Genomic DNA, 108,627 nt, shown 5'->3' on the forward strand with positions numbered 1-108,627 from the left:
TTGAACTGTACACTGCTCGATACTGGTATCATCACCCCTGCGGTAATGTAGTAGTGAAAATCATGGTAAGCCAATGCGATGTCTTCTCTTTCTAAGGCTCCTTTGCCGATCATGTTGTAAGCACTCGCTCCTGCATAGAATCTATCTGTATGGAAAAACAAGCCCATGTTCATATTTGGCGTGAACATATTCACTCTGCCTTCTGGAATATTCGGATCATTCGGGTCATTGGCTCTCAGCATGTCTCCGTCTATCGCATACTCACTCGCTCCTACACTCGCTCCCAAGCCTAGAAAGCTGTTTCTTCCTGTCTGAATCCTGTATGCATAGGAAAGCATCGCTCCATTCGTATTGGTAGGACCCATCTTATCTGACAAGATCGATACACCAAATCCCATCAAGCCTTCATTGGCACTCAAGTCAGCCGTCACCGTAAAGGTCGTCGGCGCTCCCTCAAAACCAACCCACTGACTCCTGTAAGTACTCTGTATATAGGGCTCCCCTTTATACCCAGCATACGCTGGATTGATATGGAGACCGTTGAAGATGTACTGGCTGAACTGTGGCAGCTGCTGCGATTCGACGCTGCCGATGGCTACCATAGCCATCAGCATTGTCATCATTGTTATTTTAAAAATCCCTTTCATCATGTTAGGATTTAGATGTATCGACCGATTGGATACTTCCATCGATAGGTACTGAAACTTGAAAATTACTGATTTGAAAACCAGAGGAATTGTCAGAATAAGCGTTTAGACCAAAAAATCTCTGAATACTGGTTTTGATACTTTTATTAAAAATCCGAATTGATCTGCAATTCGAGATTACCATTAAGAATCCCAAAAGACTCCTAAACCATGCCAAATAGCTTGTTTGAGTAAAACATTGTCCCATACCTGTATTATTTAAGTCCCTAATTTTGATAGACTCAAGCACTTTATCACGCTAAAATCTTATCAAATAATTTTATTTGCTGTAAAAATACATTTTTTTGTATTTCATAACCTAATATTTTTTAAATTATTTTTTGTGAAATACATTTTTTTTAATTTGAAAAGCAGGTTTTCTACTATACCAACTGCAAAATGAAATAAAAAAAAGAGGCCTTAGCCTCTTTGTGTCTGATTTTGTTTTTCTGATTTTAACCTTTTTAGGTATTCTTTGATCAATCGCATTCTTTGATTATCTCCCAAAAACCTCTGGGGAATAATCCTCTCCAAACTCCACTGCATAGTATTAAATTATAGGTGATAGTTATAAAACGGAAGTCTTTTCCTTTTTGTTTTGAATTTAGATATCGCTGATAAATTTCCTATATTTTGAAAAACATCCATAAAAGATGATGAATAGCGAAAATAAAATAGATCAAGTCTTCAAGCTCCAAAAAGAAGAGGCTTTGAAACTTAGACATAGCAGCAAGGCTCAAAGAATCAAAAAATTAGAAGATCTACTACGATGGATCAATACCAATCAGGAAGATATCCGCAAAGCTATCCATGCTGATTTCAAAAAACCCTATACTGAAATTGATATTTCTGAAATCTTTGTGGTAACCTCAGAAATTAAGCATGCGATGAAACACTTGAAGGGATGGATGACACCCAAAAAAGTATCTACTCCACTCACCATGCTTGGCAGTAGCTCTTTTATTCATTATGAACCAAAAGGCGTTTCACTAATCATTGCTCCATGGAATTACCCTTTCAATTTGGCTCTGGGGCCATTAGTTTCTGCCCTATCCGCTGGATGTACAGCCATCATCAAGCCCTCAGAAATGACTCCTCATACAGCTGCATTGATTCGAAGATTGGTGGAAGAAACCTTCGAACCAAAGCATGTTGCTGTTTTTGAAGGGGAAATCGAAACAGCACAATACCTACTCAGCAAGCCATTTGACCACATCTTTTTTACGGGCAGTCCAGCTGTAGGCAAAATCATCATGAAAGCTGCGGCTGAGCATTTAAGTTCTGTCACTTTAGAGTTGGGAGGCAAATCACCTGCCATTATTGATAGTCGTGCTGACCTCAAGGATGCTGCTGAAAAGATCGTGTGGGGCAAGTTTGTCAACTGTGGTCAAACCTGCATAGCACCTGATTATGTATTGGTCCAGAGTGATATCAAGTCCGACTTCTTAGAAGCATTGGTTCAGACCTTGAAAAGTATGTATGATACACATGGGAAAGGCATAGAAGCATCAAAGGACTATGCTCGCTTGGTCAATGACAAGCATTTGAAACGCCTACAGCATTTACTCTCTGACGCCAGTATGAAAGGAGCCAACACCTACTTTGGTGGTCAGATCCATGCTGCTGAAAAATATTTTGAACCAACGATTTTAACGAACCTGACTCCCGACATGGAAGTGATGCAAGAGGAAATCTTCGGACCAATTCTCCCAGTGATGGAATATCAAACTTTAAATGAAGCCATTACTTACATCAATCAGAACCCTAAACCTCTTGCACTTTATGTGTTTACGAAGTCCTCAGATGTCATAGATCAAGTCAACTCCTCCACTTCATCTGGCGCTACAGTCGCTAATGACTGTGTCTTGCATTTTTTACAAAATGAACTTCCATTTGGTGGAGTAAATAATTCTGGAATGGGTAAAGCACATGGGCAATTTGGATTCCTTGCATTTAGCAATGAAAAAGCGGTGCTCAAACAAAGAATTGGACTGACTGCCACCAAACCCCTTTACCCTCCTTATGGTATCACAAGTAAAAAAATCACACAGCTATTGTTGAAATGGTTTTAATTTCATGCTTTGAAACAAAAAATACTAATGAATAAAAGCTACCTACTCCTCCTTGTATTTTACTTTCATTATTCCAATATCCTTGGTCAATCTCGGCCTAGAGACTATGGAATCAACGTAGGTGTCATGACACCTGGAGCACTAAACTCCATCACTGATGTAGCTGGAGTAAGCGTAGGACACTTGACCAAAATAGAAGGGAATGATATCAGAACTGGGGTGACTGCTATCATCCCACACAGCGGCAACTTATTCCAGCAAAAGGTCCCTGCTGCTATCTTTGTAGGCAATGGCTTTGGAAAACTGGCAGGAACCACCCAAATAGAGGAATTAGGGAATATAGAATCTCCCATTATCCTCACCAACACCCTCAGTGTAGCTGCAGGAATCGAAGGGGTAATCAAATACACCTTGACCCAAGAGGGAAACGAAAGCGTACAATCTGTCAATGCTGTCGTGGGAGAAACCAATGATGGCTTGCTGAACGATATTAGGGGAATGCACATTGGCCCTGATGATGTTTTGAAAGCCATAGAAAATGCTTCAGAAAACGAGACTTCGGAAGGTAATGTGGGGGCAGGCACAGGCACAGTTTGTTTTGGATTCAAGGGCGGTATCGGTACAGCTTCTCGAAAACTCCCCGAGTCACTAGGCGGCTACACAGTAGGTGTATTGGTGCAAAGCAACTTTGGAGGAGTCTTACAAATTAACGGCGCCCATATTGGTCAAGCACTAGAACAATATACCTTTAAAAATCAACTGGAATCAGCAGATGGATCTTGTATGATTGTAGTAGCTACTGACGCACCTGTAGGAGAAAGAAATCTAAAAAGAATGGCCCAGAGAGCAATGATGGGACTGGCCAAGACAGGAGGGATTGCCTCAAATGGCTCGGGTGATTACGTGATTGCCTTTTCCAACTACCAGAAAAATCTAATCTCCCATCAACAAAAATCACTTAGTCTTTCAGTAAAAGCCGAACTGAGAAACGATGATATGACAGCACTCTTCCTTGCCACCATAGAAGCCACCGAAGAAGCCATCATCAACTCCCTGTTTGCAGCCGAAGACATGACAGGAAAAGGAGGCAGAACAGTAAAAGCTTTGCCGAAAGAGAAAGTGCTAGAAATGTTGAAAAATTGACCAATTGCCTCTGGCGATTTAGGCAAAGGGATTTCGAGGGAGTTGGTAAGTCAAGAAGTGAAAGCGTATGTAGCGGAGGAGATTGAGGGGTTGATGGCGGCGGAGGAACAGTTAAGTTATAAAGTGAAAACAAAAACATAAACCTACAGGTTGATAATATGAAAATTATCAGTATATTTGAGCTTTCTAAAGGAAGCCTCTTCGCCGTCAAGTATGAAGAAGAGGACTTGGATGCGCTCGAAGTACTACAAGAACAGTGGTCAGATGTAGAGTTCCTTAGGGAATTCTTCAATAAGTATAAAAAAGATTATTAGAGCTACTATCCTAAGGCCAAACTCAGCAAAATTGTACTGCAAACAATTGAAGATGCAGATGCCTTATTTGAGTTGCTTTATGATTTGGCAGAGGATAAGACAGGAAAATCCCTAGGGGATTACTTTAAACCTCTGGACAACAGAGAAAAAGAAAAAGCATATCCACTGCAAGCATTAAAAGCCTATGGCCCCCAAAGCAATTCATTTTTACGGATTTATGCCATCCGGTACGGATCCTCTTTCGTTATTACAGGTGGAGCCATGAAATTAACCCACCAAATGGCTGATAGGCCACACACCAAATTGGAGTTACATAAATTGGAATGGGTTAAAAAACTTCTCCAAGAGGAAGGTGAAACTCCTGAATTTGTTTACCTAGACCTTGACAACGATGAATAAGACTGAAGAAAAAATCAAAGCACTAGCTGCCGAAAACCCTGTTTCCAATTGGAAGGAAAAGGTAGCGTTTAGGAAAGCCAACAAAGCAACGCTTAGACAAGCTGCTAAAGTTGCCCTAAGGCTTTTGGATGCATTGGAAGAAAAGGGCTGGAGTCAAGCCCAACTTGCCAGAGAACTGGAAGTCACACCTCAGCAGGTCAGCAAATGGGTCAAAGGGGAGGGAGATTTTAAGTTTTCGACCATAGACAAGCTTGAAAAGGTTCTGGGAATTACAATTCATGTTGTTCTGGCAGAAGATGAGTTTGTGACTACTGAAGAAGCTTTTGAAGCAAGGATAAACGAAGAAGTGATGGCTTATCATCAGCGCTGGACAATGACTCAAGAGTACCTCAAATTAAAAAATCAAGTCACCAATCCTCAAACAGTAATGGCAGTAAGTCATGCTGACAAGGATGTAATAGCTATGGCAGGATGAAAGCTAAATTTTCCCCTTTACAGTTATTGGATTTCAAGTTATTGGAATCTCACTTCGAATTTCTTGTTACCGAAGAAAGTGAAATAGATATCAAGGAATTGTTTCAATCCTATTCAGTAGATATTGATTTTGGTATCAGAAACAATGAAGAAGCGCAAGAAATTCAGTTGTTCACAATGATTCAAGTCAATTCAGGAGAAGAGGATTCTCTTCCTGGGTATAAAATCATGGTAGAAGGGGGAGGAACTTTCCGTATTCAAAATCCGGAAGCACTCGAAGAAAATCTCAAAAACAACCTGACCCAATTTTCCACCTTAAATATGATGATCAACAACCTCCGAAACATCATCTATCAGATCACCAATTTGGGCCCTATGGGTGGGTATTTATTACCACCGATTGATATCACACAGTTGTTGAGGGATAAGGCGGAGAGAAAAAAATAACTATATTGTTCTAGTTCATTTTGTTCTTGCCCAACCATAAGCATATTCCAAAATACAGTTGGAAATTTCAATCATTACAAAAACTGCTTCAATTCGATTGAGGTCAGTAACTGAGTCAGAGTCGTATTTTGTAAGATAGGTTCCAATGGTTGAGTTTTCTGTATCTACTTCAGTGATTGGGTTGAAAAAATGTTTGCCTCCAATTTATTATACCTTACCAAACGATAGATCTTTGGATGTATGATTTCAAGTTCGGTTGACTGTGGGCTGAGGACGAACTTCCACAATTAAAAATATAACCAATTGAATCGCTCAATCAATTACGGATACTCTCAGTATTATTTTCATACTATGGGCTAAGAAGCTATCTTTGCCTTCCAAAAAAAAGAATAAACCATGCTTGACAAATTACAAGCGCTTAAAGATAGATTTATAGAAGTCGGACAGCTGATCATTCAGCCAGACGCCATGTCTGACATGAGCAAATACACCAAACTCACCAAAGAGTACAAAGATTTGGAAAAGGTGGTAGACTTGCTCGACGAATACACTTTGGTCTTAGACAATATCAAAAGCTCTAAGGAAATCCTCGAAAAGGAAAAAGACCAAGACTTCAGAGACATGGCCAAGGCAGAGTTAGATGAACTCAAAGATCGTCAAATCCAACTCGAAGAGGATCTCAAGCAGCAGCTGATCCCCAAAGACCCCAACGATTCCAAGGATTGTATTCTCGAAATCAGAGGAGGTACTGGTGGAGATGAGGCAGCTATTTTTGCTGGAGACTTATTCCGTATGTATCAGCGATTTTGTGACAAGCAAGGCTGGAAGCTAACTGTACTCGATTTGACTTTTGGCTCCTCAGGTGGCTACAAGGAAATCATCAGCACCATCACTGGGGCAGATGTGTATGGCATGATGAAGTATGAATCTGGTGTACACCGAGTACAGCGAGTACCTTCTACGGAGACCCAAGGGCGAGTGCATACTTCTGCCGCATCGGTAGCGGTACTGCCTGAAATGGACGAAGTAGAGGTTAATATCAATATGAATGAGATTAGAAAAGACACGTATTGCTCCTCAGGCCCAGGAGGTCAGTCGGTCAATACCACCTACTCTGCCGTCCGATTGACTCACCTTCCTTCAGGGTTGGTAGTCACTTGTCAAGATGAAAAATCTCAAATCAAAAACTTCGAAAAGGCCCTCAAGGTACTTCGCTCTAGACTTTATGAAATCGAACTTGCCAAGCACAATGATGCCGTAGGCGCTCAACGTAAATCTATGGTAGGCAGTGGAGACCGTTCAGACAAAATCAGAACCTACAATTACCCTCAAAGCCGCGTGACTGACCATAGAATCAACAAGACAGTCTACAACCTCCCAGATGTGATGGAAGGCAATATTGAAGAGTTTATTTCTGCGCTAAGGTTTGCCGAAAATGTAGAGAAAATGAAGGCCTCTGGGATGGAAGAGTAATTGAAATCATTTGCCTTCTTCATAAAAGGAACTTATCTTTTACAAATAATCCCAACAAACCATGAAGATCTGCGGCAAAAACAACATTTCCTTAGTACGCTGGCATGAAGGACACTTTCATCAGCTTTACCCCATCGCCAATAATCCTAAGATCGCCGCAAATCTACGGGATGCTTTTCCGCAGCCTTATACCATCCACGATGCAAGGCATTGGATAGAGCACAACATCAAGTTTACGCCTCCACAAAATTTCGCAATCGAATATGAGGATCACCTTGTCGGATCGATTGGAGGAGAAATCGGCAAAGAAGAGCTTCGAACCAATATGGAAATTGGTTTTTGGATAGCTGAACCCTACTGGGGCAAAGGTATTGCCACCGAGGCATTGATGCTATACACTGAGCATTTACTAGAAAGATTTCCCGAAATCAAGCGGATCTATTCTCAAGTCTTTGATTTCAATACCGCTAGTATGAAAGTCCTAGAAAATGCAGGGTATGTGCCAGAAGCCATCCTCAAAGATGCTTATATCAAAAATGGTAAAGTTGGAGACTTATTTCAATATGTGATCATCAGGTCGGAGGTCGAGAAGAATCAATAGCTTTGATTTCTTCATTTTAAGTTACCTGAACACAATAACCTAAAATAAAACCCCACATCGTCAGGATACGATATGGGGTAATTATTTTCAAAGATATTGGAATACTAAAGCCTACTCCACAGCCTTTACATTCACTTCAATATTACCTCTAGTGGCTTTAGAATAAGGGCATACTTGGTGAGCAGCATCTACTAGTTTTTGAGCTTCCTCAAGAGAGCCTGCTCCAGGGATTTTGCAGTGAATATCTACCGCTAGACCAAAACCACCATTATCTGTTTTGCCCAGATGAGCCTTTACTGTAATCTCTGCATCATCCAACTTCACGCCTTTGGCTACTGCTCCTAGAGCTCCGCCAAAACATGCTGCATAGCCAGCAGCAAACAATTGCTCAGGGTTGGTCTTTCCTCCTGGACCACCGATTTCTTTTGGCATGGCTACATCAAAATCTAGCTGCCCATCATCTGTTTTTACATGTCCTTTTCTACCACCAGTATTGACTGCTGTGGCTGTGTAATCGATTGTGATCTTTTCCATTTCGTTTAGGTTTGGTTTAAAGTTGCTACTAATTTTTCTAATTCGAATTTCAAGCTATTTAACTCTTGAGACTCCCAGCTGTTCAAAGTTTCCAAAATCATTGCTGGAATCCCAGCTGCTTTGCTCTTGAGTGATTTTCCTTGAAAAGTCAATTCAATTTCTACCCTTCTTTCATCGGCTTCACTTCTAATCCTTTTGATCAGGCTACTCGCTTCCAACCTTTTGAGCAAAGGGGTCAAAGTTCCTGAATCTAAAAATAGCTTTTTGCCGATTTCATTGACCGCCTGACCATCTTTTTCCCATAATGTCATCATCACCAAATACTGCGGGTAAGTCAGTCCCAAGGCCTCCAGTGGCTCTCGATATGCCTGAATAATCATCCTAGAAGCTGCATACAGCGGAAAACACAATTGATCTTCCAAATGAAGGGTGGCTTGAACTTGAGACATAAGCGTCATTTTAAATTGATTACAATTGAATTTAAAACAATTTTTTGAAGGAATCAAGTTTTGATCTTTTCCCCTTAAAATAATTCAAGCTGAAACCTTAACTAATGAATCAAAAAGCTTCCTCTATGTCATATTTCCAAAGGTAAAAAAATGTCCTCTCTACCTCATCGAATATTCTACCCGGGTTGGTTCTAATTGTAACTCGGAAGCCCTCATCATCAGAAATTTTTACCAATTGGTGACTCCCAAAATAAGAGACTTTGACAATCTTGCCACTGAGCTGCTGACCTTCTCGCTGCACCACTTCTCCATGCTCAGGTCGAAATAATAATTTGACTTGTCTCTTGTATTTCTTGGCTTCTAAATCTGTGATAAACCCAAAAGAAGTATAAAACCCATCCTCACTAGGTGTAGCAAGCAATTCATTTCTCTTACCGAAAAAATTTGCTACATATGGATTCACAGGGGTTTCATATAAGTTCTTCGGAATATCTATTTGTTGCAGATAGCCCTTATGCAGAATGGCAATCCGGTCTGCGGTAGAGAGGGCATCTTTGGTATCATGGGTGACAAAAATTGCAGTAATCCCAGTCTTCTTGATGATTTGACGAATCTCTTCCCTGACCTGATCCTTGAGCATAGCATCTAGGTTACTGAAGGGTTCGTCCATCAGCAAAATACGGGGGTTTGGAGCTATTGCCCTAGCCAAAGCTACCCGCTGCTGCTGCCCTCCAGAGAGTTGGTGCGGGTATTTTTTGAAATCTTCTGTCAGACCTACGAGTTTGAGTGTATCCTTGGCCAATTGTTCGGGATTGCCTTTTGACTTAGCTATTCCAAATGTTACATTTTCCAAAATGGTCAAATGGGGAAACAATGCATAATCTTGAAAAACCATACCCACTTTTCGGTCATGTGGAGGTACAGATTCTTTGCCTTGCACAATCACTTGACCTGCTAGGGAGATCGTTCCATCATCGGGATGCTCTAATCCTGCTATCAATCTCAACAAGGTCGTCTTACCTGAGCCACTTTCTCCAACCAAAGCCAATATCTCTCCTTCTTCTACATCAAAAGAAACTTCATTAACAGCAAATACTTTTGCCTGTCCATACTTTTTATTGATTCGACGGAGTGATAATATGCTCATCTTAATTTTTAATAATGTATAACCAATTCATAGTCGGTCTTGAAACAAGCTAATTCAGCTTCTAATTTCATTATGGGTAAAAATCCATAAATCCATCCTATTTACAATTCTCTTTTCTTGATCATCTGATTGAGGAAAATTATAGGAATAATCCCCGTCAGGATGATGATGACAGCAGCATTTGCAGACTCAGCAATCATTTCATTGGTCGCCATATCAAATGCCTTAGTAGCTAAAGTCTGATAGTTGAAAGGTCTCAGAATCAAAGTCAATGGAAGTTCCTTGAGCACATCTACAAATACCAACAGAATCCCTGAAAACAAGGTTGTTTTGATCAGTGGAAGGTCAATTTTCCATAAAGTTTTCGTACTTCGCACTCCCAACAACCTACTCGCTTCATTGACATGAATACCAATCTTCTGAAACCCTGCTTCGACAGGGTTATACCCTACCGCCATAAATCTGACTATATAAGCAAAGATAAGGGCAAATAAAGTTCCCGAAAGAAATAAACCAGCAGTTCTAGCTGACAATAAAGCATCATAAACCCACTTATCAAATGCCAATAATGGGATCATCACCCCTACTGCTATCACTGCGCCCGGTATGGCATAACCCAAGGTAGCTACTTTCGTAATACTCTTGACCCATTTGAATGGACTCAAGCGAAGTGCGTAGAGCAAGATTACAGAGAAAATCACAATCAATACCCCTGCAATTGCTGCCAACCCAAAACTGCGGTAAATCAAAGTCAGAAACTCTTGATTGACCACTTTCTCGTGCGTCAACCATACCCACTTCAATAGCTGCAAAAATGGAATTAGAAAACTAATCAAGAATATAATAGTGCAAATCGCACTATAGAGCAATTTTTTCTGCATTGATACTTCTATTCTAGCAGTTGGTTTATTCAGTCCATTGACTGATGAATATTGCCTATTGCCACGCTGCAAAGACTCCAAATAAAGAATCAAAAAAACAAAAATCATCAAGATAGCAGCAAGATAAATGGCTGTAGTAGCATCTCCCATAGAAAACCAAGCCCTGAAAATCCCTGTAGTAAAGGTATTGACACCAAAATACTTGACCGTCCCATAATCATTGAGAACTTCCATACTCGCCAAAGCAATGCCTGCAACTATGGCTGGCCTTGCCATCGGTAAGGCGATTTTAAAGAATGTCTTCGTCCTATTCGCTCCTAGAAGAAATGATGCCTCCTGCATAGTTTTGGATTGCTGCAGGAATGAAGACCTTGAGATTAAAAAGACATAAGGAAAAAGGGTAATCGAAAGGATGAAAATTGCCCCAGGCAAATTCATGATATCAATCAGGCTACCCTTGAAGCTAATGTCAAAAGTATTTCTGAAAAATGTCTGTATAGGCCCTGTATAATCCAATATACCAACGTAGGTATAAGCCATGATGTAGCCTGGGAAACCCAAAGGCAAAATCAAGAGCCATTCAAAATACCTCCTTCCCGGAAACTCGTAATTAGACACTAGCCAGGCGGTACTCACACCCAGCAAAAACGTCAAAGCTGCTACCCCTAAGAGGAGTAGCAGCGTATTTTGAAAGTAGCCGTACAGGAGATTATTGGCTATATGTGACCAACTACCTCCTGGGCTTGCAAATAACTTAAATAAGATAGTGACGAGTGGGGTTGCGACAAATAATAGGATGATTAGCGCATAGCCTGTCCACTTATTCCACCAATAGTACTTCTTCCTTATAATATCCAAAACCTTGGCTTATTTCCATCCAACACGGTCAAAGATGATCACAGCATCTTTGTTTCTTTTTCCCAATTCAGACAAATTGATTTCATCTGCTTTGAATGATCCCCATTCTTTCAATAAATCAGAATATTCAGCTTTAGGGTTCACCGGATATTCAAAATTGATACTGGCAAGGAAATTCTGAGCTTCTACCTCTGACAAGAACTCGATCAACTTCACAGCATTGTCTTTGTTTGGTGCATACTTCGTGACAGCTGCTCCTGATATGTTGATATGTGTTCCTCTATCGTCTTGATTTGGGAAGAAAATAGCGATTTTTTCAGCAGCCTTTCTTTCTTCTTCATTGGCATCATTGAGCATGATTCCAATGTAATAAGTATTCACAATGGCCACATCCCCTTCTCCTGAGGCTACAGCTTTCACCTGATCTCTATCACTTCCCTTAGGTGTCCTAGCCATATTGGCCAATAAGTTACCAGCCCATTCTTCAGCTGCTGCTTCACCATTGTTTGCTATGATAGAAGCTAAAAGTGATTGGTTATAAATGTTCTCTGATGAACGAGTCAGCACTCTTCCTTTCCAATTTTCTTCAGTCAAAGCCTCATAGGTAGACAATTCACTTGGATCTACTCTCTCTTTACTATAAGCCAAGATTCTAGCTCTGAAAGTCAGGCCAAACCATTTATTTCCAGGCTCTCTAAATTTTGAAGGGATATTAGTATTCAATATTTCAGACTCTACTGCTTGTACAAGATCCTTTTCTACGGCTCTATGTAGTCTACCAGCATCTACTGTGATCAACACATCTGCAGGAGAGTTGGCACCCTCAAGTTCTAATTTTTGGATCAATTCGTCAGCACTCGCACTGACTACGTTTACTTTAATCCCTGTTTTTTCTGTAAATTGATCAAATAGTTGCTGATCTGCTTCATAGTGTCTATGGGTGTACACATTCACTACTTCCTCTTGGTCTGAAGCACCTCCACAAGCATATAATGAAACTGCTACAAGACCTAAAATTGTCGATTTTAGAATATTCTTTAACATAGATTTCTCGTTTTATGGATGCGAAATTAATCATTATTTAAATCAAATCTAAATAAAGAGAAAAAGATTTTTATATTTGTGCCTCTCTCGTGATGGGAGGTTTAGAGTAGATTTATCAGGTAATAGACAAGGGAAGATCATGACTATCCAACAACTGGAGTACATATTAGCAGTTGACAAGTTTCGACATTTCGGCCAGGCTGCAGAGTCTTGTTTCGTTACGCAACCTACGCTTAGTGCGCAGATCAGCAAACTAGAAAAGGAGCTCAATGTTATCATTTTTGACCGTTCCAAAATGCCTGTCATTCCAACAGAGACAGGTTCGCAGATTATTGAACAAGCCAAAAAAGTCGTTTCTCACAGTAAGGGTATATACGAACTTGTTTCCCAACTCAAGGGAGATATCAGCGGTATAATCAAGTTGGGAATTATACCGACACTTGCCCCTTATTTACTGCATAGATTTATCAAAAATTTCATAGATAAATTCCCAAAAGTCCAGCTTCAAGTAGAAGAGATGGTTACCGAAGATGTAATCAAAAAGCTCAAAAATGATGAAATAGATCTAGGGATAGTGGTCACCCCGCTCAATGAAAGTGGTCTCTTAGAAAAGCCCATGTTTTACGAGAAATTTTTCGCCTATCTATCCGAAGGTCACCCTTTATTAAGAAAGGATAAAATCTCTGTAGAGGATTTGGACACCACGGATTTATGGATGCTACAGCAAGGCCATTGCTTCAGAGATCAAGTACTTAACCTTTGTAATCAAGCCAAGTTTCAGAAAATGAACTTCCACTACGAAAGTGGATCTCTCGAAGGATTGAAAAACATGGTCAATGAATACCAAGGAGTTACTCTACTTCCTGAACTTGCCACTTTTTCAATGAGTGAAAAGGAAAGAACTAGGCTGAGAACTTTTGAAGGAGAGGAGCCAATACGAGAAGTAAGTATTGTACTGACAAGAAGTTTTCTTAAACAAAAATTAGTGGAATTACTCTACAATGAAATCACAGCCTCCATCCCTCAAGAAATGACTTCAAAGGCTCATGGAAAAATAATCAGATTTAAATAAAGAATTTACTATTTTTGATAGTTATAAGAGGGGGTTCAGGTCCCCTTGTCTTGTTTTTAGGTCTGATGAAAAATATTCTCTTCTCGATTTTCTTCTTGTGCACTTTCCTCCAAATCGGAGATATCAAAGCACAATCTCTAGTGAAGAAATATTTCAATAATGTGTTCAATGATACTTCCGAAATTAGCAAACCCCAATTTTTGGTTTACCCCACATTAGCTTACGCACCAGAAACGAGTTGGGAAATCGGCCTATCTTCTCTTTATGTCTATTATGCCAAACGAGATACAGCAAACAGGCTGAGTGAGATCAATGGCTTTACATTTTTCACCCTAGAAAATCAATATGGGCTGTGGTTTGACCATGCAATCTATACAGATCAGAATGACTGGTTTTTCTTGGGCAGAATACGACTTCAAAGCTTCCCACTCAAATACTATGGTGTAGGCATGAATACGCCTCCAGATTACTTGGCACTTGTTGATGCCAATCAGGTCATGATCAAGGAAAGGGTGCTGAGAAAAATCCAAAAGAACTTATTCTTTGGAATAGAGATGGACTTTCAAAGACTTGCATCCGTAGATTTCAAACCAGCACCAGAAGTTCCAGCTTTTGATCTACCCCTAGGGAGTGAAGGCTCCACCAATTTTGGAATTGGCGCTGGATTGGTATTTGACAACAGGCACAATGTCCTCAATGTCCGTGATGGGTTATTCTCCGAACTGGCTTACCTGAGGTATGCACCAGCATTAAGCACCTTTGGTTTTCACACGGTAATTTCTGACACGAGAATCTTCAGGCCAGTAGGGAAAAATAATGTATTCGCTGCTCAGCTCCTAGGACAATTCAACTCAGGAGATGTCCCTTTCAATCAGCTAGCGCTGATGGGTGGAGAGTCCATGATGCGAGGGTATTATACTGGTAGATTTCGAGACAAAAATCAAATAGCTTCTCAGGTAGAGATGCGCTTTCTTCCTTTACCTTTAGGCTTTACGGAGCGATTAGGTGCTGCGGTATTTGGAGGCGCTGCGACAGTATTTCCTGATTTTTCGAATCTCAACCTAAAGCAAATCGTCTGGTCTGCTGGTGGCGGCTTGAGGTTCCTTCTTTTCCCTAAGAAAGACATCTATACCAGACTTGACTACGCACTCACCGCCGAAGGATCAGGTTTTTACTTATTTATTGGGGAGGCGTTCTAGCATTACATATCTTCCAAAGATAAGGCAAGATATGTAGGCTTATAATTTGGAAGCTGATCTAATACAGTTTGCGATTTGGCCTCCAACAGCGGTATGCTGATATTATTTTTATTCAATTTGATCTCTGCAAACGTCACTGTTTTTTCTAGCTCGTTTATTCCAACTAAGTCAATTTCTCCCTGACTTTGCTTGGTCCAATATGTGCCAATATTCGAGTATGTACCAGAAGCCTTAAATTTGTCTTTGAAGTACTTCTCTAGCACAGGCCCTAAATAGGTTTGGTAATCCCTTTGAATGGCAGTTTTAATAAAATTATAATTTTCAATCTCTACGGCGCTACGATACCTGTAGATAAATCTAAACCAAAAAGAAAGAAAGTTATCTTCAATCATATACTTGATTTTCCGACTTGTTTCTTTGGAAAGGATTGGTTTGATCCTTCTAATAATCCCGTAATCATTTTCCAACTTATCTAGATAAGCCCCGACACTCATTTCTAGGACAGACTCTATCTCTGGTCTGGAAGTCTTTGATGAAGCAATCAAAGTGAGTATAGAAAAGTAAGTATGGTAATCTTTACCAAACTCTTCAATCAGAATATTCCTACCTTCATCTAAAAATAAAGATCTTGGTTGTAACACCTCATCTAGCATGTCGTCAGATGTAAATGCCTGAGCATTCACAAATGCTTCCACGTACTTTGCCACTCCTCCAGTAAGCGCATAGAAATCTAGCAAATCTCGCTTAGAATAACTGGGATAATTATCCCTTAATATTTCTTCAACAACATTTACCTCAAAAGGCTTGACAATCAACTTGGAAGTTGCACGGCCAAAAAGCGGCTCTTTTACATTTTCAAAAATCTTCACCATCAAAGAATTTACAGACCCACAAAGAATCAAGTTAATTTTACTTTGATCTTTATTACTATCCCAGATGTGCTGCATATCACTATACACAGCAGGGTTAATGCTATAGAATTCTTGAAACTCATCAATAATCAACATGAAGTTCCTTTGCTTGGATAGCTCCATCACCCAAGCAAAAAGGTCTTTGAATTGAGAAATCTCCCCAAAATAAGGAATAGCTAATGCCTCTTGGATGATTTCCAAAAATTCTTTACAAAGGAGCTGTTCTGTTTTCTTTGCGACAAACAAATACACGGATAGCTTATCTTGGCTCGATTTCCTAAGTAAACTTGTCTTACCTATTCTCCTTCTACCTACCACCACGGTCATTTGTGCTTGATCCTTTGACCTTAGGGCTATTTTATCAAGTGTAGCAAGTTCTGATTCTCTATTGTAAAATTTCATGATTTAATTATTGTAATACAAATTACAGTAATTTTCATTACAATAAAAAACAATCAGCTTTATTCACCTGACTTACAAAGAATTTAATAAAAAATCTATTCATCAAGCAAATAAACCCTGATACATTTCTTCTAGCTTGCTCACTTGGATGATTTTTATTTTGTACTTGTTTACATCCAGACCTTTTACAGCATACTTCGAGACCATGATCCGCTTGAATCCAAGCTTCTCAGCCTCGGCGATCCTATTCTCGATGCGATGAACAGCCCTCACTTCTCCGCCTAGCCCTACCTCTCCCGCAAAACACAAATCCGCAGGCACAGGCGTATCTTCATAGGAAGAAATCAAAGAGGCACAAACTGCTAGATCCAATGCTGGATCATCTACACGCAATCCACCTGCTACATTGAGGAAGACATCTTGTTGTCCCAGGCGCATGCCTCCACGTTTTTCCAAAACAGCCAACAGCATATTGAGTCGCTTGGCATCATGCCCTGTACTACTTCGCTGGGGCGTACCATAAGTCGCTGGACTGACCAAGGATTGGATCTCTATCAAAAGCGGACGATTCCCCTCCATCATGGCGCCTATTGCTACACCATTGAGCAACTCTTCCCGCTGTGTCAAAAGTATTTCTGAAGGATTTGCCACGGGTCTCAAGCCCTCTGTTCGCATCTCATAGATGCCTAGCTCGTGAGTAGAACCAAATCTATTCTTTGATGTCCTTAGAATCCTGTAAGATAAGTGTCGATCACCTTCAAACTGTAAAACTGTGTCTACCATGTGCTCAAGAACCTTTGGCCCTGCAATGGCCCCATCTTTGGTAATATGCCCTACTAGAAAAACTGGCGTACCCGTCTCCTTGGCAAACTTCATCAGCTCGGCAGTGCATTCCCTCACCTGACTTACTGATCCAGCCGCTGACTCTACGTGCTTGCTATGGAGCGTCTGAATAGAATCAATGACAAGAATATCAGGGTTAAGCTGCTCAATTTGTTGAAAAATAGTTTGTGTATTGGTCTCTGAGAGTACAAAACAATTGTCTGAGTCAAGCGGCATCCGTTCTGCCCGCATTTTGATCTGCGACTCACTCTCTTCACCAGACACATAGAGTACCTTGGTCTGATTGAGCATCAAGGCGATCTGAAGCATCAACGTGGACTTACCGATTCCAGGCTCTCCGCCTATCAGTACCAAAGATCCTGGCACTATCCCTCCACCCAAAACACGGTCTAACTCCATGTCATGTGTAACCAACCTAGGTTGTTCTTCGAAATTGATTTCCTTCAATCGCCTTGGGGCAGTGGCTCGCTTTTCTTTTGAAGTAGCCTGCTTCCAAGTTCCTCTTCCGGACTCTTCTTTCTGGACAATCTCTTCTACAAAAGTATTCCACTCCCCACAAGAGGAGCATTTCCCAAGCCATTTGGGGCTCTGTGCCCCGCAATTTTGACAGAAAAAGGTGGTTTTTGTTTTTGCCATTTGTTTTGATCGCAACGAATAAAGCCAAACATCATCTCATTCAGTCAGAAGTACACATTTTTCCCATCTGAAATTGACGATTCCCCTGATATTATGACAAGCCCTATATCGTCTCTTGCTTCTCGTTCTTTTGTCTTAAATCTTAAGTCTAAAATCTAAAATCTAAAATTAATGCGCTTCTAGCCAATCCTGACCTATCCCTACTTCTACTTCAAGTGGGACGGCGATTTTGACTGCGTTGATCATGATTTTTGGGATTTCCTTTTTGAGTAGCTCCACTTCATCCTTGTGCGCATCAAAGACCAATTCATCATGAACTTGCAAAATCATTTTGGATTTCAATTTTCCCTTTACCATCCAATCATACACTTGAATCATGGCTACTTTGATCATATCTGCTGCGGATCCTTGAATAGGGGCATTGATCGCATTACGCTCTGCAAATCCACGCATGGTCATGTTGCGGCTATTGATATCACGCAGGTACCTTCGCCTTCCCAAAATTGTCTCCACGTATTCTTGCTTCCTAGCCTTCTCGATGGCATCATCCATATATTGCTTTACCGCTGGAAACTCCTTAAAATAGGAATCAATGATCTCCTTGGCTTCAGACCTAGGGATGCTCAAACGCTGCGAAAGCCCAAAAACTGAAATACCATAGATGATCCCAAAGTTGGCTGTCTTTGCTTTTCTTCGCATATCAGAAGTCACCTCGTCCAGAGGAACTTGGAAGATCTTTGCAGCAGTAGTGGCATGGATATCTCTACCGTTTTTGAATGCATCCATCATAGATTCATCCTTGGCAAAGGCTGCCATGATCCGCAACTCTATCTGAGAATAATCCGCAGCCAAGATTACATGATCTGCATCTCTTGGTACGAAAGCTTTTCTAATCTCTCTTCCTCTTTCTGTTCTGATTGGGATATTTTGCAAGTTTGGATTGATAGATGAAAGTCTTCCCGTAGCAGCTACAAACTGATTGTAAGTCGTATGAACCCTTCCAGTCTTAGGATTGATCATGGTAGGTAGTGCATCTACATAGGTAGATTTGAGCTTGACCACTTGGCGGTATTCCAAGATCGCTGCTGCAATTTCATGTTCACCAGCCATCTTACTCAAAATCTCCTCTCCTGTTGCATATTGTCCAGTTTTGGTTTTCTTGGCCTTTGGGTCTAGGGCTAATTTCACAAATAGAATCTCTCCAAGCTGCTTTGGAGAAGCTAGATTGAATTCCTCTCCTGCAAGCTCATAAACCCTTTTTTCTATGCTTTTACTCTCTTCGTCTAAGACTTGAGACATTTCAGCAAGACTTTCAGTATCGATCTTGACTCCCTCAAACTCCATCGCTGTCAATACCCTGATCAATGGATTTTCCACTTCGTGCAGAAGCTTCTCTAAGCCATTTTCTTTAATGATCGGATCAAAAGTATGCTTGAGCTTGAGTGTGATATCGGAATCTTCTGCGGCATAAGCCGTCACTTCATCCTCATCGACATCACGCATATTGCCTTGATTTTTGCCTTTTTTACCGATTAGTGATTCTATAGAAACAGGCTTATAATTCAAATACTGCTGGGCTAGCCAATCCATAGAATGCTTCCCTTCTGGCTCTATCAGATAATGTGCGAGCATGGTATCATATAACTTCCCTTTTACCCGCATTCCATAGTTGCGCAGGACTAAGAGATCATACTTTACGTTTTGGCCAATTTTGGTGATTTCTTCATTTTCAAAGACTCCTCTAAAAAGCTCCAGCTTCTTCTTGGCTTCTTCCTGATCTGCTGGAAATGGGATGTAAAATGCCTCTCCTGCCACATAAGCAAAGGATAAACCTACCAGTTCCGCTTCATTGGGGTTCAATGCTGTCGTCTCAGTATCAAAACAAAATTCATCCTGCTTCTCTAAGTAGCCAATCAATTCAAGAATATCCTCCTCTCCATCGACTTTGTGATAATCATGTGCCGTAGTCAGGATATTATCATGCAATTGAATTGCAGGAAGTGGATTCTCTTCGGCTACTACTTCTATATCTTCCTCAGCCTCATCTGCTGGACCTGTAAAAAGACCCAATTGTTCGGAGACATTGATTTTTGGCTTCTTGATGGATTCACCAAATACTCGCTGCGTCAAGGCTCTAAACTCAAGTTCCGCAAAAAGCGCTTTCAACTGATCTTCTTTAGGACCATTGTATTTCAAAGCTGGCTCGTCAAAGTCAACTGGTACATCTAGACTGATCGTTGCCAATTCTTTGGAAAGCAAACCCTGTTGCCCAAAATTCTCAACATTCTCTTTTTGCTTTCCTTTGAGTTTGTCCGTGTTTTTGAGCAGCTCTTCGATGGAGCCATACTCCTTCAAAAGTTTGACAGCTGTCTTCTCACCAATCCCAGGTATACCGGGGATATTATCCACAGCATCCCCCATCAACCCAAGAATATCTCTCACCTGATCCACATGCTCAATGTCCCATTTGGCACAAACCTCCTTCGGACCCATTACATCTACACCATTTCCCATAAAAGCAGGCTTATATAGGAAAATATGATCTTCAACCAGCTGACCGTAATCCTTGTCAGGAGTCATCATAAATACTTGGAAACTGGTACGCTCGGCTTTCTTGGCAATCGTTCCAATGATATCATCTGCTTCAAATCCATCCAATTCCAAAATCGGAATATCAAATGCTTCCACAATTTTTTTCACCCAAGGAATCCCGATTTCGATGTCTTCAGGCTGCTCCTGTCTATTGGCCTTGTATGCTTCAAACTGCACATGCCTGAAAGTAGGCGCTTTGGTATCAAATGCAACGGCGATATGGGTAGGCTTTTCTTTTTCCAACACTTCAAGTAAGGTATTGGTAAATCCCAGCATGATGCCAGTATTCAAACCTTTGGAATTGATTCTTGGGTTTTTGCTAAAGGCAAAATGAGCTCTGTAGATCAAAGCCATAGCATCTAACAAAAAAAGTTTTTTATCTCCTTTGGAGGACATACGAAAGGGATTTTTGATTTTCGAAATTGGTTATTTTGTGCTGTAAAAACAGCACTTAGAAAAGCTAAATTACAAATAATAATGTAAAGGAAACGGGCAATATTCTACGATTTCCAGAATAAAAATCCTATTTTACATCTAAGACTGGTAAACTGGTCTAATTCTTGGTTTACTAGCATTGATTTGAAGGCAAGACTTCAATTTTAAATTTATTATTCACCAAAATTCAAACACATGAAAAAGATCGCGTATTTTTTATCGGTAATGTTTTTGTTTACAGCATTTGCGCCAGCAGCGATGGCCAAAGATGCAAAAAAAGAAAATCCTGAGTTAACAGCTGAGGAGCAATTGAGACTTGAGGAAATCAACAATCGAGTTGAGGAAATCAAGGCAATGGACTTTGCAGACATGAGCAAAGAAGAAAGAAAAGAAGTCAAAAGTGAACTTCGAGAAATGAAGAAAGAGGCGAAAGAACTTGGAGGTGGTGTTTACCTTTCTGTAGGTGCGATCATCATCATTCTTCTAATCTTGATTCTAGTCACCTAATCATATATAAAGCTAAAAGGGGCTCTGATTTGTGAATCAGAGCCCCTTTTTTAGTCCTATGCTTAAGTTGTCTTTCCATTGAGTGCATCGACCAACTCTCTTTTAAGCTTTCGCTCTCTTTCGAGGGTATTTTTTCTATGTTGCTCAAATTCCTCTACTGTCTCAGCGAGATTTTGCCTCGCTATAGATATCACCTTGTGACTTCTACTGAACTTATATAAGAAAAATAAGAAGGCTCCCAGAAGCCCCGCAACAATGGTCCACATCATGGCATTGTAAGAATTCTTATGGATCGGAATTCCTAAAAAGAAAAAACTATCCCTTGCCTGTTCTGCAATTCGTAACTCCTCTTGGATGCTTTCCATTTGAGCTTCTAATTCAGAGATTTTAGTTTGTTGATTTACTACAGTTTGCTGTATTGTTGCCAATTCCTTTTCAAATACACTCAGCGAGTCGAGCACATTGGATTTTATTTTATCCAAATTGGCTTTTTTTACCACCTTGTATTCTTGATAATTATTTGAAATTCTATTTAAATAATCAAATTGACTAGAGATCGTCCCACTATTAAGTGAGCCCGTCTCTTCTGAAAATTCCTGGGAGTAACTTGTTACAGCAAAAAATAGACTGGTAATCAGTGAGAGGATTGTGGTTTTGTTCATGAGGCAATACGTATTATTTGATTAATTTAATTAATTAATTTTTAAGAATGTGAACTTTTTTGACAAAATATCAATAACTGTGCCCTAAAGGGCTGATTTTTATAATAAAAACTCAAAAAAAGTGTTCAAAAAATGAAAATAACATAAAAAAAGGCAGGCTTATTTTTGGTAAAATCAGCCTGCCTAGAATTTGTAAATCTAATTAATTATTGGCCCACTATGAAGATGGCGTTTGACATAATCAATTTACCAGATTCCCAGAAACTTCTAAACATTGGGTTGTCTACCAAATAGACAATCTGACCTCTACCTTGATTTTCGACACCATATACCATGGATTCCTTCATTTGAGGTTTCAACTTATTTCCTATGAAGCCAAATCTGTAAGCATCCAATGAAGGAATAATCCCTGCGTTAACTCCTCTGTTGAGGTAAGCATATCGTCTACCGTTATTTTTTAAAGTATAATACTTATCCCCCATTCCAAAATTAAGTGGGTAAGTAGTATCTAACTTCACTTCGAAGATTGCTCCAGCTGCTGTAGTTGATATCCCCATTCTTGAGCGATCTTGATAGGGCTCCAATCGCTCTACCTTGGCTACCTCTGTATCGGTTTTCTGTTGTGCCTTTTTCTCCTCATCCGTATCGAATCTACTTAGGCTAAACCCTTCCTTATCTGCAAACATCCCCACTGCTGCTTCTATGGCAATGGCTTTACCCCCTGCTTTCACCCAATCCATGACTTTGTTGAAATTAGCGCCATTGAGATAATTTCCAGATGGCAAGATCAACACATCATATTTACTCAAATCAAACCTACCTAGCATATCTGCTTCTAAAATAGAAATAGGATAATCAAGCTCCTGCTCAAAGAAATACCAAACTTCCCCGAAATTGAGAGAAGAGGTACCTGAACCCCCAACCATGGCAATTCTAGGTGCTTTGACGATTGCAACATCTGAAGAACCAAAGTCCTTGCCTTTATCTACATAAGATGAAGAAGAAGTAGCAAGTTTGATTTCAAATTTATTAGCTAAACTCACTACTTTCTGATCATAGTCAGCCACATACTGGTTGCCATTTCGCATGATCAGCATGGTACCAGCAGGATATGACTCTCCATTGATCTCAAAAGCTGCATCAGCTATTCTAACTCTAATCCCTTCATTCAGCAATGCCGCCAAGTATTTTGCATGCTTGGTGGCATACCAAGGAGCAATGTAAGTGAGTGGTTTGCCTGAGACAGTGTTTTGATCGAAAGACGGCTTTTCGTATGCTTTTGCTGCGTCTAATCTAGTTTCCAAAGCATAAGCTTGTACGCCATAGGCAAATGGTAAAGCCCAACTTGTAATATCATAAGTAATGCTATCCTGGAGTACTGCTTCAGGCTCAAACAAAACTTGGGTTAGTACAGACTTTGGCTGATAAGCATTGACAATGATATCTTTGTCAGTTGTAGAAAAAGATGCTGTCTTTCCAGTGAAATAATCCAAGCCTCTCAAGCCTGATCTATTTCCTGCAAACCCATAGCTGATTTTATTTTTGTCTAATAAATTCAAAAGCGCTTCTACTCTAGCTGGATTTTGGTCCGCCTTGATGACAAAACTCTTATATTTTGCTTTCGGGCTACTGCTATTATCCTTGAAAAACTTCGCAAATTCATCTGCAAGTCTTTCTGCATGCTGAGCAGTAACTTCTACGGCAGAAATACCAGCTGCATGCTGATGAATGATCCTCTCCTCTAATGTCACTGTATCTCCAAGGGCATTGAGCATCCCAAGACCAGCTCTGCCAGAACCTCCTTTTTCTATAGTCATTCCTATAGCACCATTGTACATAGGATAGGTATCTCCATAAGAAGGGTACAGCAAGTCAAATCTTTCCTTAGTAAAATATTGCCAGTTATTGGCATCAAATTTCGCAGCGGTGTTTCTTCCATAGATATCTTGGAACTCGTGCTGAAATGGAGATACTTGCTCGTGGATCGGCTTAGCTGCCGGCGCAAAATAAAAAGGGTCATTGATACCTTGCTCATGATAATCTACAAACAAATGTGGCATCCACTGATGATAAAGTTCTATTCTTTGCTTTGTCTCTGCTTGCGTCTGCCATGCCCAATCTCTATTGAGATCCATCAAGTAATGGTTTGGACGACCTCCTGGCCAAGGCTCAAAATGCTCCACTGACTGTGGATCAGGCTGTAGCCTTGAGTTTACTTTCTGATTGTACCATACGGTATAGCGATCTTTTCCATCTGGATTAGCACATGGATCAACGATCAAAACCTGCTTCTGCAACCATTCCTTACCTTGAGCATTTACTGGATTGACTACTTCCCAGAATGTCATCATCGCAGCTTCTGTCGCTACCGCTTCATTCCCGTGGACATTATACTGCATCCAGTTGATGGCTACTTTGGTGCTAGGATTGCCTTCAACCATGCCTGTTCTTCTCAAATTATCCATGCGGATTTGATCTAGATTCTGCATGTTATCTGGAGAAGTGGCTATAGCCACAAACAAGGGTCTTTTTTCAACCGACTCTCCATAATAAACCAGCTTCACATTAGGAAGGGTGCTCGCCAAATGTTCGAAGTAGTCTACTACCTTATGATGTGGGGTAAACCTCTCTCCAGCTTTATAACCCAAAAATTCATCAGGGCTTTTCTGTGCAAATGCAGTCCCTACAACCAACATTGCAAGAACTAGGGTATAAATTTTTCTCATAAACGGTATTTATGCAGGTTATTAAGTTTTGGCTGTAAGTTACTCTCTTTGTCCAAAGGATTCAAACCACCCTTGGAATTTATGCTATTTCCTAATTCGGCTCCATAATTTGGTAGTGAATTTCGGTCTGTCTTCCATTACATTCAAATGATCATCTTCACTTACTCTTTTGACACTTTCTATGGTGTAGAAAGCATTCTCATTGAGTGCCTTGACGCGCTGTACAAATTCTGTCAATGCATCTCTTTTCATGACAGTAAAAAGTAAATTCACCTTACCATATCGGCCTTCAGCTCCTACATTGGTAAACCTGAAATTTTTATCTTTCATATAATCTATCAACTCAGGCATGGGAGCGGGGGTGATTACTCTGACCAAGACTCTACCAAGTGCCAACTTTTCTTCAATAGTCATACCCACATAGGTACCCATAGCAAATCCACCTGCATAGGCAAAATATGACATGGGATTATTGATATTCTGAAAAATTTGCCCAATAGCCAACAACCAGATCATCGCTTCAAAAAACCCCAAAACAGGAGCAACTTTCTTTTTTCCATTGAGCATAAACATGATTCTGAGTGTATTGATAGACACGTCAGAAACTCTAGCCATAAAAATCAACAAGGGCATGATAACATAATTGAAGACTTCTTGAGAAATGCCAAATGTTTCCAGATATTCCTGCATAATGTTTGGTTTTGTTCAAAGATGCCACAAAGTTAAGGAAATAAACAAGCCTCCCGAAAATAGCAACAGGATTAAAACTTGATTGATCAAGCTTTTAAAAATTCCACCTATTTCATTAAATTAAAAGTCTTATTTATATCGCTATGAAATACGCTGTTATCATTTTATTTCTTTTTATCATTTCTTGTGAGCAAAAAGATCACGTACCATTCCAACAAATTGGAAAGGAGTATGAAACTTTGAGAAAAGTGCTGGCCGACAAAGAAAAATATCAAGTCCAAATCCTCTACACCCAAATAGACAAAGATGATAAAAACAGGATTCAATTGACAAATTATGCCTTTGGATTAGATGATCAGAAATATTTCTATCCTGCCAGCACAGTCAAACTTCCAGTGGCAATTTTAGCCTTGGAATGGCTCAATGAACAAAGGATCGATGGTTTAAATGCTGAATCCATCATGCTAACAGACTCAATTAGACCTTCTCAATCAGCAGTAAAATATGATAGCACAGCTCAGAATTTCCTTCCTAGCATTGCTCATTATATCAAAAAGATTCTTCTCGTAAGCGATAATGATGCTTATAATCGACTTTATGAATTACTAGGTCAAGATTATATCAATACCAAGCTGCTATCCAAAGGTCTAAACTATACCATCATCAATCATCGGCTTAGCATTGCTATGAGCCCTGAAGAAAACAGACACTTTAACCCAATTCAATTTCATGATGTAGCAGGGAATGTGTTATTGAATTTGCCAGCAAGGTCTACAGAGACCGTTTACCAAAATCTAGAGAATCCTCATCTAGGTAAAGCTTATCATTCCAATGGTGAGTTAATAGAGGAGTCGATGGATTTCACGTACAAAAATCGTTTCTCGCTCAGTGACTTTCATGGCGTTATTCAGAGAATCATCTTCCCAGAGCTTTTCAATGAAGAGCAAAGGTTTTACATTTCTGAAGCGGACAGAGAATTTATTATAGCTTACATGTCCATGCTTCCTCGCAAAAGTAAATATCCAAAATATGAACTACCTGAATACTATGATAGCTATTCCAAGTTCTTTAAATTCGGGACAAGCCAAGAACCCATCCCAGCTAATTTCAAGATTTTCAATAAAACGGGACAGGCTTATGGACATCTTTTAGATGGGAGCTATTTTGTAGACAGTAAAAATGACGTGGCTTTTTTTGTCTCAGCAATCATCTATGTCAACGAGAATCAGACTTTAAATGATAACCAATACGAATATGAAGCAATTGGCTTTCCTTTTTTTAAAGATTTGGGCAATTACCTATACGATCTTGAACTGAAAAGAAAAAAATAAAAAGGTCTGCTGATTGATCAGCAGACCTTTTCTTTAGGAGTAAATACACTTAATTACCGTATTCAGCCATAAACTTATCTAAATCTTGTAGTGATATTTTCCCTTCGTAGTAAGCCCTTCCAAATACCACCGCAGTTACGCCCATATCCTTCAATTGCTTGAAATCATCAATGTTGCGTACACCACCATTGGCAGCCAAATGAATGGTAGGGAATTTTTGGACAATTTCTTTATAAAGCTCAAAGTTTGGGCCCTCCATGACTCCATCCCTGGTGACATCCGAACACTTGAGGTATTTTAAACCTCTGCTGTAGAAATCTTCGATGTGATCAAACAAGTCTACTTCAGTTTTCTTGGTCCAACCTCTAGTCTTAATTTTATGATCTGCGGGATTGGTATCTGCTGCCAAAAAAACCTTCTCTCTACCATAAGACATGATCCATTGGGCGAATCGCTCAGGATAAGTTACAGAAACAGATCCTGCTGTGATCGCAGCAGCTCCATGCTCAAATGATTTGATCACGTCTCCATCGGTAGAAACACCACCCGTGAAGTCCACTTTCAAGTTGGTATAACCCGCGATAGCTTCCAGAATATGATAATTCTTTGGTTCACCTCTGCGAGCTCCATCCAAATCCACCAAGTGCAGCCAACGAATCCCATGATCTTCGAAGGCTTGGGCGATCTCTAGAGGATTATTAGAAATTACCTCTTCTGTAGAAAAATCACCTCTTTTGAGACGAACACATTTTCCATTGATGAGATAAATAGATGGTATGATATCAAACATGACTTTATTGGCTTTAAATTAATGATTTGGTAAAACTTAGGCTGTTCTTCGGTAAAAAAACTAAGATAATTAGCCTAGATTTTGAAATTCTAAAGATAATAGAAGAACGGATTATTTAGCAATGAAAACTCAAAATGTTTACAGTAAATTACCAATTAACCCGTGGTTTTTGTGGTTTATAAACTCAATAGACCAATCGTGCAATCTTCCCATCGATACCTGATGCCCAAACAGAACCTTGTGCTTTGTCCATAAATACCGCATGAAAACCCTCGTCCGAAAACCTCTCCCAAGTAAGTCCTCCATCTTTTGAATAGTCTGATCCATTTGGTCCAACAGCTATTGCCCAATGGTATCTTGGAAAATAAGCCACACCTGACCTATATCCAGTTGGTAAGCTTTCACTCTTCATCCTCCAAGTCCCATTTGCTTGATCAGAAAGGATGGCGTTCCTATCTGCTAGGTCTGGCTTTAAATAATCCCCACCAACTGCAATCAAATTTTGATTGTCTAATTTAGAAAGGGAGAAAATCCCTTGTGATGGTTCACCTTGTAGGATTGGTGTATCATATATCTCCCATTGATGACCGCCATCAGCAGAATAAAAAATTCGGCTTTTTAATCCACCACTGGAGAACAAAACATAGTCTCTATCTACTAAAATAGTGGATCCGCTAGCTGCAAATGAACCTTCACCTTGCTCTGCCTTTGGACTAGAGTCAAGCCACTTCCAAGTCTCTCCTTGATCTAAAGTCTCCAACACCATCCACTTTCCCCCAACAGGATCTCCAATAACATAGCCTTTCTGATCCTTGAAAAAGGCAATACCATCCAAAAAAGCATCCGCTGGTCCTTCATATTTTTTGACCCAAGTTTTGCCTGCATTTGTCGTTTTATAAATTACTGCAGGCTGTCCTGCTGATATAGCTATTGCTGTACTGGCGCTCAGCCCTTCAATATCTCTGAAATCTACGCTATCCAACCCATCAATCACACCCGAAATCCAAGTATTACCCCCATCAGTCGTGAGTAGCCAAGTTCCTTTACTTCCACTGGCCCAAATGATCTCTGATGTGAGTGGTGAAAGTCCCCTTAAAGACGCATTACTCGGAACATCAAGAAGCTCCCAGCCTGCCGGTTTCTCTATAGCGCTAGATGCCTTGTTGGATTGACATGCACACATCAAAGCAAGAAAAGTTAGCAGATAAATTAATTTCTCAGCATTCATCTTATAGTCTTTTGATCACTTCTGCTCTTGGAAGCCTGATACTCCACATTCCTCTCAAATCACCTATTTGATGTCCTTTTGCCTTATCATCAGGATACAATTCCTCAATGACTTTCAATGTCTCATCAGTGATATCCTTGCCAGGTTCACCATGGCAATTTAGACATAGGCTGTTTGGAATTTGAATTGCTTTGGTAAAAAGCAAAAATTCACCATTATCCAATTTCTGAATATTGGGTTCATTTTTGATAGCATTTTCGGTGTTGTATGCATAGGCATCTAATATCTCCGCCTCGTAATCTTTGACTTGATCCTCTGGATTTCTATAATCATTTGATGCTCTGCGAATGGAAACATTGTATTTATCACCAACCTCGGCTAGAATTGGTAAAGCCTGCACTTTACAAAATCGAATTGCTTCCTCCACTCCCTTTTCAGCTATCGCATTTTGCAATGCTCCAATCAATTGTGTCTGTGCTTCAGTGCTGATTTCCTCGCCCCATTTCATTGCTTCTTCTAAAATCTGTGATTCACTGAGTTTTTTGACTTTCATGCTCCTGTTCACATCATCAAAGACCTCTTTGCTGACTCTTTCATTAGAATTACAAGACCAAATAGCGGTCAATACAAAAAGAAGATAAAATATTTTTTTCATGGCGTAAATTTCTTTTTTATAAAAATAGAATGAAAAACCCGTTTCTTAAAACCTTTATTGCTGTTTGTCTAAGCTAATGAAAATAAGCGAGCTAAGCTCCATGTAATCAGAAGAAAAACACTTTAATTTGTTAGTAATAATCTTAATTTTGTGCTAACATACGCTATAATTCACTCGCTATGAAGAAGCTTTTACTTTTAACATTACTTGTATTTTTGGTAGAAATCCAGCTCCATGCCCAAACATGGAGAAGAGTAGGAGGATGGGGAAACGAATTCACAGGCATCTCTTGGGTCAATGATGAAGTTGGATATATGGCTGGAGATCGAATCATATTGAAGACCATAGATGGAGGACTTAGTTGGACCGAACAACAAACACCAGATGATACCAAAATGTACGGTGTTGATTTTTTTAACCAGAATATTGGTCTTATGGTGGGAGAAAATGGGACTGTTTTTAGAACAACCAACTCTGGAGATACTTGGCAACGAATCAAAATCAATACAGACGTTACTTTAAGGAAAGTACGTTTCCTTACACAGACACGGGTATTTGCGATTGGGGACAATGGCTTTTTTTATAGGTCTACCAATGGAGGAGAATCCTGGGCAAGACAGGACATTGGAACTACCGTCAATCTTTCAGCAATATATTTTCCTACGCTAGACACAGGCTATGTTTCCATGGCTAATGGTAGAGTCTTGCGTACCACTAACCAAGGAAATAACTGGACACAACTCAATACACAAAACACCAACCCTCTTAATGATGTGTATTTCACATCTGGAATGGTCGGCTACGCGGTGGGTAATAGGGGGACAATCCTCAAAACAACCGATGCAGGCTCTAATTGGAGTCAGGTCAATTCAGGGACAGAACGAAACCTATTAGCCGTTACTTTCAATAAAAGCAATGTTAATCTAGGAGTCATCACTGGCCAAACAGCCACCTTACTAAGGACTACCAATGCAGGTACTACCTTTGATGGAATTAACGTCAACAATACCCAAGATTACTTGGATGCTAGCTTTAGAGCTACATCTAATGTAGTTTTTGCAGTAGGTACAAGTGGATTTGTGATCTCTTCTATCAATTCTGGTGGCTCATGGACTTTGAGATTATCAGGCAATAATGTGGACTACCTAGCTACACAATTCAGAACCGAAAATCTTGGATATATCACCGGGCCTGATGGCAAGGTATTTTCCACAAGCAATGGTGGTAATAGTTTAGTCGATCGATCTAGACCGCTTTCCATAGATTTCAATAACCTCTTCTTCACCACCAATGCCTTCGGCTACATCATTGGTAATGATGGAACTGCACTACGAACAAGTAACTCAGGTGGTAACTGGACTTCACTGAATTTAAACACTACTGCAGATTTGAGAGGGATTTATTTTTTCAACAATAATATAGGCTATGTAGTGGGTGATGGAGGATTCATCACCAAAACCGAGAATGGAGGCATCAATTGGGTCACAGTTCAAGCTAGCAATACTACTACCAACTTGAATGAAATCTTGTATTTTGACAATGCTTTCGGGATAGTCGTTGGTGACAATGGATTCATCAGTAGAACTGAGGGCGGCCAAGTTTGGAACCAAATAACAAGTCCCACCAGCTCCAATTTGATAGATGTAACCATATTGGACGACAGTACAGCAATAGCCGTAGGTAATGCTGGCACAATTATTAAAACCACCGATAAAGGACTTACTTGGACTAGGATTACAACGGCATTCAATGGGGATTTTACAGGTGTGGATTTTCTTGACGAGTCAGTCGGGTTTATCTCAGGTGCAAAAGGACTGATCCTAAGGACAATGGATGGTGGACAAACATGGATTCAAATGCCTACTGGAACATTTCAAAACTTCACGGACTTGAGTTTTGGTTCACTGAGTATAGGGTACGCTGTGGGTAATCAAGGTACGCTTTTCCAGTACAGCTGTGCAGTTCCTGAGACACCAACCGTGATATTCGGAGAAAGTAACATTTGTATCAGTCAGCAAATCTATAATGTACAGAGCTCTGGCGAGCCTGGGGAAGTATTTGAGTGGAGAGTGGACGGGGGAACCATCCTCGAAGGACAAGGTAGCAATAGAGTCGTGGTGAGGTGGGATAATCCTGGTAGAAATGCAGTACTTGTCCGTGGTCAAAACGAATGTGGAAATGGAGGAACTAGAGGACTGGAAGTACTCGTATCTGTTGAGCCCCAGGATATTCCTGAAATATTTGGAGAGGGGGTAGTTTGCCTTGGAAATGTAGTGCCTTATGAAGTGACTGACGTACCAGGAACTGAATTCGTATGGGTAGCCACAGGTGGGCTTATCCGTGAAGGTCAAGGATCCGCCCAGGTAAATGTAGAATGGACTGGACTAGGTGAGAGAAATTTGACAGTAACACCAAGAAACCCATGTGGTAATGGTACAACATTCACTAAACCAATTGTGGTACAAAGCCCACCAGAAAAACCTTCAGAAATAGAAGGGCCTAAGTTTGTGGGATTATTAGAAGAGGAGTACGAAATCATTCATGTAGCTAACACCAACTACATCTGGACAGTAAGTGGAAATGGTGGTAGAGTCATTGCTGGCCAAGGAACGAATCGTGTCACTGTAAGATGGGAAAGAGAGGGGGATTTTGACCTCGCAGTTACCCCAATGAATAGCTGTAATACTGGAGCTGCAAGCACGATCAAAGTGAATGTAAATCTGATCACTAGCATAGAGGAAGAAAGAATCGTAGACAAATTTATCAATGTATTCCCTAACCCATCCAGAGGAGATATAAATTTGAAAACATCAGGTCTTTCCGATATCAGGTCTATTCAAATCATCAATAGCCAAGGACAAGTACTGAATGATGTTCGCCCTTCTCAAGGTCTTTTCGAGTATCAAATCAAAAATTTACCACGTGGAGTTCATACTTTGATCATCAGAACAAGGGAAAAAGAATATTATAAAAAGGTAATCATTCATTAACATAAATGGGGCATGAAATCCATGCCCCATATTTTTTAGACCTTTGCATAGTCATTCAAATTCCTTTGCGAAATATTATTCTGTTTTTTGATTTAAAAATAATAATCATACTTAAATTCAGAATTATTACAATTTTTATCAGTTTAAATCAAAATATTATTTTGAAGCCTTTCTTGATTTTACTTGAGGATTTTTGCTGTTTTGTATTCATAAACCCACATCAATATGACGAATAGAGAATTTCATCCAGAGAGTTTGATGATGACTCATGGATACAAGCCAGAGTTATCAGAAGGCGCAATCAAATGTCCAATTTTTCAAACCTCTACTTTTGTATTCAAATCAGCAGAAGAAGGAAAAGCATTTTTTGAAGTAGCCTATGGCCAAAGAGAAAAAGAACCAAATGAAGAACTAGGCTTAATTTACAGTAGGCTCAACAATCCAGATTTACAGATCTTGGAAGAAAGATTGTGTCTTTGGGATGGTGCAGATGAATGTGCTGTATTCGAAAGTGGGATGTCGGCTATCTCTACGGTGATGTTGGAATTTCTAAGGCCAGGAGATATCATGCTCTACAGCAAGCCGGTCTATGGAGGAACAGACCACTTTGTCAACAAAGTCTTACCTCAATATGGCATCAAAGGCATTGGCTTTACAAGTACTCAAGAAAAAGATGAAATTCTGAGCTTGGTAAAAGACCAAGAAGATAAAGTCAAGATGGTCTATGTCGAGACACCCGCCAATCCTACCAATGCACTTTTTGACCTTGAGATTTGCAGAGCAGTGGCAGACAGTTTAAGTACAAGCGAAAAAGAAGTCGTAGTATGCGTTGACAATACATATATGGGTCCGTTGTGGCAGCACCCATTGAAGCATGGTGCTGACCTTGTGGTATATTCGGCAACCAAATACATTGGTGGTCATTCAGATTTGATTGCTGGGGCAGTATTGGGTAAGTCCAAGCATATGGTCAGAGTTAGAACCTTGAGAACATTCCTAGGCAATATGGCAGGACCATGGACGGGATGGTTGCTAATGAGGAGTTTGGAAACACTCAAAGTCCGAATGACCCAGCAGGCAAGCAACACGGTGGAAGTTGCCAAGTTTTTGGAGGCTCATCCTAAAGTAGAGAAAGTTTATTATTTGGGTAATTTGGAAGAAGGTAGTAGACAGCATGCTATCTTCAAAAAACAATTGACTTCTGCTGGAGCCATGATTTCCTTTGACATCAAAGGGGGAGAAAAAGAAGCGTTCAAGTTCCTCAATTGCCTTAAATTAATGAAACTTGCAGTATCTCTTGGTAGTACAGAGTCTCTTGCCGAGCACCCAGCTACCATGACTCACAGTGATGTTTCTGCGGAAGATCGTGCACTTTTGGGCATCTCTGAGAAGTTAGTCCGTCTGTCTATAGGCGTGGAGCACTTCAATGATATCATTTGGGATATTGAACAAGCGCTGGAAAAGGTTTAATCCTTTTCTGTAGATAAAAAAATAAGCGTCTATCTTCATTCAGATAGCCGCTTATTTTAATTAGGGCTCAACCAATACTCTGTAAGAATTATACAAGATCAGAATGTCGTCTACATAGTTGACCGCTACGTGACCTTTGGCATAGCCACTCTTTACGACAGGATCCCTGTAATATTCTGGATCTGTTTTCAGTTTCAAAAAGTGGGATACATTTTCCCAGTATTGTGGGTTTTTGCCATATTTTAAAGTCAACCGCCAAGCATCCTCCACATGACCATGCCCAATATTGTAAGAGGCTAAAATAAACTTAATTCTTTCATTTGATTCTGGAATTCGCTCTCTCCAGAATTTATCCAAATACCTGAGGAAATTCACTCCTCCTAACAAGCTCTGATAAGGATCATTGGCATCTTCCACTCCAAATCGCTCCAGCGTAACAGGCATCAATTGTAAAAGTCCACTTGCACCTGCATAAGATGTAGCTTCTGGGTCGAATGCCGACTCTTTATAAACCAAAGAAGCCAACAACCTCCAATCCCAACCCAATGTCTCAGCTGCTTTTTTGATGATCTCATCGTATTCAGATATCCGATTGCCACCCAAAGAAGAGAAGGCACTGTTGGTTCTGTAATAACTATTTTTGGAATTGAGAAAGTACTTGGAATAAAGCGTTGCTAAATAGCCAGACTTCGTTCTCTTGGTCACCCATTCATTGATAGCCAATTCCAGGTCAGGGGCATTGGTCCTCACTGCCCAGCCAACTGGTGACTTTTCGCTGATTTCTACACTGATATCCAAATCATCGTAGTAGGTATTATTGACCATAGCGAGATCCTTGTCTGCGACAGTATAATCAATTTCCTTGTTGAGTACTTTAGCAATCAACTCCTCTCTACCTTCTCGCATTTCTACCACATTAAAATAGAGTGTACTATCTTGATGGAGCGCACAAAGCTGAGATTTATAGATAGCTCCAGTGGGAATATGCACGGTTTTCTCGTGGAGTTCCTGGATTCGGCTTACTCTCGGGCCTGTTTTACGCTGAACCAAAACTGTACTCATCTCTCCAATAGGAAAAGTAAAATTGGCGTATTGCTTCCTGATCTCAGATTGCTCCAAATTCATAGCTATGATATCAGCTTGCCCCTTATTGAGTAAGATAAATGCATCTTCTATGTCAGACTTGACTATAAGGTGAAGGCGAACGCCTAAGTGACTTGCAAGGTTTCTAAGGAGCTCAAACTCATAACCCATTCTCCTACCCCTATAAATGTAATAGCTGGTAGAAGAATTATCTACTATTGCTCGGATATAGCCTCTTTTGACAATATCATCCAAATCTAAAGTCGCAGGATTTTCCCAAAATGGGATTTCCTTTTCCTTTTGAAAAAAAGTGCATTGCACTCCAAAAACCAAAAGGATATTTAGTAAGATGATTGTCTGGAAAATTCTTTTCATGAACAAGCATTCATTGGTGATTAGTGCAAACTTACTGGGCACCAAGCACCACATTCAGCAAATAATATACCAATATTATATTTCAAAAAACAACGAAATGATGAAATAAAACACCAAAGCCCCTTCTCAAATCAAGAAGAGGCTTTTAGAATATATGGTTAAACGTCCTAATCAAGCAAATCTAAGCGATCATCACTATTCTGGAAATATATCTTACCAGACAGTCGAAGCAGTTCGATTTCGCTTTCTTTGATGGTATAAAGAGAAGTAATCAGACGATCCTCTGCTGTCAATAAGTTGACCTGAGCATCTCTAAACTCTAGGTAATTTGCAATTCCTAACCTAAACCTCTCCAAAGCAATGTCAGCATTTTCAACTGCCACTTCGTAGTTCTTACGCTCAATTTCCAATAGTCTTCTACTGATTTCATAAGCATTGTAAGCGCGGTAAATGTCAGAGGTCATCTGAACCTCAAACTGCTGAAGAGCTAAGTCAGTATTGTACCTTTGAACCCTGGCACTTTGAATCCTTTTATTGAGTGCAAATCCATTGAACAAACTGAAAGAAATGTTTCCTCCGTAGTTGAACCCCTCACGTTGATTTTTGAGCAAGAAACCTGCATCTGAATTAAAAGTATTGTTAGAATAGCCTCCACTCAAATTGATAGAAGGAAGGCGCTGTAATTGTAACTCTCTCAGTTGCAGAAATGCTACATTCTCTTGTCTCTGGGCTACCAAGAACTGCTTATTGTTTAAATATGCATTCTCAACCAAGTCATCTAACCTCAACTCATCGGTAATCATGATGGTGTCATTAACATAAAATTGTTGTTGCGGTAGAATACCTAGCAATTCATTAAGGTTGATACGAGCGGTCTGAATCACCTGCTCTTGGTTGACTTTAAGGGAAAGATCAGAGTTGTAATCAACTTGAGCTGTGAGAAAATCTCTTTTCCCTGCACCACCTAGTTCATATCTAGCCTCCGCGATGTCCAATCTATTTTTAGAAAATTCAAGTGTCTTTTCTAGAACTTGCTGCCTTTGTAACTCCAAAACTAACCTGTAATAAGCTGATGAAATCGCCGCAACAGTATTTTCAACAGCTACTTTAGCGTCAAGTTCACTGATCTCGGCTAATTTCCCCAACCTACGCATGGTAATTATAGCCTCTGGATTGAATCCATAAATCGCAGTCGTAGTGAAATTCTCAGTATCTGATTCTGCACCTAAGATTTCATTCGGCTCTGGCGCATTGACAAATTGCTGTTCAACATCCTCCACACTGTAGTTCCTTGTGTAAACAGCATTCACCTGAGGCAAGAATAATGTCCCAAATCCAATTTGCTTATCATAATTGGCTAGCATGACATTATTGACTGCGATTTTGACATCGAAGTTTTTCTCCAACCCAATCATGATCGCTTTCTCAAGATTGAGCTGCTCAGCATCTTGCGCATAAGAAACCATAGCTACCTGAATAAGAAACAGGAAAATAAATAGTCTTTTCTTCATTATACTCTAGCTAATCTGCCTTTTTTGGAAGTGAGATATGTATAAATTGCTGGGATTACGAATAGCGTTAAGATCGTAGAAAATGCCAATCCACCAATTACGGCAACACCCATAGGAACCCTACCTTCAGACCCTGCACCCAAGGCTAAGGCAATCGGAAGAATACCTAAAATGGTAGATAAACTCGTCATCAAAATCGGTCTAAATCGTGCACTTGCAGCTCCTATAATTGAATCATCAATTGATAAACCTTGGGCTTTGCGCTGATTAGCAAACTCCACGATAAGGATACCATTTTTTGTTACCAAGCCTATCAGCATGATGATACCAATCTGGCTAAAGATATTCAAAGTAAAATCAAATATCCACAAAGAAGCCAAAGCGCCAAACAAGGCTAATGGTACAGTAAACATGATTGTCAAAGGATCCAAGAAACTCTCAAATTGGGCTGAGAGCACTAGATAAATCAATACCAATGCAAAGATGAAAGCGAATATCAAACTGTTTGAGCTTTCTCTATATTCCTTCGATAAACCTGCCACATCGGTACTGAAAGATTCATCCAATACCTCGTCAGCAATTCGATCCATTTCATCTAGACCCGCACCGATGGTGTATCCTGGTGCCAGATTAGCCGAGACAGTGGCGCTTACAAACCTATTAAAGCGATAAAGCTGCGGTGGCGTACTTCTCTCTCTAATCCTAACCAAGTTATCCATTTGAACAAGGCTTCCATTTTCAGCCCTTACATAGAGCGTTCTTAGATTGATAGGTTCATTCCTATCTTTTATCTGCATTTCACCAACAACCTGATATTGTTTCCCATTCATGATAAAATATGCAAAGCGCTGGCCTGAATAAGAAAGCTGTAGCGTTCTAGCGATCTCCTGAACGGAAACACCAATGTTTCTGGCTTTATCTCTATCTATCTCTACTTCAATTTCCGGCTTGGTAAATTTCAAATTGATGTCCGAGAAGCTAAAAACCTCACTTTCACCCACCCTGTCCATAAACGTAGGAATGACTTCTTTTAGCTTTTCCAAAGTAGGTGCCTGAAGTACATATTGTACTGGCAAACCTGCTCTTCTATCACCAATGGATGGGGGCTGAGTGACAAAGGCTCTAACAGAAGTAAACTTTTGAAGTCTTTGATTGACTTCCTCGTAAATTTCTTGTTGTGTTCTTTCTCTTTCTGAAGCATCAGTTAGGATAAACCTTAAAAATCCCGAATTTGTACTTGCTGTTCCAAATCCTGGCGATGTGACTGAGATCAAGCCTGCTCTTTCAGAATCTGGGATAGCTTCTTGAAACTCCTTAGTCATTTCATCCAAAACCCTATCCATATATTCAAAAGTAGCCCCCTCAGGACCACTAAGGTTGACTCTCATTTCACCTCTATCTTCAATAGGAGCCAATTCGGTTGGAATAATATTAAATAGAGAATATATGCCTAATCCAGTCAAGACAACAATCACAAAGGCTATCCATCTCGCCTTCATAAATCCTTCCAAAAGGATATTGTATTTTTCATTTAGCCAAACGAATACTGGTTCAGAGACATTGTAAAACCAATTTTGCTTCTCTCTTTTTTTCAAGAGTCTAGAGCTCAACATGGGAGTCATGGTCAAAGCTACAAAGGAGGAAATAATCACAGCACCTGCCACTACCACACCAAACTCTCTAAACAACCTACCTGTAGTACCCGTCAAGAAAATCACTGGCAAAAACACCGCTGCCAAAGCTACTGTCGTCGCAATTACAGCGAAGAAAATCTCTTCGGCACCTTTTTCAGCGGCAGTATCTGGATTCTCTCCCTTCTCAATTCTTGAATAGATATTCTCCAAGACAACAATAGCATCATCGACTACCAACCCAATCGACAGGACTATACCCAATAATGTGAGTACATTGATAGAAAAGTCCATCACATACATCAGGAAAAAAACACCTATCAAGGATATCGGGATGGTCAAAACTGGGATAAAGGTAGTTCTCCAATCTCTCAAAAAGAGGAAAATAATCAAAACTACTAGAATAAAAGCCGTGAATATCGTCTGCTGGACCTCTGAGATAGAAGACCTGATAAAACGAGTGGAATCAAACCCAATATCTAACAAAACATCATCTGGAAGATCCTTTTTGATAAATTCTAACCTTCTATAAAACTCATCAACAATCTCTATATTGTTGGATCCTGGCAGAGGAACTAATACTACGCCTACCATAGGAATACCATCACGCTTCAAAACTGTTCTTTCATTGAGCGCAGCGAGCTCTGCTTTTCCAATATCCTGAAACTGTACGATGTTATTTTGATCCTCTTTGATGATCAGTTCATTGAACTCTTGTGGTGTACTGAGTCTGCTCTTTGTTCTCACTGAGAGTTCTATAGCTGATCCCTCTATCCGACCTGATGGAAGTTCTACATTTTCACTTTGCACTTTATTCAATACATCCACAGGAGTGACGCCATAAGAAGCCATCCTCAACGGATCCATCCTAAGCCTGATAGCATACTGCTTTTCCCCCCAAATCTGAACGGTACTTACGCCTGGTATGGTCTGAAGTCGTTCTTTAAAAATATTGTTGGCAAGATCAGAGAGCTCTAAGAGGTTTCGTTTATTGCTTTGAACATTCAAAAATACAATTGGCTGAGAATCTGCATCAGCCTTGGAAACAACGGGAGGATCTGCATCTGGTGGTAGATTTCTCTGAGCACCTGAAACCTTATCTCTCACATCATTGGCTGCTGCTTCCAGATCACCCCCTACGTCAAATTCAACTGTAATATTACTCGTTCCGTCATTTGAAGTGGAAGTCAAAGATTTGATACCTGCAATTCCATTGATAGCTTCTTCGAGAGGTTCTGTGATCTGAGCTTCGATGACATCTGCATTGGCACCTACATAAGTGGTACGCACATTGATCACAGGAGGATCCACACTGGGAAATTCCCTAACTCCTAAAAAGCTAATCCCTATAGTCCCAAACAATAAAATTGTAAGAGACATCACAATGGCCAAAACTGGCCTTCTGATACTTATGGTAGATAAACTCGCCATGATCTAGTTGGTTTTAGTCACTTCAAGTGGAGAACCTGTCCTTACTTGTAAAATCCCCGTGGATAACACCAAGTCGCCTTCTTTGAGTCCTTCCAATATTTGAACTCGACTTTCAGTTCTTGTGCCTATTTTCACGATTCTCTCCTCTGCTTTATTCTCCGCATTGGCTACATATACTTTATACCCGCTCAATTCTGGTATCACCGATTCTGCCGGAACCATCAAGGCATTTTCTTCGATGCCTAAAGTATATCTGATTCTGACAAACATCCCAGGCAAAAATGCCCTGTCCCTGTTGGGACTTTGAGCTCTCAATTTGAGTGTTCTAGTAGCAGCATCGATTGTCGGCTCGTATGCATAGACTGTACCTTCTCTTTCTTGACCACTTCCATCATTTGAGAAAATGATCTTTGAACCAAGTTTAACTTGATTCGCATAACGCTCTGGGATAGAAAACTCAATTTTGATAGGGTCGATGCTCACAATACTTGCAATGACGTCAGTATTGCCGATCACAGAACCTTCAGAAATCTGTCTCAAACCCAATACACCATCGAATGGTGCTCTAATTACTGTCTTGTTTAACTGGGCCTCTACTAATCTCAAATCAGCCAAATTAGTATTGTATTGATTCAGCGATATATCGTACTCTTCCTGAGAGATCGCTTCTCTTGCTAGAAGCTGTTTTTGTCTGTTTTCTTGGCTTTCGTAGAGCTTTTTGGTGTATTCCAACCTGTCAAACTGGGCTTTAAGCTCATCATCATTTAAGTAAAGAAGCGGAGCTCCTTTTTTGACAAACTCACCTTCCTTAAAGGTAATTCTTTCGACTAATCCCGAAATTTCAGGTCTCAGATTTACCGTTTCATTTGGGATGATTGCTCCAGTGATATTCAAGTTATTTTCTAAACGCTCAGGCCTTATTTCCACTACATTGACAGGAATGGCTTTGCCTGGACCTTGCGGAGCTTGTGTACCCGGGGCGTTTGAAGTTTCCTTGGAAATAAATAAGTCTAACCTTGGATAGATAAAAATTCCAGCAACCACTACTAGGATTGCTACGATCAAAATGGTTTTTGTTTGCTTTTTCATTATGGGTGATCCACAGAATTTTGAAGTGTATATTCTTGGCCTTTTAGCCACTCTAAGGATAATTGATTGAAAATTTCTGGTTGCTCTACGTTGACTACGTGTCCGCAGGCTTCTATTACTTTGAGAAAAGATTGCTTATGCTCTTTTACAATATTTTTGACAGACTCCAAAAACATCACGTCCTCTTCTCCCATAATATACAATGTAGGAATAGAAAGATCCCGCTGCTTGAAGTACCTCAAAAGCGGGTTGATATCTTTGGTCAATTTGAACCATCTGATGAACTCTTTTTGGCAAAGTCTTTTCGCTTCTCTGATGAATAGATTCCTAGACTCAGCATGGTGACCTCTCGGCATGATTACAAAGGCAAATAAGCTGTAAAGCCACATGTATGGAATCACACTTTTGAAAGTATTTCCCAAGGCTACTAGGATCTGAGAAGTAAAGTTCAGCTTGGTCACTGCACCGGCCATGATCATAGTTTTGACACGTTGAGGCTCCATTTCCGCAAGTTGTCTTGCTAAAATTGTACCTAAGGAGACCCCCATAATATGGGCGGGAGGAAGCTTCAAATGATCCAAAACTTCTATAATATCCTTTGTGACGCTTGGAAAAGTATAGCGTTCGTTCCACAAATTCTTAAATGACCTTGCAGACTTACCATGCCCTCTCAAATCTATCAAAAGGAGGTTAAAATCTTCTTTGAACTCTCTGATTTGCTTAAACCAAATCGACGAGGAACCTCCAGCACCATGGATAAAAACAACCCACTCTTCACTAGTAGGATGCTCGTAAGTTTTGTAATATAATAGCTCTCTTTTCGTCATGACTTTGGTATAACCCCGATCGGGAAGACAAAGTTACCAATGACAAATCTAATTTTAATAAATCTCAATAAAAACCAATTAGATATAGGTGGCATTTTCATGCCATCAGTGGTTTTGAATCAAAGAGAAAATAAAAAATCAGCCATCAAACAAACGGCTGATTTCTAACAATAAAAGGCTCCTATCAGTAAATTTCCAAAGGTTATTTTGCGAAAATCTGGCTTGAGTCTTGAAAAGACTTAAATTCCAAAGCATTGCCTGCTGGATCTAGGAAGAACATTGTAGCTTGCTCACCTACCTCACCTTGAAATCTAACGTAAGGTTCAATGATAAACTCAATCGAATTAGCCTTCAACTTATCTGCTAACTCATGCCATTCATCCCATGGGAGTATAGCCCCAAAGTGCCTCACCGGAACATACTTGCCATCTACCTCATTCGCTTGAGCTTTGTCTAGCTCCTCTGGCTTGACATGAGCAGACAATTGATGCCCAAAGAAATTAAAATCAATCCACTTCTCAGTACTTCTTCCGATATCACAACCCAATAAATCTCCGTAAAACTTCCTGGTCTCTTCAATGTCTCTAATAGGAAATGCCAGGTGAAAAGGCTTAAATTGTTCCATTATTTCTATTTGTTTTCTCAAATTTGTTGAAATAACAAATCCTTTCAAAATTCTTTTAAATCATGGGTAAGAAAACTGTTTCATTGGTTTTGTCTAGCGGAGGAGCAAGAGGAATGGCACACATTGGAGTCATAGAAGCTTTGGAAGAAGCAGGCTATGAAATTGTCTCTATCTCTGGTTGCTCCGCAGGAGCTTTGGTAGGGGGAATTCATGCTACAGGAAACCTACAGAAATTCAAAAACTGGATCTGCAATTTAGATAAGATTGATGTTTTTTCTTTGATGGATTTCACGCTTTCCAGCAAGGGATTTATCAAAGGAGACAAGGTATTCAATGAACTCAAAAAACTAGTCAAAGACTGTCAAATTGAGGATTTGAAGATTCCTTTCAACTGTACAGCTGTTGAAATTCCTCATGGAAAGGAGAAAATCTTCGAAAAAGGAATGCTATTCGATGCAATCAGAGCATCTGTATCAATTCCCACTGTCCTCACTCCAGCCCGTATCAAAGAACGTGAATATATCGATGGAGGTATCTTGAATCCAATTCCATTGAGCCTCCTTCCTAAGAGGAATAGAGGAGAGTTGACCTTCGCCGTAGATTTGAATGGCCCCAAGGAAGCTTTTGTGAAAGTAGAGCCTGAGACGAGTGATAAAAAAGAATCTGAAAGCTTAATCAAAGTTCCCCAATGGATGAAAGATTACAAATCAAAATTCTCAAAGTACTTTGAGGCTGAAGAAAAAGAAGAAAAACACAAGGGGATGAGTTCAGTTGAGCTTCTCAATTACAGTTTTGACCTTTTACAAGACAAGCTCTCTTCCATAGTCTTAGAAAAACACGAAGTGGATGTCTTGATAGAAATCGCAAGAACACAAGCAGGAACACTAGAATTTCACAGGGCAGCAGAACTGGTTGAAATTGGACGAAAAAAAACCGAAGAGGCGCTAAAAAAGCTTGAAGATGGAAATAAATGAACTCAACAAGCTCTTAGGCAATATTGACATTTACCTTTTAGACCAAATTCTAAAAGGAAGGTTCACAAAGGAGATGAAAATCCTAGATGCAGGTTGTGGTGAGGGGAGAAATTGCATTTATTTCCTGCATCAAGGCTATCAAATTTTTGGCGTCGATGCGAATCCCATTGCCATTCAAATGGCTAGAATATATGCACAGACTATCAATCCCACTTTTGACATTTATAAGTTTCAAACCTCCACAATTGAAAATATGCCTTTCCATGCAGGGGCATTTGACGCGATCCTTTGTTCTGCAGTTTTACATTTTGCAGAAAGTGAAGAAGCCTTTTTCAAAATGACTAATATGATGATGAATGTTTTAAAAAAGGAAGGTATTTTCTTCATAAGAATGTGCACTGCTTTTGGAAAAATCTTGGAAGAATCTCAGCAAATAGGAAGTGGCAGATATTTATTACCAGATGGGAGCGAGCGTTTCTTATTGACTGAAGCGTTACTGCAAAAAATGATGGAAAAGTACGATTTAAGTTACCTTGAGCCTGTCAAAACTGTTTTAGTCAATCATCAGCGGGAAATGGGAGTCCTTGTATTTCAAAAAAACAGCTGACCCATTTAGAGTCAGCTGTTTCCTATTTTTTAAAACATAATGATCATCTGATTTCAATCACTTTGAATTCTGTTCTTCTATTGACTTGATGCTCTTCTTCTGTCTGAGCATTTTGGATGATCAATTGTCGCTTACCATAGCCCTTAGCTACCAATCGGTCAGCCTCTATACCTTTTGATACGATGTACTGGACAGCTGATTCCGCTCTTCGCTGAGACAGCGCATCATTATAAGCATCAGTAGCTCTAGCATCAGTATGAGAGCTCAACTCAATACGAATACTTGGATTATCTTTCAGTATCTGCACCAACTTATCCAATTCTATCGCAGCATCTGGCCTGATATCCGCTTTATCCAAATCATAATAGATATTTTCAAGAACAATGGATTTCTCTAGAATCAAAGCATCAAGCACGATGGTCGTATCTAGGGTAATGTTTGTCACATCTTGTATCAACTCCTCCTGTCTTGGTGTCTTACCTCTGGTATCATAAGTGATACTCTTGGTGAAGAAACCTGACTTAGAAGCTATCAAAGAAAAAGTCTCGTCAGGAGCAAGCGTCAGTCTCACTCGACCATTTTGATTGGTGAAATCTCCCCCCGCCATTTTGTTGGTAGCATCGTATAATGCTACCCTTGTCTGTGGAAGAATTACTTCAGAACCATCTTCCTTTTTCTCTTTGGTAGTGACGTTTAAGAACACATTTACAATTTTTGGCTTAGGTGTTTTGTCTTCAAAAAAGTAAATATCATCATCTCCTGCTCCTCCTTCTCTGTTGGAGGTAATAAATCCTTCTTGAGGGTATTTTGTAAAGAAAATACCAAAATCATCAGCTGAAGAATTGACATTCTCTCCTAAGTTTTTTATTTCATATCCTCCTCCTTCTTTTGGCTCTGCTACAAATAGATCCAATTTACCAAAACCAGGATGACCATCTGAGGCAAAGAAAATCTTACCATCAGGCATCACTCTTGGGAACATCTCATTACCAGGTGTATTGATTTGAGGTCCGAGGTTGACCGCATTACCAAAGTCTCCATTTGCTAACTTGGTAGCTTTATAAAGATCCGTACCTCCTTGACCTCCAGGCCTATTGGAAGAGAAGTAAAGCGTATTACCATCTGGACTGAAAGCTGGTGTACTGTTCCACCAAAATTCATCTTCATTCACAGGCATCCAAATTGGTTGTGTAAAACCTCCACCTCTAAAATAGGAAGCAAACAAATGTACATCTGGCAAGTCCTTGTTTGAAGTAGAATTCCCTCTGGCATAAATAATGGTATTCCCATCTGGGCTAATGGCTATTGCACCTTGGTTGAGCCCTTCCTCATTTCTAAACTCAGGCAAGGCTTGAATATTCTGTACGTCTATTCTAGTACCCTCGGCTCTTGCTCTGAACATCTTGGTATAAGGTACACCAGTAGCTGGGTAGATTCCAGAAGCCTGTCTTGCACTAGTGAAATATATATAGCCTTCACTAAGAATGGGGGCATAATCTGGACCAGGCGTATTCAGTAATGTATAATTCTGAAGTTCTAAGTAAGGCCAGTAATCTTTGATCTCTCCTACTTTTGACAATACAGCAAGCTCATGATTAACTAACCTTAGAAAATTGTCATCCAGCGTAAGGTCTTTAGCTTTTTCAAATGCTTCTTGGGCCTCTTCATTTTTGTTTTGAGCTTTATAACTCTGCCCAAGTCTGTAATAGTTCTCAAATGTTGGGTCCTCTTCTACCAGCTTTTCATAATATACAGAGGAGCGCTCAACCCGATTCGAGAGCCTATAACTTTCTGCCACATAAAAATTCGCTTCTTTATTGTCAGGATCCTTTTCCAATACTCTCGAAAAAGTACCGATAGCATATTGATATTCTCCTGACGAGAATTGCTTTTGGCCTTTTTTCAACAAACTCGTGCAAGAACTGCCCAAGAGTGCGACTAAAAAGAATAAGAGGAGGCTTCGCTTCATTGCAATGTCAATCGGATAAATATTTCGTTTTCGATAAATTTAGGATAATAATAATAATTAATTTTCAAAGTATTTGTTTAGCCAGCTTTCTTTAGCAGGAATTAACCATTTATTCCCCAAATCTGCTTTTTCCTTTACAAGTGGGTTGAGAACAATTGTTTCAGACTGCAAGGCTCCTGACTGAATATTGCTTTTGATCCCAAAGACGGAATTTATCCTAAGATTGTCCTCAGATTCCAAAAATCCAACTTTCCCCTGATCCAGAAGATTCACACCAAACTTTTCTTCAATTTCCCTCAGCGTTCTTACTGAGCTATCGATAGAGCAACCACTAGCTCCAAGCTGACTTTCATCTACGGAAAGGATGATTACCTGATCAAATTTAATGGTAAAAGATGTGGGCATCAGCGCACCATGGGTATTCCACTGTTCACAAAAAGTAGCAAGTCTATCTTTAACCCAAACCAACTCCTCTTGCTTAAATTTCCTATCAGCTTGATATACCCATATGCGTGCGTGAGCAGGCATGCTTTCAAATTCCAAATACATATATAGCCTATTTTATTATTCTTCAAAATAAGGAGTTTCAACTTGTTTTAGTTCTTTTTCTTAACGGAGAAATAAACATAAAGGGTATAATTCTCCAAGCTAATAATTCAACCAAATTCCAGACATTAAAACCTCCCTTCTATAAACCATCCGATATATTCATTCAATTTTGTCCCGAGGAAATAAGGCAAGTTCAAAAGTCTGTATGGTTTCCCGTCAGGCGTAACAGCATTTTCAACACTCAATGTTCCTCCGTAAACCCTTACCCCGAATGAATGATTAGAAGCATCGATAAATTGATGCAATGATCTTAAAGAGCCTGTTGGACCGGATTTGATTTCAATTGGTATCAACATGTCCTGATAGCTAATGACCAAATCTACTTCTGCGCTCGATTGCCTTTTCTCTCTTACCCAAAAATTGGGTTTGTGCTCAGTCTTGACCTGAACAGAAAGTAGCTCTTGGGTCACCAAATGTGGAATCAATGCTCCTTTGTAAGCATTGCTCAAATCATCCATTTTCAAAAGCTGCCCTTGGATCCCCAAGGAGTAATTTACCAATCCAGAATCTAGAAACTGTAATCTCGGAGATTTTTTCAAATCCGCCTGAATTGGTGGCTCTAGTACAGTAGTGGGGTATACCAGCCTGATTACCTTGGCATCATCCAATATTCTAAAACACTCACCTACTTCTCTAGATCTATAATTAGAATTCCCAAATCCCTGAAACTTCACCCTCTTGTCCAACTCCAAAGGAGCGGAATTCATGATGTGCTTGATAATCTTTCTCTCTGTTTCGATGGCAGTATATTTTTCAATATCATTTTTATAAGTACCCCAAATACTTTCGTAAACTGTCGTCAGGTCAGACAAATTATTCTTGTCCAAATCTCTCTTTATGACCTCAGGCATTCCTCCTACTATAGCATAGCGATGAAATAAATCCATCAGAACTTTATGAGCCACTGGCTTGATAGGCATTGAATTAAACTGCTCTAAAGCCATTTTATGATTCAAAGCTTCCAAATATTCCTCAAAATTCATTGGATGCAAATACAGAAACTGAACCCTTCCAACTGGGAAACTGGACACTTTCTTCATGGCAAACTCTAGCAAAGAGCCAGCTGCGATAACATGAAGTTGTGGTAATTCTTCATAAAAGTAGCGCAAAAGCTTGATCGCCTTGGGCGACTCTTGAATTGCATCCAAAAACAAAAGTGTATCCTGAAGGTCATCTATCCTCAAGTTATGTGTCAAAAATACAGCCTCCACAATGCTTTGAACATCATCAAAATCTTCAAAGAATGACTTATCTGCCCTTTTCTCCAAATTCAAAGAAACAGCATACTTATACAATTTTGAAAAATCCTGGATTAATGTAGTCTTCCCTACTTGCCGAGCTCCTCTGACAATCAATGGCTTTCGCTCCACAGAATTCTTCCATTCCTCTAAATAATTGAAAACCTGTCTTTTAAATACCATATCCAAACTATCTTGTAACAAAGTAAAGGCATTTATTTGAATTTATTGTAACAAAGTAAAGGTAATTACCCAGATTTTTGTAACAAAGTAAAGGCAATTTTAAGAGAATCTTGTAACAATGTCAGGGCAATTGGGGGTTTTGAATCCTATTTTTTAAAATAAATGCTAATTAAAAAACCTGCCAGGTTATGAAAACCTGGCAGGTCTTACGCAATCAAAAATAATACGCCCCTTTTATCTCATTTACCGATTAAAACTGCCGTGAAGGATCATCGTTCACATCCTCAGCCAATATCGACATGTATCCAAATATCCATAAATATCATTCCATCCTGTATCGATAATGGACTAAATGACAGAGTTCATCGGAAAGCTTTAACAATACCAATCCACTTATATCCCCATATCCTTAGCAATCATCTCTGCTAAGTCATAGACTTTGACATCATGCTCTCGGTCCTTGTTTTTGACACCGTCCGTCATCATGGTCAAGCAAAATGGGCAACCTACAGCTATGGCAGAAGCTCCTGTGGAAAGCGCCTCTTCAGTTCGCTCTATATTGATATCCTTCTTCCCTTCTTCAGGTTCTTTGAACATCTGTGCACCACCTGCTCCACAGCAAAGACCTTTGGTTCGACAACGCTTCATTTCTACCAGTTCCACGTCTAAAGCCTTGATTACTTCTCTCGGCGCTTCATAAACATCATTTGCACGACCAAGGTAACAGGAATCATGGAAGGTAATTTTCTTTCCTTTGAACTCTCCGCCACCCTTGAGCGCTACTTTACCTTCATTGATCAGTTGCTGTAGAAATTGAGAATGATGAATCACTTCATAATCACCACCTAGCGCTGGATATTCATTCTTGATGGTATTGAAGCAATGTGGACAGGCTGTGACTACCTTCTTGACATTGTAGCCATTCATCACCTGAATATTGGCCACAGCTTGCATTTGAAACAAAAACTCATTCCCAGCTCTTCTAGCAGGATCACCTGTGCAAGCTTCCTCTGGTCCCAGTACGGCGAAACTCACACCTACTTTGTTCAATATTTTCACAAAAGCCTGTGTTACGGCTCTGTATCGATCATCAAAAGAACCGGCACAACCCACCCAAAAAAGTATTTCTGGGCTTTCACCGGAAGCGGCCATCTCTGCCATGGTTGGAACTTTATATGTTGACATTGTTTGGATTTTAGATTGTAGATTTAAGATTGTAGATTTTTAGGAGCTCTCCCATTTTGAATCATACGTCTTTTCTCTTGCTTCTTGTTTCTTGTTTCTTGATTCTTGCTTCTTATTTCGTTTCTTCATTTTTCAGCTGATCTGCCCAGTTGAATCTATCTGTAGGAGCAAATTTCCAAGGAGAAAAGGAGGTCTCCATATTCTGGAACATCGCATTCCATTGTGCTGGTGTGCCAGACTCCTCCATGGCTACGTATCTTCTCATTTGAAGAATGATAGAGAGCGGATCTATATTTACAGGACAAGCTTCTACGCAAGCATTGCAGGAAGTACAAGCGTTGATTTCTTCTTTGGTGATATAATCTCCTAGGAGAGACTTTCCGTCCTCTAAGCCTGGACCACCAAGATCAATGCTCTTTCCTACTTCCTCGGCACGATCTCTCACATCCATCATGATTTTTCTTGGAGAAAGTTTTTTGCCTGTCAAGTTTGCAGGACATTCTGAGGTACACCTGCCACATTCGGTACAGCTGTAGGCATTCATAATATTGACCCAGCTCAGGTCATTCACGTCTTTTGCACCAAAGCGACCTATTTCTGCTGGAGTTTCATCCCCCCCTTCTACCGGCATACCTAGCATCATATTGACTTCCTTGGTTACCTCTGGCATATTTTGGATCTCACCTTTTGGCTTCAGGTTAGAATACCAAGTATTAGGGAATGCTAAGAAAATATGCAAATGCTTAGAATAAGTCACATAAATAGCAAAAGCCAAAATACCTACGATATGAAACCACCAAGCAAAGCGCTCCACAGCTACCAATGTCCCATCTCCCATGTTCAAAAATAATGGTTGAATCATATCGCTAAAGAAAAGCCCATTCAGTAAGGTATAGCCCTCTACTCCTCTTGTTGCTAAAATTTGATCTGTGGCATTCATGGTCAGAATGGCAAACATCAAAATGATCTCAATGACCAAAATCAAATTGGCATCCATCGCTGGCCATCCTTTCATCTCCGGTTTATTGAATCGCTCCACCTTCATCACATTTCTCCTAATCAAAAATGCAACACAGGATACCAGCACTGCAATCGCTAAGAACTCGAAAATATTCATCGCCACACCATAAAAGCTTCCTAAGAAAGGTGCGAATATCCTATGACTTCCCGTGATTCCATCAATGATGAACTCTAAAACTTCCAAGTTGATGATGACAAATGCAACGTAAATCAGCAAATGCAAAAATGCTGGAATGATACGCTTAAACATTTTCTTTTGTCCCAATGCTACCAATAGCATGGTCTTCCATCGCTCTTCTGGTTGATCATTTCTAGTCTCACCCTTGCCCAGCATAATGTTCCTTTTGAGGAAACTGACTCTTTTATATAAAAAGAAGCCTGCAAGAGCAAAAATCAAGAGAAAAGCTATCTGAGGTAAAATGCTCATATTGATTTAATTAGTGTTTTTTGGTTGAATTTACTACAATTTTTTTATTCGAATCATTTGCAAGAATAGAACAAATATCTACCTTTGCATCACTTTAAACAACACGATGGTGATGTAGCTCAGTTGGTAGAGCATCGGACTGAAAATCCGTGAGTCGGTGGTTCGAATCCACTCATCACCACAAGTCCCGATAATTTCGGGACTTTTTTTATGCCCTTTTCATTCGTATTTACTTTGTTATTTGGGTTTAGCATTACTTACTTTTTAACCCATGCAAAATAATAAATAGTAGGCATGCATACTATTTTTCTTTATAATTTAAATTGAATCTAATTTGAGATTTTTTTTCAAATTGCTGTAACATTTCCAAATCTCATGCATCACCTACTCGAATGAAGTCATTTTTTGAAGCACATATCTGGTCACTGAAAAGCAAGCTTTATCGCATGGCCTACCTCTGGGTCAAGGACAAAGAGGTGGCTAATGATGTCTTACAGCAGGTTTTTGAGAAGGCTTGGATAAAAAAGAATGAACTTCAAAAAATGGAAAATCCTACTGGCTGGATGGTAAGAAGTTTGAAAAATGAAACACTGCAGCATTTTCGAGCAAACAAAAAGCTAGAACCTCTAGGAGACCAAGAGATTGAAGAGGAAGCTATACCTCAAGATGAGGAGACATCAGAAAAATTAAAGCTTGTATTTAAATTCCTTGAGAAACTACCCGAAAAACAAAGAGAGGTATTTCAACTACGGGAAGTAGAAGGATTGACTTACGAAGAAATCGCAGCATACCTTGAAGTAAATCTGGATCAAGTCAAAGTCAACCTTCATCGTGCCAGAAAATCATTGAGAGATTACTTAAGCAATCAAAATGAAAGCAGATATAGAAATTCTATTAGATAAGTATTGGGAAGGGAAGACATCGCTGGAGGAGGAGAAAATGCTAAGACAACTCCTTATGAAAGCAGAAGGGTTTGAATCAGAAAAAGCTTTTTTTCAAGGTATCGAAGAAATCGCAACACTTGAAGAAGTACCTTTTACTATTCAGAGAAAAAATCCTTGGATTACAAATTGGATGCGTATTGCAGCCGGCATCATGCTATTCCTTGCTTCGGGAATTGTATTGAATCAATACCTACACCAACGTGCAGAAAAAAAGGCCTACCAAGAAGTCATGCAGGCCTTTGCTTTGATCAATTCAAATCTTGAAAAAGGAACTAACAGCATGTATGTGATGCAAGAATTCAAACACTTGAGTACCCCACAACAATTATTCGAGACAAAAGAAGAAAAATGAACATGATAAAAAGAACTTTATTAATGCTGTTTTTACTCCTGATCGTCTCAGGAGTACAGGCACAAGACGATGCGATTATCAAGTTTTTTTCCAAGTACATGGATGATGATCGATTCTCTAGGGTCTACATCAGCCCCAAGATGATGCAGATGGCAGGTGGATTTCTCAAATCCAATGAAGTGAAGTCGGACAAAGAAGCTGCAGACCTAGGCGAGCTAATCGCTAAAATCAGAGGCATCAGAATCCTCACTGCTGACAAAGTAAATGGAAAGCCACTCTACAATGAAGCCATGTCCACCTTGACCAAAAACAAGTACGAGGAACTCATGGATGTGCAAGACAAAGATTCGAGTGTGAAATTCATGGTCAGAGAAGAAGGAGGGCGTGTCCGTGAGCTTTTAATGATCACTGGCTCCAAGGACAATTTCACACTGCTCAGCATGCTGGGAAACTTCACCTATCAAGACCTAAATATTCTTGCCGATAAAACGAATATTCCAGGGATGGAAAATTATAAGGGAGGGAAGTAAAGGATGAAGGTGGAAGTGTGAAGGACGAAAAAAAGACACGAGAAGCAAGAAGCAAGAGACAAGGAGCTTATTGAGAATTGTGAAGAAAGAACTACGCACATAAAGAAGGATTAAAAATTGAATTTGAAGGTAAAATATTAAAACAAATGAAAAAGCAATACACACTTCTTACAATAGCATTTTTAGTACTGATTAATCTCAGTGGGTTTGGACAAACTGAACCTTATGAAACAATCAATAAGAGTTTAGAAACTCCAGTTGAGCCAAAATTACTTTGGCCTTGGGAAGATGAATTATTGAAAGATGCAAATGTTTCAGATTTCAGCGCTTCTTATAAACTAAGATTTAGCGAAAAAGAAAATTCCGAGCTTGTCATTGATTTCAAGAATTTTGAAAAAATGGTTTCTGCTGTCTATTTGAAAGATCAGGTTTCAGGAAAGCTTCTCGCAGAAATATTAGAAAAGTCTATTTCTGATGACTTCGAACCAGTTTTTGAGCAAACTGATGGAGAAGATATTTTTTACATGTATTCGAATGGTGATAAAAATCAAGAGGAGGTCTATTTTCTAGCAACAAGTAAAGAAAAGTACGAACTCTTATATTTCAAATACAAGCCTAATACCAAAGAAAAGAACAGGCTTCAGTTTCAATTAAAGAACGTTTTAAATAAATAATCCCAACTATGAAAAAGTACATCCTATTATCCGCAGCTGTATTGATGCTTTTCGCTCAAAGCAGTTTTGCACAGAGCAAGTCCGTGGAGGCTTTATACCAAAAGCACAAAAGCAATCCAGATTTCTTCCATATGGACCTTGGTGGCAATTTTATGAATTTCGCCAAAGGTTTCAATATCAACCTCAGTGAGGATCAATCTTCACTTTTGACCAAGTCTCTAGAGCGTATGAAGTTCTACAAGCTACCAAATCAAGCTTCTTCAAAAAGTGATTTCCAAGGGCTTCAAAAAAGCTTAGAGAAAGAAAAATTTGACCTGATGATGGAAGTGTCTGAGAAAAATAACAATGTCATGATCTACACAAAAGGCAATTCCAAAATCAGCGATATCGTCATGATGATCAATGACAAAAACAGTGATTTTATCATACTTGAACTTCATGGAGACTTTGATGCAAAAACGCTTTCTGATGTGGGGAAATCCGTTAGTAAATAAGAATATTAGCCACGAAGGCGCAAAGGCACGAAGTTTATCTTTATGCCTTTGCGCCTTCGTGGCAAAAAACCTACACGAATTCAAACCCATCTAATGCTGTTTGACTTTTTCAATGGTATATTTCTAACCAAAGGGTGTATTTTTGGTTCTGAAAACAGAATAATACCGTAAATACATCCAATATGAGTAAGAACAAAGCAAAAATAGGCGTCTTATTAGTCAACTTGGGAACTCCAGACAGTACTGCTACTGGAGATGTCAGAAAATATTTAAGGGAATTTTTAATGGATGGGAGGGTGATTGATTTCCCCTTTATCCCAAGATGGATGCTGGTAAATTTGATTATCGCACCATTTAGAGCTCCAAAATCTGCAAAAGAATACCGCAAACTTTGGACGGATAGAGGTTCTCCACTACTTTTTCACACCGAGGACCTACGTGAAAAATTGATCCCTAAGCTAGATGCTGAAAAATATATCGTGGAGATCGCCATGCGTTACCAATCTCCAAGCATCGAGGAGGGCTTGAAAAAACTGAATAAGGCCAATGTCAAGAAAATAATTGTCATCCCACTATTCCCTCAGTATGCCTCTGCCACAAATGGCTCAGTGGTGGATAAAGTCATGGAGATCGCTAGAACTTGGCAAATCATCCCTAACATCACCTTTGTCAACAATTTTGTTGAGCATCCATTATTCATAGAAGCTTGGGCGGAATTGGGTAGAGAGATGATGGCCAAAGATGAATATGACATGTATCTCTTCTCCTACCACGGCCTTCCTGAGCGGCAGATTAGAAAAGGTTCAGTGGATGGCTATTGCCAGCTCTCTGATAAGTGCTGCGGCAATTACACCAAGAAAAATCAATTTTGCTACAGAGGCCAATGCTTCCATACCACTAGACTGGTAGCTGAAAAATTGGGCCTTCCTGAGGACAAAGTATTGACCTGCTTCCAATCCAGACTAGGTAAAGACCCTTGGATCAAACCCTACACAGAAGATATCATCAAAGAACTGGCCGAAAAAGGCATCAAAAAAGTGCTGGTCTTCTCTCCTGCATTCGTAGCGGATTGTCTAGAAACAACCGTGGAAGTTGGTGAGGAATACAAAGAAGAGTTTGAAGAGCTAGGCGGAGAAAAATGGGACTTGGTACCGAGCTTGAACTCTGGCGACACTTGGGTGGCTTGCGTAAAGGACTTAGTAGAAAGCAATAGTTAAGTAAGATCCCCAATCGAGCTTCAGTAGAAAAACTTTTCTCAAAGAGCTTTCGCTTTAAAATGATAGATTAAATAAATTATGTATATCTGCAATTAGACCAGTAACTAATATATAGTCTGTCTTGAATCAAGCCGATATTAATAGATATTGGATATTCATTGATATTGATTATAAATCTAAAGTTTATTTTATAATGAAAACTCCACTGGTAAGAAAGCGGACAATCATAAAATAAAGAAAGAAAAAGGTTTGTGTAAAATGACATTCATTTAGCACAAACCTTTATTTTTCTCCAAATTGCACATCAAATACCAATCATGCCAACGAAACAAACTTCACAGCCACTCTATTTACAGCCTTGGTTTTTATTTTTAGGGATCATGTTAGTGGCCTTCAACCTCCGCCCTTCAATCACTGCCGTAGGTCCATTGATTCCCATGATCAGAGAAGATTTAGAGCTTTCTAATGGCTGGGCGGGTTTTCTTACTACGCTACCTTTGCTCACATTTGCTACTTTTTCGCTGTTTTCAGCAGCTATTGGAAAAAGATTAGGAAATGCCAAAGCAATTCTACTCGCGCTATTCATACTATTAGCTGGCTCTATCATTCGTGTAATAGGTGGGCCTGATTGGCTATTTATAGGGACAGGCCTGACTGGAATTGGAATCGTGATATGCAATGTCTTATTGATCCCCCTGATCAAAAATAGGCTCCCACAAAAAATCGGCATCGTTACCGCATCATACACAACAGGCATGACACTGACAGCCGCCATCGCATCAGGCATCAGTGCTCCCCTAGCGATAGACTTGAACTTGGGTTGGCGCGGCTCTTTGCTTGCTTGGGCTATTTTGATTGTAGTTGGGATTATCTTGTGGTTTCCACAGGTCAAATTCCCAAAACCTCCAGTCAATATGAATGATACTGAGCCAAAGGTAAATGTATGGAAGTCCAGACTGGCTTGGCAAGTAAGCATGTTCATGGGAGTTCAGTCATTACTCTTTTTTACCTTAGTAGCTTGGCTTCCTGACATGATGATCGATAGAGGGCTAAGTGCTGTAGAAGCTGGTGTTTTGATATCATTGATGCAAATAATTGGCTTAGTGGGCACCTTCCTAGCTCCTATTATTGCAGTCAAGTTTAAAGACCAAGTAGGAATCGTTCTGGCACTTGGAGCTCTATACATCTTGGGCTTTAGCTCTTTATTTATCCACGAGCTATGGGTGAATTACATTGGGTTGACCTTTGTGGGCTTTGGTTTGGGCTCAAGTATTTCATTAGCCTACACCTTAATAGGCCTAAGAACAGGAACAGAAAAAGTCACTGCTTCTCTATCAGGCATGTCCCAATCAACTGGCTACTATTTGGCAGCCCTTGGCCCATTGCTTTTTGGAATTACTTTTGACCTTTTTGGCAACTGGAATCATTTGATTTATCTGATGTTGCTTTGTTCTCTTTTGTTTACATTCTTTGGCGTAAAGAGCGGAAGAGCACGTATCATTGGTCAAAAAACTGTAAAATAAGCCATCCAATTGATTGAAGCCAATTGGATGGTAATATTATAATCAATCGTCCTTGCCTCCTGCTCCTTTGAAATGATCTGCCTTGTCGGCAAAGAGCACATTGAAAGTGGTTAGCGAACCATACGCCCTTGTAATGTACTGTTGAAGATGTATCCTGTCTTCATCATCCAACTTTGAGTGATTATTGATATTTTGTTCTAATACCCTCAAGCGCTCCCTTACCATCACGATTTTATGAAAGAATGTTTCAATGGGAATTTCTTTATTATTCAATTCAGGGTTAAAGGGGGTCAAAGTAATCATGCCTTTGATCCATTTTTGAGCTAATTCCACCTTTGGAACTTCTGGCTTTGGCTGATTCCTTTTGATGACATTTTCCACTGCCTTTTCTATATCCAAAATTGAAATAGGCTGATATTCTGCCTCTTTTTTCTCTACGAGATCGAAGTTTGGATAATCTCTTGCAATGGTTTTTACCTCGGCGGTGAAATTGAAATAAATTTTGTAATAAGATGCATCTGCTTCTACTACTACACCCTTCCCAAATTTGGGATGACGGATTTGACTCCCAATTCCTAAATCTAATGTTGACATAATTTTGATTCTAATGTTTAAAAATTATTCTGACAATTTAACAATTACACTTCAAACCACCCCTAAGAATTTACTTATTCTAAGTTGTTTTTTGATCTATCTAAGAGATTTCGCTAAGTGGGTGAAATTAAAATTTTATTTTCCTTCCATGGAATGGTATTTGTTAAAAATGGTTGAAATATGTTTTAAAATGGTTTTTTAAAATAAAATTCTGAAATTATCAAAACCATTTCCTTAAAAATAATCTCTTCAACAAAACACAAAAAACATGCATTCTTCGAAGCTTCTCATCAAATATGGTGGGAACGCCATGGTCAATCAAAAATTAAAAAGTCAAATTGCTGCAACCCTCCAACATCTGAAAAAAGCAGGCCACCAGATAGTTTTGGTCCATGGAGGAGGACCATTTATCAACCAAGCCTTAGAACAGGCCAAAATTCACTCCGAATTTATTCAAGGACAGCGTAAAACTAGTCCTGAGGCGATGGAAGTAGTCCAAAAAACTTTAATTGGTGAGGTCAATGCAGATCTTGTTTCACTTTTTTCCAAACACCAACTTCATGCAGTAGGTCTTTCCGGGTTAGATGCTAACCTGGTAAAAGTATCAGCCAAAAAAATCCAAGTCAAGCAAGCAAATGGCACCATAGATCAACTAGATCTAGGACGTGTAGGGGAGATTGAAACTGTTCAGCCTATTCTTATCGAGTCCCTGGTCAAAGATGGCTTTATGCCTGTAATCGCCTGTATAGGTACTGACGCAGAGGGATTATCATATAACATCAACGCCGATGACTTTGCCGGAGAAATAGCCGCAGCCATAGAGGCAGATTATTATATTTCTCTGACTGATGTGGACGGCTTATATGAAAATTATCCTGATCCCAAGTCGGTCCTGAAAGAGATTGCCCTGAAGCAGCTTCCTTCATTCTATGGAAACATCATACAAGGTGGTATGATTCCTAAAATCCAATCTTGTGAAAATGCACTTAAAAAAGGAGTCAAAAATGCACTCATTCTGAATGGAACCAAGCCAGAACAGTTGTTGCAGTTCTTCGAAAAAAACCAAGTTCTAGGCACCAAAATCACACATTAACCATGGAAAATATAGATTTACATTTAATTGATCAACAATATTATCTCCCAACTTTCAAAAGGATTCCCATCACACTTGTAAAAGGTGAAGGCAGCAAGCTTTGGGATATAGAAGGAAAAGAATATACTGATCTACTAGCTGGAATAGCTGTCACTAATGTGGGGCATTGTCATCCTAAAGTGGTCAAAGCGATTCAAGACCAAGCATCAGAGCTGATGCATATCAGCAACTTTTTCGTCAGTCCCATGCAGGTGGCGCTTTCTGAGTTGCTGGTGAAAATATCTGGCATGAATAGGGTGTTCTTCACCAACAGCGGGGCAGAGTCTGTAGAAGGAGCTATCAAAATCGCCAGAAGGTATGCCCACAGCAAAGGAAGAGGGGGAAAAATCATCTCAATGGAAAACTCCTTCCATGGTCGAACACTTGCCACCATTGCTACAGGGCAAGCCAAATACCAAGAAGGCTTTGGACCCATGCCCTCAGGCTTTGCACAAGTACCATTCAATGACCTTGAAGCGATCAAAAGAGAACTCTCTGACGATGTAGCTGCGATCATTTTGGAACCAATCCAAGGAGAAGGAGGAATACGTCCTGCCAGTCCTACATACATAAAAGAATTAGCTGTGCTTTGTGAAAAAGAGGATGTTGTACTGATTTTTGATGAAATCCAGTCGGGGATAGGAAGAACAGGACATTGGTTTGCCAAGGACTATTTTGGAATCACACCTGATATCCTTACTTCAGCAAAAGGTTTGGGAAATGGCATGCCAATAGGTGCTTTGCTTTGCAATGAAAAGATTGCGGGAGCTATCCATTTTGGAGATCATGGGACTACTTTCGGCGGAAACCCTCTAGCCACAGCTGCATCGATCGCAACGCTCAAAGTCATCATTGACGAGCATCTAGTCAAAGAAGCCAAAGAAAAAGGAGACTGGTTAAAATCAGAACTGATCAAACTCCAACAAAAATATCCTTCAATTAGAGAAGTGAGAGGCCTAGGAATGATGCTTGGAGTGGAACTTGACAGTCCAGCGCTACCTGTGATGCAGGCCTTGCTAGAGCAAGGATTTATAGCCAATGCAACGGCGGTCAATGTACTTCGCCTAGTTCCAGCCATGAATATTCCAAAAAGAGATTTGAAAAACTTCTTATCTGCTTTCGAGCAAATCTTAATCACCAAAGAAAATAAAAATGACTAAGCAAAAATATAAAGTAGCCATCATCGGAGCGTCTGGCTTTACAGGTTCAGAGTTAGCAAGACTTCTAAGCCAACATCCAAATATAGAAATCAGCCATATCACTTCTGAATCTCACGCAGGAAAAGCTTTCTCTGAGCTTCATCCGCAGTTTTTAGGGATGATTGACCAAAAACTTGAAAGTGCTGCTGTAATCGAGGAGGCAGAACTGGATGTGCTCTTTTTAGCATTACCGCATGGAGTATCCATGGATTTTGTGAAAAAATGGCATCATAAAGGCTCTAAAATCATTGACTTATCAGGAGACTTTAGGCTTTCTAGTCCAGAAGTATACCAAGAGTGGTACAATAAAGAGCATGTATTCACCGAAGGATTTGAAAAAGCCAGTTATGGGCAACCAGAACTTTTTGCTGAAAAAATAAAGCAAAGCAATCTTGTCGCCAATCCTGGATGCTACCCAACTGCTTCTATATTGAGCCTCGCGCCGCTATTCGCAGAAAATATGATACAAAATCACTCTGTCGTCATCGATGCTAAATCAGGATTAACAGGTGCTGGTGTAAAAGCGAGTGAAAACACTCATTTTTCAAATGTCAATGAAAATTTCAAAGCTTATGGAGTAGGTGAGCACCGCCACACCATCGAAATAGAAGAACAATTTTCTTGCTTGAGTGATGGCGAAGTTCGAGTACAGTTCACACCTCACCTTTTGCCTGTAGACAGGGGGATTTTAGCAACTTCCTATGCTAAAACTAAAAAGCTAACCACCCAAGAAGAACTTACTAAACTCTATGAAGACTTTTATCAAGACAAACCATTTGTTAGAGTCAAAACATCTCCTCCTAGCATCAAAGATGTCAGAGGGAGTCATTATTGCGATATTTTCCCTTTTTGGGACAAAAGAACAGAACGTGTGATTGCTATAGCGGCTATTGACAATTTACTCAAAGGTGCTGCTAGTCAAGCTGTACATAACATGAATTTGATGCTTGGCATAGAAGAGACAGCAGGACTCAATCAAATACCACTCAGACCTTAAGAAAAAGTTATGATCAAGAATATTACAAACGTCAAAGGAATCAAATGCTGGGGAGCCCATACGGGTGTGAAATCCATGCGTAGAGATTTGGCTATCATTTATTCAGAAGTTCCAGCTGCTGCAGCTGCCGTTTTTACCCAAAATAAGGTAAGGGCTGAACCCGTAGAAATTTCTGAGAAAAACATCAAAAATCTCCAAGCACAAGTCATTGTCTGCAATGCTGGTAATGCCAATGCCTGTACAGGTGAGCAAGGAAGAAAAGGAGCAGAAGCGATGATGAAAGTTACCGCCGAACTACTCAATATTCCTGAAGATGATGTAATCATTGCATCTACAGGGCTGATTGGAGAACCCTTTCCAACTGAAGATGTTGTAGGAGGAATCAGAGAAAATATCCATAAACTCAGTGATGACCCAAAAGCAGGTTCATTTGTTGCCAATGCAATTTTGACCACAGATACTTTTGCCAAAGAAGGTTTTGTGGAATTTGAACATGATGGCAAGACTATCAACATGGGTGGCGTAGCCAAAGGTTCGGGGATGATCCATCCTAATATGGCTACCATGCTCAACTTCATAGTCACAGACTTAAATATTGAGAAAGAACTGCTGGATCAAGCACTCCGCTATTGTGTAGATAGAACTTTCAATATGATCACTGTAGATGGAGACACCTCCACCAATGATATGGTTGCCATCATGGCCAATGGTATGGCCGGAAACAAAATCATTGATCAAGAATCGGATCCTGGCTTCATCATTTTCAGAGAAAAACTGATGGAGCTAATGACACACCTAGCCAAATTGATCGTGTCAGATGGAGAAGGAGCTTCCAAATTCATTGAATATAAAGTAACTAAAGCTAGAACAGAAGAAATTGCAAGAAAGCTTGTGAGAGCTATTTCAGACTCAACCTTAGTCAAAACGGCCATGTTTGGCAGGGATCCAAACTGGGGTAGAATCATTGCCGCTTGTGGCAATTCTGGAGTGAATTTCAATTATAAGAAGGTAAATCTATTTATTGGAGATTCTGAACACCTGGTTCAGGTCTTGGAAAAAGGACAACCTTTGAAAATTGATAAAAATTATATCAAAAAACTACTCAGAGAATCTCAGATCAGAATCATCTTGGAAGTGAATACTGGAAAAGAGACAGGCATCGGCTGGGGCTCAGATTTGACGACTGACTATGTATTATTCAACTCTGTATATACAACTTGATAATTTGTCAGCCGACATCAGTCAAAAGCCTTAGTAATTAAATAGAGGTTTCTATTAGGAAATTATTAGCTAAGCACTTAAAACATAAAGGGGCTTTAATAAAACAACAAAGGGAAAATCTTTTAATTTTTCCTTTGGAATACCTTCCATGAAGCTTTTGATGAAAATGGTTTTCCCAACCCTTCTGGGGCCAATTAATAAGACAACCTTATTAGGTAGTAATCGCTTTAAAAAAAGGGATGCTATCGCTCTTTTGTATTTCATATTTGAATACTTATTCCTACAAAAATAAATTTAAAAACTTGAGAAAAAGAATAAATTGACGGAATTTACATTAATTCCGTCAACTAACTGACGGAATTTACATATAATTGAATCAGTCTATAGAACTAAATTGGACTTAGGTAGCATTAAAACATGACCTCTAAACCTTTATACCCAACACAAGTTAAGATTTCATGGTAGAACACTTTTTTTTCTGTCCTTACTGCAATGCAGAAATATCAATGCTTTTGGACACTTCCATCAGGAAGCAGCAATATATAGAAGACTGCGAAGTCTGTTGCAACCCAATCGAACTTCGCTTTGAGTTTGAAGAAGGGGATTTGATTTATTTTGAAGCTATTTCAATAGAACAATAATGCTATTTGACATTCATACAAAACAAGAAGATGTGCTATTGAGCGTCAAGCACGAAATCAAAAGAGGAGCTTTAGATGCTAAGCATGCTTTTAGATTTGTGGTATTAGGCACTAGCAATCAAAATGATATCAGTCAAAGATATGTGGTCCTTCGCAAGGTAGATCAAAATTTAAATTTATACATCTACACAGATCTTAGAAGCGAAAAAGTGAAGCAAATCAAGCACAATCCTCAAGTCTCACTCCTGTGCTATCACCCACAGAAACGCGTACAAGTAAGAATCAAAGGTGAGGCTGAACTCCACTACCAAAACGAATTGTCAAAAGAGCTTTGGAGGCATGTACAAGGAGATGCAAAGAAAGCTTACAACTCCAAACTTGCGCCAGGAACCATCATCCAAGCACCAGAGGAAGCCCATAGTTGGCCAGAAGATCTGACCAATCCTGAGAACTTCTGCGTCATCAAAATCAAACCAAATAACATAGAGGTACTTCAGCTGAATGGATTACATCATATTCGTATCCAGTTTTCTAAAATTGAGGATCAATGGCAAGGCCAATGGCTCGTACCATAAAAATAAAAGCTTGCAGGGATTGCAAGCTTTTGAGTGGAGAATACCGGATTCGAACCGGTGGCCTTCCCGATGCCTATCGGGACGATCTAGCCAACTGAGCTATTTTCTCTGTTTTGGGAGAGTATAGATTCTAAAAGAAGCACACCTTTATAAAACAAAAAACCTAACCTTCCCAATTACAGAAAGTTAGGTTTTTAAATTGTGGAGAATACCGGATTCGAACCGGTGGCCTCTACACTGCCAGTGTAGCGCTCTAGCCAACTGAGCTAATCCCCCTTCTTTTTTATTTTTGAACTTTAATAGTCAGGTGGCCTTCCCGATGCCTATCGGGACGCTCTAGCCATCCCGATAACTATCGGGATAATCCCCCAAATCGGATTGCAAATATAGAAAGGGTTTCTATTAAGACAAACCTTTTTTATCAATCAGCAGAATAATTCACTCGAGTAAGAATACTTCTCCCTAATGTGACTTCATCTGTGTATTCTAATTCACCTCCAATCGGAATTCCTCTCGCGATGGTGCTTACTTTGACACCATATTCTTTGAGCTTCCGCGTGATATAGAATGACGTGGTATCTCCCTCCATAGTAGCTGGCAATGCTAGGATAACCTCATCGACTTTGTCCCCAGAAGAGACTTTAGCAACACGATTAATCAACGAATCTATTTTCAATTCATCAGGACCAATTCCTTGTATTGGAGAAATCACTCCACCCAATACATGGTACAATCCATTGTATTGAGACGTATTTTCGATGGCCAACACATCAGGAATTTCTTCCACTACACAGATCGTACTCTTATCTCTTCGCATACTTGTACAAATGCCACATACTTCTGTGTCAGAGATGTTGTGACATACGCTACAATATTTGATCTCAGTACGCATTTTCGTAATTGACTGAGACAAGGACTCGGTTACAGCTTCTTTTTGTTTGAGTAGGTGGAGGGCTAGTCGCAAGGCAGTTTTCTTGCCGATTCCAGGAAGTCGGCTTATCTCTGTTACTGCGTCTTCAATCAATTTAGAGGGGAAATTCACCTTATGAACAGTTTAGACAATGGCGGCTTGAATACCTGCATCTAATATAGCCTGACACATGGGCTTTAGCTTTTCTGTGCTTCCTTTTTTTACCGCACACTTCCCTTTATAATGGATGATAAGCGTGCATTGTTCCGCTTGCTCTTGCGTGTGCTTACAGACTTTGACTAGGATCTTTGCCACATGATCAAAAGTATTGACATCATCATTGAAAACAACAAGATCGTGCTCTTCCTTATCTATCAACTCTTCCAGTAAAACTTCAACCTCGTCTAATTCCGGTAGCGCTTGTGTTTCTCGATTCATTTTGCAAATTTAATTATTATGAACAATTTAGCATGCCATTTGCCAAACCTTCTATGGATTCAAATTTAGTTCTTATCGTCATAACATCATACTTTGGGTTGTTGTTTTTGATATCTTGGCTGACTTCTCGCAAAATTTCTCAAGACACATTTTTCACAGGTGACAGACAATCCCCTTGGTTTTTAGTGGCTTTCGGGATGATCGGAGCATCTCTCTCTGGCGTGACTTTCATATCTGTGCCTGGTGAAGTCGGCAATAGTAATTTCAATTATTTCCAAGTGGTCTTGGGCTATACTTTAGGCTATTTCGTCATCGCCAAAGTGCTCCTACCACTTTACTACCGACTGAATTTGGTTTCTATTTATAGCTACTTGGATGACCGATTTGGATTTTGGTCTTATAAAACTGGCGCTTTTTTCTTTATTCTATCACGAACTCTAGGCTCTTCCATCAGGGTTTTTCTCGTAGCAGGAGTGCTACAGCTTATCCTATTTGATCAATGGGGCATCCCTTTTTGGGTTTCTGTATTGATTACTGTTGGATTGATTTGGTTATATACTCACCGAGGTGGTATCAAAACTGTAGTTTGGACAGATACCTTGCAGACGCTTTTCATGCTCTTGGCAGTAGTGAGTAGCATTTATTTAATAGGCAAAGATTTGGGCTTAGAGAGCATCTCAGACTATGTTGGATCAGTCGTCTCTGACCAACGATCAGAAATATTCAATTGGGATTGGAAATCAGGTCAGAACTTCTTCAAGCAATTTATCTCTGGAGCATTTATCACTATCGTCATGACTGGCTTAGACCAAGATATGATGCAGAAAAATTTGACGTGTAGAAATATTGGTGATGCCCAGAAAAATATGTTTTGGTTCACCATTATCTTGGTGATAGTAAACCTGCTTTTCTTGTCCTTAGGTGTTTTGCTTTACCTTTATGCAGAGACCAATGGCATTGCTATTCCTAGCAGAACAGACGATCTATACCCACTCCTAGCTACAACAGAATTTGCGGCGATCGCAGGAATAATCTTTGTACTCGGAATCACAGCAGCAGCCTATTCAAGTGCCGATTCTACTTTGACTGCTTTGACCACCTCCTTCTGCTATGATTTTCTCGAAATAGAAAAAAAATACCCAAAAGATAGGCAGACCAAAGTCCGAAAAATAGTCCATTTAGCCTTTACCGCTTTAATGTTTCTTGTCATTCTGATGTTTAGGTGGATCAATGATCAAAGTGTCATCAATGCTGTATTCATCATCGCGGGTTATACCTATGGACCTCTATTGGGACTTTATGCTTTTGGGCTTTTTACAAAATTTCAAGTCCATGATAAGTATGTTCCTTACCTTTCCATCTGTGCACCTTTGATTACTTATGCTATCAGCAAAAACTCCGAGAAACTCCTTGGAGGTTATAAATTTGGCTTTGAGGCCTTGATCTTAAATGGCTTGCTGATGTTTATTGGACTTTACCTCTTGAGAAAAAGATGATCAGAGTTCTTGCCTCGCCAATAAGTCATTGATTCTTTTCAACCTATGAATATTGGATTCCAAAGTATTGCTAGAGCCATCCAAGTCTACCAAGATAGAAATCATCCCGTTACTTTTCTTCCCATTATCAGAATAGGCCGATACAGAAGGCGTGACAGAAATCAATTCTTGCACATCTACTTCATATAAATTGGCCAATTTGATAGCGTCTTCCATTTTAAGATTTGAACGCCCTTGCTCATATCTAGAATAAGCTGTATAATCTCTTTTCCCTAAATACTCAGCAATGTATTCCTGAGTATAACCTCTTAATACTCTATGCTTTCTAAGGTTCTCTGCGATGTGACTTTTTAGTTCTGTTTCCATACTCTTATTCATTTGAATACAGAGATTACAAAAAGCATACACATTTCTTAATTTTTGTTAAAATTTGTTGAAAAAAACTTTACTTAGTCATTAAAAACAGTAAAAAAAGCCATAAATCACCTATAATAGGTGGGTACTAGGATCCCAAAAATATTTTTCAAAATCCAAAATTTGGTCTTTCTCAATTGTTAGACCTTCTTCTTCTAGTAATTTTTGCATGAGATCAGGATTTTCGAAGTGGTGTTTACCTGTCAGTACCCCATTCCTATTGACTACTCTGTGGGCAGGCACTTCGGGATTGGCATGGGAAGCATTCATAGCATATCCAACCATTCTAGCGCCACTTTTCAAACCTAGATAATTTGCAATTGCTCCATATGATGTCACCCTGCCTCTGGGAATCAATTTGACAACTTCGTAGACCATATCGAAATAATTCTCTCCTTTATGCTTCATCCTCCAAGATTGATTTTTTGGTATTTGTAAGGCTTTGGCCAAATTAAGCCTTAATTTTAAAGGAGAAAAATAAAATAACTATATGGACAGAAATATAATTGTAACTGGTGCTGCTGGAAACTTAGGTAAATCAGTGGTCGAAAAATTCAAAAGGGAAGGCTATAAAATCATTGCTACCATTGAACCTGACTCGGGTGATGAAATCGAAGATGCAGATGATCTATACGAAGTAGATGTCACTGATGAAGTCGCTGCTCAAGCATTTGCCAAAGAATATCAACTTCAATATGGGGAAGTGGATTCCATTATACTGTTAGTTGGCGGTTACGCAGGTGGAGATATTGAAGCCACTACCATTGAGGATATACAAAAAATGATTAAGCTTAATTTTTTCTCAGCATTCAATATGGTCAAGTATTTTCTCCCCTTGATGAAAAAGGCCAATCAGGGAAGCTTTTTGTTTGTCGGTGCCAGACCTGCTTTACAGCCAGAAGATGGCAAAGAAGTTGTGGCATACGCTTTGAGTAAATCCATGGTGGTCAATCTTGCAGATTACGTGGCAGAAGAGTCCAAAGGCACAAAAATTAGATCTCATATTTTTGTACCAAGCATCATAGATACACCTCAAAACAGAGAGGGAATGCCAGATGCGGACTTTTCACAGTGGGTTCATCCTGATGAAATTGCTGAAGCCATGCACTACGCGATCAATAATCCCGATCTGCGAAATATGACCTTCAAATTATATGGAGGAGTCTAAATCAAATCAACAATGAAAAATCTAACCAGCTTACTCGTAATTTTATTCCTTGTCCTGGCACAGCAAACCATGGCTCAAACACAAAGAGAAAATAGAGATCTTCGAAATTTCTCCAGTATCAAAGTCGGCAATGCCATTGAAGCTGAACTCGTCAAAGGTGACAAAAACACCATCTCAATCATTGCCTCAGGGGTAGATTTGGACAAAGTAGAAACAAATGTTGCTGACAATTCACTGGAACTAAAACTGGGAAGAGGAAACTTCCGCTCAAGTTCTGTAAAGGTTACGATCACTTATGTAGACATTGACGAAATCCAAGCGAGCAGCAATGCTAAAGTTTTTGTCGCAGATCAATTGGCAGGCAGCAATGTATACCTTTTTGCCACATCAAATGCTTACATTGAAGCAGATGTGGATGCAAAAAACTTATTCATCGAAGCATCCACAAATGCCAAAATCGCTGTAAACGGAAAAGCAGAGAACTTAGACCTGAAGATCTTTACAAAAGCAGATGTAGATGGCAGAAAACTTACAGTCGACTCAGCGGAAGTAACTGCTAATACAGCTGCCAAAGCTGAGTTTACCGTAGTAGAATCTATCAAAGGCTCCGCGGCAACAGCTGCTATAGTCACCTACAAAGGAGATCCTAGAATGATCGATGTAAAAACCAATACCGGAGGAGATATCAAAAGAAAATGAAATTGAAAATAAGCCAAATATTCATTTTGTGTTTAATGCTATTCACTTTAGAAGCTGTCCAAGCACAAAGTAACGAAGATGAAGTTAGAAAAGTCATCGCTACGCTTTTTGAAGGAATGAAAAATAAAGACCAAAACTTAGTAGAAATGGTTTTTCATCCAGAAGCTATAATGCATACAACCATTGCTACAGCAGATGGAGCTACACTTGGAAGTAATTCGGTTCAAGATTTCATTAATAGAATAGCAACTACGCCAGCGAATACAATCCTAGACGAGCGAATTCTCGACTTTCAAATCAAAATAGATGGAAATATGGCTTCAGCTTGGACGCCATATGAATTCTATGTAAATGATAATTTCAGCCACTGTGGTGTGAATTCATTTTCACTGATAAAAGCTACAGAAGGCTGGAAAATCACCTATGTGATAGACACTCGAAACAAAGAAGGTTGTAAATAAAAAAAGGAGTTTTCAGCTCCTTTTTTTTATTTATCAATTTCTACTTAGATGATATAGATATCCTTTCTATAATAAGATATTCTGAATATACATATCTGTCCTAACAGCTAATCAAAGAATCATTTCGCTTGTGGTATGAAACTCATCAATTCTTTGGCTCCATCAAGCAAAGTAAGCTTATCCTTGGCCACTTTGAAATTTTTCGCTTGACTAAGTAAAGAAATGAATTGATCTTCCCCCCCTCCTTCACAAGCTTTTTTTGTCATTGCTCCTGGATCCAGATTCAATGATGTCCCATCAATCTCAAAATTCCCAGAGAAATTATTACAACCTGCAAAACCAGCAAGTTTGCCCCCATCCATAAAGTTGAGAAACGGAAGACCTGATGTGAATTTACTTGCATCCAAGCCTCCTCCCAAAATTGAAGACAAAACCCAGTTGTTCCCTGTAAGCAAACTCAATGGATTGAGATTACTGATGGAGCTACAAGATGAAAAGCTCAAAAACACGAATACGAGCAATATGCTATTAAATTTTTTCATGCTGTTCAAGTTAAAATGGTTAAGTATATCAGGAATATAGCATTAAATTCTGAGATTTATTATAATCCGATGCTTTTTTAATGGTTTTGTGAAGTAAATTAATAAGTATATCCGCTTTCGCGCAAGTAACCATATTTTATTACTCACACACCTTAAATTCAGCTGTTGTCGACCTTCGACGATTATTCGCTTGATCCTTTCGTTTTAATGAATTACTGGTGTCATTGCAGATAATCACATAAATTAAAATTTAAAACTCAAGTCAGGTTCAAATTCATTTTCAATGAATACAAACAGCTTGATTTGAAATTAAATCAATGTTTGGTATCATTTATCCAAATTTTCATTTGAATACCTATTATATTTTATTTAAAAAAAGAGAGAATAATTTTCATATCATCAATTAAAATCGTCGTATCTTATATATTTGGCAAAAATTTATTTTGACTTTTGAATAATTGTAATTAGAATTGTACTGTATTTAAAGCATCATGCAAATCGCTAACAAACATATCGGCAACCAAACATTCTCTGAAAAGGGTCTGGCTATGCCTTATTTTTTTGGCATGACTACAACTTTTACTACCACCATTACGGGGTAATCCCGTACGATCTACCTCATATTGCCCTATTTATTAGCGGACCAGCAATGGTTCGTTTCATCATCATATCAAATTCATTTGTACAAACTCGATTTTTATGAAAATCTTAAAATTTGGAGGCTCTTCAGTAGCCAATCAGGAAAGCATCAAAAAAGTCTTTGAAATCATCAAAGAAAGCAAAAAGAAGGATCAAATCGCAGTCGTTTTTTCTGCTTTCGGAGGTGTGACTGAGGTCTTATTACGCAGTGCCTCCAATGCAAAGCATGGTGATAAGTCTTTTGTAGAAGCAATCAAAAAACTGGAAGACCGTCATATTGAATTAGTCAGACAGCTTGTTCCCATTCACCTGCAATCAACGGTGCTGACCTTTGTCAAAGTTAGATTCAATGAATTGGAGGACTTATTCCATGGAATCTACCTGATCAAAGAATGTACGCCAAGAACGCTGGATTATGTAGCGAGCTTTGGAGAAAGACTATCTGCATTTATACTAGCAGAAGCACTCAAAGCAGAAGGGTTTGATGCTGAATATCTTGATGCTAGGGAGATCATCAGGACAAATGATCGATTTGGAAATGCCAAAGTAGACTTCCCCACAACCAACGACCTGATCCAAGATTACTTTCATCAGCATGAAGGTCTACAAATCATTACTGGCTTCGTGGCTTCTACTGCCAAAGGAGAGACTACCACGTTGGGAAGAAGTGGGTCTGATTATACTGCCGCAATTATAGCAGCTGCACTTCTTGCAGAAAGTTTGGAAATATGGACTGATGTCTCCGGTGTGTTGACTTCAGACCCAAGATTGGTTTACACAGCCTTTACCATTCCACAATTGAGCTATCATGAAGCGATGGAGCTTTCACATTTTGGTGCAAAAGTGATTTTCCCTTCGACCATGCAGCCCGCAATGAAAAAAGGGATTCCTATCTATATCAAAAACACTTTCGAACCCTCCAACCCTGGTACTTTAATCAATGGTGATGCACCAGCAGGAAAACTAATAAAAGGTATTTCTTCTATGTCAGACATCGCACTATTGAATATTCAAGGTGCGGGGATCTTAGATGTGATTGATGTCAACAGGAGAATCTTTGGGTCATTGTCAAGTGCCAATGTGAATGTGATTTTGATTTCGCAAGCATCATCTGAGCAGATCACTTGTCTTGCAATCAAGGCATCAGAGGTGGGTATAGCCAAAGAGGCTATTGAAAAGGAATTCTTCCATGAAATCAGAAATGGTGAAATAGATGTAGTTCACGTAATTTCTGACTTGGCTGTAGTAGCCGTAGTAGGGGAAAACATGAAGCAGAATCCAGGGGCAAGCGGGAGAATGTTCCAGGCTTTAGGGCAAAACAATGTCAATGTATATGCCATTGCTCAAGGTAGCTCGGAGCTTAATATTTCAGCAGTAGTCTCTAAAGCTGATCTTCAAAAAGCCCTCAATGCACTCCATGAAGCCTTTTTCCTCTCCGACAATAAAGTGCTTCACGTATTCCTTGTAGGGGTGGGATTGATCGGCCAAGCCTTGATCAAGATGATCGCCAACCAACAACAAAAACTTCAAAAAGAAAACCTCTTGGACATCCAAATTCACGGCATTGCCAATTCTAGGTTCATGGCATTTCATGAAGATGGTTTTGACTTGAAAAATTGCCCTTTGCCTGAAGAAGCCCCAGAGGCGAGCATCATGGATTTAGAAAAATTTATTTCGCAAATGGAATCTATGAATTTCTCCAACTCAGTTTTCGTCGATTGTACTGCTAGTCAGGACGTAGCTGATTTTTATGAAAGAATATTAGAAGCAAAAGTGGGCATCGTCACTCCGAATAAAAAAGCCAATTCAGGTTCTTTGGAAAAGTATAAAAATCTCAAAAAACTGGCTGGCAAGCGGGGGGTGAAATTCCTATACGAAACCAATGTTGCAGCAGGGCTACCTGTGATCAATACCCTTCAAGATTTGATGCTCAGCGGTGATAAAGTCTTGAAAATTGAAGCAGTATTAAGTGGCTCGATGAATTATATATTCAGCGAATTGGAAAACGGGGCACCTTTTTCAAATGTAGTAAGAAAAGCTAAAGACTTAGGCTACACAGAGCCTGACCCAAGAGATGATCTCAGTGGAATGGATGTAGCCAGAAAAATCCTGATTCTTGGTAGAGAAGCAGAGCAAGATTTGCATTTTGAAGATATCAACATACAGAGCATGGTGCCTGAAGACTGTTTGATTGCCGCTTCGGTTGAAGAGTTTTTCGACAAGCTTAAAGGGCATGATGAAGAATTTGCAAGACTCTTGGAACAAGCCAAAGAAAAGGGACAAAAATTACGCTTCATGGCTACACTAGAAAATGGTAAAGCCAAGGTTGGCTTACAATCACTTGATGCTACACATCCATTTTCCACGCTTAAAGGCAGTGACAACATGATTCTATTTACAACAGAGCGCTACCATGATTTCCCAATGATCATCAGAGGACCAGGAGCGGGTGCAGATGTCACAGCTGCTGGTGTATTTGCAGATGTAATCCGAATCGGAAACTATACAAGGTCATAAATTCGAGCACAGTGTAGAAAAAGAATAGGATCTTATGAAGAGGTTCTTTTTGACCACTAAAAAACAATGTTGAACAAATGAAAAAATCGATAAGAGCCTTTGCCCCTGCTACTGTTGCCAATGTTTCTTGTGGCTTTGATATTTTGGGTTTTGCAATTGACGAGCTAGGAGATCAGGTGGAAGTGAGCCTGAGAGAAACACCTGGATTGGAAGTAATTCACATTGCTGGAGATAATGGTAAATTACCTTACGAATCAGAAAAGAACACTTGCACAGTCGCCATTCAAGCCATGCTTCAAGCCCTGAACTATCAGGGAGGGATGGAAATATCTCTCTACAAAGGACTTCCTCTAGGTTCAGGAATGGGTTCATCAGCTGCAAGTGCAGCAGCTGCACTGGTGGCTGCAAATGCTTTGCTCGGTTATCCTTTTGATAAAAAATCCTTGGTCAACTTCGCAGTCGAGGCGGAACGAATCGCCTGTGGCGCTGCCCATGCAGATAATGTAGCACCTTCCCTCTTGGGAGGATTTGTCTTGATCAGAGACTATCATCCTCTCGATGTCATCAAGCTACCTGTCCCCAAAGGTCTATTCTGTACATTGCTCCACCCGCACCTTGAATTGAATACCGCTGACTCTAGATCTGTACTTCGAAAGCAGATTTCTCTCAAAGACGCTACTATACAATCAGGTAATATTGCTGGTCTGATATCAGGGCTATACCAAGCTGATTTTGGTTTGATCAGTAGGTCATTGAAAGATGTCATCGCTGAGCCAACCCGAGCTTTACTAATTCCAGGGTTTTATGAACTCAGGGAAGCAATCCAATCAATTGGTGCTTTGGGTTCGGGCATTTCGGGATCTGGCCCTACCATATTTGTACTTTCCCCATCAAGAAAAATTGCGGGAGAAGTGGAAAAGATCGGGAGAAAAGTTTACCAAAAAGTAGGACTTGAAGTAGACATTTACATTTCTGAAATCAATGACAAAGGCGCTTATGTCATCTAATCAAACAACAGTCATGAATTTTTACAGCACCAATAATCCCAAGCATCAAGTCAGTCTCAAAGAGGCTGTAATCAAAGGCTTAGCACCTGATCAAGGACTGTATATGCCTATCAAAATCCCCAAGTTATCTTCAGAATTTATTCAAAAACTGCCTGACTTGAGTTTCAAGGAAATTGGGTATGAAGTTATTGGGACTTTGTTTGAAGACCAATTAGCCCCATCACAAATCAAAGCTTTGGTTGACCATACTTTGGTTTTTGATGCTCCTTTGGTTGAAATTGAGGAAGGCACTTATAGCTTAGAGCTTTTCCATGGACCTACTCTGGCTTTCAAAGATTTTGGTGCTAGATTTTGCTCCAAACTAATGTCCATATTGATGGAAGGAACACCTCAGAAGGTGAAAGTATTGGTCGCTACCTCAGGAGATACTGGATCTGCTGTGGCCAATGGTTTTTATAAAACGCCAGGAGTGGAAGTCATCATCCTCTATCCCAAAGGCAAAGTAAGTGAATTGCAAGAAAAGCAATTCACCACTTTGGGAGAGAACATTACAGCACTGGAAGTCGATGGGGTTTTTGATGATTGTCAGCGCATGGTCAAGGACGCCTTTTTGGATCAAGCACTCAATGAAAAATTACTTTTAACATCAGCCAACTCAATCAATATAGCGAGATGGATTCCTCAATGCCTTTACTATTTCTACGCTTATTCCAGATTGCCAAAAACTAGCAAAAAGCTGGCAATAGCTGTCCCGAGTGGAAACTTTGGTAACCTGGGTGCAGGTATCCTAGCCGAAAGAATGGGACTTCCCATTGATACTTTCATTGCTTCCACCAATGTAAACAGGGTTGTTCCTGATTTTCTTCATGGCAATCAATTTCAGTCCAAGCCATCTATTGCTACCATCAGCAACAGTATGGATGTAGGTAATCCGAGCAACTTCTACAGGTTACTAGCCCTCTACGACAATGACGAGGCACTTTTCAGAGAAAAAGTAAAAGGCTTCTACTTTGATGATGCTGACACCGCAAAAGTAATGATCCAAACCTATCAACAAAGCGGCTATATCTTAGACCCTCATGGTGCAATAGGGTACCTAGGATTAAGAAACTTCAAAAAACAGCACCCAGATGAATACGTAGGTGTATTTTTGGAAACTGCCCATCCAGGGAAATTTAAAAATGTGGTAGAAGAAGTTTTAAACCTTAAACTTGAACTCCCAGAAAGACTTGAGCAATTTATGAAAGGCGAGAAAAAAACCATCGCTTTAAAAAATGACTATGCTGAATTTAGAAGATTTTTAGAAAGTAAAAATTAGCGAAAGTTCAATTGAGTGGAAAAATTAATAATACCTTTTCTGAATAGTTAAATATAAGTCAAGAAACAAACATCATCAAAATTAAGCATTCTATCCAAACACCCGACTCTAGCTTATATAGTGACCACCTTCCATCAGCGCATTTTGAACCACAATAAGTAGATTGATAGAAAAGGCTAGTGTATTATCTCTAAGAAAAACAGGTTCAGAAAATGTATGAATTTTCCCTTCCCCAAGAGAAACGATTTTGTCTTTGTATTCCTCACTAGCTATTTCTAATTTATCTTCAAAAAATGTAATAGGTAGAATTGCTTCTCGTTTGAGTAAGTCCAAGAGATACTTTTTTTCCTCACCAGTTAATAAGCACTTTTCTACTGATTTTACTTGAAATGGTATAATTTCTTCGTTTTCCAAAACTCGAATTACACGAGATACCATCCTTGAAGGAATATTGGATGAAACTTTCAAGTTAGTATAGCCTTTTGCTTGAAATAACTGACTTACAAAAAGATCCCTACTGTCATTCTGCCCAAAAGTGATTGAAGTAATGAAGGTCAAAAATAAAAGAATTTTGTATCTCAGCATCTTTGAATATAGTGATAAATATCTTAAAATCAAAAAGCATGTTCGAAAATGATTTCAATCAGGTATTAAAAAAACAAAAACCCTTCAAGATACTTCTCGAAGGGTTTTTTAATTTTATACTCGAACTCTTATTATGCAGGTAAAGTGTTTAGAACTTGTTGAAGAAGTTTATTTTTTCTCCTGCCTCCTCTGCACCTTTGCTGCCTTTGCGAGATGCTTCTATTTTCTTAAATATGCAGTGCTCTATTATCAGTAGCTGCCAAACATGCTTCTTTGAAAGCCTCAGTATAAGTAGGGTGGGCATGGGACATCCTTGCAATATCTTCTGCCGAAGCCCTGAATTCCATCGCGACAACTGCTTCAGCGATCATATCAGCTGTTCTTGGACCGATCATGTGTACACCTAAAATCTCATCCGTCTCTGCATCAGCAAGTACTTTGACCAAGCCATCGGTATCCATAGAAGCCCGAGCTCTACCAGATGCCATGAAAGGGAATTTACCCGCTTTGTATTTGATACCCTTTTCTTTCAATTGCTCCTCGGTATAGCCAACAGCAGCCACTTCTGGCCAAGTATATACTACTCCAGGAATCAATAGGTAATTGATATGTGGCTTTTGGCCTGCAATTACTTCTGCTACAAAAGTACCTTCTTCCTCAGCCTTGTGTGCAAGCATGGCACCCTTGACCACATCACCGATTGCAAAGATATTAGGAACATTGGTTCTCAAATGTTCATCAACTTCCACTTGACCTCGATCAGTGATTTTCACGCCCGCAGCTTCTGCATTGAGCCCATCGGTATAAGGTCTTCTACCTATAGACACGAGCACATAGTCACCTTTCAATTCTATGGTCTCTCCTTTAGCATTCTCAGCTTTCACTGTGACTTCTTTGCCTTTGTTCTCCACCTCCACAACTTTGTGTTTCAAGTAGAATTCAAAGCCAAGCTTTTTCAAAGACTTCTGCAATTCCTTGCCCATGGTCTTGTCCATCGTTGGGATTAGAGAATCCATGTATTCTACAACGGATACTTTTGCCCCCATCCTTCCGTAGACAGAACCCAATTCCATTCCGATCACACCACCGCCTATGACGATCATGTGCTTAGGAATTTCTTTAAGGTTCAGGGCTTCGGTAGAAGTGATGACTCTTTTCTTGTCCAACTTGATAAAAGGAAGTGTAGATGGCTTAGATCCTGTAGCGATGATGATATTTTTGCCTTCGATATTTTCAGAAGAGCCATCTTCCTTGGTCACTTTCACCGTGTTTTTATCCACAAATGATCCCAAACCATGATGCACATCGATTTTATTCTTTTTCATTAGGTATTGGATACCATCGACATTCTGTTTGACCACATCGTCTTTTCTACCAATCATCTGCTTCAAGTCTACCTTCAAGCTGCTGAGGTTGATGCCGTGGGTTTTAAAAGTATGTGCCGCATTGTGATAGTGCTCAGAAGAATCCAGCAATGCTTTGGAAGGGATACAACCTACATTGAGGCAAGTACCCCCCAATGTTGAATATTTCTCAACGATGGCTGTTTTCATTCCCAGTTGTGCCGCTCTGATGGCCGCAACATATCCTCCAGGTCCGGAGCCGATTACGATTACGTCGTACATAATTTTAGACATTAGATGTGAGACACAAGATTCAAGACTTGCGACTCCCCATATTTAAAACTTTATTTTATAGAAAAAGGTAAAGGGCTTTTCATCCCTCTACCTTCTAAATTCATCCTTTTTTAGACTCCAAACAACAACCTCGTCGGGTCTTCGAGAAGCTGCTTCACTCTTACCAGGAAGCTTACGGATTCTCTGCCGTCGATGATTCTGTGGTCATAAGAAAGTGCCAGATACATCATTGGGAGGATTTTGACTTCTCCGTTGACTGCCATCGGTCTCTCTACGATATTGTGCATGCCCAAGATGGCGGATTGTGGCGCATTGATGATCGGTGTAGACATCATAGAGCCGAATATACCTCCATTGGTCAATGTGAAGGTTCCTCCGGTCATTTCCTCAATAGACAATTTATTATCTCTGGCTTTGGTAGCCAATCTCACTACTTCTTTTTCGATCTCTTCAAAAGACATAGATTCTGCATTTCTGATTACAGGCACCACAAGTCCTTTTGGCGCAGAAACAGCAATAGAAATATCACAGAAGTCATTGTAGACGATTTCATTTCCATCAATTTGAGCATTAACAGCTGGCCACTCTTGTAGGGCTACACATACCGCCTTGGTGAAGAATGACATAAAGCCAAGGTTCACTCCATGCTTCTCTTTGAACTGATCCTTGAACTTCTTCCTCATCTCCATGATCGGCCCCATGTTCACTTCATTGAAAGTGGTCAACATGGCCGTCTCATTCTTCACTGCAACCAGTCTTCTGGAAACTGTTTTTCTCAGTGAGGTCATTTTCTCTCTTCTGCTATCCCTAGATCCTGATACTTTAGGCGCAGGAGCAGGAGCAGCACTAGCCTCAGAATTGCTTGCCGCAGGCTTAGAAGTAGTTTTAGGTGCTTCGGGAGCTTTTTTCTGAGCATTTTCAGCATCTTCTTTGGTGATTCTGCCATCTTTGCCTGTACCTTTTATGTCTTTGGCATCTATGCCTTTTTCTGCCAAAATCTTCGCAGCAGCCGGTGAAGCATGGCCTGTAGCATAAGTTTCTTTGTCAGAAGTAGCAGCACCACTTGGAGCAGAAGATGAAGATTCAGTAGCAGACGCTTCCTCAGCAGGAGCACCACCTTCGGTCACTTCGATCTTGCAGATCAAGCCACCGATTTCCAAAGTATCACCTTCTTGAGCAACATGTCTCAAGATACCATTGGCTTCGGCTGGCAATTCAAAAGTTGCCTTGTCAGAGTCCACTTCTGCGATGATCTCGTCCAATTCTACATAGTCGCCATCGGCTTTGAGCCAAGTGGCCAATGTCACCTCAGTGATGGACTCACCCACAGTAGGGACTATCATATCTTTTACCTCTCCAGTCTTACCTCCTGTAGATCCAGAAGATCTCTCTGAAGGTTTCTCTGATTTTTCGATTGTAGCACCTGCTTGACCATCGGTGTTGATCTCACAGATCACAGCGCCGATCTCTAGGGTATCACCTTCTCCTGCTTTGGTTTTCAATACACCCGCTGCTTCAGCAGTTAATTCAAAAGTTGCTTTATCAGATTCAAGTTCACAGATGACCTCGTCCATTTCTACATAGTCACCGTCTTTTTTGAACCACTGTCCAATTGTCACTTCCGTGATAGATTCCCCAACAGCAGGGACTTTAATTTCTAGGCTCATTATTTTTCTTTTTTTACCCCCAAGCGAATGATTTGCTTAAGGTTAATTTAACATGAATAAATTTAAATTAAACCTAAATCCCAGCTCAACTGGGACTAGGGGTTTTATGAAAGTTTTAATGCTTGTTTTACAATATTATTTTGCTCCTCCACGTGTACCTTGTTGTAACCTGTGGCTGGAGATGCACTCATCTTACGAGCGATTACATCCATTGGAAGATCTTTCCACATCATTCTCAAAATGTAGTTCCAATAACCCATGTTTTCAGGCTCTTCTTGCACCCATACTACTTCTGCTCCTTTGTAAGCTTTCAAGGCATCCATGATTTGCTTCTTAGGAAGTGGATGCAGCTGCTCTACTCTGATGATGGCTACATCTTTTACCTTTTCTTTCTCTCTGACTTCTTCTAGGTCATAGTAGATCTTTCCAGAACACAAGACAACTCGCTTCACATCTTTGGCTTTTACAGTCTGATCGAGGATGATTTCCCTAAATCTTCCAGAAGTAAATTCCTCAATTGGCGACATCACCTTTGGATGACGAAGCAGTGACTTTGGAGACATGACCACACAAGGCTTTCTAAACTCCCAAGCAACCTGTCTTCTTAGCAAGTGAAAAAAGTTAGAAGGCTCGGTGATGTTGGCCACCACCATATTATATTCAGCAGAAAGCTGTAAGAATCGCTCAGGTCTTGCATTGGAATGCTCAGGCCCTTGACCTTCATAGCCATGAGGCAGGAGCATTACTAATCCGTTCATTTTCTGCCATTTTGATTCACCAGAAGAGATGAACTGATCAATCATGGTCTGTGCACCATTGGCAAAATCCCCAAACTGTGCTTCCCAAATAGTCAATGAATGTGGATTGGCCATGGCATAACCATATTCGAATCCTAGCACAGCATATTCTGATAAGAGTGAGTTGTAGATAGAGAAAAGCCCCTTGCTATCCTTCATTTCCTTGAGGAAATTGTAAGGCTTATTAGTCGTGGAATCATGTACCACTGCGTGTCTATGTGAGAAAGTTCCTCTCTGCACATCTTGGCCAGTGATTCTTACAGTCTTCCCTTCCAAAAGCAATGAACCATAAGCCAGCAACTCTGCTGATGCCCAGTTCAATGACTTGGCATTAAAAAACATGTCCTTTCTCTGCTTCAATTGGATATCAATTTGCTTGATAGGTTTGAAGCCCTTAGGAACTTGGGTGATCGCTTCTGCTACTTTTTCGATTTGATCATTTGAGATGGCCGTCTCAGGAGATTGCTCAAAATCCTCAGGCTTGGACCTTCTCATCGATTGCCACTCTTGCTCAAATTTGGTAAACTGATATGGTAAAGGTTTTTCTTTGACCATATTCAATCTATCTTGAAGCAATTGCCTAAACTCAGCATCCATTTGCTTGGCAATCTTCGCATCCAAATCTCCTCTTTCGGTCAATCGCTTGACGTAGATTTCTCTTGGATTAGGGTGCTTTGAAATGATGTTGTATAGCTCTGGCTGAGTGAACTTAGGTTCGTCAGACTCATTATGACCATGACGTCTGTAGCAGACCATATCCACAAAAATATCTTTCTTGAACTTCTGACGGAATTCTGCGGCAAGTTTAGCCGCGAATACAACTGCCTCGGCATTGTCACCATTGACGTGAATTACTGGTGCATCGATGATCTTCGCGACATCTGTACAATAGATGGATGTTCTGGCATCATCAAAATCAGTCGTAAAACCTACTTGATTATTGATCACAAAATGAATAGTCCCACCAGTATTGTAGCCTTTCAGACCTGCCATCTGTGTCACTTCATATACGATGCCTTGTCCTGCTACAGCTGCATCACCATGGATCAAAATTGGGAGTGCTTTGGTAGAGTCTCCTTTGTGTTGAGCATCAATCTTTGCTCTGATAAAACCTTCCACTACGGGATTTACAGCTTCTAAGTGAGATGGATTTGGAGCAAGTTTTAAGTTTACTTTCTTATCATCTTGGGTGGTGATATCACTAGAATAGCCCATGTGGTACTTCACATCACCATCACCCATGGTCAGGTCAGGCTTGGCTGTTCCTTCGAATTCAGAAAAAATCTGCTCATAAGTTTTCCCCATGATATTGGCAAGCACATTGAGTCTGCCTCGGTGTGCCATACCGATCATCACTTCTTCTACACCTAGCTCAGCTCCCTTATTGATTACTGCATCCAAGAAAGGAATGGTACTTTCGCCACCTTCCAATGAAAAACGCTTCTGCCCGAGATACTTGGTGTGTAGGAAGTTTTCAAAAACTACTGCCTCATTTAGTTTGGAGAGGATTCTCTTTTTCTCTTCTGTCGGAGGATTGAACGCTAGGGCTTCCTTTTCAATTTTGGTTTTCAACCAATCCAACATCTCAGGATCTCTGATGTAGAGATACTCAAAACCCATCGGGCCTTCGTAGATGGTCTTCAATGACTCTACGATTTTGGAAAGCTTAGCAGCACCTATTCCAATTTCGTTACCAGCTTGAAATTCGGTATTGAGGTCATTTTGATCCAAACCAAAATCTTCTAGGTCGATCAGTGCCTTCCTGTCTCTTCTTTCTCTGACAGGGTTGGTCTTGGATCTTAAGTGCGCTCTCGATCTATGTGCATGAATCAAGGCCCTTACTTTGATTTCCTTCGGCAGTTGCTCCATATCCATGATGGTACCGCGTGTAGCAAGTGAGCCATTGGCTGCGGGTTGGCTGCTCGAAATATTGGTAACTTGCGCTCCACCGTTTTCATCTTCTCCATATTGGGTGATGGCAAATTCAAAACCATCAAAAAATGTCTTCCAACTTGGATCAACAGATTCGGGATTGTTCTTGTATGCTGCATATAGCTCATCTATGTAGGCTACATGTGCATTGGCGATATAGGAATATTTATCCATGATTGAGTTTTTGCTAACAACACAAAGGTACCTAGTTATGTTTGCTATTGAAAATCGTATATTCGTTTATCCAAATATATTTGATTATCTTATCAATAGACATTCAAAACATGATTCAGAATTTTCTCGAGAATCAAATAAACAGTATGCCGATAAGTAAAATTTTCTATGGATTGGCAGAATTAAACAAATTAAAATTAGGGAAAGAAGTAACTATAATGATTAGCGAGATATAGCTCTTTGGGTCATTGAAAAATAAAAAAGGCGCCAATCGGCGCCTTTTTAAAGTGTAAAATCAAAGATTAGTATCCATCATTTTGGACGAGGTTATTATTCACTTCAATCTCTTGAAGTGGTATTGGCCAAATCACTCTAAATTGTTCATTGGCAGGGAATAGCTCTCCTACAGTACCATATCGTAGCAAATCGGTATATCTATGACCTTCAAATGCAAACTCTAGTCTTCTCTGCTGAAGAATTTCAGTCAAGGCTGCCTCATTCGTCAATAAATCAGTAAGTAATAGACTGGATAGACCTGCTCTATTTCTGATGACATTAATATCGTCTATGATCTGCGTATTGGTCAACAAGCCAGTACCAGCAGCTCTAGCATTTGCTTCTGCTCTGATCATAAACATCTCTGCAAGTCTGATCAAAGGAACATTGTCATCATTGGTAGCCGATCTAAAGTATTTTACAACTCTTAGAACATTACCTTGTTGAAGTACAGAAGCGTTAAACCTAACATCTCCATTAGAACCTGCCGATTGGAAAAGGTTAAAGAAAGCTGGTCTCAAATAAAATTTCTGTCCTGCTGTAGCTGGATCTGAGGAAATAGCAAGAGTACTTTGGTCACCAGATACATTGGTGAAATTCAACTCAAGAATCATTTCATTATTTCCTTTGATTCTAAAGATATCAGCATAAGTAGATTGTAGCGTATAAACTCCCGAATTGATAACCTCAGAAGCTTTCTGAGCTGCCAAAGCATTATTGCCTTGCTGTAAATATACTCTTGCTAGCAAAGCTGTAGCTGCGAATCTTCTTGCTCTAAATGGAGCATTAGGTGTATTACCTATATTCTGCTCTGCAAATGTCAAATCATCAATGATAAATTGATACATTTCTTGAGAAGAAGCTCTTGGAGCAAAATTCAAGCTTTCTGTATCTGCGATGAAATCCTCAACGATAGGAACACCACCGAATACTCTGAGCATATCAAAGTACACGTAAGCCCTAAGGAATCTGGCTTCTGCAATTATAGCCAATCTCTGAGCATCAGAAATATTTTCAATATTCGGAGCTGAGAAGATTACAAAATTGGCATTTCTGATCACACTGTACATTGTCTGCCATGTACTTCTTATTTGGAGGTTAGAAGGATTTATTCTTCTAGAACTTACCTCTTGATCTGTTGTAAAAGTACCAGCATGAGCTAAATTATCTGTGTACACATCTTGATAATACAGATATCTTAATCCGTAATAGTTTCCACTTTGCATGGCATTGTACATACCTGCCAAGGCCAATTGTGCATTTCTATTAGTAGTAATTGCACCATCAACATCAATTTGGTTTACAGGCTCCTGTTCTAGTGTATCACAAGACACACCGACTAACAGCAGCAGGACAACCAAGTAGTTATATATATTAAATCTTTTCATATTGATTAAAATCCTATGTTAACACCAAATGTATAAGTTCTAGGCTGCGGGAAAGTGTAGAAATCTACACCAATTGTGGTATTAGAAGTTCCTGCAAAGTTCACCTCAGGATCAAAACCAGAATAGTTTGTGAATGTCAATAAGTTCTGTGCTTGTGCATAGAATCTTACACTTCTCAATTTCAACCTTTCGAGTGTTTGCTGTGGCAATCTATATCCAATAACCAAGTTCTTCACTCTTAAGTAAGATCCATCTTCGATAAATCTAGTGGTGTTTGATTGGTTATTTCTATTAGCAGACACATCCCAAGCAGCTCTTGGCACTTGACCATTACCAGGATTGTCTTCTGATCTCCATCTATTTTCTACAGTTGCTCTATTGTTGTCATCGAAGAAGTTAGCAAACATCCCTTCTTGGAAAGAACCAGCTGCATTCCAGATTTCATTTCCGTAAGAGAATTGCATGAAGATCTGAGCATCGAAACCCTTGTAGCTAAAGGTGTTGGTGAAACCACCAAAGAACTTTGGTTGAGCATTACCAATTACAGTGAAATCATCATCAGTAATAATTCCATCTCCATTGATATCTCTATAATTCATATCACCAGCTCTAATTCCAAAAGCTTGTCTAGAATCAGGGACATCTGCTTGAGTTGCAAATACACCGTCTGCAATTAGACCATAGAAAGTTCCTATTGGGAACCCTTCCCTCAATACTAAAGAGTTTCCACCAAAACCATAGAACACATCCTCTCCTTCATACAATTCAAGGATTTTGTTTCTATTGAAGGTCAAGTTCAAGTCAGTTCTCCAATTAAGTCCATTAGGTCTGTCAATGTTTACAGTAGACACTGTAAATTCCCAACCCTTATTCTCAACTGATCCAATATTTGATTGATAAGAACCATATCCATTTTGTGTAGGAATGGGTCTAGCAAAAAGTAAGTCAGTTGTTTTCTTGTAATAATAGTCCGCAACCAATGTCAATCGACCATTAAACAAGCCCATGTCAAGTCCAATATCAGTTTGAGCTGTATTTTCCCATTTCAAATCAGGGTTACCCAACTGAACTGGAACAATGGATGGAGAACCTAAGTAGTTTCCAGCACCAACTAAACCTCTCCATGAGAAATTACCAATCTCCTGATTACCGGTAAGACCAAATGACCCTCTCAATTTCAAATCAGAGAAAAGATCTAAATCGCTCATGAAAGCTTCTTCATTGATTCTCCAACCAGCAGAAACTGACGGGAAGTAACCCCATCTGTTGTTTGGACCAAACCTTGAAGACGCATCTGCTCTAAATGAAGAGCTAAACAAATACCTCTCTTTGAAACTGTAATTCACCCTACCAAAGTAGGATTCTAAGCCCCAGCCTACGAAGTTGTTAGACCCTTCATTTACCAAAGCTGCTGCTCCGATGTATCTGAATCTATCACCTGGGAACTGGATACCTCTTACAAAAGAAGATGAAATCAAGTTTTCTTCTCTATTGTGACCTGCTACAAGATTTAAGCTATGACCACCTTCAAATACTTTTGAATAGTCAATAAATGCTTCAGCAACCCATTTGATAGGGTTATTGGTAGAGAAAGATCCTGAGCCACCTTCTGCAGTTGAAGAAGAACCTGGATAGTTGTCAGGTGTATATCTTCTTTCAGAGAAGTTCAAAACATCAGCACCAACTCTAACATTGAAGTTCAAACCTTCGGTAACTTTATATTTGGCCAAAGCATTGGTGAAAATTCTAATGGATTGGTTTTCATCATCATTTTCTGTTCCCTCAGCTACAGGGTTGGAATAGAAGAATTGTGGTCTTGTATATGAACCATTTTCTTCAAATACTGGCCACAATGGTGAGGCGGCAAGTGAGTTTGCAAAAGGACCATTCAAAGTATTATCTGAAACGATCCTGTTTTGAACCGCTCTACTGATACCCGAGTTGAATGAAATTTCAAATCTGTCATTGATTTTATGATCTAGGTTGAACCTAGTTGACATCCTAGAATAACTTGAATTGATCACTGTACCTTGCTGGTCAAAGTAGTTACCTGAAATGTAGTACTTTGTCCTTTCATTACCTCCACTGATACTCAATTCATAATTTTGAATCGGAGCTGACCTAGTTACTTCTCTCACCCAATTGGTATTGACATCATCTCCATAAGGCAAGCCTCCATAATAGAAATCTAGGATCTCTTCATCAGAAATTTCAGAAGAAGGAACACCGAAGAAATCCTCTGAAAAGGCATCTTTGAACAAGTCCAAGTAGCCATCTCTATCCAAGAATCTTGGCTCATTCCACAATTGTTGTGTCCCGCCATATACATTCAAGTTTACCTGTGTTTTCTGATCTGCACCTCTTTTGGTAGTAATCAAAACCACACCATTGGCAGCTCTTGAGCCATAGATCGCAGCAGCAGCAGCATCTTTCAATACTTCCATAGACTCGATGTCATTTGGATTCAAGTCAGCTAAAGCATTCGATGACTGTCCACCAAAACCAAGCTGAGAAGGATCTCCCGTGGTCATTGGTACGCCATCTATTACAAATAAAGGCTGATTGGAAGCAGAAATAGAAGATGAACCTCTCACCCTAACAGAAATACCAGCACCCGGAGTACCAGCATTTTGAGTAATCTGTACACCTGCTATACGACCTTGCAAAGCTTGATCAATACCGAGCGCAGGTACGTCCTTGATGATAGCAGCATTCAACTGCCCAACAGAACCAGTCAATTCCTTTTTCTCCACACTTCCATAACCTACAACGACTACTTCACTCAAGGTTTTAGAGTCTAATTGTAGCGTGATGTCTATAGAAGACCTATTTCCTACAGCTGCTTCTTGAGAAAGAAATCCCACAAAGGAATAGACCAATGTCTCGTTCTCAGAAGCTTGGATGGAATACTTTCCATCGATATCGGTAATCGCACCTCTCGTGGTACCTTTGATACGAATATTCACTCCCGGCAAGGGAAGGTTATCTTCTGCCGAGATTACTGTACCTGTTACCTGTCGCTGCTGCGCCCAGACCTCCCCATGGAAGGAAAAAGCGAAAAGCGACAAAATGATTAGTAATACTTTTCTCATACAATAGTTGATTTATTTTTTTTTTAGCCTTCAAATATTGGGAAAATAGTTTACAATTCAAAAAAAAATAATAATCGTTATATTATTATAGTGAATGGGCTCTATTATAAAATTTAATTATGCAAATTTTACTTATAATAAAATAAAAAAAGAGGCCTGTCTGTAACAAGCCTCTTCTCTTATTGTTTCAATTTATTTTAATTACCCTCCATACCCTTGGTTCTGTACCAAATTCGGATTGGCATCCATCTCTCTCTGTGGAATCGGGAATACCATCCTAGGATCGTTAAATTGATAAGTGGTATTTCCTTCTGTCACCGAACCACGAGTCCTTTTCACATCATGAATCGCATGACCTTCGTGTGCCAACTCAAGCTTTCTTTCTCTTAAAATCTGCTCCAAAGTCACCGTAGTCAAAGCTGGAAGGCCGACACGAGCCCTCACTCTATTGATATCTTCTAGCGGTGTGGCTCCTGTTGTAGTGCTGGCTCTTAAATTTGCCTCTGCTCTTGTCAGATATAACTCAGCCAAGCGCATCACTTTTACATTCTTAAATTGATCCCTCCACTTGGCTGTTCTTTCCTCACCTGCATCAAAGAAGAATTGATCCAATCTATCATCGTCAGCCTCGTATTGTGCAATATGCTGAGAAAGTATCGCCACATCTCCACCTCTTGCACCAAACTGAGGCAAGGAGTAGAACAAGAACATGTCATTAGCAGGATCCTGGGTATTGACTTGAATAGTAAACAAATCTTCCTGAGAGTCATTGTCCGTGTTGAAAGCATTCATAAATACCGGCACCAAGCTTTTCCCATTCGTAGTAGCAGTATTGATCGCTCTATTAGCGGCATCTCTAGCATCTCCAAATCTTTCCATTTGTAGGTATACACGAGATAGCTGAGCCGATACTACATAGTTTCTAGCCAAGAATGAATTCACAGCAGGCAACAATGATTCCGCTCTATTCAAATCATTGAGAATCTGTTGATATACTTCTTCTACGGTATTTCTGCTTACAAAACTCTCTTCGTCAATCTGACGAGTAGGCTGCAACACCAGTGGAACCCCAAGATTTGAACTCACATTACCTGATGTGTAAGGCTGAGCATAAAGCTTGATCAATTCAAAATACATCGAGCCTCTGATAAACAAAGCTTCTCCTTCTACTCTTCCTCTGTCTGATTCATTCACTACATCCAAGGCAGAGAGCACGTTGTTGGCTACGTTAATCGCTCTGTAAGCTGCAGCCCAAGTACCCTCCACAAAAGAGTTGTTCACGAATATCTGCTTGTTAAACATCTCCCTTGGTTGATTGAAAGTACCTTCCCACCTTACTTCATTGTTTGCTCCTAGCATTTCTGAATACAGCTGTAATCTACCTCCGTAAAGGGACGTACTTCTCATTTCTGCATATGCCCCCAACAAAACACTCTTTACATTAGCATCAGAATTCAATGCCAAGCTTTGATCGATACTTTGTTGTGGAGAGATGAACAATTGATCGTCACAGCTACTAAAAACTGCTGTCAATCCTATTAATCCCGTGATTATATATTTTTTCATCTTCGTATCTTATTTAAAATCCTACATTAATACCCAAAGAGAAAGTCTTAGCCTGTGGTGCAGAGTAGAAATCATTGCCTTGGAAGACATTACTTGCCAAGTAATCTGCATTCACCTCAGGATCCCATCCTTTGTAATTGGTCAATGTCAACAGGTTCTGTCCTGTGAAGAACACACGCATGGAGTTTACCTTGAATCTCTCTAACTGTGCTTTTGGAATATTGTACCCAAAAGTCAAGGTTCTCAATCTCAAATAGCTACCATCCGAAATGTATCTGCTAGATGCCTGACAACCATTACAGTCACCCAATCTCGCCTGAGGAACATCAGTGATGTCTCCTGGATTTTGCCATCTTCTCATTTGGTCTCTGGTAGAGTTATCAAACCAATCTCCATTTGCGGCAAAGAAACCTCCACCACCATCGAAGATGTCATTGCCATATACACCTTGGAAAAGGATACTCAAATCAAAGTTTTTATAGGTCAAGTTATTGGTAATACCTCCAAAGAATTTCGGATTTGGATCACCTACAAATTGTCTTTCAGCCTCGTTGTAGTCATTAGTAGTCTCAGTTCTTTCTGCATTGGTATAGTAAAGTGCATCGCCATTAGCTGGGTCTACACCTGCATAAGCTGGACCATAAAACACCCCGATTGACTGACCTATAAATACGCCATTCAAGAACCTCGAAGAAGCTGGAGGAATGGAAGTCTGACCCGGAGCAAGCTCTCTCACCCTATTGATGTTTCTAGCAAAGTTGAAAGATGTATTCCAGGTGAAGTCCTGTCTGGCAACATTGACTGAGTTGAGGACAATTTCCACCCCGTAGTTTTGCATTCTACCGATATTCTGTCTCTGAATATTGAATCCAGAAGTAGCCGGTACTGGAACATTCAACAATAAATCTGAGGTGTTTTTGTCGTAAAAATCAAGCTCCCCCGTGATTCTATCATTGAATAAGGCGAATTCAACCCCCAAGTCCAACTGAGCCGTTTTTTCCCAAGTCAAGTTTGGATTGGGAATCTGTGTTGGTCTCAAACCTGGAATCAAAGCATAAGCTGCCGATCCATACAAACCTAGGTGATCAAAGTTCCCAATTTCAGCATTTCCTGTCAGACCATATGAAGCTCTCAACTTTAACAAGCTCAGTTTTTCATTACCTTTCAAGAAACCCTCTTCTGACAAAATCCAACCCACGGAAGCCGCTGGGAAGAAACCATACTTATTGTTTTCTCCAAATCTAGAAGACCCGTCTATCCTTGCACTTAAAGTTGCCAAATATTTATCCGCATACTTGTAATTTACTCTTGTGAAGTAAGACAAGAAAGAGAAGTTGGTCACAGAAGAAGAACCACCTATGATTTCTGCAGCAGAAGCAAGTGTTCTCAATTCGTCAAGCGGAAATTCTTGCCCCTCAACAAAAGTGAAATATTGATCAGACTTCTGGAAGGACATCCCAGCAATCGCTTCTAAATTATGCTTGTCAGCAAAATTTTTGGTGTAAGTGAAGTAATTGTTCGTATTGTAATTGAAAATTCTAGTCCATCTAGATCTACCAAAACCATTGGTAGAAAGACCAAGATTGGTCCTAGAACCAAAGAATTGCTCTTCATTTTGGTTCATGATATCTACTCCAAACTCAGAGCGGAACCTCAAATCATCTCTTAATTTGTACTCCCCAAATACATTGGTGATATTTCTAAAAGAAGTATTCAACCATTCTGCATTTTCAGAATCAATCAAGTTGTTGTAATAAGTAGCCGTTGGTCTATCATACAGCTGCCCATTCAAATCTCTAATGGGAGTGATCGGCGCTAGCGCCACCAATTGCATTGGGTTGTTGAACTGATTATCATCCGCCAATCTATTATTTTGGGTTCTTGTCAAACCGAAGTTTGCACCAACTGTAAATCGATCAGAAACAGAATGATCTAAATTCAACCTGGCAGAAACTCTTTCAAAATCATTTCTGATCAAAATTCCATCCTGCTTGTCATAAGCTCCTGAAAAGAAAAATCTGGTCTTCTCGTCGCCCCCAGAAGCAGAGAAATTTACATTCAACGTGCCTGCATTAGGATTGAAAGCTTGCTTTTGCCAATCTGTATCTGTTTCTCCTGTTCTCCAATCTGACCAACCAGAGTATCTGTCCAAACGACTATCTACAAACTGCAGCTCTGAGCCTGGATAATCAGCAGGATTATTCAATGGATCTGCTCCAAAATAAATCCTATCGATGTTGTTACCCGCCTCTCTCATCAACTCAACAAATTCAGAAGCATTCAAAAACTCTCTCAATCTAGTAGGAGAAGACACCCCTCTTTGAATACCCACATTGAACTTGGTTTTACCTTTGGCTCCTGATCTAGTCGTGATCAAAACTACGCCATTTGCTGCCCGTGCACCATAAATTGCAGCAGCAGAAGCATCTTTCAAAACTTCAAAAGACTCAATATCATTGAAGTTGATGTCAGAAAGTGGATTGTAAAGTCCAATCGCACCAGTCGTGGTCATAGGAATACCATCGATCACATAAAGAGGATCATTACCCCCAGAGATAGATGTGGTACCACGAACACGGATCTTTACACCTTCTCCCAATTTTCCACTAGAAGATTCTACAAATACACCAGCCATTCTACCTTGAAGTGCTTCTTGGAAGTTGGGAACTGGTACAGTTGCCAAGGCATCTCCTTTGACAGAAGCAATATTCCCTGTCAAATCACCTTTGGTAGTACTACCGTAACCCACCACCACTACTTCACCAAGGGTTTTGGCATCTGGGTTTAGCGTTACGTTGATGGTAGAGGAGCTTCCCACTGCAAATTCTTGGGAAACAAATCCAACAAATGAAAACACCAAGGTTTCGTTTGCATTGGCTTGTATGGTATACCGACCATCCAAGTCTGAAATCGCGCCACGTGTAGTTCCTTTCACCAAGATATTCACCCCTGGTAGAGGTTCACCATCTTCAGAAGAAATTACCGTCCCCGAAATTTGACGCTGTTGCGCTGTTACTTCTTGATGAAGTACCAAAGCAAAAAGCGCAATAACAAAGAGTAAAGCTTTTCTCATAAGGTAATTTAGTTTAGTTGAACTGTAAATATTGCGCTATTTAACAAATTATCAAAATACCTGTAAAATGATCAAAAACCATTTAAAATTATATTCTATTGTATTTTCTCAATATTTAATAGCGATCATAATCAAATACAACAAAAATAAATTTTGAAATCAAAAAATCAACATACCAAATGGGACCAAGCGGTCTTTTTTTTGTTTAAAAGGTGAATTAATAAATTGTTTGGCAAAACAATGCTTTCAATCCACAAAAAGAATTTTATTCCATAAAAAAATCTTATAGATCATATTAATTCTGAAACTTTCCCATCTTGGAATGGATACCCTTTTTTTAAAATTTGAGCAATTTAAAATAATTATTTTCAACTGATAAACCATCTTGCTCAATACACTATAAAATCCTACTATAATCATTTCAAACACTTCATTCAAACTTCTAGAAAATTTGATCACATACTTCGTTAAAAAAGAAAAAGCCATGAAATAAATCCATGGCTTTCAAAAAGAGCTAATTAGATAACTTAGAATGTAAATCGAATCGACAGTGCAACCTCATCACCCCACCATCCTGTGTAGCCAGAAATATTGAATGCCGGCTTATAATCTAAGGATAAGTTGATTGGTGCATCGGTGAATTTATAATCTAAACCAATGATTCCATCCAAACCGATCACAGTATAGCTTCTGTTAGGCTCGCCCCAAGGAGTATTTCCCCTATTAGCATTCCAAGTACCAATATGGGCACCTCCACCATAAAACCAACGCAAACCTCGTACTTCACGAATGTCATTGTGCACTTCATAGAGACCCGTAATGACCAAGCCTCTCCACCTAGAATGCAAGATACCCTCAATGGCGCCTTTTTCAGTTAGAAAATGTTTCACAGTCAGACCATTGCCAACACCAGCTCTCAAACCGATCCCCGTGTTGTAACCTTGTGCCAAAGTTTCATTACCTACAGCCATAAAGGCGAGGATTACAAGCGTGTAAATTACCTTTTTCATGTTTTTGTAGTTTAGAATAAATATATCAAATAATTAAAAGAAAAACACCTCCTGAGGAGTGATGCACAAATCTAAGGGAATATCGTGCCATTCTTGATCAATTTTTGTTACAGGCTCAAAAAAACTTACACCCACCTTCAATACTTCCTGATCCAATTTACTCAAAAACCCATCGTAATATCCTTTACCATAGCCAAGTCTATTCCCTTTTTGGTCGTATGCCAAGAGTGGTACTAAGACCAATTGGATTTGATCTGTCACTACCTCTTTAGCCATTTTTGGAATTGGAATACCCCAGCTATCAAATGCTAAATCATCTAAAGTTTCCAAGCGTACAGTCACCAACTCACCTGTCTCAGCCTCCAAAATCGATGTATAAAGTTGGTACCCTTGATCAAGTAAAGCAGCTATCAAAGGTAAACTGTCAACTTCCTTGAGTCGCTCGATGGATAAAAATACATGCATATGCTTGATCTCAGGATATTTCACCAAAAAATCAAGAAAGCGCTGATGAATCAGTTCTGACTTTTCCTGAATCTCAAGCGAAGTCATCGCTGCCCTCTTTTTCCTATGTTCAGCCCTAATTTGCTCCTTATTCATTTTCCAACTTCAATATCAAATAATTGAAATCCAATGGATCAAAATTAGCCAAAAGTTTAGCGATAAAGCCCTCATCAGCAAGATAAAACTTCATCATGTTTTCAACCCTTTCCTGTTGATTTCCATCAGGATACATCATTTGCTTCAAAGTCTGCATCCTATTCAAATCAGTTGCTAACCTGCGTTCCTCAGCTTTTCTAACCTTACCAGCTAGGTGATCTAATATTTTTATTGTCCTCACCTTGGCCGCCTCAAAAGCTGACTCCAAAGTGGCATCTACTTTCACAGCTCGTTGCGAAGCCACTGTCATCAACATGGTCAGTTGCTGCTTCTCTTCTGCTAACCTAATATCCAATATGGCATTTTGAGCGACATGCGCTTTTTTCCATGCTTCAAAATCTAGGAACAATTCCATATCTGACAACCCTAATTGCTCTTGCTTCTTTTGTGCCAAGGGCTCTAAAATGACCGCAAAATTACGAGGCATCACAGCTGGAAATGGAACCTGATAGTACTCAAAAACACCCTTCAACTGAAACCAATAGGCAACCTCAGCTGGACCACCCAAATAGGCTATATTAGGAAGAATCATTTCCTGATAAAGTGGCCTCAGCACCACATTGGGGCTGAATCGCTCTGGATGAGATTGGATCAAATCCTTGATTTCTGATTCACTATAGACCATGGAAGTATTCAGTACCTGGTACTGACCACCTACCTTTTCTATGCGCTCCCTGACACCCTTATCCATATAGAAAAAATTGATCTCGCGAGGGAAAACCTGGCTTTTATACCCTAACTGCTCTAGTGCAGCCGTCTTTTCATTTGCCTTTTGAAAAGGTATATGATCTACAAGATCACTTTCCACTACTGGAATCAAGAGCTTCTTCAAGGCTACATCATTCCCATCAATGATGACCAATCCTTCAGCTGCGAATAAGGTATGAACATACTTTCTTGCAGCTTCTGCTACCGTCTTGGAACTGAGATAGGCATCTTTAAAAACTTGATGCGCAAAAGGAACTGTTTTTAGAAACTCCCTGAATGAATCATCAATTTCAAACTCCCCAACTGCACCTTGTTGGTTGGTATGCCACTGATACTTCTTCCCATCCAATTTGAAATAATTGACTTCATCAAAGTCATGGTCCTCCGCTCCCATCCAATAGACAGGTACAAAATGGTACTTAGGATACTTTGATTTGAGCTGCTTGGCAAGGTTGATCGTAGAGACGATCTTATAAATAAAGTATAGTGGCCCTGTAAATAAGTTCAGCTGATGGCCAGTCGTCACCGTAAATGTATGGGCTTCTCCCAAACTTTTGATTTGAGCTAAAGATGCATCAGTCAAGTCTATACCAGCATACTGACGCTCCAATGCTTCCACCAAGATTTCTCTATTGCTTTGGCTAAACTGCTTTGCTGCTATCAGTTTCTCAAAATTCTCAATCTTAGGAAAGTGACTATAAAACTCCCTCAATTCATTTTTCTCTGCCAAGTAGTCTAAAAATAATTGCGAGAATTGGCCGGTACACGCGGGCTCCACTGTAGCTTTAATCATGGAATTATTGGGTTGTATGCGAAGATATTGGGTACAAGTTCAACTAACTTGCTTACAAACCATAAAGTTCGAAAATTTTCTGGTATTACAAGAACGGTTAATTCTTGTTGAATATCTTCAAAAATTGTATAAAAGGTATTGAACTAAATGGGCGTATTTTTGGGATATGATGATGTCTTTCAGAAAGTATTAGACACTGAAACCAAACGACAATGAAAAAGAAAGAAATTCCTGTGGATGGCATGAGTTGTGCAGCTTGTGCCGTCTCAATAGAAAATACATTGAAAAACAGTCCTGGCGTAAAGTCAGCCACAGTAAACTATGCCAATCATACCGCCATAGTGGAATGGGAAGATTTGGAGACAAGCATTGGAGAATTACAAAAGGCCGTTCAATCTAGCGGATATGATTTATTGATAGGTGACATTACCCAAGAGGAATTGGATAACAAACAGCAAGAAGCTTATCAAAAACTTAAACAAAAAACGCTTTATGCAGGCATACTGGCCTTCCCTGTTTTTATGATCGGGATGTTTTGGATGCACATGCCTTATGGAAATTACATCATGTGGGCATTGACGACGCCCATACTGCTTGCTTTTGGTAACCAGTTTTTCAAAAACGCATGGAATCAGACCAAAAACCTGTCCGCCAACATGGACTCTTTAGTAGCTATCAGTACCGGCATCGCTTATTGCTACAGTACTTTCAACACCTTCTTCCCTGACTTCTTGATCAGTAGGGGGCTTGAGCCACATGTCTACTTTGAAGCAGCCGCGGTGATTCTGTTTTTCATCCTTCTTGGAAAAATGCTAGAAGCAGGAGCCAAAGCTGGAACAGGTGAGGCCTTAAAAAAATTAATGAGCTTACAGCCAAAGGAATTGATCATCATGGAAAATGGGCTGGAAGTACTCATGAAGACTGATGAAGTAAAAAAAGGAGCGCAAGTACTGATCAAACCTGGCCAGAAAATACCTTTGGATGGAAAAATCATCGATGGGGAGTCTTATGTAGATGAGAGTATGCTCACAGGAGAGCCCATTCCAGTAGCTAAAACCCCCAACTCCGATGTGTACGCGGGCACGATCAATCAAGCAGGAAGTTTTGTCTTTGTTGTCAATGCTGAAAGTAGCCAAACTCTCCTCTCACAGATTATCCAAAGAGTAAAAGCCGCTCAAGGATCAAAAGCTCCCGTACAGAAACTTGTGGATAAAATTGCCTCCATATTCGTCCCAATAGTTTTGGTAATTGGAATTGTCACTTTAATCGTTTGGGGACTCAGCGGAACTACCGATGCTTGGCTCAGAGGGATGTTGGCTATGATTACCGTCTATGTGATCGCCTGTCCATGCGCATTGGGTTTGGCTACTCCTACGGCTATCATGGCCGCCATGGGGCATGGAGCAGAGCTTGGCGTATTGATCAAAGATGCAGAAAGCCTAGAAAGAGGCACTCAAATTGACACTTTGATCCTAGACAAAACTGGTACGATCACAGAAGGGAAGCCTCAAGTGGAAACTTTTGAAGCCACTGAGTTTTTTCAAGAAAAAGATAATACTGCGCTCTATAACTTGGAAAAAAAGAGTGATCATCCATTGGCCAACGCCATTTCAGAATACCTCAAAGGGGATCTCGCTCCTATCCAAAATTTCCAAAGCATCACTGGAAAAGGTGTGGTGGGAGTCTTTCAAGAAGTCACTTACCGCATAGGAAACCTCAAGTGGCTAAAAGCAGAAAAAGTAATACTAGATGAAAAAGTGCTGAAAAAGGCCGAACAATACCTAGCAGAGGGAGCAATCATCGTATTTGCTGCTAGGGAGACAAACTTTCTAGGTTTTTTCAAAATCACCGACCCCGTCAAGCCATCATCTCTCAAGGCCATCCAACAACTCCAAGCCTTGGACATCGAAGTTCAGATGCTTACAGGTGATCAAAAAAATACGGCTGCTTTTATTGCCAATGCAGTAGGCATCAGCCAATACGAGGCTGAAATGCTTCCAGAGGACAAGGCCAACTACATCAAAAACCTTCAAGCCAAAGGCAGAAAAGTAGCAATGGTGGGAGATGGCATCAATGACAGTGAAGCACTGAGTATCGCTGACCTGAGTATTGCCATGGGGCAAGGGGCAGATATAGCAATGGAAGTAGCAGAGATCACTTTGGTCCATGCTGACTTGATCAAAATACCCCAAGCACTACAACTCACCAGGAAAACAGTAAAAATCATCAAACAAAACCTCTTTTGGGCATTTATATACAATGTGATCGGAATTCCTTTGGCTGCAGGTGTGTTATATCCAGCATTCGGCTTCCTACTCAACCCCATGATCGCAGGAGCCGCTATGGCACTTTCCTCTGTCTCTGTGGTAAGCAATAGCTTGAGGCTTAGAAGAGTTATTAGGGATTAGCTGATTAGGAGATTAGGGATTAGTTATTGGGGGCTACAGTAGTTTCAAAAAGAGAATAGAATAGACAATAATCAACAATAATATGAAAACACAACAATTCAAAACTAACGTGAAATGCGGCGCTTGTGTAGCGGCCATCACACCAGAAATGTCAAAATTAGAAAATGCTGAGTGGAAGGTAGACTTGAGCCACCCTGATAGAATACTAACTGTCTCAGGAGCACAAAGTACTGCGGAAATCATCTCAGCCTTGGAAAAAGCTGGTTACAAAGCTGAAGCTATCTAATCAAACAATTCCTTTAAATTTAAACTTAACGTAAATAGGACGATTCAAAATGGCTGCCTATTTCATGTTTATTTTATTAGCTTTGCCCAAAACAATCCTATGATCAATTACCAACAATTTGTACTGGATAATGGCCTACAAGTGCTCGTGCATGAAGATCACAGCACCAAGATTGCCGTAGTCAATATCCTCTACAAGGTAGGATCACGCAATGAGATCGAAGGTAAAACAGGGCTTGCTCACTATTTTGAGCATTTGATGTTTGGAAGTACCAAGCATATCCCTGTCTTTGATACGGCATTGGAAAAGGTCGGTGGTTCTTGCAATGCTTTTACCAATACTGACATCACCAATTACTATATCACGCTACCTGCAGTGAATTTGGAAACGGCTTTTTGGCTAGAATCAGACAGAATGATGAACCTAGCCCTAACAGAAAAAACCATCGAGACCCAGCGAAAAGTAGTCATTGAGGAATTCAAGCAGCGTTACCTCAATCAGCCTTATGGGGATATTTTCCATCATATCAGAGGACTAGCCTATGACCGTCACCCTTATCAATGGCCTACGATTGGCAAAGAGATAGAAGACATCGTCAATTATAAAAAAGAAGATGTAGAGGAATTCTACTTCACACATTACCGTCCTGACAATGCCATTATGGTTGTGGCAGGTGATGTCGCCCTGGAAGAAGTCAAGCGCTTGAGTGAAAAATGGTTTGCAGAGATCCCTTCTGGATCTATCCCCAAAAAAACCATCCCCACAGAGCTCCCTCAAGTCAAGAAAAAAACCAAAATTGTAGCAGCTAAAGTGCCTACTGATGCACTTTATAAGGTCTATCACATGCCAGGCAAGATGCAAGAAGGTTACCTTGAGGCTGATCTGATCACGGATATCATTGGATTTGGTCGCTCTTCTATCCTTGAACAGCAGCTAGTCAAAAATGGACACACCTTCGCTTCAATTGGCGCTTATATCCTCGGAACAGTAGATCCTGGACTAATGGTCTTCTCTGGCAAAATGGAGAAAGGGCGATCAGCAGAAGAGGCGGAGAAGGCTTTGGATGAGGTGGTAGAAGCTTTCAAAAGCAGTAAGATTTCAGATACTATTCTTCAGAAAGTGAAAAATCAAGCTGAAGCCATGAAAACCTACGAATCCATCCAATTGTTGAATAGGGCCATGAGCTTGGCATATTACGCCCATTTGGGCAACCCTAACTATTACCAAGAGGAGTACGAAATCAAAACCCGCATTCCTTCGGACAAAATCATCCATTGGGCCAACACAATATTACAAGAAGAAAATGCTTCGGTGATATATTATAAAAGTGTAAATAAATAATTTATTCATCTTGAGTGAGTATGGTATAGTTATTCATTGATATTTATACCGCTAATGCGAAGATGATGTTGGTAAATTATATACCAATTAGACGCTGAAATTCAAGTATTAAGCTCAAGTTAAAAGTATCGATCAATAAAAAATTGACATAAAGATTCCTTACAAGAAAAATGAAAAAGATAAGAGTTGGATTTGGTTATGATGTGCATCAGCTACAAGCAGGCTATGATTTTTGGCTCGGCGGGATCAAGCTTGCCCATGAAAAAGGTGCCGTAGGACATTCTGATGCAGATGTACTCATTCATGTCATCTGTGATGCCTTGCTAGGTGCGGCCAACATGAGGGACATTGGCTACCATTTTTCGGATAAAGACCCAAAATACAAGGGCATAGATTCTAAAATCCTACTCAGAGATGTGATGAAACTAATTCGGGAAAAAGGCTATGAAGTGGGGAATATTGATTCTACCATCTGTCTACAAATCCCAAAAGTAAACCCTCATATTCCTGAAATGAAAAAATGCTTGGCGGAGGTCATGGGTATCGATGAGGAAGACATCTCCATCAAAGCAACTACCACAGAGCAGCTAGGCTTCGTCGGTAGAGAAGAAGGTGTATCTGCTTATTGTGCTGTACTGATTGAAAAAGCTTAAGTATGTCTCAAGAAATTAAAATCATCACCACCGAAGACGGTTCACACTCCCTATATCATGCAGGGTTGAACGAAACCTACCACTCCTTCCATGGCGCATACCGTGAGTCTGTTCATGTGTTTATGCTATATGGCTTGGAAACTTGGTTCATGAGAAATCCAGGGGTACAGCCTATTCGGATTTTTGAAGTCGGATTTGGAACAGGTTTGAATGCATGGCTCACCTTGGTATGGGCTGAGCAAAACAAAATCCCTGTTTTGTATCACAGCATTGAGCCATTTCCATTGGAAAAGGAAATCTACAGCCAGCTCAACTATACCGAGGTAGATGAGACGATCATGCATTACAAACCTTATTTTGAAAGGCTACATCAAGCTCCTTGGAATGAAGGCGCAATTGTCTCAGAATATTTCAATATGAAAAAAGACATCACCACGCTAGAGGAGGTACAACTTTATCCTACGGATGTGGTGTTTTTCGATGCATTTGCGCCCAGCAAGCAGCCAGAACTCTGGACCAAAGCCATGCTAGAAAAGGTGACGGAAAGTATGAATTCAGGTGGTATTTTCACTACCTACTGCGCCATGGGACAGCTCAAACGAGATCTAAAAGACTTAGGTCTTACAGTAGAGACCTTACCGGGCCCTCCAGGAAAAAAAGAAATGACAAGAGCCGTGAAATAAAACTACTCCTCTTCTTTCCTTTTTAAGACTGGAAGTTTTTTGGGCGGGCGTGACTGACCAAAACCAAAGGTGCCCTTCAAACCCGAAAAGGTTGTCTTCCACCAATAATTGAATATGAATTTCTCAGTATCTCTAGGTTCATAGATGGAACCTTTGACCGTATTCCTCGGAAACTTCCGTGGATTATGACTCTTCAAAGCAAAAGTATTCAAGACAAAAGTAAGGATACGCTTCCTACCTTTTCCCAACTCTAGGGTTCTCTCATCCAGCAAATCTACCCTGAGGTCATTGTAGGATAGCACCATACTTCCTCGGGCATCTTTATTATCCGCTGTAAACGACCAATCACCACCATGGACGCGCCCCTCACGAACTTGTGCAAATGCATTTGGCACTAGGATAGAATTGATCAAATCGAAATCAAATGCTCCTAATTGCGCATTGATCTGCATAGGGTAAGGTGATTGGTAGCGCATCTGACCTTGGAGGCTAATATCTGCTTGCCCATTGAGCTTGCCCATCGCAAGGATATAGCTCTTTTCCAAAGAAAAATCTTCTGGGTCATTCCCCAAATGGAAGGGATACAACGCTGCATAGAGTTCTGAAAAATAGATCTCCCCTGGCACAAGTCCCCTCTCCGGGAATTCAGTATAGCGCACCTTACCATTGATCAATTGTAAGGTGTCAATCTCGGCAACAAAACCCACTTGCTGCATCAATTCCTGCGGCATCATCTTGTATTGATCCTTGGGAAGCGGAAAGCGTTTGTCTCTGAATATTGATGCTTCCAAATCTATCACTTCGACCAAGGATGCTTGGAGCTCCTGCTTATCTGCTAGTCGCTCCAGATTGGGTGAGTAGATCAAGATCTCTGGAATCATCATCTCCATGACATCTATTTCCTTATTCATCTTCCTTGTGTAAGCAAATCTCCCATAGCGAGGCTTCATACTTACATTCTGAAGCTGAATCTGATCCTGACTGATCAATGCATATCCAATGGTGAGCACCTTCATGCTGTCTTTGGTGTAAAGCTTATAATCAGGTAAGCTGACTTTGAACTCCTTTTTCAACAAGGCCGCCTGATCAAATCCAGACATTTCCTCCAAATCAATGTCTAAATCCTTCAAACTGATGTTAAGCTTATTGAAATACTGCGGTTCCTTGGAGGAGTTTTTGTCAAAGAAAGCCAGGTTTCCATCTACAATCTCAAACTCATCAACCTTGATAGTTTCCAATACAGTCTTAGCATCTTGCTCACCTTCAAGTGGCTCTTGCTCAGGTTTTTTGGCATCATCTAAGAAAATCTCAATATCAGGCCTGAAAAGCCTCAATTCACTGATCAAAAGATCCTTGTTGAATTGCACATCTGATACCGCCTCGGTCTTGATCAAGGCAGTGGGTATATGGCCAGATATGACCGGTATTCCTGGCTTTCCTGACAAGGTGTAAGGTATAATCCTTAAGTTGTTCAGAAAAATACCCTCGTAGCGCGTATCCAATTCTACTTTGGTGAATGTCACACGATGCACACTATCTGGCAATGTCAGCCAAAACTCATCAATGGCCAATGACAATCCTCCAAAAAACCCTGAAATATCCCCCTTACTCAAAGTAGCAGAGTCAAGCATAAAGTCATAAATGGACAAATTGATCCCTGTATCGACTAGCTCACTCCTGACCCCATTTTCTCTAAATGACAAATTGAAATTGGCATTTTCTGCAGTGACGGTGTCAATACTAATCAGATTGATCGTCTTAGGTAGTGTTCTATCTCTTCTCCTGCTAGACTCCACTTCATCAGTATCATCAAAATCTTTGTTAATCAATAAGTTCACAGAGGAACCCGAAAACTTCACTTTACTTAAGCTCAATTCATTATCAAAAAGAAAGCGCTCTAAATCCACTCCCGTAAATGAAAGGCTTGGGATATTGGCCGATATCCTCGTCTTATCTAAGATATTGTTGCTTGGGCGAAGCTGTACATTGCTGGTAATGATTTCTTCTCGAGCCGTATTGAAGCTAATGCGGTCTGCCACGATGTTATATTTCCCATCGGCAATACTGAAAACATAATTGTTCAGCCCCAAGTCTACTTCCTCTGAAAATAGTAATCGGAAGTCTTCAGGTTTGGTGTTTTGATCTACGCTGAAGTTTTTGACTGCGATAGAGACGTTGTCTTCCGAAAAAGTCCTGATATTCTCCCTCACATAGTTTTCATAGTTCAAACTCCCGCGCTGTAAGATCAAAGAGTCTACTGTCACAGCAGTAAAATAATTCTGAAGCAATTCTAGCACATCTTGCTGCTCTACTTTTTCATCCTCCGACCTCTCCCGTTGCCTATAGCTATACACGTTGATTTTGGGAGAAGGAACCCTGATCTGCTTGATTTTGAGCACACCTCCAAAATAGGCCTTATTCAAGTCTACCCCTGTTGCCAAGAAACGAGGGACATAAATGTCAATTACTGTGTTTTTATCATATCGGTCCAGTACATTCTGAATCTGATCCCTGTCAAAGGGACGAATAGAAAAACCCTCAATCCTGACTAATGATGCTTTGGTGTCAAGATAAACATTGGATGCTTTGAAAACATGTAGGTTATCGGATAGCTTGAGCGCATAGTCTTTCAGTTCAATCTGTAATGCCTCCGCTAAAAAAATACTTTTGCTATTTTTACCTGCCTGGTCATCCAAGGCAAATTTTTCAAGCACTAAATTTACTGTACCAAATGAAAGACTATCCTGTCTAACCCTCAGGTTGTTATCCACTACAAGTGACCCTTCTTTTATTTCCAGTCGATTGACATAGATTGCTTGCAAAAAATCTTGTGTGAGTGCCTGAAGGTCAAATGGTTTTTGATTTCCATTGCCAGTTTTGACATCTCTAAGGATGATTTCCGGACTATTGATCATCACTTCTGCAATGTCTACAATCCCCTGATTATAGATTTTTTTGAGATTGGAGTCTTGGATGTCTAAGGCTGGAACATGAATTTCAAAAATGGTCAATTCTTCATCTTCCTCCGCCTCTGCCGTAGGTGAGATCCTGACATCCTTCACTTGAATAGCATCATCAAAAGAAGAAAGAGAAACAAAATCACCCGTAATTCTGTGGATTTCATCCCCTAGCGCAATTTCTACTTGATGCAATTTCACAGCAGCATCTTGTGCATAGAAGAATTGATTCTTCTTCAGAGATTCATTTGGACCGACATAGACATCTTTCATCTCGAAATCTATCCGATCTGCTTTGATACGGTGATGCTCAGTATCTGAGACATTTCTTTGTGTAAACTTCCCTTCCTCGATGACCAAATCAGCAATCTGTATGGAAGTGAGTATCCCTTCTATCAATTCATAAAGATCAAAAATTCCCTTATCAGATTTGACCTCTCTTGGCGTGGAATAAAGGTTAAATTCCGGTCTAACCAACCTCAAGGATCCAACATCCACTTCAGAAGTATAAAACACCTTGTTCACATCAGCATCTGTAAGCCGGAGGTTTGCCAATTCAACTTGAAAATAGCTCAAAGACGGTTTTGACAAATCAGGGGAAATACTGATTTTCTTCGCCTCGATGTATTGCTCCAACGAGGAAATATGCACTTCGGAGGCCTGAATCGTATGGACACTGTCGGCTAGAAGGATTTCGAAATTATCTAAATCTATGGCAAAACCTGCTGCATTGAAGGGGGTCTGTGGACTTCTTTCCTGAAGGAGCTGAATATCCTTTACGCGAATATCAGCATGATCGACCTTGATGGACTTTTGGGAAATGAAATTCTTTAACAATAGATCTGCTTCATCTACCAATAGTTCTTTGATCCTAATCTCTCGAAGTCCCAAGTCGCCAAAGGTCTTCTTGATCTCTTCTTCAAGCAACATCAAGGGGGAAGTTTCTCCTTCCTCCAAAAGTTCTTCCAGGTCCTCCTGAAGCTTAAACTCTATGGAAGGATCACTTAATTTAACCAAACCGATCTGAAACTCACGCTTACCAAAAAGGTAAAATAGCCTTGTTAGTGATACTTTTGGTACAGCAATTTTGTAATAAGGAATATATGACAACTCCTCAAAAGCATCTTCCACGGGATTGAGGCTCAAGCCTTCAAAAATCACCCCTCTAGCAAAAAGAGAAATGTAAAAGCGGTCAAAATCAATTTCATATTTCTCCTCAGACGCTTGAGAAACTTTCTTCTTAAGGTAATTTCTTAGGAAAAAGTCAGAAGAAAAGTAAGTCACCACCTGCAGCACCAACAGGATTGCAAGGACGATTCCTGCAGGCTTAAGGTATCTTAGAGCCCTCAATTTCCAAGTTTTGTACTGTGCTGTTGGTTCAGTCATACCTTTTTCCACTAAAGTAAAAGTAATACAAAACCTTCGGAAATAAACAATATAGCGCTAGGCAATATTCAAGAAACCCAATCTTTACCAAGACGGATTGTAAAGATTTCTAGGAGACTAACCAACCTCAACCCCTCGGGGCTACAATCCCCTCCGTTGCGCTCGCTGCGTCAACGTTGCGATCGCCGCGAGAACCCATATTTCAAAAAAGCATCTTTGAGTTCTTAGTGCTCCTTCGCGCTCTTAGTGTTCCAAAAAAATTACTGTGACCCTTTAATCTTTATCCTCCTCTCTCCTAATTCAACCAAGATTCTTTATCGTTAAACGTTCAATGTTAACTGTTCAACGAAGGAACCCAGTAAATTCACAATTCCTCCACGATCAACACTTTAACTCTTAACGTTTAACTATTAACCCTAAACAGTTAAGCAACCCGGACACTTCGGGGCAATTGAACATTGTCTACCCCCTTCAACCTTCATCCCTTACTTGGTACTTTGTACTTCGTACCCCTGTCCCCTAATTTCCTCCTTCCTTTCTTCAAATCCAGCCATTCCAAATTCGACCCCTCCAGGGTCACAAATATTATCCAAACTAACACTCCCCATATCCACCCGGTTTTCACCCGGGGCTATTTATGGTTCAAGCCCTTCAGGCTTTTTATATTGCTTTGACTTTTCAAAAACTGTAATCCCTAGTTTTCCTCATCTCTCCTCCTTCCCCCTTCGTATAATTCGTGTAATTAGTGGTTCCCCCTTCACCCTTCCCTCTTCCTATTTTACTTCGTCCCTTTTTCCTTATATTTATCCCCATGTTTGGTGCGCTTCTGCTTATCCTATTTCTTTTCTTCCTGACTCAACCCATATTGAGCAGCATTCAAGCCAAACACAAATGGCTCAAGGCAGGACTATTGAACCAACTCTTCTGGTACCACATGTTTTTTGGAGGAGTCTATTACACCTATGCACTTTTCAATCGGTCTGATTCCCATGCATATTACATGAAAACGAAAACATATTGGCGTAACTGGTCAGATGCTTTTCATACGGGTACTGACTTCATGGAGTGGCTTGCTTTCCCCTTTATCAGATACCTGAATTTCAATTATGAAATGACAATGTTCCTTTTTACCTGGTTTGGGTACTTAGGATTTGTCTACTTTTACCTATTCATCAAAGAAAACCTCCGCTTCAACCCCAAGTTCGAAGGCTGGGATGCCATTACCATCTTCATGTTTTTACCCAACATGCACTTCTGGACAGCATCTTTGGGCAAGGGGGCGATTATATTTTGTGGATTAGGATTTTTAGTTTACGGCTTATCATGGCCTGGAAAACGAATCCCTCACCTGATCATCGGAGGCTTCTTATCATACATGGTTCGCCCTCATATTTTGGTAGCAGTATTGATCGGAATGGCGGTGGGTTTTGTCTTAGGCAAAGAAAAAGTGCCCATTTATCAGAAATATTTGGTAGCGCTAGCAGGAGTAGTTTTTTCCATTGTCATGTATGAAAGTATCATCCTTTACTTAGGTTATGATCCCAATAACTTACTGGACTCCTTTCAAGAGGAGGCTGCATTAAATGCCCATAGACTAAGCTATTCAGCAGGCTCTGCCGTAGACATGAACAATTACAGCTTACCCATGAAGCTCTTCACTTTTTGGTTTCGCCCACTATTCATAGATTCACCAAATTTACTTGGTATAATCGTCAGCATGGAAAATGCCCTTTACATCTACATGTTTAGCAAAATATTCAGCAAGGACTTCATCACCTACATCAAGGAAGCCCCATCCATGGTCAAAATGTCCGGCGTGGTATTCATCTCCATCTCGATCTCCATGACCTACATCATGTCCAACTTGGGCATCATCATCCGACAAAAAAGCCAAATCATGTACTTCATGCTCTTTGTGATCGTCGCCTTCATGGACTGGCAAAAAACACAGCGCATCAAAAAACGCGCAATAATCTACAACAGAATCGTGGAGGAAGAGGAGAGGAAGCGGGCTGAGATGGAGAAATAATGAATTTTCAAAACGACTAAAATGGATTCAATCACCATTCAAATATTTTATGCTAGATTATCATAAAAAGACCCTTATTTGGAAGAAAAAACATTTTTGGTTTGGTCTAGCTATTGTTATCATTTTCTATTCACCCTACATCATACTTGGTCAAGACAGTGTTTGGTATGCCAATGATTACACCGAACTAGTCATCCATTGGTTCAAGCTCCTGATAGATCACAATGCCATCCTTAAGCCCAATGATTATCCCATCATAGGCATGCTAGATGTGCTGCCTAGAGGCTCCTTTGCTTCAGAGTTTTATCTGAAAACATGGTTGTTTTACTTGCTGACACCTTACCAAGCCATCCTGATCAATAAACTGCTGATTCATTTGACAGCCTATGTCAGCGCTTATCATTTTCTTACTAAGATTTCACATGACTGGATGCAAGGTCCCAAATTCCTGTATGCCCTATGCTGGGCTTGCATTCCTTTCTGGCCAGAAGCAGGTATTGGTCTAGCCTTGACACCATCTGTATTTTGGGTGTTTTATAAGCTAAGCCAGGGAAGCAAAATCAGTTTCCCTATAATCCTGCTCATTCTAGTGCTTTGCTTTTATTCTTATTTTCACCTCAATGGCATTTTCTTGGTTTTAATACTAGCAGCTTACGGCTTATATACCCTTATTACCCAGAAGGTTGCTTATAGAAACTACTGGTTAATGCTATCATTTTTGACTGTGACATATTTGCTTTTCAATTACAGAATGTTTGACATTTACTTTTTTCAAAGAGACTGGTTTACTCCCCACAGAATTGAGTACGATATATACAGCTTTGGACGGTATCATAAGAATGTAGGATACAAACTCAAACATTTGTTGCTATTTGGAGAAATTCACGCAGTATTAATATCTCCTATTCTTTATTTTACTTTATTGGGCTATTTAATCTTTTCTAACTATTTCAAAACAGAAAGCAACAAATACATTTTTCTTTTAAAAGTCTTTATAGGGGTGAATTTCGTAGCGCTTATAGCGTCATTGTTGACATACATTCCATTAATCGAAAAACTACCGATTATTGAGAAAATCAACCAATTTAGCTTCGAAAGATTCTATTATCTGATTTATCCATTTTTAATCTTTGCCTTTATTTTGATCGTGGATCAAATGACCAGGCACATGCAGTTAAAAAAATATGGATGGTTATTAATTACACTTCTACTAACTTATAACTTCTTAGTGCTAGATGATAATACAAAAAATAAAATTTTAAAACCAATTGTTGGCATTGGGAACAAATACCCAACTTTTAAACAATTTTTTGCAGAAGAACAATTCACAGAAATCAAAGATTTTCTACATCAATTAGGACATCAAGATTATAAAGTGGTAAGTGTTGGTATGCATCCAGCCATCGCCTCTTTCAATGGTTTACATGCCCTAGATGGTTACACAGGAAATTACCCTCTGCGCTATAAAAATGAGTTTTATGAAATCATCAAAGATGAATTAGGTGCTGATGATCGTAAAAATTGGCTCTATTGGCACTTTAAAGGTTGGGGAAACAAAGCCTATATGTTTAATCATACAAACAATGACGATTTTATGAGGCTCAAATGGTTTGAACCTACTTCAATAGACGCACCGAAATACAATTATGAAAAACTCAAAGAAATGGGTTGCTCTTTTATTTTATCCGCTGACTTGATAATCAATGAATCCAAACTAGAATTAATCAATACATTTGAACATGATAGATCAGCATGGATCATTCACCTTTATGAAATCCAATAAACCAAAACTAAAATTCAGCTTGAAAAAAATAAACATCATCGATTTTGGCTCCTAGGTTTAGTTGCTGCTTTAGCATCACTATTACCATTTGCAATCATGCCAAATGCAGTTATCAACTATTTGGGAATGCATTTTCAGGTTTTGGTTTTTGTCCTCACGCTGACATTCGGATTTGCCATTCGTGTGAAGCTAGAGTTATTTCGATTATCATGGATCCATGGGCAAGTTATAGCTACGATAGTATTTTTGATCATTGCGTTCAGTCAATGGCAAGGCAGCCAAGATGTATACAGACAGATTCAGCACCGGCATATCGTATTATCAGCGCATCAAGGCAGACCTGATACAGTCTATTTACCACCTATCAGATATAATCAAAATTTCTTTTCCCACTTATCCTATGAAATATTAGAAGATGCTGATGAAGCGCATAATCAACGCCTTCAAATGATTCATCAAACGGGACCAGTTGTACTCAAGATCGATGGCCCAACTTCAGCTGATACCATTCCATATACTAAAAACTATAAACTTAACAACTACCTAGACAGAAAACACTGGTAAAACCTAAAACCAATTTGCTTTTCATCATTTCAAAATGCACCCCTTCCTCCCTCATCCTTCCCCCTATACTTGGTTCAACTTGTCCGCCGTGGCGGATTGTACTTCGTACTTCGTACCCCTTCAAAATTCCTCCCTCATCCTTTCCCTTTCTATTCGTATTAATCCCAGCGCTTCAGCGCTCCAAATTAAGAAACGCCTCAAGCTAATTTGAACTTCGTCAATTAATTCTTTCCTCTCAAATCCAAAATAGTTTATTTAATTAGTCCAATTCGTGTAATTAGTGGTTTACTTTTCTCCTTTAACCTTTTCCTCCCTACACCTCCGTTGCGCTCTCCGCGTCATTTCGTTGCGCCCGTTGCGAGAAATCCTTCCCCCTTTTTCTCCCGATCCCTCGGGACACCCCGACCCCTCGGGGAACCAACCCTACAACCTGGCCCGTCACTAAAATGATCCAATGGGATCATTTCTTAACGTTCCGTCCTCCTTTAACCTTTCCCCTCTTCCCTAATTTCCTCCCTCATTTCACTCCCATTTATTTGCATAATTCCCCCAACTCCCTAAATTTGTTCAACCGAGTAAAAAAATTACTCAACCACCCCCTAAGCACAAACCCTGTGACTGAAAGGGCGAAGCCGTTTTCAATGTTTAGTCGGTTATATGCTTAATCGATTAAGCGAGCAAAATAAAAATATAGCGACACAAAACTCACCAAGACCCACAAAGCTCACAAAATTAAATCCTTAGAGATCTTTGTGTTCCTTTGCGCTCTTTGTGTCCCAAATAACTCAATAACCATTCACCTAATAACTAAATCCCCCCACGCTTAACACCCCGATCCCTCGGGGCATCCCGATCCCTCGGGGCATCCCGATCCCTCGGGGAACCAAATTTAGTGCTCTTCGTGCTTCATAGAGCTCTTAGTGTCCCAAAAAAAAGAAGCGACACAAAACTCACCAAGACCCACAAAGCTCACAAAATTAAATCCTTAGAGATCTTTGTGTTCCTTTGCGCTCTTTGTGTCCCAAATAACTC

90 protein-coding genes and 2 tRNA genes are annotated in these 108,627 nt (G+C 39.9%); 45 read left to right on the forward strand and 47 right to left on the reverse strand.

What is annotated here, in order from left to right; translation table 11 throughout:
- The coding region (locus tag BW935_RS14540) for a PorP/SprF family type IX secretion system membrane protein (RefSeq protein WP_076502598.1) at positions 1-647 on the reverse strand (647 nt) is incomplete at its 3' end.
- Between the two features lie 695 nt (positions 648-1,342).
- Here BW935_RS14540 and BW935_RS14545 point away from each other — a divergent pair.
- The 8 genes from BW935_RS14545 to BW935_RS14575 all read left to right on the forward strand — a co-directional run bounded on the left by BW935_RS14545 (position 1,343) and on the right by BW935_RS14575 (position 7,609).
- Positions 1,343-2,758, forward strand: coding sequence for an aldehyde dehydrogenase family protein (locus tag BW935_RS14545; RefSeq protein WP_076502599.1), 1,416 nt, complete (start codon positions 1,343-1,345; stop codon positions 2,756-2,758).
- A gap of 27 nt (positions 2,759-2,785) precedes the next feature.
- Positions 2,786-3,901 (forward strand): DmpA family aminopeptidase, encoded by a 1,116-nt coding sequence (locus BW935_RS14550; protein WP_076502518.1) that lies wholly within the window; start codon positions 2,786-2,788, stop codon positions 3,899-3,901.
- 158 nt (positions 3,902-4,059) lie between these two features.
- Positions 4,060-4,215, forward strand: a complete 156-nt coding sequence (locus tag BW935_RS18470) for a hypothetical protein (protein WP_175606678.1) — start codon at positions 4,060-4,062, stop codon at positions 4,213-4,215.
- Positions 4,216-4,299: 84 nt separating this feature from the next.
- Positions 4,300-4,614, forward strand: a complete 315-nt coding sequence (locus tag BW935_RS18125; RefSeq protein ID WP_139325559.1) for a hypothetical protein — start codon at positions 4,300-4,302, stop codon at positions 4,612-4,614.
- The gene (locus BW935_RS14560) at positions 4,607-5,089 is read left to right on the forward strand and encodes a helix-turn-helix transcriptional regulator (protein ID WP_076502519.1); all 483 of its coding nucleotides are present in this window, start codon (positions 4,607-4,609) and stop codon (positions 5,087-5,089) included. Before BW935_RS18125 ends, BW935_RS14560 begins: the two co-directional genes overlap by 8 nt.
- Entirely contained in the window at positions 5,086-5,535 is a 450-nt protein-coding gene (locus BW935_RS14565; protein WP_076502520.1) for a protein-export chaperone SecB, read from the forward strand. Before BW935_RS14560 ends, BW935_RS14565 begins: the two co-directional genes overlap by 4 nt.
- A 396-nt stretch (positions 5,536-5,931) precedes the next feature.
- Entirely contained in the window at positions 5,932-7,008 is a 1,077-nt protein-coding gene (prfA, locus tag BW935_RS14570) for a peptide chain release factor 1 (RefSeq protein WP_076502521.1), read from the forward strand.
- Positions 7,009-7,069: 61 nt separating this feature from the next.
- Positions 7,070-7,609 carry a GNAT family N-acetyltransferase gene (locus BW935_RS14575; RefSeq protein WP_076502522.1) on the forward strand — a complete coding sequence of 180 codons (540 nt, stop codon included), beginning with the start codon at positions 7,070-7,072 and terminating at the stop codon, positions 7,607-7,609.
- Positions 7,610-7,720: 111 nt separating this feature from the next.
- Here BW935_RS14575 and BW935_RS14580 read toward each other — a convergent pair whose 3' ends face one another.
- From BW935_RS14580 to BW935_RS14600, 5 genes are all read right to left on the reverse strand, one after another.
- A complete protein-coding gene (locus BW935_RS14580) occupies positions 7,721-8,143 on the reverse strand; it encodes an organic hydroperoxide resistance protein (protein WP_076502523.1) in 423 nt (140 codons plus the stop codon).
- A 5-nt stretch (positions 8,144-8,148) separates the two neighbouring features.
- A complete protein-coding gene (locus tag BW935_RS14585) occupies positions 8,149-8,592 on the reverse strand; it encodes a MarR family winged helix-turn-helix transcriptional regulator (RefSeq protein WP_076502524.1) in 444 nt (147 codons plus the stop codon).
- A gap of 109 nt (positions 8,593-8,701) precedes the next feature.
- Positions 8,702-9,739, reverse strand: coding sequence for an ABC transporter ATP-binding protein (locus tag BW935_RS14590; protein ID WP_076502525.1), 1,038 nt, complete (start codon positions 9,737-9,739; stop codon positions 8,702-8,704).
- Positions 9,740-9,840: 101 nt separating this feature from the next.
- Positions 9,841-11,478, reverse strand: a complete 1,638-nt coding sequence (locus BW935_RS14595; protein ID WP_076502526.1) for an ABC transporter permease — start codon at positions 11,476-11,478, stop codon at positions 9,841-9,843.
- Positions 11,479-11,487: 9 nt separating this feature from the next.
- Positions 11,488-12,522: a Fe(3+) ABC transporter substrate-binding protein gene (locus BW935_RS14600; protein WP_076502527.1), complete on the reverse strand. Its 1,035-nt coding sequence runs from the start codon at positions 12,520-12,522 to the stop codon at positions 11,488-11,490.
- Positions 12,523-12,661: 139 nt separating this feature from the next.
- On the opposite strand from BW935_RS14600, the gene BW935_RS14605 reads away from it, so the two are divergent.
- Together BW935_RS14605 and BW935_RS14610 are read left to right on the forward strand one after the other, a co-directional pair.
- Positions 12,662-13,594, forward strand: a complete 933-nt coding sequence (locus BW935_RS14605) for a hydrogen peroxide-inducible genes activator (protein WP_076502528.1) — start codon at positions 12,662-12,664, stop codon at positions 13,592-13,594.
- Positions 13,595-13,659: 65 nt separating this feature from the next.
- Positions 13,660-14,793 (forward strand): BamA/TamA family outer membrane protein, encoded by a 1,134-nt coding sequence (locus BW935_RS14610; RefSeq protein WP_139325560.1) that lies wholly within the window; start codon positions 13,660-13,662, stop codon positions 14,791-14,793.
- Positions 14,794-14,795: 2 nt separating this feature from the next.
- Here the strand turns inward: BW935_RS14610 and BW935_RS14615 are convergent, their stop codons facing one another.
- The 3 genes from BW935_RS14615 to polA form a co-directional block, all read right to left on the reverse strand.
- Entirely contained in the window at positions 14,796-16,106 is a 1,311-nt protein-coding gene (locus tag BW935_RS14615; protein ID WP_076502529.1) for an ATP-binding protein, read from the reverse strand.
- A gap of 102 nt (positions 16,107-16,208) precedes the next feature.
- Positions 16,209-17,585 carry a DNA repair protein RadA gene (gene radA / locus BW935_RS14620; protein WP_076502530.1) on the reverse strand — a complete coding sequence of 459 codons (1,377 nt, stop codon included), beginning with the start codon at positions 17,583-17,585 and terminating at the stop codon, positions 16,209-16,211.
- Positions 17,586-17,753: 168 nt separating this feature from the next.
- Positions 17,754-20,573 carry a DNA polymerase I gene (gene polA, locus BW935_RS14625; RefSeq protein WP_076502531.1) on the reverse strand — a complete coding sequence of 940 codons (2,820 nt, stop codon included), beginning with the start codon at positions 20,571-20,573 and terminating at the stop codon, positions 17,754-17,756.
- A gap of 234 nt (positions 20,574-20,807) precedes the next feature.
- Here polA and BW935_RS14630 point away from each other — a divergent pair, with 234 nt between their 5' ends.
- The gene (locus BW935_RS14630; RefSeq protein ID WP_076502532.1) at positions 20,808-21,119 is read left to right on the forward strand and encodes a hypothetical protein; all 312 of its coding nucleotides are present in this window, start codon (positions 20,808-20,810) and stop codon (positions 21,117-21,119) included.
- 62 nt (positions 21,120-21,181) lie between these two features.
- On the opposite strand, the gene BW935_RS14635 is transcribed toward BW935_RS14630, so the two are convergent.
- The 3 genes from BW935_RS14635 to BW935_RS14645 form a co-directional block, all read right to left on the reverse strand.
- Positions 21,182-21,781: a hypothetical protein gene (locus BW935_RS14635; RefSeq protein ID WP_076502533.1), complete on the reverse strand. Its 600-nt coding sequence runs from the start codon at positions 21,779-21,781 to the stop codon at positions 21,182-21,184.
- A 206-nt stretch (positions 21,782-21,987) separates the two neighbouring features.
- A complete protein-coding gene (locus BW935_RS14640; protein WP_076502534.1) occupies positions 21,988-24,507 on the reverse strand; it encodes a M14 family zinc carboxypeptidase in 2,520 nt (839 codons plus the stop codon).
- Positions 24,508-24,591: 84 nt separating this feature from the next.
- Positions 24,592-25,197 carry a DUF2179 domain-containing protein gene (locus tag BW935_RS14645; protein WP_076502535.1) on the reverse strand — a complete coding sequence of 202 codons (606 nt, stop codon included), beginning with the start codon at positions 25,195-25,197 and terminating at the stop codon, positions 24,592-24,594.
- A gap of 143 nt (positions 25,198-25,340) precedes the next feature.
- On the opposite strand from BW935_RS14645, the gene BW935_RS14650 reads away from it, so the two are divergent.
- Complete coding sequence (locus BW935_RS14650; RefSeq protein WP_076502536.1) at positions 25,341-26,528, forward strand: serine hydrolase; 1,188 nt, start codon at positions 25,341-25,343, stop codon at positions 26,526-26,528.
- Positions 26,529-26,577: 49 nt separating this feature from the next.
- Here BW935_RS14650 and BW935_RS14655 read toward each other — a convergent pair whose 3' ends face one another.
- From BW935_RS14655 to BW935_RS14665, 3 genes are all read right to left on the reverse strand, one after another.
- Positions 26,578-27,318, reverse strand: coding sequence for a 1-(5-phosphoribosyl)-5-[(5-phosphoribosylamino)methylideneamino]imidazole-4-carboxamide isomerase (locus BW935_RS14655; protein ID WP_076502537.1), 741 nt, complete (start codon positions 27,316-27,318; stop codon positions 26,578-26,580).
- A gap of 184 nt (positions 27,319-27,502) precedes the next feature.
- Positions 27,503-28,546, reverse strand: coding sequence for a WD40/YVTN/BNR-like repeat-containing protein (locus BW935_RS14660; protein ID WP_076502538.1), 1,044 nt, complete (start codon positions 28,544-28,546; stop codon positions 27,503-27,505).
- Position 28,547: 1 nt separating this feature from the next.
- Positions 28,548-29,201: a Tll0287-like domain-containing protein gene (locus tag BW935_RS14665; protein WP_076502539.1), complete on the reverse strand. Its 654-nt coding sequence runs from the start codon at positions 29,199-29,201 to the stop codon at positions 28,548-28,550.
- A 179-nt stretch (positions 29,202-29,380) separates the two neighbouring features.
- On the opposite strand from BW935_RS14665, the gene BW935_RS14670 reads away from it, so the two are divergent.
- The gene (locus BW935_RS14670) at positions 29,381-32,191 is read left to right on the forward strand and encodes a YCF48-related protein (protein ID WP_076502540.1); all 2,811 of its coding nucleotides are present in this window, start codon (positions 29,381-29,383) and stop codon (positions 32,189-32,191) included.
- Between the two features lie 225 nt (positions 32,192-32,416).
- Positions 32,417-33,661 (forward strand): cystathionine gamma-synthase family protein, encoded by a 1,245-nt coding sequence (locus tag BW935_RS14675; protein ID WP_076502541.1) that lies wholly within the window; start codon positions 32,417-32,419, stop codon positions 33,659-33,661.
- A 60-nt stretch (positions 33,662-33,721) separates the two neighbouring features.
- On the opposite strand, the gene BW935_RS14680 is transcribed toward BW935_RS14675, so the two are convergent.
- The 6 genes from BW935_RS14680 to BW935_RS14705 all read right to left on the reverse strand — a co-directional run bounded on the left by BW935_RS14680 (position 33,722) and on the right by BW935_RS14705 (position 42,233).
- Positions 33,722-35,119, reverse strand: coding sequence for an MltF family protein (locus tag BW935_RS14680; protein ID WP_076502601.1), 1,398 nt, complete (start codon positions 35,117-35,119; stop codon positions 33,722-33,724).
- Between the two features lie 167 nt (positions 35,120-35,286).
- Entirely contained in the window at positions 35,287-36,630 is a 1,344-nt protein-coding gene (locus BW935_RS14685; protein WP_076502542.1) for a TolC family protein, read from the reverse strand.
- Positions 36,630-39,692 carry an efflux RND transporter permease subunit gene (locus BW935_RS14690; RefSeq protein WP_076502543.1) on the reverse strand — a complete coding sequence of 1,021 codons (3,063 nt, stop codon included), beginning with the start codon at positions 39,690-39,692 and terminating at the stop codon, positions 36,630-36,632. Before BW935_RS14690 ends, BW935_RS14685 begins: the two co-directional genes overlap by 1 nt.
- A gap of 3 nt (positions 39,693-39,695) precedes the next feature.
- Positions 39,696-40,781: an efflux RND transporter periplasmic adaptor subunit gene (locus tag BW935_RS14695; protein WP_076502544.1), complete on the reverse strand. Its 1,086-nt coding sequence runs from the start codon at positions 40,779-40,781 to the stop codon at positions 39,696-39,698.
- Entirely contained in the window at positions 40,781-41,608 is an 828-nt protein-coding gene (locus BW935_RS14700; protein WP_076502545.1) for an alpha/beta fold hydrolase, read from the reverse strand. Before BW935_RS14700 ends, BW935_RS14695 begins: the two co-directional genes overlap by 1 nt.
- Positions 41,609-41,810: 202 nt before the next feature.
- Entirely contained in the window at positions 41,811-42,233 is a 423-nt protein-coding gene (locus BW935_RS14705; protein WP_076502546.1) for a VOC family protein, read from the reverse strand.
- 62 nt (positions 42,234-42,295) lie between these two features.
- Between BW935_RS14705 and BW935_RS14710 the strand changes: the two genes are divergently transcribed.
- Both BW935_RS14710 and BW935_RS14715 read left to right on the forward strand, forming a co-directional pair.
- Complete coding sequence (locus BW935_RS14710) at positions 42,296-43,207, forward strand: patatin-like phospholipase family protein (RefSeq protein WP_076502547.1); 912 nt, start codon at positions 42,296-42,298, stop codon at positions 43,205-43,207.
- Positions 43,194-43,814, forward strand: coding sequence for a class I SAM-dependent methyltransferase (locus BW935_RS14715; RefSeq protein WP_076502548.1), 621 nt, complete (start codon positions 43,194-43,196; stop codon positions 43,812-43,814). Before BW935_RS14710 ends, BW935_RS14715 begins: the two co-directional genes overlap by 14 nt.
- A gap of 43 nt (positions 43,815-43,857) precedes the next feature.
- Here BW935_RS14715 and BW935_RS14720 read toward each other — a convergent pair whose 3' ends face one another.
- From BW935_RS14720 to BW935_RS14740, 5 genes are all read right to left on the reverse strand, one after another.
- On the reverse strand, positions 43,858-45,783 hold the full coding sequence (locus tag BW935_RS14720) for a CHU_0125 family OmpA-like outer membrane integrity protein (RefSeq protein ID WP_076502549.1): 1,926 nt from the start codon (positions 45,781-45,783) through the stop codon (positions 43,858-43,860).
- A gap of 57 nt (positions 45,784-45,840) precedes the next feature.
- The gene (locus BW935_RS14725; protein WP_076502550.1) at positions 45,841-46,332 is read right to left on the reverse strand and encodes a hypothetical protein; all 492 of its coding nucleotides are present in this window, start codon (positions 46,330-46,332) and stop codon (positions 45,841-45,843) included.
- Between the two features lie 125 nt (positions 46,333-46,457).
- Complete coding sequence (locus BW935_RS14730; RefSeq protein WP_076502551.1) at positions 46,458-47,813, reverse strand: ATP-binding protein; 1,356 nt, start codon at positions 47,811-47,813, stop codon at positions 46,458-46,460.
- A 393-nt stretch (positions 47,814-48,206) separates the two neighbouring features.
- The gene (locus BW935_RS14735; protein ID WP_076502552.1) at positions 48,207-48,998 is read right to left on the reverse strand and encodes a (Fe-S)-binding protein; all 792 of its coding nucleotides are present in this window, start codon (positions 48,996-48,998) and stop codon (positions 48,207-48,209) included.
- Positions 48,999-49,110: 112 nt separating this feature from the next.
- Entirely contained in the window at positions 49,111-50,445 is a 1,335-nt protein-coding gene (locus BW935_RS14740) for a 4Fe-4S dicluster domain-containing protein (RefSeq protein WP_076502553.1), read from the reverse strand.
- Positions 50,446-50,553: 108 nt separating this feature from the next.
- Here BW935_RS14740 and BW935_RS14745 point away from each other — a divergent pair.
- From BW935_RS14745 to BW935_RS14780, 8 genes are all read left to right on the forward strand, one after another.
- A tRNA-Phe gene (locus tag BW935_RS14745) sits at positions 50,554-50,626 on the forward strand.
- Between the two features lie 211 nt (positions 50,627-50,837).
- Entirely contained in the window at positions 50,838-51,347 is a 510-nt protein-coding gene (locus tag BW935_RS14750) for an RNA polymerase sigma factor (RefSeq protein WP_076502554.1), read from the forward strand.
- A complete protein-coding gene (locus BW935_RS14755) occupies positions 51,316-51,741 on the forward strand; it encodes a hypothetical protein (protein WP_076502555.1) in 426 nt (141 codons plus the stop codon). The genes BW935_RS14750 and BW935_RS14755 overlap by 32 nt, the downstream gene beginning before the upstream one ends.
- A 23-nt stretch (positions 51,742-51,764) precedes the next feature.
- Positions 51,765-52,271: a DUF4252 domain-containing protein gene (locus BW935_RS14760; RefSeq protein WP_245802715.1), complete on the forward strand. Its 507-nt coding sequence runs from the start codon at positions 51,765-51,767 to the stop codon at positions 52,269-52,271.
- A gap of 146 nt (positions 52,272-52,417) precedes the next feature.
- Complete coding sequence (locus tag BW935_RS14765) at positions 52,418-52,945, forward strand: hypothetical protein (RefSeq protein WP_076502556.1); 528 nt, start codon at positions 52,418-52,420, stop codon at positions 52,943-52,945.
- An 8-nt stretch (positions 52,946-52,953) separates the two neighbouring features.
- The gene (locus BW935_RS14770; protein ID WP_076502557.1) at positions 52,954-53,439 is read left to right on the forward strand and encodes a DUF4252 domain-containing protein; all 486 of its coding nucleotides are present in this window, start codon (positions 52,954-52,956) and stop codon (positions 53,437-53,439) included.
- 182 nt (positions 53,440-53,621) lie between these two features.
- Positions 53,622-54,656 carry a ferrochelatase gene (gene hemH / locus BW935_RS14775; RefSeq protein ID WP_076502558.1) on the forward strand — a complete coding sequence of 345 codons (1,035 nt, stop codon included), beginning with the start codon at positions 53,622-53,624 and terminating at the stop codon, positions 54,654-54,656.
- Between the two features lie 317 nt (positions 54,657-54,973).
- The gene (locus tag BW935_RS14780; RefSeq protein ID WP_076502559.1) at positions 54,974-56,179 is read left to right on the forward strand and encodes a CynX/NimT family MFS transporter; all 1,206 of its coding nucleotides are present in this window, start codon (positions 54,974-54,976) and stop codon (positions 56,177-56,179) included.
- 42 nt (positions 56,180-56,221) lie between these two features.
- Here BW935_RS14780 and BW935_RS14785 read toward each other — a convergent pair whose 3' ends face one another.
- Positions 56,222-56,773, reverse strand: a complete 552-nt coding sequence (locus BW935_RS14785; RefSeq protein WP_076502560.1) for a hypothetical protein — start codon at positions 56,771-56,773, stop codon at positions 56,222-56,224.
- A gap of 268 nt (positions 56,774-57,041) precedes the next feature.
- On the opposite strand from BW935_RS14785, the gene argB reads away from it, so the two are divergent.
- The 4 genes from argB to argJ are packed head-to-tail and all read left to right on the forward strand — an operon-like array spanning position 57,042 to position 61,322.
- A complete protein-coding gene (gene argB, locus BW935_RS14790; RefSeq protein WP_076502561.1) occupies positions 57,042-57,866 on the forward strand; it encodes an acetylglutamate kinase in 825 nt (274 codons plus the stop codon).
- A 2-nt stretch (positions 57,867-57,868) separates the two neighbouring features.
- On the forward strand, positions 57,869-59,065 hold the full coding sequence (locus BW935_RS14795; protein ID WP_076502562.1) for an aspartate aminotransferase family protein: 1,197 nt from the start codon (positions 57,869-57,871) through the stop codon (positions 59,063-59,065).
- Positions 59,058-60,101 carry an N-acetyl-gamma-glutamyl-phosphate reductase gene (gene argC / locus BW935_RS14800; protein ID WP_076502563.1) on the forward strand — a complete coding sequence of 348 codons (1,044 nt, stop codon included), beginning with the start codon at positions 59,058-59,060 and terminating at the stop codon, positions 60,099-60,101. The genes BW935_RS14795 and argC overlap by 8 nt, the downstream gene beginning before the upstream one ends.
- Before the next feature lie 9 nt (positions 60,102-60,110).
- Positions 60,111-61,322 carry a bifunctional glutamate N-acetyltransferase/amino-acid acetyltransferase ArgJ gene (argJ, locus tag BW935_RS14805; protein WP_076502564.1) on the forward strand — a complete coding sequence of 404 codons (1,212 nt, stop codon included), beginning with the start codon at positions 60,111-60,113 and terminating at the stop codon, positions 61,320-61,322.
- 69 nt (positions 61,323-61,391) lie between these two features.
- Here the strand turns inward: argJ and BW935_RS14810 are convergent, their stop codons facing one another.
- Positions 61,392-61,586 (reverse strand): hypothetical protein, encoded by a 195-nt coding sequence (locus tag BW935_RS14810; RefSeq protein ID WP_076502565.1) that lies wholly within the window; start codon positions 61,584-61,586, stop codon positions 61,392-61,394.
- Positions 61,587-61,780: 194 nt separating this feature from the next.
- On the opposite strand from BW935_RS14810, the gene BW935_RS14815 reads away from it, so the two are divergent.
- Entirely contained in the window at positions 61,781-61,963 is a 183-nt protein-coding gene (locus tag BW935_RS14815; RefSeq protein WP_076502566.1) for a CPXCG motif-containing cysteine-rich protein, read from the forward strand.
- Complete coding sequence (locus tag BW935_RS14820) at positions 61,963-62,538, forward strand: pyridoxamine 5'-phosphate oxidase family protein (protein WP_076502567.1); 576 nt, start codon at positions 61,963-61,965, stop codon at positions 62,536-62,538. The genes BW935_RS14815 and BW935_RS14820 overlap by 1 nt, the downstream gene beginning before the upstream one ends.
- 202 nt (positions 62,539-62,740) lie before the next feature.
- On the opposite strand, the gene BW935_RS14825 is transcribed toward BW935_RS14820, so the two are convergent.
- From BW935_RS14825 to BW935_RS14835, 3 genes are all read right to left on the reverse strand, one after another.
- Positions 62,741-62,814: transfer RNA gene (locus BW935_RS14825), tRNA-Ala, on the reverse strand.
- Positions 62,815-62,959: 145 nt separating this feature from the next.
- Entirely contained in the window at positions 62,960-63,580 is a 621-nt protein-coding gene (gene recR, locus BW935_RS14830) for a recombination mediator RecR (RefSeq protein WP_076502568.1), read from the reverse strand.
- A 12-nt stretch (positions 63,581-63,592) separates the two neighbouring features.
- On the reverse strand, positions 63,593-63,886 hold the full coding sequence (locus BW935_RS14835; RefSeq protein WP_076502569.1) for an ATP-dependent Clp protease adaptor ClpS: 294 nt from the start codon (positions 63,884-63,886) through the stop codon (positions 63,593-63,595).
- A 53-nt stretch (positions 63,887-63,939) separates the two neighbouring features.
- Between BW935_RS14835 and BW935_RS14840 the strand changes: the two genes are divergently transcribed.
- Positions 63,940-65,382 (forward strand): sodium:solute symporter, encoded by a 1,443-nt coding sequence (locus tag BW935_RS14840; RefSeq protein ID WP_076502603.1) that lies wholly within the window; start codon positions 63,940-63,942, stop codon positions 65,380-65,382.
- On the opposite strand, the gene BW935_RS14845 is transcribed toward BW935_RS14840, so the two are convergent.
- Together BW935_RS14845 and BW935_RS14850 are read right to left on the reverse strand one after the other, a co-directional pair.
- Complete coding sequence (locus BW935_RS14845; RefSeq protein ID WP_076502570.1) at positions 65,383-65,748, reverse strand: helix-turn-helix domain-containing protein; 366 nt, start codon at positions 65,746-65,748, stop codon at positions 65,383-65,385.
- 120 nt (positions 65,749-65,868) lie between these two features.
- Positions 65,869-66,204, reverse strand: coding sequence for an MGMT family protein (locus BW935_RS14850; protein WP_076502604.1), 336 nt, complete (start codon positions 66,202-66,204; stop codon positions 65,869-65,871).
- Between the two features lie 82 nt (positions 66,205-66,286).
- Between BW935_RS14850 and BW935_RS14855 the strand changes: the two genes are divergently transcribed.
- Genes BW935_RS14855 through BW935_RS14865 form a run of 3 tightly spaced genes read left to right on the forward strand, consistent with a single transcriptional unit; the run spans position 66,287 to position 68,124 of the window.
- Positions 66,287-66,964, forward strand: a complete 678-nt coding sequence (locus tag BW935_RS14855; RefSeq protein ID WP_076502571.1) for an SDR family NAD(P)-dependent oxidoreductase — start codon at positions 66,287-66,289, stop codon at positions 66,962-66,964.
- Between the two features lie 12 nt (positions 66,965-66,976).
- A complete protein-coding gene (locus BW935_RS14860; protein WP_076502572.1) occupies positions 66,977-67,663 on the forward strand; it encodes a head GIN domain-containing protein in 687 nt (228 codons plus the stop codon).
- Positions 67,664-67,698: 35 nt separating this feature from the next.
- Entirely contained in the window at positions 67,699-68,124 is a 426-nt protein-coding gene (locus BW935_RS14865; RefSeq protein ID WP_076502573.1) for a nuclear transport factor 2 family protein, read from the forward strand.
- A 119-nt stretch (positions 68,125-68,243) separates the two neighbouring features.
- On the opposite strand, the gene BW935_RS14870 is transcribed toward BW935_RS14865, so the two are convergent.
- A complete protein-coding gene (locus BW935_RS14870; protein WP_076502574.1) occupies positions 68,244-68,666 on the reverse strand; it encodes an META domain-containing protein in 423 nt (140 codons plus the stop codon).
- A 699-nt stretch (positions 68,667-69,365) separates the two neighbouring features.
- On the opposite strand from BW935_RS14870, the gene thrA reads away from it, so the two are divergent.
- The 3 genes from thrA to thrC all read left to right on the forward strand — a co-directional run bounded on the left by thrA (position 69,366) and on the right by thrC (position 74,147).
- Complete coding sequence (thrA, locus tag BW935_RS14875) at positions 69,366-71,822, forward strand: bifunctional aspartate kinase/homoserine dehydrogenase I (RefSeq protein WP_076502575.1); 2,457 nt, start codon at positions 69,366-69,368, stop codon at positions 71,820-71,822.
- A 77-nt stretch (positions 71,823-71,899) separates the two neighbouring features.
- Positions 71,900-72,829 carry a homoserine kinase gene (locus BW935_RS14880; RefSeq protein WP_076502576.1) on the forward strand — a complete coding sequence of 310 codons (930 nt, stop codon included), beginning with the start codon at positions 71,900-71,902 and terminating at the stop codon, positions 72,827-72,829.
- A 13-nt stretch (positions 72,830-72,842) separates the two neighbouring features.
- Positions 72,843-74,147, forward strand: a complete 1,305-nt coding sequence (gene thrC, locus BW935_RS14885; protein WP_076502605.1) for a threonine synthase — start codon at positions 72,843-72,845, stop codon at positions 74,145-74,147.
- A gap of 108 nt (positions 74,148-74,255) precedes the next feature.
- Here the strand turns inward: thrC and BW935_RS14890 are convergent, their stop codons facing one another.
- The 11 genes from BW935_RS14890 to bshC all read right to left on the reverse strand — a co-directional run bounded on the left by BW935_RS14890 (position 74,256) and on the right by bshC (position 93,505).
- Complete coding sequence (locus BW935_RS14890; protein WP_076502577.1) at positions 74,256-74,732, reverse strand: hypothetical protein; 477 nt, start codon at positions 74,730-74,732, stop codon at positions 74,256-74,258.
- Between the two features lie 227 nt (positions 74,733-74,959).
- The gene (gene lpdA / locus BW935_RS14895) at positions 74,960-76,357 is read right to left on the reverse strand and encodes a dihydrolipoyl dehydrogenase (RefSeq protein ID WP_076502578.1); all 1,398 of its coding nucleotides are present in this window, start codon (positions 76,355-76,357) and stop codon (positions 74,960-74,962) included.
- A 122-nt stretch (positions 76,358-76,479) separates the two neighbouring features.
- The gene (gene odhB, locus BW935_RS14900; protein ID WP_076502579.1) at positions 76,480-78,036 is read right to left on the reverse strand and encodes a 2-oxoglutarate dehydrogenase complex dihydrolipoyllysine-residue succinyltransferase; all 1,557 of its coding nucleotides are present in this window, start codon (positions 78,034-78,036) and stop codon (positions 76,480-76,482) included.
- 104 nt (positions 78,037-78,140) lie between these two features.
- Complete coding sequence (locus BW935_RS14905) at positions 78,141-80,939, reverse strand: 2-oxoglutarate dehydrogenase E1 component (RefSeq protein WP_076502580.1); 2,799 nt, start codon at positions 80,937-80,939, stop codon at positions 78,141-78,143.
- Positions 80,940-81,241: 302 nt separating this feature from the next.
- Positions 81,242-82,603 (reverse strand): RagB/SusD family nutrient uptake outer membrane protein, encoded by a 1,362-nt coding sequence (locus tag BW935_RS14910; RefSeq protein WP_076502581.1) that lies wholly within the window; start codon positions 82,601-82,603, stop codon positions 81,242-81,244.
- 5 nt (positions 82,604-82,608) lie between these two features.
- A complete protein-coding gene (locus BW935_RS14915) occupies positions 82,609-85,695 on the reverse strand; it encodes a SusC/RagA family TonB-linked outer membrane protein (RefSeq protein ID WP_076502582.1) in 3,087 nt (1,028 codons plus the stop codon).
- A gap of 201 nt (positions 85,696-85,896) precedes the next feature.
- Positions 85,897-87,261 (reverse strand): RagB/SusD family nutrient uptake outer membrane protein, encoded by a 1,365-nt coding sequence (locus BW935_RS14920; protein ID WP_076502583.1) that lies wholly within the window; start codon positions 87,259-87,261, stop codon positions 85,897-85,899.
- A 13-nt stretch (positions 87,262-87,274) separates the two neighbouring features.
- Positions 87,275-90,334: a SusC/RagA family TonB-linked outer membrane protein gene (locus BW935_RS14925; protein WP_076502584.1), complete on the reverse strand. Its 3,060-nt coding sequence runs from the start codon at positions 90,332-90,334 to the stop codon at positions 87,275-87,277.
- 527 nt (positions 90,335-90,861) lie between these two features.
- Positions 90,862-91,344, reverse strand: a complete 483-nt coding sequence (locus tag BW935_RS14935; RefSeq protein WP_076502586.1) for a hypothetical protein — start codon at positions 91,342-91,344, stop codon at positions 90,862-90,864.
- A 33-nt stretch (positions 91,345-91,377) separates the two neighbouring features.
- Positions 91,378-91,944 carry a 5-formyltetrahydrofolate cyclo-ligase gene (locus BW935_RS14940; RefSeq protein ID WP_076502587.1) on the reverse strand — a complete coding sequence of 189 codons (567 nt, stop codon included), beginning with the start codon at positions 91,942-91,944 and terminating at the stop codon, positions 91,378-91,380.
- Positions 91,937-93,505: a bacillithiol biosynthesis cysteine-adding enzyme BshC gene (gene bshC / locus BW935_RS14945; RefSeq protein ID WP_076502588.1), complete on the reverse strand. Its 1,569-nt coding sequence runs from the start codon at positions 93,503-93,505 to the stop codon at positions 91,937-91,939. The genes BW935_RS14940 and bshC overlap by 8 nt, the downstream gene beginning before the upstream one ends.
- A gap of 212 nt (positions 93,506-93,717) precedes the next feature.
- Between bshC and BW935_RS14950 the strand changes: the two genes are divergently transcribed.
- The 5 genes from BW935_RS14950 to mnmD all read left to right on the forward strand — a co-directional run bounded on the left by BW935_RS14950 (position 93,718) and on the right by mnmD (position 98,876).
- Positions 93,718-95,913, forward strand: a complete 2,196-nt coding sequence (locus BW935_RS14950) for a heavy metal translocating P-type ATPase (protein WP_076502589.1) — start codon at positions 93,718-93,720, stop codon at positions 95,911-95,913.
- 82 nt (positions 95,914-95,995) lie between these two features.
- On the forward strand, positions 95,996-96,199 hold the full coding sequence (locus BW935_RS14955; RefSeq protein WP_076502590.1) for a heavy-metal-associated domain-containing protein: 204 nt from the start codon (positions 95,996-95,998) through the stop codon (positions 96,197-96,199).
- A gap of 99 nt (positions 96,200-96,298) precedes the next feature.
- Positions 96,299-97,540 carry a M16 family metallopeptidase gene (locus tag BW935_RS14960; RefSeq protein WP_076502591.1) on the forward strand — a complete coding sequence of 414 codons (1,242 nt, stop codon included), beginning with the start codon at positions 96,299-96,301 and terminating at the stop codon, positions 97,538-97,540.
- Between the two features lie 170 nt (positions 97,541-97,710).
- The gene (ispF, locus tag BW935_RS14965) at positions 97,711-98,193 is read left to right on the forward strand and encodes a 2-C-methyl-D-erythritol 2,4-cyclodiphosphate synthase (RefSeq protein WP_076502592.1); all 483 of its coding nucleotides are present in this window, start codon (positions 97,711-97,713) and stop codon (positions 98,191-98,193) included.
- A gap of 2 nt (positions 98,194-98,195) precedes the next feature.
- Positions 98,196-98,876, forward strand: a complete 681-nt coding sequence (gene mnmD / locus BW935_RS14970) for a tRNA (5-methylaminomethyl-2-thiouridine)(34)-methyltransferase MnmC2 (RefSeq protein ID WP_076502593.1) — start codon at positions 98,196-98,198, stop codon at positions 98,874-98,876.
- Positions 98,877-98,878: 2 nt separating this feature from the next.
- Here mnmD and BW935_RS14975 read toward each other — a convergent pair whose 3' ends face one another.
- Both BW935_RS14975 and BW935_RS18785 read right to left on the reverse strand, forming a co-directional pair.
- Positions 98,879-103,219: a hypothetical protein gene (locus BW935_RS14975; protein WP_076502594.1), complete on the reverse strand. Its 4,341-nt coding sequence runs from the start codon at positions 103,217-103,219 to the stop codon at positions 98,879-98,881.
- Between the two features lie 485 nt (positions 103,220-103,704).
- The gene (locus tag BW935_RS18785) at positions 103,705-103,827 is read right to left on the reverse strand and encodes a hypothetical protein (protein ID WP_262484370.1); all 123 of its coding nucleotides are present in this window, start codon (positions 103,825-103,827) and stop codon (positions 103,705-103,707) included.
- A gap of 203 nt (positions 103,828-104,030) precedes the next feature.
- Here BW935_RS18785 and BW935_RS14980 point away from each other — a divergent pair, with 203 nt between their 5' ends.
- From BW935_RS14980 to BW935_RS14990, 3 genes are all read left to right on the forward strand, one after another.
- The gene (locus BW935_RS14980) at positions 104,031-105,248 is read left to right on the forward strand and encodes a hypothetical protein (RefSeq protein ID WP_076502595.1); all 1,218 of its coding nucleotides are present in this window, start codon (positions 104,031-104,033) and stop codon (positions 105,246-105,248) included.
- Positions 105,249-105,297: 49 nt separating this feature from the next.
- Complete coding sequence (locus tag BW935_RS14985) at positions 105,298-107,031, forward strand: DUF6044 family protein (RefSeq protein WP_076502596.1); 1,734 nt, start codon at positions 105,298-105,300, stop codon at positions 107,029-107,031.
- 96 nt (positions 107,032-107,127) lie between these two features.
- Positions 107,128-107,595 carry a hypothetical protein gene (locus BW935_RS14990; protein ID WP_076502597.1) on the forward strand — a complete coding sequence of 156 codons (468 nt, stop codon included), beginning with the start codon at positions 107,128-107,130 and terminating at the stop codon, positions 107,593-107,595.
- Positions 107,596-108,627: the final 1,032 nt, after the last annotated feature.

It is taken from the genome of Belliella pelovolcani, assembly GCF_900156785.1.
GTDB classification, from domain to species: Bacteria; Bacteroidota; Bacteroidia; order Cytophagales; family Cyclobacteriaceae; genus Belliella; species Belliella pelovolcani.

Excerpts from the sequence above, each read along its gene's own strand:
- BW935_RS14545 (WP_076502599.1), top strand. The coding sequence starts at position 1,343 with ATGAATAGCGAAAATAAAATAGATCAAGTCTTCAAGCTCCAAAAAGAA.
- BW935_RS14550 (WP_076502518.1), top strand. The coding sequence starts at position 2,786 with ATGAATAAAAGCTACCTACTCCTCCTTGTATTTTACTTTCATTATTCC.
- BW935_RS18470 (WP_175606678.1), top strand. The coding sequence starts at position 4,060 with ATGAAAATTATCAGTATATTTGAGCTTTCTAAAGGAAGCCTCTTCGCC.
- BW935_RS14560 (WP_076502519.1), top strand. The coding sequence starts at position 4,607 with ATGAATAAGACTGAAGAAAAAATCAAAGCACTAGCTGCCGAAAACCCT.
- BW935_RS14565 (WP_076502520.1), top strand. The coding sequence starts at position 5,086 with ATGAAAGCTAAATTTTCCCCTTTACAGTTATTGGATTTCAAGTTATTG.
- prfA (WP_076502521.1), top strand. The coding sequence starts at position 5,932 with ATGCTTGACAAATTACAAGCGCTTAAAGATAGATTTATAGAAGTCGGA.
- BW935_RS14575 (WP_076502522.1), top strand. The coding sequence starts at position 7,070 with ATGAAGATCTGCGGCAAAAACAACATTTCCTTAGTACGCTGGCATGAA.
- BW935_RS14580 (WP_076502523.1), bottom strand. The coding sequence starts at position 8,143 with ATGGAAAAGATCACAATCGATTACACAGCCACAGCAGTCAATACTGGT.
- BW935_RS14585 (WP_076502524.1), bottom strand. The coding sequence starts at position 8,592 with ATGTCTCAAGTTCAAGCCACCCTTCATTTGGAAGATCAATTGTGTTTT.
- BW935_RS14590 (WP_076502525.1), bottom strand. The coding sequence starts at position 9,739 with ATGAGCATATTATCACTCCGTCGAATCAATAAAAAGTATGGACAGGCA.
- BW935_RS14600 (WP_076502527.1), bottom strand. The coding sequence starts at position 12,522 with ATGTTAAAGAATATTCTAAAATCGACAATTTTAGGTCTTGTAGCAGTT.
- BW935_RS14605 (WP_076502528.1), top strand. The coding sequence starts at position 12,662 with ATGACTATCCAACAACTGGAGTACATATTAGCAGTTGACAAGTTTCGA.
- BW935_RS14610 (WP_139325560.1), top strand. The coding sequence starts at position 13,660 with ATGAAAAATATTCTCTTCTCGATTTTCTTCTTGTGCACTTTCCTCCAA.
- BW935_RS14615 (WP_076502529.1), bottom strand. The coding sequence starts at position 16,106 with ATGAAATTTTACAATAGAGAATCAGAACTTGCTACACTTGATAAAATA.
- radA (WP_076502530.1), bottom strand. The coding sequence starts at position 17,585 with ATGGCAAAAACAAAAACCACCTTTTTCTGTCAAAATTGCGGGGCACAG.
- polA (WP_076502531.1), bottom strand. The coding sequence starts at position 20,573 with ATGTCCTCCAAAGGAGATAAAAAACTTTTTTTGTTAGATGCTATGGCT.
- BW935_RS14630 (WP_076502532.1), top strand. The coding sequence starts at position 20,808 with ATGAAAAAGATCGCGTATTTTTTATCGGTAATGTTTTTGTTTACAGCA.
- BW935_RS14635 (WP_076502533.1), bottom strand. The coding sequence starts at position 21,781 with ATGAACAAAACCACAATCCTCTCACTGATTACCAGTCTATTTTTTGCT.
- BW935_RS14640 (WP_076502534.1), bottom strand. The coding sequence starts at position 24,507 with ATGAGAAAAATTTATACCCTAGTTCTTGCAATGTTGGTTGTAGGGACT.
- BW935_RS14645 (WP_076502535.1), bottom strand. The coding sequence starts at position 25,197 with ATGCAGGAATATCTGGAAACATTTGGCATTTCTCAAGAAGTCTTCAAT.
- BW935_RS14650 (WP_076502536.1), top strand. The coding sequence starts at position 25,341 with ATGAAATACGCTGTTATCATTTTATTTCTTTTTATCATTTCTTGTGAG.
- BW935_RS14655 (WP_076502537.1), bottom strand. The coding sequence starts at position 27,318 with ATGTTTGATATCATACCATCTATTTATCTCATCAATGGAAAATGTGTT.
- BW935_RS14660 (WP_076502538.1), bottom strand. The coding sequence starts at position 28,546 with ATGAATGCTGAGAAATTAATTTATCTGCTAACTTTTCTTGCTTTGATG.
- BW935_RS14665 (WP_076502539.1), bottom strand. The coding sequence starts at position 29,201 with ATGAAAAAAATATTTTATCTTCTTTTTGTATTGACCGCTATTTGGTCT.
- BW935_RS14670 (WP_076502540.1), top strand. The coding sequence starts at position 29,381 with ATGAAGAAGCTTTTACTTTTAACATTACTTGTATTTTTGGTAGAAATC.
- BW935_RS14675 (WP_076502541.1), top strand. The coding sequence starts at position 32,417 with ATGACGAATAGAGAATTTCATCCAGAGAGTTTGATGATGACTCATGGA.
- BW935_RS14680 (WP_076502601.1), bottom strand. The coding sequence starts at position 35,119 with ATGAAAAGAATTTTCCAGACAATCATCTTACTAAATATCCTTTTGGTT.
- BW935_RS14685 (WP_076502542.1), bottom strand. The coding sequence starts at position 36,630 with ATGAAGAAAAGACTATTTATTTTCCTGTTTCTTATTCAGGTAGCTATG.
- BW935_RS14690 (WP_076502543.1), bottom strand. The coding sequence starts at position 39,692 with ATGGCGAGTTTATCTACCATAAGTATCAGAAGGCCAGTTTTGGCCATT.
- BW935_RS14695 (WP_076502544.1), bottom strand. The coding sequence starts at position 40,781 with ATGAAAAAGCAAACAAAAACCATTTTGATCGTAGCAATCCTAGTAGTG.
- BW935_RS14700 (WP_076502545.1), bottom strand. The coding sequence starts at position 41,608 with ATGACGAAAAGAGAGCTATTATATTACAAAACTTACGAGCATCCTACT.
- BW935_RS14705 (WP_076502546.1), bottom strand. The coding sequence starts at position 42,233 with ATGGAACAATTTAAGCCTTTTCACCTGGCATTTCCTATTAGAGACATT.
- BW935_RS14710 (WP_076502547.1), top strand. The coding sequence starts at position 42,296 with ATGGGTAAGAAAACTGTTTCATTGGTTTTGTCTAGCGGAGGAGCAAGA.
- BW935_RS14715 (WP_076502548.1), top strand. The coding sequence starts at position 43,194 with ATGGAAATAAATGAACTCAACAAGCTCTTAGGCAATATTGACATTTAC.
- BW935_RS14720 (WP_076502549.1), bottom strand. The coding sequence starts at position 45,783 with ATGAAGCGAAGCCTCCTCTTATTCTTTTTAGTCGCACTCTTGGGCAGT.
- BW935_RS14725 (WP_076502550.1), bottom strand. The coding sequence starts at position 46,332 with ATGTATTTGGAATTTGAAAGCATGCCTGCTCACGCACGCATATGGGTA.
- BW935_RS14730 (WP_076502551.1), bottom strand. The coding sequence starts at position 47,813 with ATGGTATTTAAAAGACAGGTTTTCAATTATTTAGAGGAATGGAAGAAT.
- BW935_RS14735 (WP_076502552.1), bottom strand. The coding sequence starts at position 48,998 with ATGTCAACATATAAAGTTCCAACCATGGCAGAGATGGCCGCTTCCGGT.
- BW935_RS14740 (WP_076502553.1), bottom strand. The coding sequence starts at position 50,445 with ATGAGCATTTTACCTCAGATAGCTTTTCTCTTGATTTTTGCTCTTGCA.
- BW935_RS14750 (WP_076502554.1), top strand. The coding sequence starts at position 50,838 with ATGAAGTCATTTTTTGAAGCACATATCTGGTCACTGAAAAGCAAGCTT.
- BW935_RS14755 (WP_076502555.1), top strand. The coding sequence starts at position 51,316 with ATGAAAGCAGATATAGAAATTCTATTAGATAAGTATTGGGAAGGGAAG.
- BW935_RS14760 (WP_245802715.1), top strand. The coding sequence starts at position 51,765 with ATGCTGTTTTTACTCCTGATCGTCTCAGGAGTACAGGCACAAGACGAT.
- BW935_RS14765 (WP_076502556.1), top strand. The coding sequence starts at position 52,418 with ATGAAAAAGCAATACACACTTCTTACAATAGCATTTTTAGTACTGATT.
- BW935_RS14770 (WP_076502557.1), top strand. The coding sequence starts at position 52,954 with ATGAAAAAGTACATCCTATTATCCGCAGCTGTATTGATGCTTTTCGCT.
- hemH (WP_076502558.1), top strand. The coding sequence starts at position 53,622 with ATGAGTAAGAACAAAGCAAAAATAGGCGTCTTATTAGTCAACTTGGGA.
- BW935_RS14780 (WP_076502559.1), top strand. The coding sequence starts at position 54,974 with ATGCCAACGAAACAAACTTCACAGCCACTCTATTTACAGCCTTGGTTT.
- BW935_RS14785 (WP_076502560.1), bottom strand. The coding sequence starts at position 56,773 with ATGTCAACATTAGATTTAGGAATTGGGAGTCAAATCCGTCATCCCAAA.
- argB (WP_076502561.1), top strand. The coding sequence starts at position 57,042 with ATGCATTCTTCGAAGCTTCTCATCAAATATGGTGGGAACGCCATGGTC.
- BW935_RS14795 (WP_076502562.1), top strand. The coding sequence starts at position 57,869 with ATGGAAAATATAGATTTACATTTAATTGATCAACAATATTATCTCCCA.
- argC (WP_076502563.1), top strand. The coding sequence starts at position 59,058 with ATGACTAAGCAAAAATATAAAGTAGCCATCATCGGAGCGTCTGGCTTT.
- argJ (WP_076502564.1), top strand. The coding sequence starts at position 60,111 with ATGATCAAGAATATTACAAACGTCAAAGGAATCAAATGCTGGGGAGCC.
- BW935_RS14810 (WP_076502565.1), bottom strand. The coding sequence starts at position 61,586 with ATGAAATACAAAAGAGCGATAGCATCCCTTTTTTTAAAGCGATTACTA.
- BW935_RS14815 (WP_076502566.1), top strand. The coding sequence starts at position 61,781 with ATGGTAGAACACTTTTTTTTCTGTCCTTACTGCAATGCAGAAATATCA.
- BW935_RS14820 (WP_076502567.1), top strand. The coding sequence starts at position 61,963 with ATGCTATTTGACATTCATACAAAACAAGAAGATGTGCTATTGAGCGTC.
- BW935_RS14835 (WP_076502569.1), bottom strand. The coding sequence starts at position 63,886 with ATGAATCGAGAAACACAAGCGCTACCGGAATTAGACGAGGTTGAAGTT.
- BW935_RS14840 (WP_076502603.1), top strand. The coding sequence starts at position 63,940 with ATGGATTCAAATTTAGTTCTTATCGTCATAACATCATACTTTGGGTTG.
- BW935_RS14845 (WP_076502570.1), bottom strand. The coding sequence starts at position 65,748 with ATGGAAACAGAACTAAAAAGTCACATCGCAGAGAACCTTAGAAAGCAT.
- BW935_RS14850 (WP_076502604.1), bottom strand. The coding sequence starts at position 66,204 with ATGAAGCATAAAGGAGAGAATTATTTCGATATGGTCTACGAAGTTGTC.
- BW935_RS14855 (WP_076502571.1), top strand. The coding sequence starts at position 66,287 with ATGGACAGAAATATAATTGTAACTGGTGCTGCTGGAAACTTAGGTAAA.
- BW935_RS14860 (WP_076502572.1), top strand. The coding sequence starts at position 66,977 with ATGAAAAATCTAACCAGCTTACTCGTAATTTTATTCCTTGTCCTGGCA.
- BW935_RS14865 (WP_076502573.1), top strand. The coding sequence starts at position 67,699 with ATGCTATTCACTTTAGAAGCTGTCCAAGCACAAAGTAACGAAGATGAA.
- BW935_RS14870 (WP_076502574.1), bottom strand. The coding sequence starts at position 68,666 with ATGAAAAAATTTAATAGCATATTGCTCGTATTCGTGTTTTTGAGCTTT.
- thrA (WP_076502575.1), top strand. The coding sequence starts at position 69,366 with ATGAAAATCTTAAAATTTGGAGGCTCTTCAGTAGCCAATCAGGAAAGC.
- BW935_RS14880 (WP_076502576.1), top strand. The coding sequence starts at position 71,900 with ATGAAAAAATCGATAAGAGCCTTTGCCCCTGCTACTGTTGCCAATGTT.
- thrC (WP_076502605.1), top strand. The coding sequence starts at position 72,843 with ATGAATTTTTACAGCACCAATAATCCCAAGCATCAAGTCAGTCTCAAA.
- BW935_RS14890 (WP_076502577.1), bottom strand. The coding sequence starts at position 74,732 with ATGCTGAGATACAAAATTCTTTTATTTTTGACCTTCATTACTTCAATC.
- lpdA (WP_076502578.1), bottom strand. The coding sequence starts at position 76,357 with ATGTACGACGTAATCGTAATCGGCTCCGGACCTGGAGGATATGTTGCG.
- odhB (WP_076502579.1), bottom strand. The coding sequence starts at position 78,036 with ATGAGCCTAGAAATTAAAGTCCCTGCTGTTGGGGAATCTATCACGGAA.
- BW935_RS14905 (WP_076502580.1), bottom strand. The coding sequence starts at position 80,939 with ATGGATAAATATTCCTATATCGCCAATGCACATGTAGCCTACATAGAT.
- BW935_RS14910 (WP_076502581.1), bottom strand. The coding sequence starts at position 82,603 with ATGAAAAGATTTAATATATATAACTACTTGGTTGTCCTGCTGCTGTTA.
- BW935_RS14915 (WP_076502582.1), bottom strand. The coding sequence starts at position 85,695 with ATGAGAAAAGTATTACTAATCATTTTGTCGCTTTTCGCTTTTTCCTTC.
- BW935_RS14920 (WP_076502583.1), bottom strand. The coding sequence starts at position 87,261 with ATGAAAAAATATATAATCACGGGATTAATAGGATTGACAGCAGTTTTT.
- BW935_RS14925 (WP_076502584.1), bottom strand. The coding sequence starts at position 90,334 with ATGAGAAAAGCTTTACTCTTTGTTATTGCGCTTTTTGCTTTGGTACTT.
- BW935_RS14935 (WP_076502586.1), bottom strand. The coding sequence starts at position 91,344 with ATGAAAAAGGTAATTTACACGCTTGTAATCCTCGCCTTTATGGCTGTA.
- BW935_RS14940 (WP_076502587.1), bottom strand. The coding sequence starts at position 91,944 with ATGAATAAGGAGCAAATTAGGGCTGAACATAGGAAAAAGAGGGCAGCG.
- bshC (WP_076502588.1), bottom strand. The coding sequence starts at position 93,505 with ATGATTAAAGCTACAGTGGAGCCCGCGTGTACCGGCCAATTCTCGCAA.
- BW935_RS14950 (WP_076502589.1), top strand. The coding sequence starts at position 93,718 with ATGAAAAAGAAAGAAATTCCTGTGGATGGCATGAGTTGTGCAGCTTGT.
- BW935_RS14955 (WP_076502590.1), top strand. The coding sequence starts at position 95,996 with ATGAAAACACAACAATTCAAAACTAACGTGAAATGCGGCGCTTGTGTA.
- BW935_RS14960 (WP_076502591.1), top strand. The coding sequence starts at position 96,299 with ATGATCAATTACCAACAATTTGTACTGGATAATGGCCTACAAGTGCTC.
- ispF (WP_076502592.1), top strand. The coding sequence starts at position 97,711 with ATGAAAAAGATAAGAGTTGGATTTGGTTATGATGTGCATCAGCTACAA.
- mnmD (WP_076502593.1), top strand. The coding sequence starts at position 98,196 with ATGTCTCAAGAAATTAAAATCATCACCACCGAAGACGGTTCACACTCC.
- BW935_RS14975 (WP_076502594.1), bottom strand. The coding sequence starts at position 103,219 with ATGACTGAACCAACAGCACAGTACAAAACTTGGAAATTGAGGGCTCTA.
- BW935_RS18785 (WP_262484370.1), bottom strand. The coding sequence starts at position 103,827 with ATGGGGAGTGTTAGTTTGGATAATATTTGTGACCCTGGAGGGGTCGAA.
- BW935_RS14980 (WP_076502595.1), top strand. The coding sequence starts at position 104,031 with ATGTTTGGTGCGCTTCTGCTTATCCTATTTCTTTTCTTCCTGACTCAA.
- BW935_RS14985 (WP_076502596.1), top strand. The coding sequence starts at position 105,298 with ATGCTAGATTATCATAAAAAGACCCTTATTTGGAAGAAAAAACATTTT.
- BW935_RS14990 (WP_076502597.1), top strand. The coding sequence starts at position 107,128 with ATGCCAAATGCAGTTATCAACTATTTGGGAATGCATTTTCAGGTTTTG.